The organism is Kitasatospora sp. NPDC004614, from assembly GCF_042873675.1.
GTDB lineage: Bacteria > Actinomycetota > Actinomycetes > Streptomycetales > Streptomycetaceae > Kitasatospora.
Genome location: NZ_JBIALR010000019.1, coordinates 54,092 through 136,860, shown reverse-complemented (window position 1 = coordinate 136,860; position 82,769 = coordinate 54,092). Strand labels below are relative to the sequence as shown.

Genomic DNA, 82,769 nt, shown 5'->3' with positions numbered 1-82,769 from the left:
CACCGACGAGCATCGATCTCGGATATCTCCCCATCCATGAACTGCCCAACGAGCGAACCCAACGACCGTCACTGTAAGCACCGTTGCAGTACTAGGCTGAGCGACGTTGGGGCAGCCAGTGGCGCCCGGCCGGCCAGCGGTGTCCGGTCGGAGCGATGCACATTGATCGTTCGACCGTCGCAAGACCTAGGAGTGACCCACCGTGGCAGACCGCAAGCCCATCGAGACCTGGCTGACCGACATGGACGGAGTCCTCATCCACGAGGGCGTGCCGATCCCGGGGGCCGACGCCTTCATCAAGCGGCTGCGTGAGTCCGGAAAGCCTTTCCTGGTGCTCACCAACAACTCCATCTACACCCAGCGCGACCTGCATGCCCGGCTGTCCCGGATGGGTCTGGACGTGCCGGCCGAGCACATCTGGACGTCCGCACTGGCCACCGCGAAGTTCCTCTCCGACCAGCGCCCGAACGGCAGCGCGTACGTGATCGGCGAAGCCGGCCTGACCACCGCGCTGCACGATGTCGGTTACGTGCTGACCGACACCGACCCGGACTTCGTGGTGCTCGGCGAGACCCGCACCTACTCGTTCGAGGCGATGACCAAGGCGGTCCGGCTGATCGACGCGGGCGCCCGTTTCATCGCCACCAACCCGGACGAGACCGGCCCGTCCGCCGAGGGCGCGCTGCCCGCGACGGGTGCGGTCGCAGCGCTGATCACCAAGGCCACCGGTGTGGAGCCGTACTTCGTCGGCAAGCCGAACCCGCTGATGATGCGGGCTGGCCTGAACGCGATCGGCGCGCACTCGGAGAACAGCGCGATGATCGGCGACCGGATGGACACCGACATCGTCTCCGGCATGGAGGCCGGCATGTCGACCTTCCTGGTGCTGACCGGCCTCACTCAGGCCGGCGAGGTGGACCGCTTCCCGTACCGCCCGACCCGGGTGGTGGAGTCCATCGCGGACCTGGTCGAGCTGATCTGACCGAGGCCCGGATCCCCCACCGGCGTCCGGCCGTGCGACCGGACGCCGGGACCGCCTCAAGTCAGCCTTAAGCGGCGCCTAATTGATCTGCCGCTCCGTCAACTTCCTTACACAGTACGGCTAGTGTCCCGGGCACACCCTCCGCCCGACGCAAGGAGCCCGCCCGTGGCCCCCGTCCGCCGCACCGCCGTCCTGCTGGCCGCCACCGCCCTGCTCGGCGGCGCCGCCGCACCCGCCTCGGCGGCCGACACCGCTGCCGCCCTCGCCGACGGGGGCACCGCCGACGGGGTGCTGCTGTCGCTCGGCTCGGTGCTGCTGCTCACCGGTGCGGCCGCCGTCACCGTGCGCCGCCGCGGCGCAGGGCCGTCCCGACCTGGGCATACGGACCGGACGACCTCCGTCGCTCCGGGGGACGGGGATGATTGAGTGGGGGTCATGAGCACGCCCCCCGCCCCTTTCCGCGTCGGCCTGATCGGCTACGGCCTGGCCGGCTCGGCGTTCCACGCCCCGCTGATCGCCACCACCCCCGGACTCCAGTTGGAGGCGGTGGTCACCGCCAATCCCGAGCGCCGCGCCCAGTTGCAGCGCGAGCACCCCGGCGCCCGCGCCCTCGACACCCCCGACCAGCTGTTCGAGGACGCCGACCGCTACGACCTGGTGGTGATCGCCTCCCCCAATCGCACCCACGTGCCGCTGGCCCGCACCGCGCTGCTGGCCGGCCTGGCCACCGTCGTCGACAAGCCGCTCGCCGCGACCAGCGCCGAGGCCCGCGACCTGTGCGAGTTCGCCGAGAAGTCCGGTCTGCTGCTGTCGGTGTTCCAGAACCGCCGCTGGGACGGCGACTTCCTCACCGCCCGCCGCCTGATCGAGGACGGCCGGCTCGGCCGGGTGCACCGCTTCGAGTCCCGCTTCGAGCGTTTCCGTCCCAAGCCCAAGCCGGGCTGGCGCGAGCTCGCCGACCCGGCGGAGGTCGGCGGCACCCTGTACGACCTGGGCAGCCACCTGGTCGACCAGGCCCTCGCCCTGTTCGGGCCGGTCGAGACGGTGTACGCGGAGATCGACGTCCGCCGGGACGGCGCGGTGGTCGACGACGACGCGTTCCTCGCCCTCACTCACACCGGCGGCGTCCGCTCCCACCTGTGGACCAGCGCCCTCGCCCCGCTCGCCGGGCCCCGGCTGCGGGTCCTCGGCGACAGCGCCGGCTACGTCAAGTTCGGCATGGACCCGCAGGAGGCCGCGCTCCGGGCCGGCCGCCGCCCCGGGCCGGACAGCCACTGGGGCGACGACGACCCGGCCGCGTACGGTCTGCTGGGCAGCGACGGCGACGTCGAACCGATCACCACCGACGCCGGCGACTACCCCGCCTTCTACGCGGGCATCGCGGCCTCGCTCACCGACCGCACCCCGCCGCCGGTGAACCCCTGGGACGCCGTCGCCACCCTGACCGTCCTGGAGGCCGCCCGCGCCTCCGCCGCGACGGCGAGCGTCGTCCGCCTTCCCTGACCGGCACGGTCGAAGTCACCGGCGGGATCCTCACCGCCCCGCCGGTGACCCGGTGGCCCGTCAGGCGGTGGGCCAGGCCGCCAGGTGGGCGTCGATCTCGCCGGTCAGCCGGCGCTTGCCCGCCGGGTCCAGGAACGACGCCTCCACCGCGTTGCGGGCGAGCGCCGCGATCCCGGCCTCGTCCAGGCCGAGCAGCTTCGCGGCGACCGCGTACTCGGTGTTCAGGTCGGTGCCGAACATCGGCGGGTCGTCGCTGTTGACGGTGACCAGCAGCCCGGCGTCGACCATCCGGCGGATCGGGTGGTCCTCGATCCGCTCGACCACCCGGGTGGCCAGGTTGGAGGTCGGGCAGACCTCCAGCGGGATCCGGTGCTCGCCGAGGTAGTCGACCAGCGCCGGGTCCTTCACCGACTGGGTGCCGTGGCCGATGCGCTCCGCGCCCAGCTCCCGGATCGCGTCCCAGACCGTCTCCGGCCCGGTGGACTCGCCGGCGTGCGGCACGCTGTGCAGGCCGGCCGCCCGGGCCCGGTCGAAGTACGGCTTGAACTGCGGGCGCGGCACGCCGATCTCGGGGCCACCGAGGCCGAACGAGACCAGTCCGGCGGGCGCCAGGTCGAGCGCGAGGCGGGCGGTCTCCTCGGCGGAGGCCAGTCCGGCCTCGCCGGGGATGTCGAAGCACCAGCGCAGGACAACGCCGAGTTCCCTCTCGGCGGCCAGCCGGGCGTCCTCGATCGCCTCCATGAAGGCGACGTCGGGAATGCCGCGACGGACCGACGAGTAGGGCGTGACGGTCAGTTCCGCGTAGCGGATGTTCTGCCGGGCCATGTCCTCGGCGACGCCGTAGGTGAGGGAGCGAACGTCCTCGGCGTCCCGGATCAGATCGACGACGCTCAGGTACACCTCGATGAAGTGCGCGAAGTCGGTGAACGTGAAGTACTCGGCGAGCGCCTCCGCGTCCGCCGGGACCTTGGTGCGCCCGGCGTGCCGCGCCGCGAGTTCGGCGACCACCCGCGGCGAGGCCGAGCCGACGTGGTGCACGTGCAGCTCCGCCTTCGGCATTCCGGCGATGAACGCCTCGATCCCCTGGACACCCTCGGCCACGGCACGCTCCCGTCTACTCACCCGGACCCGGACAGACCTCGCATGCTAACCCGCCGCGGCGAACGCCGGTGTCACCACTTGGCGGTGAGCTTCTTCAGCGCATCGAGGGCCTGCCCCCGGCCTTCGGAGGCCTGCCGCTCGGGGTCGAGGTCGACGAACACCTCCACGGTGATGGAGCCCTTGCGGGCGATCACCGAGGTGAACGGCCGTGCGGCGGACTTGCCACCGCCGTCGGTGTCGTACACGGCGCGGCCCTCCTCGGCGTACACCTCGTCGGCACCGGGCACCTTCGGCGACTCGATCTCGTGGACACCCTGGTTGGCGGCATGAGCGTCGTCATTGGTGTAGTTCGGGCAGCGCCTGGTGTTGTCCCTGCGCTTGGCGATCTCCTTCACCGCCGCGTCGGCGGTGGTGAAGGACATCGCCCCGGTGCTCGCGTAGGTGCTGTCCTTCTCATGGTCCTGGCGCACGTACCGGTAGGTGTCGGCCTGCAGCCCCTTGTCCGAGGTGGTGTCGGGATTGAACTTGCAGGACTTGTCCATCGCGGAGTTGAACAGACCGGTGTAGTCGTCGCCGTCGGAGACGAAGGCGTTGTCCCACTCCTTCTCGGTCAGCGCGAGCTTGTTCGTCTTGGCCTGGGCCGCCGCGTCGCCGCCCGTCGTGCTGCCGCTCGCGTGGGCGCTGGGCTTCACCGGCTCCTTCGCCTTGCCGCTGGCCTTCGCGGACGCCGGCGCCGAAGCCACCGCGCTCGGCGACGTCTGCCCGGTCGCCCCCGTGGCCGCGTCGTCCTCGTTGCAGGCCGTCAGAACCAGGCCGGCCGCCGCGAGGGCGGCGATGCGCAGTCCGAGCGTGCGTGCGTGAACCGTCTTCACGGTGAATCCCCCATGGAAATACAAGGCCCCGACCCCCCTGGCCGCGCCGATCGGTCGATCACCCTACCGAATCGGTCGGACACGCGCGGACCGAACCGGCGCCGGACGGTTCGTCAACCACCCGGCGCCACAAGCTAACCCGCTGCCGCGAGCGGCGGTGTCACCACTTGGCGGTGGCCTTCTGCAGCAGCGCCCGCACCTGGGCGCGGCCCTCGAAGACCTGCTGGTTGGGGGCGAGGTCGACCAGCACCGAGATGGTCACCGCGCCCTTGCGCGCGACGACGCGGGAGAACGGGCGGTCCTGGGTCTTGCCGCCGTCGGTGGTGCCGTACACGGCCAGGCCCTCCTCGGCGTACACCTCGTCGGCTCCCGCCACCTTCGGCGCGTCGACGTCGTGCACGGCCTTGAACTCGTTGCCTTCGCCGTCCTTGTAGTTGGTGCAGCGCAGGACGTTGGCCAGCTGCTCCGCCATGTCCTGGTGCGCGGCGTCGGCGTTGGTGAACTCGGAGGCGACGCTGGTGCCCATGACCTCGTCGCCGTCGGGTCGCGGTGCCTTCACGAACCGGCCGGTGTAGGCGACGAGGGTCTTGACCTGCCCGGAGTCCTTGTAGACGCAGGACTTGTCCATGGTGAAGGCGGTGATCGCGGTGTCGTCGTCGGCGCTGGTCTGGTAGCCGGCGCCCCACTCGGCCGGGGTCAGCGCGAGCTTGTTGGTCTTCGCCTGCGCGGTGGCGGAGTTGCCGCCCGCGGCGGTGCCGCTCGGGCGGGTGCTGGGCTTGGCCGGGTCCTTGGCCTTGCCGCTGGCGCCGGCAGTGGCGGACGAGGAGGCCGGCGCGGTGGGCGAGGTCTGGCCGGTCGCCCCGGTGCCCAGGTCGTCGTCGTTGCAGGCCGTCAGGACCAGGCCGGCCGCCGCCAGGGCGGCGATGCGGAGTCCGAGCGTGCGTGCGTGAACCGTCTTCACAGTGAATTCCCCCATGGATTGGAAAGGCCCCGGCCCCCCTGGCCGTGCCGATCGGTCGATCACCCTACCGAAGGGGTCGGACACCCACCCGCCGGGGGCGGACCGGACCGTTCGTCAACCACCCAGTGCCGTACTGACGGTGTGGATGAGCAGGCCCGCCAGCGCGCCGACCACGGTGCCGTTGATCCGGATGAACTGCAGGTCGCGGCCGACGTTCGCCTCGATCTTGCGGGAGGCGTCGTCGGCGTCCCAGCCGGCCACCGTGTCGGAGATCAGCGAGGTGATCTCCTCCCGGTAGGTGGAGACCACGTACTCGGCGGCGTCCAGCAGCCAGCCGTCGGTCTTCGCCTGGAGTTTGCCGTCGGTGGCGAGGCGGCGGCCGAAGGAGCGGAGGGCCGCGGTGATCCGGCGGCGCAGCTCGCTGTCCTCGTCCTCGGCGGCGTTCATCACCAGGGTGCGGACCGCCGACCAGGAGGAGGCGATCAGGTCCTGCACCTCGGGGCGGGCCAGCAGGTCGGACTTGGCGCGTTCGACCCGGGCGATGGTCTCCGGGTCGTGCTGGAGTTCCTGCGCGAAGTCGGCGAGGAAGTTGTCGAGGGCGCCGCGCGCGGGGTGCTCCGGGTCGTCGCGGACGTCGGTGACGAAGCGCAGCAGTTCCTTGTAGACCCGCTCGCCGACCTGGTGGTCGATGAACTTCGGCGTCCAGCCGGGGGTTTTGGCGGTGACCCGGGAGACCACGTCGACGTGGTGCTCGACCAGCCAGTCGCGGGCCCGGGCCGCGACCAGGTCGACCACGCCCTTGTGGCCGCCGTCCGCGACGATCTTGCCGAGCAGCCGGCCGGCGGGTTCGGCGACCGAGGTGGCGGCGGCCCGCCGGGTGATCGCCTCGGCAACCACGGCCTGCACGTCCTCGTCGCGCAGCACCGCGAGGACGCCGCGCAGCGCGGCGGCGGCCTCGTGGGTGACGCGTTCGGCGCTGCCGGGCGCGGACAGCCACTCGCCGAGCCGCCGGGCCACCCCGATCCGGCCGAGCCGGGCCCGGACCACCGACGGGGACAGGAAGTTGTCGCCGACGAAGTCGCCGAGCGAACGCCCGAACGCGTCCTTCTTGGTGGGGATGATCGCGGTGTGCGGGATCGGCAGGCCGAACGGCCGGCGGAACAGCGCGGTGACGGCGAACCAGTCGGCGAGCGCGCCGACCATGCCGGCCTCGGCGGCGGCCGCCACGTACCCGGCCCAGCTGCCCGCGCCGGCGGACCCCGCCCAGGTGGCGAGCGCGAAGACGACCGTGGCCAGGCCGAGCAGGCCGGTGGCGATGGTCTTCATCCGCCGTACGCCCTGCCGTTTGGCCTCGTCGGCGGCGGTGAAGCTGACTCCTGGGGGTGCCGTCTCGTCCACACTCACCCCGTCAGCCTGGCACACCGGGCGGGCCAGACGACCGCCGCCCCGCGAATCCGCCCGGTCAGCCGCCCCCGCCGAGGACGATCCGCCGGACGCCCTCCCAGCGGGCCGGGTCGGTGACCCGCCGGCCGTCCAGCAGCACCCGCACGCCCGGGAAGTCGACGGCGCCGAGGTCCCGGTACTCGGGGTGGTCGGCCTGCACGACCAGCGCGGCGACGGGCTTGCCGTCGTCGGGCGGCAGGCCGAGCGCGGCGAGTTCCTCCGGCGTGTACAGCGGGTCGCTGACGCCGACCCGGGCGCCGGCCGCCCGCAGCGCCGCGACCAGCGGGAACACCCCGGAGACGGCGGTCTCCTTGACGCCGCCCCGGTAGGACGCGCCGAGCACGGTGACGGCGACACCGTCCAGCGGGCCGAGCGCGCCCGCCAGCAGTCCGACCGCGTACGCCGGGACCTGCTCGTTGGCCTCCCGGGCGGCGCGCACCACGGTCGCGTCCGGGTCGTTCCACAGGTACAGCCGCGGGTAGACCGGGATGCAGTGCCCGCCGACCGCGATGCCGGGGCGGTGCAGGTGGCTGTAGGGCTGTGAGTTGCAGGCGTCGATCACTTCGACCAGGTCGACGCCGACCCGGTCCGCGAGCCGGGCGAACTGGTTGACCAGCGCGATGTTGACGTCCCGGTAGGTGGTCTCGGCGAGCTTCGAGAACTCGGCGGCCTCCGCCCCGCTCAGCGCCCACACGCCGTTGCCGCGCGGCAGGTCGGGGCGCGGGTCGAAGTCCAGCACCGCCCGATAGAACGCGACGCCGCGCCGGGTGGACTCCTCGTCGATGCCGCCGACCAGCTTGGGGTAGCGCCGCAGGTCGGCGAAGACCCGCCCGGTGCGGACCCGTTCGGGGCTGAACACCAGCGCGAAGTCCCGGCCGGCCCTCAGCCCGGAGCCGTCCTCCAGCCGCCGGGCGAACCGGCCCCGCACGGTGCCCACCGGCAGCGTGGTCTCGTAGCTGATCAGCGTGCCGGGCCGCAGCCCGGCGGCGACCGCGTCGGTGGCGGCGTCCAGCAGCGCGAAGTCGGGCCGGCCGTCGGCGTCGGTGAGCAGCGGGACGACGATCACCACGGCGTCGGCCGCGGCGGTGGCGGCCGCGGTGTCGGTGGTGGCGTGCAGGCGGCCGGCGGCGACGGTCTCGGCGAGCAGTTCGTCGAGGTGGGCCTCGCGGGGGAACGGCGGGCGCCCGGCGGTGACGGCGGCGACCACCGCGGGGGCGATGTCGGCGCCGGTGACCCGGTGTCCCTTGGTGGCGAACTGGACGGCCAGCGGCAGGCCGATCTTGCCCAGTCCGACCACGCAGACGTGCAGCGCCGTCACTCGGTCACCTTCCGGTAGGACGTCTGGTGTCATCGGGCGGCCCGCAGCGTGTCGGGGCGGCCGCGCCAGGCCTTCCGGGCGCGGCGCAGCGCGCGGCGTGCGGGGGCGGGGACCATCCGTCGCCAGCCGGTGGGGCCGGGGGCGCGGCCGGTGTCGAACAGCGTGTCGGGCAGGCCGAGCCGCCGGTCGCGGTACATCGGGTAGCGGGCGTACAGCCGGCCGCCGCGGCGTTCGACGGGGGCGGGGCCGTGCTGCCGTTCCCAGTCGATGAGTTCGCACAGGGTGGCGAGTTCGCCGCGGCGGGCGAGCGCGAGGCGCAGCCGGGCGGGTACCGGTACGGCGGCGAACACGGCGGGTGGGCAGTGCCGGTCGAGCAGCCGGCCGATCTCGCCGAGGATGCGCCGCTGCATGGCGGGCGGTTCGGAGAGGAACTGCTCCTGCAGCACCTGCGGGACGTCCCAGCTGAAGTAGCGTTCCCGGACGGCGTCGCGGGCGGGGCCAGGGCGGGTGCCCCGCTCCAGCACCTCCTGGACGGCGCCCATGGCGCGCAGCCGGTCGATCGGCCCGGCGCGGTGGGTGACGTTGGAGCGGTCCTGCCGCAGCACCAGGTGGTAGTAGTCGTAGTCGGCGAGTACGGACACCTTGCGGGCGTTGAGCAGCGCGCCGAGGGTGAACGGCTGGTCGGAGCAGACCGGCAGGTCCTCGCGGCGGCGCAGGCCGTGGCTGAGCACCAGGGCGCGGCGGAACATCTTGGTGTCGGCGAGTGCCCAGGCGAGCGCCGAGTCGGTGAAGCCTACGTGTTCGGCGGTGCGCTCGAAGATGCCCTGCGGGACGATCCGGCCGTTCTCGCCGACGAGTTTGGGGATCAGCACGTCGGACTGCCAGCGGTCGGCGGTGTCGACCATCCGCTCCAGTGCCTCGGGGCCGAGCCAGTCGTCGGCGCCGAGGTACATCAGGTAGCGGCCGCGGGCCAGGTCGGTGCCGCGGTTGGTGGGTTTGGCGGGGCCGCCGGACGCGGGCTGCCGTACGGTGCGCAGCAGTCCGGGGTGGGCGTCGGCGAACCGGGCGAGTTCCTCGGTGCTGCCGTCGCTCGACCCGTCGTCGACGGCGACCACTTCCATCCGGTCCGCGCCGATGGTCTGTTCGGCCAGCGAGTTCAGGCAGTCGGTGAGGTACGGCATGGTGTCGTGGACGGCGATCACCACACTGACGTCCGGTTCGGGCTCGGTCACGAGATACCAACTCCCGGGCCGACCGTTCGGTCACCTCCCCCACCCGAACGAGTGAGTGGGTCAGACGGCGGGTTCGGTGGCGGCGCCGGCGTAGATCCGGGCGATCACGTCCTCGATGGCGGGTTCGCGCAGCGACAGGTCGACCAGCGGGTAGCGCTCGGCGACGGCGGCGACCAGCGGGGCGGCGCTCTGCCGGGCCGGGAACGCCAGCCACTGCCGCGGGCCCTCGACCTTGACGGTGCGCACCCCGGGCAGTTCGATCGGCGGGTGCGCGGTGGCCAGGTCGACCACCAGGGTGCGTTCGCTCTCGCCGGCCGCGTGCAGTTGCTCCAGCGGGCCGTCCAGCACCAGCCGGCCGTGGTCGATCACCATCACCCGGCCGCACAGCTGCTCGATGTCGGTGAGGTCGTGGGTGGTGAGCAGCACGGTGGTGCGCTGTTCGCGGTTGGTCTCGCGGAGGAACTCGCGGACCTTGGTCTTGCTGATCACGTCGAGTCCGATGGTCGGCTCGTCGAGGTACAGCACGTTCGGGTCGTGCAGGAGGGCGGCGGCGAGGTCGCCGCGCATCCGCTGGCCGAGCGAGAGCTGCCGTACGGGGGTGTCCAACAGGCCGCCCAGGTCGAGCAGTTCGACGCACCGGTCGAGGTTGGTCCGGTAGCGGGCGTCGGGGATCCGGTAGATCCGGCGGGCCAGTTCGTAGCTGTCGCGCAGCGGCAGGTCCCACCACAGGGTGGTGCGCTGGCCGAACACCACGCCGATCCGCCGGGCCAGCGCGGCCCGCCTGGCCGCCGGGTCCACTCCCGCCACCCGCAGCCGCCCGCCGGTGGGCACCAGGATCCCGGTGAGCATCTTCACCGTCGTCGACTTGCCGGCCCCGTTCGGCCCGATGTAGCCGACGCACTCCCCCTCCTCGACCTGGAAGGTGAGCCCGTCCACGGCCCGCACCTCGCGCTTCTCGCGCCGCCAACGGCCGTTCCTGGTGCGGACGGTGAATGTCCGCCGGACGTCCTCGACCTCGATCACCGCCACGGTCACTCTCCCTCTCTCAGCTTCCGGTGGAACGGTAGGCACGCAGCCCGGCCCGCCAGGCCAGCGCCGCCGCCAGCACGCACAGCGCCGCCGCGACGGGCGAGGCGAAGTGGAACGCGACGGGCAGCCCGAGCGGGTCGGGCCGGCCCAGAATGTGCAGCGCGGGCAGCCAGTTGACGAACGCCAGCGGCACCCCGAACACGGTGCCCGCGACGACCTCCTTCGCGAACACCGTCGGCGGGTACTGGAGCAGCGTGGAGCCGCCGTACGTCACGGAGTTCTGCAGCTCGGCGGCCTCGCCCCACCAGAACTGCACGCAGGAGCAGCCGACGAAGACCGCGCAGAAGATCACCGTCCCGCACAGCAGCAGACCGGGCACCATCAGCACCCGGTCCCACGTCCACCGCACGTCCAGCGCGGTGAGCGACCAGCCGAGCACCGCGAACGCCTGCGCCAGCCGGCCCAGCCGTCTCAACGAGAAGCGCTCGGCGGCGAGTTGGGCCAGCGCGGGGGCCGGCCGGATCAGCATGGTGTCCAGCGACCCGGACCGCACCCGCTCGCCCAGCCCGCTCACCGAACCGACCAGCAGGTTGGCCGCGCCGAGCGCCACCGACGACGTCCCGTACAGGAACCCGGTCTCGGCGAGCGTCCAGCCGGCCAGCTGCCGGGTGTGCCGGAACATCAGGATCAGCACCGCGAAGTCCAGGAACGTGATCAGCACGTTCGCGCCCAGCCCCAGCAGGAACGACGTCCGGTACGTCAGCATCGACCGGCCCCACATCGCGGCGATCAGCCACCACGAACGCACCGCCCAGCCCGCCCGGGCGGCGAACGACTCGCTCTCAACCACCCTGCACCACCACCTTGCGCACCGCGAGCGCCTGCACCACCCGCCCCACCGCCAACAGGGCTACCGCCCAGGCCAGTTGGAAGGCGTACAAGGTCACCAGGCTGTGCCCGGTGCGCCGTTGCAACAACACATCGGAAGGCAACTGCACCATCGCCGAGAACGGCAGCACCCCCGCCAACTCCCCCAACCAACCCGGAAACAACGGCAGGGGCAGCAGCATCCCGGAGAAGAACATCGACACCACCACCACCGCCGCCCGCACCCCCTCCGAGTCGTCCAGCCAGAACCCGGCCAACGACACCAGGAACCGCACCCCGAAACTCACCACCACCGCCAGCACCACCGCCAGCAGGAACTCCACCCACACCAGCGGCTCCGACGGCAACGCCAGCTCGAACACCAGCGCACCCAGCGCGAGCGGCACCGCACCCCTGATCAGCAGCTGAAACCCCGCCCGCCCCAGGTCCGTCGCCAGCCACCACCCCTGGAAATCCACCGGCCGGTACAGATCGATCGCGATGTCCCCACTCCGGAACCGCGACTGCACATCGTCCTGGAACCCGCCGCCCCACACCGCGACCGTCACCAACAACGCCTGGCTGATCCACACATACGTCACCGCCTGCCGCGCGTCATACCCCCCGAGCCCCGGCCTCGCATGCCACAACGCGAGCATCGTCGACGCCAGGATCCCCCCGAACACGCTATTGGTGACCACCCCCGCCACCGTCGCCGCCCGATACGTCGAATACCGCCGGAACGCGCCGCGGGCGACGGCTAAGTAGACCCCGAACATGTCGGCTGTCTCCTTGGGTGCTGGAAAACAGGGGCGCGTGGGGGTACCTCCCGGCCCGCTGGGGCTGGGGGAGAACTGCGCGAAGGGGAACGTACCAAACCGCAAGGTCGCGACGCCGGGCAATTACTTGCACGTGCTCGCGACCTTGCGGACCGATAATCCCAAGCTGTTACAGGTACAGCCCCGTCGACCCTTCAAGGTCCCCGAAGCGTCCCGCCGCCACCGCGTGCAGGTCGCGTTCCCGGAGCAGGATGTAGGTCGCGCCGCGCACCTCCACCTCCAGCTTGTCCTCCGGGTCGTAGAGCACCCGGTCGCCGGGCTCCACCGAGCGGACGCTCTGGCCGACGGCCACGGCTTCGGCCCAGGTGCAGCGGCGCGAAAGCTCCGCGGTGGCGGGGATCAGGATGCCGCCGGTGGAGCGGCGTTCGCCCTCGCCGGTCTCGGTCCTGACGAGGACCCGGTCGTGCAGCATCCGAATCGGAAGCTTCTCCCCGAGCCGGTCGTGTCTGCTCTGCGTGTCGTTCTCACTCACTCCCCGACCGTACCGGACAGCGAAAACGGCGGGGTCCCGGGCGTCGAAACCCGGGTCCCCGCCGTCCGCAGGAGCTGTCAGCCCTTGCGGCGCCGCTTCGCGGAGGCGATGAGCAGCACCACGCCGACGCCGACCAGCGCGACGGGCACGATCCGCTCGGGTCGCGGCCGCCCATCCTCGTCGACGAACCTGGACTTGACCTGCTCGACGGCGCCGCTCGCGGCGACGTACGCCTTGCCGGCCCGCTGCTCGACCGTGGCGCGCAGCTTGGCCTTGGTCTGGGCGGCGACGGTGGCCGGGTGCACGCGCATGGCGAGCTCGTCGAGGGTCGCGGCGAGCCTGTCCCTGGTCCCGGCGATGTCCGCCTCGATCTGGGCCGTCGTGCGCGGTGCCGACGTGTCCTTGCTGCTCGCTGCCACTGGGGCCACCCCATCTCTGTTACCGCTAGGTACGTCTCTGCACCGACAGTCTGTCAGCTCACTGTCGCGCTCGCGCAGCGCCACCCACCAACGGAGGTAGGTTGGCGGGGAGCACCACCCTGTCCTGGACCGGAGGAGAGAAGCACCATCGTGAGCGAGCGCCTGCAGGCGGGCGACACCGCCCCCGCCTTCACCCTGCCCGACGCCGACGGCAACGAGGTGTCGCTGGCCGACCACCTCGGCCGCAAGGTGATCGTCTACTTCTACCCGGCGGCGCTGACCCCGGGCTGCACCAAGCAGGCCTGCGACTTCACGGACAACCTGGAGGTCTTCGCGGGCGCGGGCTACGACGTGATCGGCATTTCGCCGGACAAGCCGGAGAAGCTCGGCAAGTTCCGCGAGACGGAGCACCTGAAGGTGACGCTGCTGTCGGACCCGGAGCACAAGGTGCTCGAGGCGTACGGCGCGTACGGCGAGAAGATGAACTACGGCCGCACCTACCAGGGTGTGATCCGCTCCACGGTGATCGTGGACGAGCAGGGCAAGGTCGAGCGGGCGCTCTACAACGTCCGGGCCACCGGCCATGTCGCGAAGCTGCTGAAGGACCTGAAGGTCGGGCAGTAACCGAGAACGCGGCAGCGGTGGCGGCCGACCCCCCGACCGGGTCGACCGCCACCGCCGTTCATGGGTCCGGGATCAGCAGGCCCCGAGGTCCGTCCAGACGCCCCAGGCGCCGCTCAGCGACGGGTCCTCGCCCGCGGTCCACCACTTGTTCTGGTAGTAGTGGCCCTTCCACGACACCTTGGTGACGGCGGCGTAGGTGGTCCCGGCGCTCCAGCTCGGCGCGGCCGAGCAGCTGCCGGCGGACGCCGACGGCGACGCGGACTGCGAAGCCGAGGCGGACGCGGACGCCGACGGCGAGGCCGACTGCGAGGGCGAGGCGGAGGCCGACGCAGAGGCGCTGGCCGAGGTGCTCGGCGACGGCGAGCCGGTGCCCGCGGTGGCGCCGCGGGTGTAGTCGCCGGTGATGCCGTACAGGGTGCCGCCGACGTTGACAGTCCAGTTGGCGGGGGTGGAGACCGGCAGGTAGTAGACGAACGCGACGTCCACCGAGGCGCCGGGCGCCAGCGACTGCCAGGTCGGCAGCTTCAGCGAGACCCGGTTGTAGGTGCCCTTCAGACCGCCGGTGTTGTTGCCGGTGTGGTCGGCCCGGATGACCTTGGAGCCGAAGCCGGACTGGTCGGCGGCGTTGCTGGGCGCGGAGTTCGAGTAGTCGAACTGGAACTCGGTGCCGCCGGGCAGGGTGACGGTCGAGTTGTTGACGATGTGGATCTTCGGGTTGATCGGGTAGTTGTTGTCACCCAGCGCGAAGTTGGTGAACGACACGTCGATCGGCAGGGTCTGCTGCGGCAGCGCGACGGTGGAGCGGGTCGCGCCGTACGCCGAGGCCGCCTTGAACTTGTCGTACAGCAGCGAGGTCATGGTGTTGCCCTGGACGTACTCGCCCTTGCCGCCGTTGGCGGTGGCGTCCCACTTGTAGTCGCCGGCGAGCTCCCAGATCATCGCGCCACCGACGCCCTGGTTGACCAGGTAGTCGGCCTTGGCACCGATGGACTGGTCGTCCTCGGTGGACAGGAAGACCTTCTTGTCGGCGTTCCACAGCCACGGGGCGACCAGCGAGGCGCTGTAGTTGCGGGTGTAGCTGCCGTTCAGCGCGGTGTCCTTGACGCCGTACTTGGAGAGGTAGTCCGGCAGGATGCCGTTCTCCAGGTTCTTGGCGTGCCACATCGGGTTGGAGCCGGCCGGCGACTCCTTGCCGTTGTCGTCCAGGTCGTGCCAGATGTTGTCGATGCCGACTGCGCCGTCGCCACAGGTGGTCAGGCCGGATCCGGCCGGACAGTTGGTGGTGGAGGCGGTGCCCCACAGGCCGTTGGTGCCGCCCTGCACGTTCTGGAAGCCGCGGGTGTAGTACGGCACGCCGAGGTTGATCCGGCCGGCCGGCATCGCGCCGCGGAAGTAGTGGTAGGCCCAGTCACCGTTCAGGTAGCCGATCCCGCCGTACTGCGAGGTGCCGTACACGTTGGCGGCCGCGAGCTCGCCGTCCTTGCCGTCGTCGTACAGCGCGGCGTTCGGGCCGACGTACTTGTTCCAGGCGCCGTGCAGGTCGTACGACATGATGTTGACGTAGTCCAGGTACTGGGTGACCTGGAAGGTCTCCATGCCGCGCAGCAGGTAGCCCGAGGACGGGGCGGCGACCGACAGCAGGTAGTACTTGCCGTCGGCGGCGGAGGCCCGGTCGAGCTTCTCGCGCATGGTCTTCATCAGCGCCGCGTAGCCCTTCATCAGGGACGCGCGCTTGGCGTTGGAGATGGAGTAGTCGAGCGGGTTGCCCGCGTCCTTCATCGAGGTCGGGTACTCGTAGTCGAGGTCGACGCCGTTGAAGCCGTACTTCTTGATGAAGTTGACGGCGGAGTCCGCGAAGGTGTTGATGCCGGCCTGGTTGACCGACCCGTCCGCGTTGACGGTCATCGAGTAGAAGCCGCCGGAGTTGACCCGCTTGCCCGAGTCGTCGAAGTAGCCGCCGGTCTCGGCCCAACCGCCCACCGAGACCATGGTCTTGACGTTCGGGAACTGCTTCTTGTACTTGCTGAGCAGGTTGAAGTGGCCCTTGTAGGGCAGCGACGGGTCCATCTCCGCGCCGGCCACGCCCGGGAAGGTCATCCCGGTGGAGGCGTTGTCCGCGTTGTCGGTGCCCACCGAGATGGTGTTGTCACCGGCGACGTGCGCGAACGCGTAGTTGAGGTGGGTGACCTTGTCCCAGGGGATGTTGTTCACCAGGTAGGCGGGCGTGCCGTCCTTGCCGGTGCGCCAGCCGGTGAAGTAGCCGATGACGCGGCGCTGGTGGTCGGCGCCCATCTGCTCGCGGCCGCTGGTGTCGTAGACGTTGCAGTAGGGGACGTCGACGCCGGGCGTGGTGTACATGCCGTCGGGGCGGCACGCCTGGTTGTCGACGGCGGCGGCGGACGGCGCGACGCCGAGCGTGCCCATCAGCAGGCCCGCGAGTCCCGCCGCCGCGGTGGCGGCGAACGCCACCTTGCGGCCGCTCTTCTGACGGCCGGCAGCGGTGGGACGCTGCGCCGTGGTGTGTCGGATCAACACTCGGTCCTCCGGGAGAGAGTGTCGCGTGCATGCCTGTGGGAGGGCATGCACATGTGGGGGAAGTTCCGCCGAACTTAAAAGGTCTGGACCATCCACGTCAACAGGTCTGTACCAACTTGGCAAGAAAGGCCGAACCGTCCGCACTCGGACGATCCGGCCTTCTCCAGAGCGAGTTGACGCCACTTCATGCTCGCGGCCATCGCGTTGACCAGCATCCCGGACGGGTCGTCGCCCTCCAGCGAGCAGGCGAATATGCCACCCAGGCCCTTGCTGGTGGCGTACGCGCCGCGCGCCGAGATGGCCCGCGAGGCATCGCCGACCCACAGGCTGGTGCCGTCGTAGATCCACGCGCTCCGGGTGGTCGGCACGGGTCGCTCCGATATTCACGCCCGGCGGGGGGACCGGACGCCGCCTGAAAGGGTGGTGCACGTCGAGGTGACGGACAAGTAGCATGACGGGGAAGTCGCTGCCTGCGGTCTTGGCGGAATTGGCAGACGCCCGGGTTTTAGGTGCCCGTGAGAGAAATCTCGTGAGGGTTCGAGTCCCTCAGGCCGCACCCATGGCGAAGGGCCCGCCCGGAACGTTCCGGGTGGGCCCTTCGCGCGTCAACGCGGAGTCTCAGCCGAGCAGTTCGGCCACCACCGGGGCGAGCGAGCGGAACGCCTGACCGCGGTGGCTGATCGCGTTCTTCTCCTCGGCGCTCAGCTCGGCGCAGGTCCGGCTCTCGCCGAGCGGCTGCAGGATCGGGTCGTAGCCGAAGCCGCCGCTGCCGGCCGGCTCGGTGCGCAGCGTGCCGTGCAGCCGGCCCTCGACGACCCGCTCGGTGCCGTCGGGCAGCGCGAGCGCGGCGGCGCAGGCGAAGGACGCGGCGCGGTGCTCGGCCGCGATGTCGCCGAGCTGGGCGAGCAGCAGGTCCAGGTTGGCCTTGTCGGCGCCGTGCCGGCCGGCCCAGCGGGCGGAGAAGATGCCGGGCGCCCCGCCGAGCACGTCCACGCACAGCCCGGAGTCGTCGGCGACCGCGGGGAGTCCGGTGGCGCGGGCCAGCGCGTGCGCCTTCAGCAGGGCGTTCTCGGCGAAGGTCACGCCGGTCTCCGGCACGTCCGGCACCTCGGGGAAGGCGTCCGCGCCGACCAGTTCGACATCCAGCCCGGCCGCGCCGAGGATGTCGCGCAGCTCGGCGACCTTGTGCTGGTTACGGGTGGCGAGAACGAGGCGCGTGGTCATGCCCGCAAGCCTAACCACCCGCTGATCTCAGCCCGTGCACACCTTGCTGATCCGCCCCGCGGCGTCCCCGAGCGGGCCGAGGTCGGGCGTCTCGTTGGCGTCGATGGCCTTCTGCACCTTGTCGACCTGGGTCTGCAGGTCGCCGACGGCCTTGGCCAGGTCGGCGTCGCTGGAGTTGCGGCCGATCTTGTCCAGGTCGCCCTTGATCTTCTGGACGGCCTTCCCCGCGGCGGCCGGGTCCTTGTCCGCGTTGTTGTACGCGGAGCCGAGCTGCGCCACGTCGGTGGAGAGCTGCACGGCCGTGTTGGCGCAGCTCACCGCCTTCTCCGCGGCGGAGCAGCTGACCGCACTCAGCGGCAGGATCAGCACCAACGCGGCGACGGCCAGCGCGGTGGTGCGGTTGATGCTGAGTGGCTGCTGCATCGGCGAGTCCTCCAGGAGGGTGTGCGGGCTCACAGCGGAACGTTAAGGGTCTGCCCGCGTGCCTGTACAGCACACGCGGGCCTGCCCTTCGGTTCTGACGGCCGTTCGGCCCACCGCGGTTCCCGGGGGAAGCCGTTACAGCTCGAGCGCCTTGCGCTGGATCTCGTCCAGCTCGGCGCAGCCCAGGCTGCCCAGGTCGAGCAGCTGGTTGAGCAGGTCGCGGTCGAACGGGGCGCCCTCGGCGGTGCCCTGGACCTCGACGAAGCGCCCGTCGGAGGTGCAGACGATGTTCATGTCGGTCTCGGCCCGGACGTCCTCCTCGTAGCGGAGGTCGAGCATCGGGACGCCGTCGATGATGCCGACGCTGACCGCGCTGACGCCGCCGGTGATCGGCTGGCCCTTGGCGCGCAGCAGCTTCTTCTCGCGGGCCCAGGAGACCGCGTCGACCAGCGCCACGTACGCGCCGGTGATCGCGGCGGTGCGGGTGCCGCCGTCGGCCTGGAGGACGTCGCAGTCCAGTACGAAGGTGTTCTCGGCGAGCGCCCGGTGGTCGACCACGGCGCGCAGCGAGCGGCCGATCAGCCGGCTGATCTCGTGGGTGCGGCCGCCGATCTTGCCGCGCACCGACTCGCGGTCGCCGCGGGTGTTGGTGGCGCGCGGCAGCATGGCGTACTCGGCGGTGACCCAGCCTTCGCCGCTGCCCTTGCGCCAGCGCGGGACGCCCTCGGTGACGCTGGCGGTGCACAGCACCTTGGTGTCGCCGTAGGAGACCAGGACGGATCCTTCGGCGTGCTTGCTCCAGCCCCGTTCGATGGTGATGGGGCGGAGCTGGTCGGGGGTGCGGCCGTCGATGCGTGACATGCGAACGAGCGTATCCCGTCCGGCTCCCCGCCCGTCCCCGTCCCGTCCTGCCCTGCCCCGTCCTGCCCCGTCCCCACCCTCGTCCCCGTTCCGTCCCCGTCCCGTCCCTGGAACGTGCGACGGCCCGCCACCCGGGAGTCCGGGGGCGGGCCGGCGGGGCCTCGGCTCACATCATGTCTTCGATCTCGGCCGCGATCGGGTCGGCGTCGGTGCCGATGACGACCTGGATGGCGGTGCCCATCTTCACCACACCGTGGGCGCCGGCCGCCTTGAGGGCCGCCTCGTCGACCTTGGAGGCGTCGTGGACCTCGGTGCGCAGCCGGGTGATGCAGCCTTCGACCTCGTCGATGTTCTCGATTCCGCCGAGACCGGCGACGATCTTCTCAGCCTTGCTGGCCATGGTCTTTCTCCCTCTGTCTCGGCGCATCGGCGGTCGGTCGCCGGGTGCCGTACTGCGTGTGCGGTGGTACCGGCCGGAAGTGACTCGGGATCAGTCTGCCGCGCCTTCCGACGGCGCGACCAGCATCACCCGATTCCGGACGATATGCCATGTTGGTCCACGTTCGGACCAGCTCCGCGCGCGGTCCGCTCGGGGGTCGCCCGAAGATGACGATCACCGGGCCCATGGGCCCGGCGGACCGCCTCCGGCCCCATAAATGGTCTACACCAATTATAGGTGTACTCGGACAACGCCGGACGATCCGCCGGTGTTCCTGGCCCTCCCACGGACGGACCGGGCACGCGAAGCACGGAGGGCCGACGATTGAGTTCAACAGGCGCCGCCGCTCATCAGAGCACCTGGTGGCACACCTTCTACGGCGGCCTGCAGAAGATGGGCCGCAGCCTCCAGCTGCCGGTCGCCGTGCTGCCCGCCGCCGGCATCCTCACCCGCCTCGGCCAGGACGACATCTTCGGCAAGGACGGCCTCGGCTGGGACCGGGTCGCCAAGGCCATCGCCGCCGCCGGCGGCGCGCTCCTCGACCCGGCCCTCGGCCTGCCGCTGCTGTTCTGCATCGGTGTGGCGATCGGCATGGCCAAGAAGGCGGACGGCTCGACCGCGCTCGCCGCGGTGGCGGGCTTCCTGGTCTACTACGCCGTCCTGCGGGCCTTCCCGAAGGCCTGCCCGGTCCCCTCGGTGCTGGAGCAGACGGTCTGCGTCGACTTCGAGGCCAAGACAGTGGTGAAGGTGGACTTCCAGAACCCCGGCGTGCTCGGCGGCATCCTGATGGGTCTCTTCTCGGCCAAGCTGTGGGTGCGCTACCACCGGGTCAAGCTGGTCGACTGGCTGGGCTTCTTCAACGGCCGCCGCCTGGTCCCGATGATCACCGCCCTGGTCGGCCTGCTGTTCGGCTCGCTGATGGTGTGGATCTGGCAGCCGATCGGCACCGGGCTGGAGGACTTCTCCAAGTGGCTGTCCGACCTGGGCGCCGGCGGCTCCGGCATCTTCGGCGTCGCCAACCGCGCCCTGCTGCTGGTCGGCATGCACCAGCTGCTGAACACCTTCGTCTGGTTCCAGTTCGGCACCTTCACCAACCCGCACACCGGCAAGACCGCCACCGGCGACATCGGCCGCTTCCTGGCGGGCGACCCGACGGCCGGCCAGTTCCTCTCCGGCTTCTTCCCGATCATGATGTTCGCGCTGCCCGCCGCCGCGATGGCCATCGCCGCCTCGGCTAAGCCGCACCGCCGCAAGGAGATCTACGGCCTGATGACCTCGGTCGCGCTGACCTCCTTCGTCACCGGCGTCACCGAACCCATCGAGTACTCCTTCGCCTACGTCGCCCCGCTGCTGTTCGGCATCCACGCCCTGCTCACCGGCGCCTCGATGGCCATTACCTGGGCGCTCGGCGTCCATGACGGCTTCAGTTTCTCGGCCGGACTCATCGACTACGTGATCAACTGGAACCTGGCCACCAAACCCTGGCTGATCATCCCGATCGGCCTGTGCTTCGCCGCGGTCTACTACGTCGTCTTCCGGTTCGTCATCGTCAAATTCGACCTGAAAACACCAGGACGCGAGGAGGAGGGCGAGATCGAGGACCCGACCAAGGCCTGACGAATTCGCCCTGCGCGCCCCCGGTGGGAGACAATTTCCGTCCGGGGGCGCCGTGTTGTCCGGCGGCCGAGGCGGCGGGCCGGGCAGGTTTCGATTCCGCAGCGCTTGACGGGGGCCGACCTTCGGAGGGTTCCGGAGCGTGTTCGGTGCGTGCTAGAAACTGGACCGGGCCACCAGTGGTCTAGACCAGGATCGCGCTGCCGTGAGGAACCGCCCGCTATGAGTACGACCGCACCGAACTCGCAGGCGGCACCGGGCGGACGGGCCCTGCGCTTCCGGGTCTTCCCCGCCCTCCAGAAGATCGGCCGCAGCCTCCAGCTCCCGATCGCCGTCCTGCCCGCCGCCGGCATCCTGCTCCGACTCGGTCAGGACGACGTGTTCGGCCCCAAGGGCCTCGGCTGGACCAAGGTCGCCGAAGTCTTCGCCGCGTCCGGCCACGCCGTCTTCGACTGGATGCCGCTGCTGTTCTGCGTCGGCATCGCGATCGGCTACGCCAAGAAGTCCGACGGCTCCACCGCACTCGCCGCACTGGTCGGCTTCCTGACGTACCACCAGGTGCTCACCGCCTTCCCCAAAACCGCCTACCAGGTGCTCCCCGGCAAGGACATCGAGGCCACCTACCAGGACCCCGGGGTACTCGGCGGAGTCGTCGTCGGCCTGCTCTCCGCCCTGCTCTGGCAACGCCTGCACCGCACCCGGCTGGTCGACTGGCTCGGCTTCTTCAACGGCCGCCGACTGGTACCCATCGTGATGGCCTTCGTCGGCACCGGCCTCGGCGTCTTCTTCGGCCTCTGCTGGGGCCCGATCGGCTCCGCCGTCGACGAGTTCAGCAACTGGGTGATCGGCCTCGGCGCACTCGGCGCCGGCGTCTTCGGCCTGATCAACCGGGCGCTCCTGCCGTTCGGCCTGCACCAGATCGCCAACACCTTCTTCTGGCAGCAGGCCGGCAACTACACCGTCGGCGACCGCACCTTCCACGGCGACCAGACCCGCTTCTTCCAACTCGACCCCAACGCGGGCCAGTTCATGTCCGGCTTCTTCCCCGTCATGATGTTCGGCCTGCCCGCCGCCGCCCTCGCCATCGCCCACTGCGCCCGCCCCGAACGCCGCCGAGCCGTCCTCGGCATGATGATCTCGCTCGCCCTCACCTCCTTCGCCACCGGCATCACCGAACCCATCGAATTCGCCTTCGTCTTCATCGCCCCCGCCCTCTACGTCGCCCACGCCCTCCTCACCGGCATCTCCATGGCCGCCACCTGGGCCCTCGGCGTCCACCACGGCTTCACCTTCTCCGCCGGCGTCATCGACTACGTCCTCAACTGGGGCTACGCCACCAGACCTTGGCTGATCATCCCGATAGGCCTGGTCATCGCGGTGATCTACTACACGGCCTTCCGATTCGTCATCCTCCGCTTCGACCTGAAAACCCCTGGGCGCGAGGAAGAAGGCTTCGAGGAAACATAGGACCGCGCGCCCCGCAGGACGCGCCCCGCAGGGGCGCGGGGAACTGCGCGAAGCGGAAGGAGCACGCCCGCAAGATCGCGCCCCCGACAGCCAGTTGCACGCGGAAGCGCCCCTCAGATCCACCCCAGCCTCGTAGCGTGCACCCCCGCCTGGAACCTCGACTGCGCCCCCAACGAAGCCGTCAGATCCGCCACCAGCCTCCGCACCGTCCGGTCCGAGATCTCCAGCTTCCGCCCGATCGCCTGATCCGTCAGCCCGGCCGCGAGCAGCCGCAGCACCTCCCGGTGCCGATCGTCCGGTGCCGCACGGCCCAGAAGCTCCGGCGGAACCCAACTCGCCGCCCAGAAGTGCTCGAAGAGCTCCCGCACCACCGAGACCACCGCCGGGTCCCGGACCACCACCGCCGCACTGCCGGGCGTCTCGCCGGGGGCGGGCAGGACGGCGAGGTGGGAGTCCACCACGATCAGCCAGAGCGGCAGGCTGTGCGCGACCCGGATGCTCGCGCCGGCGGCGGTGAGCGCCTGGACGTGGGCGAGCACGGCCGCCTGGTGGAGCGCGGCAGCAGGGTAGATGGTGCGCAGCGCGACCCGGTGGGCGAGGGCGATCCGTTCGCGGGCGAGTTTCTCGGCGAGGCCGGTCTCGGACTGGTCCTGCCCGGGCCGCAGCGACAGCGCCTCGGTGCGGGCGGCCCGGGCGGCGTCCTCCAGCAGGGCGGCGATCCGGTCGGGGCCGCGAACGAGTTCGTGGGCGGCGGCGGTGCGCAGCGGCAGGTAGTGGCGGTGCAGGTGCTCGACCCGTTCACGGGTGCGGCGGGCCTCGCCGAGCAGCGCGGCGAGCCGGTGGTCGGAGTCGGTGAGCAGGTCCCGCACGGCGGTGTCGATGGAGACGGCAGCCACGCCGTTCGCGGTGGCGGTGGTCGACCGGAGCAGCCCGAGCGCGTGCAGGTCCTCCAGCGCCTTGGCGAACTCCGCTTCCTCACAGTCGAGTTCGGCGCGCAGGGAGTCCAGCGGGCAGCCGGGGTCGGCGAGCAGTCGGGCGTACAAGGCGGTGCTGGTCTCCACCCTTCCGGAGCCTAGGGCCGCGACCGGAGAGCGGACGCCGCCATTTCAGTATCCGAGACGGGTGCTCCGGTGGCGGCCATGGCCTGATCCGGCAGGCCCGTTGCTCTTCGCGGATGCGGGCCGGGCTGCCCAGGATGGCGGCATGGCGATCGACGAGTCTTCCGTGATCTGGTTCGACGGCGCGCTGGTGCCCTGGCAGCAGGCGCGCGTCCATGTGCTCACCCATGCGCTGCACTACGGCACCGGGGTGCTGGAGGGCACCCGGGTGTTCGACACCGTCACCGGCCCCGCGGTGTTCCGGCTGCCCGAACACCTGGCCCGCCTCGGCCGCAGCGCCCGCATGCTGCGCATGGAACTCCCCTACTCCACCCGCGAATTGGAGGCCGCCACCATCTCACTCGTGGCGGCGAACGGCCACCGCGAGTGCTACCTGCGGCATTTGGCGTTCCTCGGCTACGGCTCGATGGGGCTGGACATGCGCCACTCCCCCACCAGCGTGTCGATCGCGTCCTGGGAGTGGCCGGCCTACCTGCCGGCCGGGCGCGGGCTGCGGCTGATGACCAGCAGTTGGCGGCGCACCGACCCCAACTCCGTCCCGCCGGCGGCGAAGGCGACCGGACCGTACCTGAACTCGGCGCTGGCCCGCCGGGAGGCGACCGACGCCGGGTTCGACGAGGCGCTGCTGCTGGCCCCGGACGGGACGGTCAGCGAGTGCAGTTCGGAGAACGTGTTCGTGGTGCGCGGCGGTGTGCTGCGGACCACCCCGGTCAGTGCGGGGGCGCTGGAGGGGATCACCCAGGACACCGTGCTGACGCTGGCCCGCGATCTGGGGGCGGAGGTCCGGATCGAGCCGCTGCTGCGCTCGGACCTGTACGCGGCGGACGAGGTGTTCCTGTCCGGAACGGCCGCCGGAGTGGTCCCGGTCGGCTCCCTGGACAACCGTGAACTACCCTCGCACGAGGGCGAGTTGACGAGGAAGCTGGCCCAGGCGTACCGGGCCGCGGTGCACGGGGAGGACGCCCGCTACCGGCACTGGCTGACGCCGGTTCACAGTTCGTAGACGGCTCCGGCGCGGGCCAGGTCGACCGGTCCGGGGTAGACGGCGGCGGCGTCGCGGCGGTTGCGTTCGGCGTCGGTCCACGGCGGGATGTGGGTGAGCACCAGGCGCCGGGCGCCGGCCCGGGCGGCGTGCTCGCCGGCCTGGCGGCCGTTGAGGTGGATGGAGTCGAAGGTCTCCTTGCCGTGCGTGTACGCCGCCTCGCACAGGAACAGGTCGGCGCCGCGGGCGAGTTCGACCAGTTCGGGGCAGACGCCGGTGTCGCCGGAGTAGACCACGCTGCGGCCGCCGTGCTCGATCCGGAAGCCGTAGGCCTCGGAGTCCAGGTGGTTGACGAGGGCCACGGTGACGGTGAGCGGGCCGAGTTCCAGGCGGGCGCCGTCGGTGAGGTCGCGGAAGTCGAAGACCTCGGTCATGCCGGGCTTCTCCGGCATGTCGTAGGCGCGGGCCAGGCGTGCCGCGGTGCCGGTCGGTCCGTAGACGGGCAGCAGGGCGGGGCAGCCCTCGACCCGGTAGTTGCGGGCCACCCAGTACGCGCACAGGTCGATGCAGTGGTCGGCGTGCAGGTGGCTGAGCAGCACCGCGTCGACGTCGTACAGGCCGGTGTACTTCTGCAGGTTGCCGAGGGCGCCGTTGCCGAGGTCGACAACCAGGCGGTAGCCGTCGGCCTCCACCAGGTAGCTGGAGCACGGGGAGTCCACGGACGGGAAGCTCCCCGAGCACCCCACTACGGTCAGTTTCATGCCGAGCCCTTCCCGCCCCGTCGCGCCATCGTCCGCGGCCGTCCGCACCGCCGGGGGCGGAGCGGGTTTCTTGAGTGTCGAGGGTAAGGGCCGGGCAGCACTTTGCCCCCTCTCCCGTGCCGCGCTGTGGGCGGAATCACCAGGACGGGGCGGGCCGTTTCAGCGCCGCCCGGGGCGGGTCCTGGCCCAGTTCCGGATGGTCTGCGGGTACCAGCGGGGGCGGCCGCCGGCGTCCAGCCGGTCGGGGTGCGGGAGCAGTCCGTGGCGCTTGTAGTGGCGGACGGTCTCGGCCTGCACGCCGATGTGGCGGGCGATCTCGACGTAGGACCAGAGCTTCCGGCCGGGCATGGATGCCCACCTCCACGGTGACGGTGAACCAAGCGGTGAGCCGTCAGCCTGTTGGGCAAGTGCGCCCGGCAGGTGCGCGACGGGCTGCGGTCGCGGTTCCGTGACAGAGCGGTCACCGGGAACGGACAAATACCGGGATGTCACAGCAGGCCGATGATCCGACCGTCCGACCATGAGAACCATCCGAACGCCGACGGCGCGGCCCCCAGCCGGGGTGCCGCGCCGTCGAGTTGGCGTTCCGTCAGGCCCAGAGCTGGCCCTGCAGCGCTTCGACCGCCGCCTCGGTGGTCTCGGCGGTGTAGATGCCGGTGGACAGGTACTTCCAGCCGCCGTCGGCGACCACGAAGACCACGTCCGCCCGCTCGCCGGCCCGGGCCGCCTTGCGGGCCACCCCGATCGCGGCGTGCAGGATCGCGCCGGTGGACACGCCCGCGAAGATGCCTTCCTGCTGGAGCAGTTCACGGGTCCGGGCGACCGCGTCGGCGGAGCCGACCGAGAAGCGGGTGGTGAGCACCTCGGCCTCATACAGCTCGGGGACGAAGCCCTCGTCGAGGTTGCGCAGGCCGTACACCAGGTCGTCGTAGCGCGGCTCGGCGGCGACGATCTGCACGCCGGGGACCTTCTCGCGCAGGTACCGGCCGACGCCCATCAGGGTGCCGGTGGTGCCAAGACCGGCCACGAAGTGGGTGACGGTGGGCAGGTCGGCGAGGATCTCCGGGCCGGTGCCGTAGTAGTGCGCGCCGGCATTGTCCGGGTTGCCGTACTGGTAGAGCATCACCCAGTCGGGGTGCTCGGCGGCGATCTCCTTGGCGATCCGCACCGCGGTGTTGGAGCCGCCGGCGGCCGGCGAGGGAATGATCTCCGCGCCCCACATCCGCAGCAGCTCGCGGCGCTCCTCGCTGGTGTTCTCCGGCATCACGCAGACCATCCGGTAGCCCTTGAGCTTGGCCGCCATGGCGAGCGAGATACCGGTGTTGCCGCTGGTCGGCTCCAGGATGGTGCAGCCCGGCGTGAGCCGCCCGTCGGCCTCGGCACGCTCGATCATGTGCAGCGCCGGACGGTCCTTGATGGAGCCGGTGGGGTTGCGGTCCTCCAGCTTGGCCCACAGCGTGACCAGGCCGTCGTCATTGCCGGGCACGGCCGCGGACAGCCGCGGCAGCCGCACCAGGGGGGTGTTGCCGACGGCCTCGATCGGGCTGTCGTAACGCATTACTTCATACCGCCGGCCACCGCGGGGAGGATGGTGACGCTGTCGCCGTCGGCCAGCTTGGTGGCGACGCCGTCCAGGAAGCGGACGTCCTCGTCGTTCAGGTAGACGTTGACGAAGCGGCGCAGCTCGCCGCCGTCCAGCAGCCGGGCGGCGATGCCGGGGTGGCGGGCGTCGAGGTCGGTGAACAGCTCTCCGAGGTTGTCGCCGTTGCCGTCGACGGCCTTGGCGCCGTCGGTGTAGGTGCGGAGGATGGTCGGGATGCGGACCTCGATGGCCATGGCTGCGCTCCTGTGGAGTGGTTTCGGGTTGCCGGGCCGTCGCGGGCGCGGCAGGGGGAAGGACCCCGACGGCGGGCCGGGGCGGAAAGGTCGAGAAAGCAGTCGGGAGGAGGCTTGCTGTCGGCTCTGCCGGTCAGCGCGCGGCGGTGCCGGGACAGATCGCGCTGGCCAGCCGGCACAGGTCGACGTGCAGGCGCGCCACGAGGCGGATGCCTGGGCCCTGATTGCTCACATCGACGGAACGCATGGACTCATCGTATAGATTCCCGCCCCCGCTTTGACATGCTTGTCTCACCATCCGGCCGCAAGCGTCCCGCCCCATGAGAAAACGGGCCCGCCGGCCGCGCGCCGCACGGCTTGGGCGGGCCCGTCGGCGGGCCCGGGGGCTCAGACCTGGTAGGCCTCGACCACCTCGACGTCTTCCTCCGTGATCACACCGTCCACGATGCGGAACGAGCGGAACTGGTAGGGGTCGTCCTCGCCGGTGCCCTCGGCGGTGGAGACCAGCACGTAGTGCGCGAACGGCTCGGAGGCGTAGCTCACGTCGGTGCGGGACGGGTAGGCCTCGGTGGCGGTGTGCGAGTGGTAGATCACCACCGGCTCCTCGTCCAGGTCGTCCATCTCGCGGTAGAGCTTCAGCAGGTCGCCGGAGTCGAACTCGTAGAAGGTGGGCGAGCGGGCCGCGTTGAGCATCGGGATGAACCGCTCGGGCCGGCCGGTGCCGGCCGGTCCGGCGATCACGCCGCACGCCTCGTCCGGGTGGTCGGCGCGGGCGTGGGCGACCATCCGGTCGCGCAGTTCTCGGGTGATGGTCAGCATGCGGCCAGGATAGCCAGGGCCTGTCCGGCCGATCCTGCCGGACGGACCCTGGGCCTCACTCGCCGCTTTCGGCGTGCAGGTGCCCGTGCGGATCGCCGTGCACGGCGGCCGGGTCGCGGCGGCCGATCACCCGGTAACCGACGATCAGCATCAGCGCCCAGAACGGGAAGACGTACAGCGAGATTCGGGCGGTCGAGTCGAGCGCGATCAGCACCAGCACCATCACCAGGAAGGCCAGCGCCAGCCAGCGGGTCCAACTGCCGCCGGGGGCGCGGAAGGTCGGCGCGGGCAGCCGGCCGGCCTTCCAGGCGGCGTGGTAGCGGAGCTGGCTGGCCAGGATGACCCCCCAGGTCCACAGCCCGCAGACGGTGGCGACCGAGGTGATGTACTCGAACGCCCGCTCCGGCACGAGGTAGTTGAGCACCACTCCGGCACCCATCAGCATGCAGGAGACGGTGATCGCGGCGGCGGGGGTGCGCCGGGCGGTGAGCCGGGTTAGCCGGCCGGGGGCCTGCCGGCGCAGCGCCAGGTCGCGCAGCATCCGGCCGGTGGAGTACATCCCGGAGTTGCAGGAGGACAGCGCCGCGGTGAGCACCACGAAGTTGATGATGCCGGCCGCGGCGGGGATGCCGACCTTGCCGAAGGCGGCGACGAACGGGCTGACGCCGGGCTCGAATTCGGACCACGGCACCAGCGACAGGATGATCAGCAGGGCGCCGACGTAGAACAGCGCGATCCGCACCGGCAGGGTGTTGATCGCCCGCGGCAGCGTCTTCTCGGGGTTCTCGCTCTCCCCGGCGGTGACGCCGACCAGCTCGACCCCCAGGTAGGCGAACATGACGATCTGCAGGGACATCACGGTGGCCCCGAAGCCCTTGGGGAAGAAGCCTCCGTCGTTCCACAGGTGGGCGATGGTGGCGGTCTCCCCGGCGGCGGAGAAGCCGAAGATCAGCACGCCGATCCCGATCAGGATCATCCCCACGATCGCGGTGACCTTGACCATCGAGAACCAGAACTCGATCTCGCCGAACAGCTTCACCGAGATCAGGTTGGCGCCGTACAGCAGCAGCAGGAAGACCAGCGCGGTGCCCCACTGCGGCACGCCCGGTTCCCAGAACCGCACGTAGACGGCGGCGGCGGTGGTCTCGGCCATGCCGGTGACCACCCAGAACAGCCAGTACGTCCAGCCGGTGACGAAGCCGGCGAACGGGCCGAGGAACTCGCGGGCGTACTCGGCGAAACTGCCCGACACCGGGCGGTAGGTGAGCAGTTCGCCGAGCGCCCGCATGATCACGAAGATCACCACGCCGGCCACCGCGTAGGCGAGCAGCAGGCTCGGCCCTGCCTTGGAGATGGCGGTGCCGGCCCCGAGGAACAGGCCGGTGCCGATCGCGCCGCCGATCGCGATCATCTGGATCTGCCGGCCGCCGAGCCCCCGCTCGTAGCCCTCGTCATCGGGGACCGGGTCGGTCGTCTCGTCGGTCGCCTCGGTCATCTGCCACCTCGCCTCCCCGGTTCGCGCCGACCGGTCGGCCGACACGCCCCGTCTTCCGGGTGAAACAGCAGTGAACCACGCGAAATGCGCCGCTACAGCGTGAATCCGATCATCCTCGAAATAATCGGACAATTCGAGCGAATGGGTGGGCCCCGATGGCTCAGCCTGCCATCGCCTCCAGCAGGCTCTCCTGCATCGCGCCCAGCCACAGGTAGGCGATCACCAGCGGCTTGCGCGAGTCGTTCTCCGGCAGGTCGTAGAGGCCGTCGTCGTCCTCCTCGGTGACCTCCAGCCGGGAACCCAGGGTCAGCCGCAGGTCGTTGAGCGCGCCCAGCCAGCGCGGGCAGTCCCCGGCGCCGACCGCGACCACGCCGCCCTCGCCGCCGAGCCCGTCCAGCGCCCGGACCACCGTGAGGGCGTCCTCCCGCTTGCGGGCCCGCAGGTCCAGCTCGGTGTAGCGGCGGAACTCGGAGGCCATCTCGGCGTTCTGCGGGTCCTCGGGCGCGCCCGGGCCGCCGTACGCGTCGGGGAACAGCCGCAGCAGCGCCGGGTCCTCGGGCGCCTCGCTGGGGCCCTCGGCGAACAGCGCCGCCAGCGGGTCCTCGTGCTCGCCGCCGGGCGGCGGGCCGATCAGCTCCAGCATCTGCACTTCCAACGAGCGCAGGATGGAAGCCTCGAACTCGTCCAGCGGGATCGCCGCGCCGCCGCTCGCGGCGCTCTCGAACAAACCGGCCATGTGTTTCGGATCAGTCCCTCGTGGATCGGTGGGTGGCGGGCCGTCAGTCGTGCTGCAGGGTGGCCCACAGGCCGTAGCCGTGCATCGCCTGCACGTCGCGCTCCATCTCCTCGCGGGTGCCGCTGGAGACCACCGCCCGCCCCTTGGTGTGCACGTCCATCATCAGCTGACGCGCCTTGTCCTTCGGGTAGCCGAAGTAGCTCTGGAAGACGTACTGCACGTAGGTCATCAGGTTGACCGGGTCGTTGTGGACGATGGTCACCCAGGGAGTGTCCGGCTCCGTGACCGGAACCCCCTCCACTTCCGGGCGCTCGATCTCCACCGGCGCGACACTCACAGTCCGTCTCTCCTCGTCGACCTCGATCTTCCCCCTCGGCCCATGCTTCCATCCGAGGGACTCCGGAGCGAATCAGGGTCGTCCGACACGTGACCCCGGGGGGAAATCGTCACTCTGACGCTAAGTGGTAGTAGCATCATTCCCATGGACGCCATCACCGCGCAGCGCAGCTCCGCGCTGCTCACCGACCGCTACGAGCTGACCATGCTGCAGGCCGCCCTGCGCAGCGGCGCCGCCCACCGCCGCTCGGTCTTCGAGGTGTTCACCCGCCGCCTGCCGAACGGCCGCCGCTACGGCGTGCTGGCGGGCACCGGCCGGGTGCTGGACGCCGTGGAGAACTTCCGGTTCACCACGCCCCAGCTCGACTGGCTCGCCGACCAGCGGGTGGTGGACGAGGACACGCTGCGTTACCTCGCCGACTACCGCTTCACCGGCGACATCCACGGCTACCCCGAGGGCGAGGTGTACTTCCCCGGCTCGCCGCTGCTGACCGTCGAGGGCAGCTTCGCCGAGGCGGTGATCCTGGAGACGGTGATCCTGTCGATCCTCAACTTCGACTCGGCGATCGCCGCCGCGGCCTCCCGGATGACCGCCGCCGCCGGGGACCGCCCGGTGATCGAGATGGGCGCCCGACGCGCCCACGAGCAGGCCGCCGTCGCCGCCTCCCGGGCCGCCTACCTGGCCGGTTTCTCCGCCACCTCCGACCTGGAGGCCGGCTTCACGTACGGCATCCCCACCACCGGCACCGCCGCGCACGCCTTCACCCTGCTGCACGACAGCGAGAAGGACGCCTTCACCGCGCAGATCGAGTCGATGGGCCGCGCCACCACCCTGTTGGTCGACACCTACGACCTCGCCGAGGCGGTCCGCACCGCCGTCGAGGTGGCCGGCCCCGGCCTCGGCGCCGTCCGGATCGACTCCGGTGACCTGACGCTGCTCGCCCACCGGGTCCGCCGCCAGCTCGACGACCTCGGCGCCACCGGCACGAAGATCATCGTCACCTCCGACCTCGACGAGTACGCCATCGCCGCGCTGGCCGCCGCCCCCGTGGACGGCTACGGCGTCGGCACCAGCCTGGTCACCGGCAGCGGCCACCCGACCTGCGCGATGGTCTACAAGCTGGTCGCCCGCGAATCCGCCCCCGGCGGCGAACTCGTCCCGGTCGCCAAGCGCTCGGCCGGCGGCAAGATCAGCATCGGCGGACGCAAGTGGGCCGCCCGCCGCCCCGACGCCGACGGCGTCGCCGAGACCGAGGTGGTCGGCACCGGCCCGGTGCCCGCCGACCTGGAGCCGCACCTGCTGCACGTCCCGCTGATCACCGGCGGCGAGGTGGTCGGCCGCGAACCGCTGGACGCCGCCCGCGAACGCCACCGCCGCGCCCGCGCCACGCTGCCGCTGTCCGCCACCCAGCTGTCCCGCGGCGAGCCGGTGATCGGCACCGAGCGGCACACCGGCTGAACCCTTCCGCCGCCGCCCGGCACTGCCTAGAGTGCCAACCGCCCCCGACACCACTGCGGCCGACACCCCCGGGCTTCGGACCGCACCACCCAACGAGAGAAGACCAGCCATGCACCGGGCCCTGATCGTCGTCGACGTGCAGAACGACTTCTGCGAAGGCGGCAGCCTTCCCGTCGCCGGCGGGGCCGAGGTCGCGGCCGCGATCACCGACCTGATCGCCGACTCCGCACCCGGCTACGCCCACATCGTCGCCACCCGCGACCACCACATCGAACCCGGTGCGCACTTCGCCGCCGAACCCGACTACGTCCGCTCCTGGCCCGCGCACTGCGTGGCCGGCACCGAAGGCGTGGGATTCCACCCCAACTTCGCGCCCTCGGTGACCTCCGGGGCGATCGAGGCGGTGTTCTCCAAGGGCGAGTACGCCGCCGCCTACAGCGGGTTCGAAGGCCTCGACGAGCACGGCGGCACGCTCGCCGACTGGCTGAACGAACGCGGCATCACCGACGTCGACGTGGTCGGCATCGCCACCGACCACTGCGTCCGCGCCACCGCCCTGGACGCCGCCCGGGAGGGCTTCGCCACCCGCGTCCTGCTCGACCTGACGGCCGGCGTCGCACCCGCCACCACCACCGCCGCGCTCGACGAACTGCGCGCCGCGGGCGTCGAACTCACCGGCACCCCCGTGGTCCACGGCTGACTGAACGTCACCTCCCTATCGAGCGGCGCCTGTTGAGTTTCACGGACGCCAACTCCGCGCGGCTCAGCGCTCGGTGACCACCAGCGCCACCACGTCCTCGCCGCCGATCCGGTACGCCTCGGCCAACTCGCCGCCGACCGCGTCCCGTTCGGCGGCGAGCCGGGACGAGCCGACGTACACCACCCGCACCCCGAGGTACTCCATCCGGTGCTGCCCGGCCCGCACCCAGGCCGCGTCGCCCTCGCTGACGCAGCGCACCTCGGAGTCCACCTCGACCGCCACCGCCGCCTCCGGCCAGAACAGGTCCGGCACCGCGATGTACGTGCCGCCGCGCATCCGCAGCTCCGGGCCGGACAGCGGCAGCGGCAGGCCCTGCTCGGCGGCCAGCTCCCTCAGCGACGCCAGCGCCGACTCCCGCTGCGCGGCCAGTAGTTCGTCCACCGCCGCACGCACCCGCGGCTCCGCCAGCAGGCCGGCCTCGGTCAGCTCCGTCAGCAGCTCGGCCGCGCTTTGGCCGCCCTCGCGCGCCAGCGCCTCGCGCAGCACCGCCCGCAGCACCCCAGGGGCGACCAGACCGGACTCGAACGCGCCCTGCTCGGACCACTCGCGGATCGCGTCCGCCACCGCCCGGGCGACCGGCGCGCAGACCAGACCGTGCACCTCGCGGGCCACCAACTCCCGTTCGGTGCGCCGGATCCGGACCTGCCCGGCGTCCCGCAGCCGGCGCTGCCGGGGCACCAGCACGTCCACCCCGAACACCGCGGGCAGCCGCGGCATCGACACGAACCCGTACAGCGCCAGCGCCGCCGCCCCGGTGATCACCGCGCGCTCCCGGCCGCCCTCGGCCCGGCCGTTCTGAGCGGCGTACAGCAGCGCCGCCCAGATCCGTTGCTCCGGGGTCGGCGGACCCTCCTGAAGCAGGTACACCCGGGGCAGCAGGCGCTGCCACGGACCGCCCTGCCGGCAGTGTTCGCTCACCAGGCGGGCCGGCACGCCGCGGGCGCGCAACTGGCTGGCCGTCACCACATTCTGCTGGCGCCGGGCGAGCTCTTCGAGAGAGGTGGGCTGCTGCGGAATCCGGTAGCTCATGCCGACAACACTCCCCCTCGCCTCCGACAGTCAACTCCATACCTGATGGTCTGTTACCCAACCGTCGTCAAACCGGGACTGCTCTGCACTAAAGTCCCCATACCCTCACCCATTCGGCGGATCGGACGTTCGAACCGTTGTCGGATCAGATCGGACTTGACGCCTACAATCCGATTTTCGGGGGATCCACACATCATTGCGATCCGGCCGGACCCGGCCGCCCACCTGCGCAATCTGACCGACCGTGACCGATCCCACACGCAGCGGCACGCCCCGCGGCGTCGGCGGGCGTTCCGAATTGCCTACCATCAGGCACATGTCCCGCGACGAGTCATCCGCCCAGCGCGCCGCCAGACTGCGCCTCGGCCGCCTGCCCGGCTACGTCCGCCAACCCGATCCCGCCCGGCGCGGCGGAGAGGACGGACGTGCGTACAAGAAGGGCTGGGAAGTACGTTTCACGGCGCGCAGCGAAGAGGAGATAACCGAGATCCGCGAGCTGGTCACGGCCGCCGGGTTCGCCCCCGCACGGCCGTTCTTCAAAGGCCACCAGCTGATTCAGCCGGTGTACGGAATCGCCGCCGTACAGGCCTACCTGGCCGCCCGCGAGGCCGCCGAGGAAACCGGCCGGATCCGCCGCACCGCCGGCATCCCCGAGCAGTCGCGCCGCGAGCCCGACAGCGTGGCCGCCGCCGCGCGGGCCGCCGAAGCGGCTGCCGCCGAGGCCGCGAACGCGGCTGCGGCGCAGGCCGACGCACAGGCCGCCCCGCAGGCCGGTGGGCCGGTCGAGGGCGTCAGGGCCGCTGTGCCGCCCGTTCGGGAGGCGGGTGGCCCCGAGGGCCACTGACCGCCCCGCACGGTCGCCAGGGAGCCCTTCTGGGCTCCCTGGGGCGGTTTTTGACGGACCGTCAGGCCGCCGGGTTGGCGATCACCGCCGATTCGGCGGTCCGGCGTGCCGGTCCGCACCCGCGGTGGTTCAGACCTCCGCCGGAGCGTGGTCGATGTGCACGGTGGCCGCCAGCAGTCGGGGGACGGCGCGGATCAGCGCCCGCTCGGCGGCCACCGCCACCCGGTGACCGGCCACCACCGTCAGCGTGCGGTCCACCACCACGTCCGCCTCGGCGCGCAGCGCGTGCCCGATCCAGCGCATCCGCACCGCGCCCACCGCGCGCACCCCGTCCACGGCGGCGAGTTCCCGTTCCGCCACGTCCACCAGGGCCGGGTCGACGGCGTCCATCAACCGTCGGCCCACCTCGCGCACCGTGCCGCGCAGCACCAGCAGGATCGCCACCGTGATCAGCAGCCCCACCACCGGATCGGCGAGCCGCCAGCCCAGCGCGCTGCCGGCCGCACCCAGCAGCACCGCCAGCGAGGTCAGCCCGTCGGTGCGGGCGTGCAGGCCGTCCGCGACCAGCGCCGCCGAACCGATCCGCCGGCCGGTGGCGATCCGGTAGCGCGCCACCCACTCGTTGCCGACACACCCCGCGACGGCCGCCACCGCCACCGCCCACAGGTGCCCCACCGGCTGCGGGTGCAGCAGCCGGTCCACTGCCGTCCAGCCCGCCACCAGCGAGGACGCCGCCACCGCCAGCACCACCGCGACGCCCGCCAGATCCTCCGCCCGCCCGTACCCGTACGTGTAACTGCGGTTCGCCGCCCGCCGGCCGAGCAGGAACGCCACGCCCAGCGGGACGGCGGTCAGCGCGTCGGCGGCGTTGTGCACGGTGTCGCCGAGCAGCGCCACCGAACCCGACAGCACCGCGACCACCGCCTGCGCGGCGGCGGTCAGGCCGAGCACCGCCAGCGAGACCCACAGCGTGCGCAGGCCCTCGGCCGAGGACTCCAGCGCCGCGTCCACCCGGTCGGCGGCGTCGTGCGAGTGCGGGCGCAGCAGGTGGGCCAGGCGGTGCCCGAGACCGGTCGGGTGTCCGTGCTGGTGCCCGTATCCGTGCCCGTCTTCGCGCCCGTCTTCGCGCTCGTGTCCGCGCCCGTCTTCGTGCCCGTTTTCGCGCTCGTGACGGTCCAGGTGCGCGTGCGTGGGCCGGTGTGCGTGTTCGTGGTGGTGCTGCCGGTTCGATGTGTGATGGTGGTCATGCCCGTGGTCCGGGTTTCGCCCGTGAAGGTGAGCCCCGTTGCCGTGTCCGCGTTCACCCATGAGGCCTACAGTGGCACACCAACTGCCTTGCAGCCACTGCCGATCTACCACCTCTGACCAGGTGCGACGCGCTCGCAGCTGCGTCCACCGAGCAGCCGCTGCCGACGGCTCGTCACGCAACACTCCGCAGCGGATCCACGCCCGGGCATCTCAGCAGACTTGTCACCCACAGCACCCGCCCGAGGGCCTAGAGTGAGCGTTGACGCTCCCCGTCCGGACCCAGATCGAGAGGCAGCTGATGTGACCAATCGTCATGTCCCGGCCGCAGGCTCGGCATTCGCTGATCGGTCCACCGAACTTCCGCAGGTGTCCGTCGAGTTCGCGGCCTTCTGCGAGCTGCACGAACCGCGGTACCGGAGCTACGCCCGGGTCTGGTTCCAGGAACCCGCCGCCGCCCACCGGGTGGTCCGGCTCGCGCTGCGCGAGCTGGCCGAGGTCTGGCCCGCGGTGCTCGGAAGCTCCAACCCGGCCGCCGCGGCCTGGCAGATCCTGCGCGACACCGTCACCGAGCAGCACGCGCTGGCCGGTGCCGAACGGCCGCGCCCGGACGTCGACGCCGAGGAGGACCTGGCGATCCTGCACTACGTGGTCGGGCTGGCCACGCCCGAGATCGCCGACGTGGTGGGCGTCGACACCGCCAGCATCACCAGCCAGCTCCGGCAGACGCACCGGCGGCGCACCACCGACTGGTGACCGGCCTCCGACACGGGCCGACGGCAGGCGCGCAACGAGTACCGCACGCCCCCGGATTGTCCCGGCCGCCGGGACACGCTTCCGCGCGCGGTCTCCCGCGACGCCCACTCCGGTCGCACGCGCACCTTCCGTGAGCGAGATCACCGCCGGCGCCGCTACCGGTCCGCCGTCCACCGGCGAAGGATGACGTCCTGTCACCCTTCGCCAGAGGAGTTCCCGAATGCCCATCGCCCACGCCGTGGCCATGTTCCGGCACCAGGCCGACGCCTGCGCGGAACTCGGCTCCCCACTGTCCGCCGCCCTGCTCCGCCGGGCCGCCGAGGACCTCGCCGAGGCCGGCCCGTGCGCCGAGGCGATCGCCGGCCACGAGGACGCACCCGGCCCGTCGGCCGTCGCGCTGCGCCTGCTCGGCGCCGTCCACGCCCTGGTGATCTCCGGCCGGGCGCCCGCTCTCGCCGCCCACTACCCGAGCGCCGGCGGCACCTTCGACCCCGCCGACCCCGACGCCCCCTGGCCCGCGTTCCGCACCACCGTCGCCGAGAACCTGCCGTGGATCCGCGAATGGCTCACCCGCCCGCCGCAGACCAACGAGGTCGGCCGCGCCAACCTGCTGCTCACCGGCCTCGCTTGGGCACAGCGCCAACTCGCCGCACCCACGCCGCTGCCGGTGCGGCTGCACGAACTCGGCTCCAGCGCGGGCCTCAACCTCCTTGCCGAGCAGTTCCGTTGCGTCTCCCCCGGCTTCGCGTACGGCCCGGCGGACTCCCCCGTGGTACTCGCCGACGCCTGGCAGGGCGAGCCGCCCACCTGGCTGCGGGACGCCCCGCTCCAGCAGGTGGTGGAACGGCACGGCTGCGACCCGACCCCGATCGACCCGCGCTCCGCAGACGGCGCACTCGCCCTGCGCGCCTACCTGTGGGCCGACCAACTCCCGCGCCTGGAACGGCTGAACGGCGCACTCGCCCTCGCCGAGAAGCTCCCCGCCCCCGTCGAACCGATCGGCGCGGCCGAGTTCCTCCGCGACGTCCAGGTCGCCGACGGGACCCTCACCGTGGTCTGGCACTCGATCATGCGCCAGTACGTCCCCGCCGAGGAATGGCGTTCTGTAGAAACCGAGTTGGACCGCCTGGCAACCTCCTCCAGCCCGTCCGCGCCGTTCGTCCACATCGCCCTGGAACCCCGCCGGGTCGGCGACGGACACCGCTTCCTGCTCACCACCCGCCTCGGCACCGGCCCCACCACGGTCCTCGCCGAAGCGATGCCGCACGGCCTGCCCGCATGGACCCTGACGAACGGCGACCCCGCGCTCTCCGCCCTCTGATCAACTCCCCGCGTGCCTCACTCCGGTGACGTCGTAGCGGTGGTGCACCGGATCGTGGATCAGATAGCGGGCGAAGGACTCCACGGTGAACCGGGCACCATCGCTGCGCAGCCCCGTGCGCGCGCGGGCGGCGTCCGGCACCGCCTCGAACGAGCGGGCCAACTGCTCGGCGCCGTCCGCGAGTTCCTCGGAAACCACGGCCGCCTCCTGCTCGCCGTAACGCTCCTCGACGGCAGTCGCGTCCTGGTCCCAGTTGGCGAACAGCGGGTCGTCCTCGGCCAGCATCAGCTTCAACCGCACATCGAACAGCCGGAACACGTCCCGCACATGGCACGCGTACTCCAGCACCGACCACACCTCCGCCCGCGGCCGCTCCCGCAACACCGCCGGATCACCCGCCAGCAACTCCGTCCAAGCCGCCGCATTCGCCCGAATCATGCCCGGGACCTGCTCGAACCCCACGGCCGACGTGTCCAGCCCGCACTCCGCGCAGGGGCGCTCGAGCACCCAGGTCCAGTCCTTGGTGTCAGGAATCATCATGCCCCCAGCATCACCCGCCCCCACCCCACCCCACCAGGCCCACCACCGCCACCGACCATCGAGATCCCGCCACCCCCACCGCACCCTGCCAAGCGCAGCAGCGCCCCTCCCACCGGTCTCGCTCACCTCCACCACCAGAGCCCGCCCACGCGGCACCACATGAAAGTCCACATGCACACACCCCGCCACCGAACGCAGAACGGCTCCCCCACGAACGCCCTCACCGTTCGCCGGAGAGCCGCCACTGACGAGCCCACTCAGCGCTGGTACGGATTCCCCCCTGCCGACGGCTGCTGCGGCGGGTACGGCGCGTGTTGCTGCTGCGCGTACGGCGGCGGCGGGTAGCCCGGACCAGGCTGCTGCCCATAGCCCCCCGGCTGCGGCGGCGGGTAGCCATAACCGGGACCCCCGCCAGGTCCGCCGCCGCTGCCGGCCTTGGAACGCCGGACCAGCACCACGATCACCACAACGACGATCAGACCGAGAACACCGCCGCCGAACACACTCAGCATCCAACTGCCGCCCTTGGAGTCACTGCTCGCCTGCGGCAAGGTCGCACCGCTCCCAGCCGGAAGGGCCTGCGTCGGATCCGACGCGCCAGCCCCAGGAGACGCCGAGGTGGTGCTCTTCGGCTGGTCGCTACACGTGGCGCGCTTGAGCAGCGGATTCTCCTTCGGCCCGTTATCCACCTGAGGGTTGGCCGCCAGCGAACCGCTGGGAGAGGCAACACCGTAGCCGTACTGATCGTTAGGGAACGATCCCTTGCCTTCCGGCTTCGCCGCACTCTTGATCATCCGGTTGATGACCTGCCCCGCCGAAAGGTTCGGGTACTTCGATCGCGCCAGGGCCGCAATGCCGGAAACGTAGGCCGCCGACTCGGAGGTGCCATCAGCCGCGGTATAACCCTTTTTCTGATTCGCGTGGTAAACGTTCACCGCAGGTGCCGCCACTGTCACCTGCGGGCCAGTGGTCGATTTCTCCCACAGGTCACCGCTCTCCGCGACTCCAGAGACTGCCACTACTCCCGGGAAGCAAGCGGGGTTCGCAATCGGGACACCAGCAGTGTTTCCAGTGGCGGCGACGAGAACTACGTCCTTCTGGATGGCGTAGTTGATCGCTTCTTTGTACCCGTCCTCAGTGGACCTACCGCCACCGAAAGACATGTTGATGACCTTGGCGTTGTTGTCAACGGCATAATGAATGGCCTTGGAAAAGTCCGTTCCGGTGATATTTACACCGGTCTTGATCGGGAGGATCTTCGCCTTGGGGGCAATGCCCATCACGCCTTGGTTGCCACCGTGCCCGTGTCCGGCAATGTTGCTGGCCATGCCGGTGCCGTGGCCCTCGCTGTCGTTCCGGGCATCCGTACCGGCACTGGTGAGATCAAGACCAGGAAGAACTTGCCCGGTCAGGTCCGGGTGATCCGCGTCAACCCCACTGTCAATGACCGCAACGATCACCCCCTCGCCTTGGCTGATCGGCCAAACCTTTTCGGCCGCACGGTAGTTCTTCAACGCCCACTGACCGTCGCGAATGGTGTCCGCGACGGCAGGCTCAACACTGGCCCCCAACAGCACGGCCACCACTACTGCCGCGACCGACCACGGCCGAGCCCCAAGTCCCCCTGCCACTTTCATCCCCCTCGGCAACGACCCCAAATGCGTCGCCCTCAATCAACGGAACGGTCCCCCGACATCGGCTCACCGACATCGAGGGACCGTCATACAACTGCCACATCAGCGCTGGTACGGATTCCCCCCGGCCGGCGGCTGCTGCGGCGGATACGGCGCCTGCTGCTGCGGGTACGACGGCTGCGGCGGGTAGCCCTGCCCAGGCCGCTGCCCATAGCTCGGCCCAGGCTGCTGCGGCGGGTAACCATAGCCCGGCCCCCCACCAGGACCGCCGCCCTGCCCGGCCGGACCACCGGGCCCGCCACCGTTGCCGTTCTTGGAGCGACGGACCAGCAACACGATCACCACAATGACGATCAGACCGACAACACCGCCGCCGACTGCGATCAGCATCCCGTTGCTGCTCTTGGAGTCACTGCTCGCCTGCGGAGTGGTGGAACCGCTGCCGGCCTGAGGCGTCTTCACAGGATCCGTGGCACCCGCCCCCGGGGACTTTGAGGACGAACCATCACCCGAACCCGCGCGATGGAGCAGCGGATTCTCCTTCGGCCCGTTGTCCACCGCCGAGTTAGGGGCCAACGCGCCAGCCGGAGACGCGATGCCATACCCGTACTGATCATTCGGGAACGGACCCTTGCCCGGCACCTGCACCGCACTCTCGATCATCCGGTTGATGACCTGACCTGCCGACAGGTTCGGGTACTTCGACCGTACCAACGCAGCGATCGCGGACACATACGCCGTTGAGTCGGACGTACCGTTCGCTGTGCCGTAGCCCTGCTTCTCGTTCGCCCGGTAGATGTTGACACCTGGAGCTGCGAGCGTCACCTGGGGCCCAGTGGTCGACTTCGGCCAGAGGTCACCCCTCTCATCGATCGCCGTAGCCACGACCACTCCCGGGGAAGCCGCCGGGTAGCCGATCTTCAGGCTGGAATCGTTCCCGGGTGCTGCAACGAGGACAACATCCCTCTGCACGGCGTAGTTGATGGCATCCTGGTACCCAGCATCGGACTCGCTTCCTCCACCGAAGGACATGTTGATGACCTTCGCGCCGTGGTCGACCGCGTAGCGAATGGCATCGCCGAGTTCCGTTTCACTGCCGGCCTGGGAATTTTCGCCGATCCCAAGGTTAATCTTCACGGGCAGGATCTTGGCTTTGGGCGCAAGTCCCATGATTCCCGCATTGTCACCATGGCCGCGCCCAGCAATAATGCTGGCCATACCGGTTCCGTGACCCTGAGTATCAGTTCGCCCGTCCTTGCCAGGGCTTGTGAAGTCAGTCCCGGAGAGAACCTGGCCGGCCAGATCGGGGTGGTTCCCAACACCGCTATCGAGGACTGCGACGATGACGTTCTCGCCCTGGCTGATCGGCCAAATCTTCTCGGCCGCACGGTAGTTCTTCAACGCCCACTGACCGTCGCGAATGGTGTCCGCAGCAGCCGGCCCAGCGCTGGCGCCGAACAGCACGGCCCCCAGCACTGCCATGACCGACCATGGCCGCGCCCCGCGTCCGACTCCCACCTTCAACTCCCCCCAGCAACGCCACAAGCGCAGCGCTCACTCAACGAAACGGTCCCTCGACATCGGCTCACCGATATCGAGAGACCGCCAAACCACCGCTCTCTCAGCGCTGGTACGGATTCCCGCCGGCAGGCGGTTGCTGCGGCGGATACGGCGCCTGCTGCTGCGGGTACGGCGGCTGCGGCGGGTAGCCCTGCCCCGGCTGCGGCTGACCATAACCACCAGGCTGCTGCGGTGGGTAGCCATAGCCCGGCCCCCCACCAGGACCACCCGGCCCGGCCGGCCCGCCGGGCCCGCCACCGTTGCCACCCTTGGAACGACGGACCAGCAGCACAATCACCACAATGACGATCAGACCGAGAACACCGCCGCCGACCGCGATCAGCATCCCGTTGCTGCTCTTGGAGTCACTGCTCGCCTGCGGCGAGGTCGCACTGCCCCCAGTTGGAGGGGCCTGCGCCGGAGCCGACGCACCAGGCTCGGGAGATGTCGAGGTGGTGCTCGCCGGTTGGTCGCTGCACACCGCACGCTTGAGCAGCGGGTTCTCCTTCGGCCCGTTGTCCACCTGCGGGTTGGCCGCCAACGCACCACCAGGAGACGCAATACCGTAGCCGTACTGATCGTTGGGGAACGATCCCTTACCTTCCGGCTTCACCGCACTCTTGACTATCCGGTTGATGACCTGCCCCGCCGAAAGGTTCGGGTACTTCGATCGCACCAGGGCCGCAATGCCGGACACATAGGATGCCGCATCGGAGGTGCCATCGCCCTTGCTGTAACCCTTTTTCTGATTCGCGTGGTAGATGTTCACTGCTGGTCCCGCTACTGTCACCTGCGGGCCAGTCGTCGAATTCACCCACATGTCACCGTTCTCCGCGACCCCCGAAACTGTCACCACTCCCGGGAAGCAACCGGGGGTCTCTACCGGGATACCTGCGGTGTTTCCACTGCTGGCGACGAGGACTACGTCCTTCCGAATGGCATAATCGATCGCCTCTTTGTACCCGTCCTCAGTGGATCTGCCGCCACCGAAAGACATATTGATGACCTTGGCGTTATTGTCAACGGCATAATGAATGGCCTTGGAAACGTCCGTTCCCACAAGGTTCATATCGGTTTTGATCGGGAGGATCTTTGCCTTGGGGGCGATCCCCATCGCGCCCTCGTTGTTACCGTGGCCGTGTCCGGCAATGTTACTTGCCATGGCAGTACCATGGCCTTCGCTGTCGGTCCGCCCGTCCGCGCCGGGACTGGTGAGATCAAGACCGGGAAGAACTTGATCAGTCAGGTCTGGATGATCTGCGTCAACACCGCTGTCAATGACCGCAACAATCACCCCCTCGCCCTGGCTGATCGGCCAAACCTTTTCAGCCGCACGGTAGTTCTTCAACGCCCACTGACCGTCGCGGACCCAGTCCGCGGCAGCCGGCCCGGCACTGACACCCCACAACAAGGTTCCCGCAGCAAGCGCGGCCAGGCCGCGTACGGATCGGCTGGTCGTCAAGCCCCGTCACCCCACTTGTTGAAGCGGCCGCCCCGCAGACCATCGGATCTGCGGGACGGCCGGTCGTGTTCGACTGTTCTACTGACCGAACGTCATTCCACCACGTTCGGGTTGACCTGATCTCCGGATGCCCAGGTTTCCTCGTCCTCGACGAGGTAGTCCGGGCGGTCCTTGCCGCGCTTCTTGTCCTTCTTACCGGCCTGGCCGTGACCGCCCATGCCGCCGCCGTGCCCGGCACCGGCCTGACCCGGACCGCCGGCCTGGCCGCCCGCGCCACCCTGACCGAAGCGGTTACGGCCGATACCGGAGCCACCTTCGGTAAAGGCACGTCCACCATTGGTGGCGTGGGTCGACTCACCGATCACGCCGCCGGCCTTGCCGGTCAGGCTCCCACCGGAACGCGCTCCGATGCCACTACCACCGGCACCGCCGCCACCGCCCAGGCCGCCACCGGAGCGTCCGCCAAGTCCGCTGCCGCCAGCACCGCCAGCACTGGCGCCACCCGGGCCACCGCTGCCGCCCAAGCCACCGGAACCAAAGGTCCCAGCCTTGGAGACACTGTTTCCGCTGAACCCGGCACGACTACCGCCGATGCCGGAACCGCCACCGAGCAGCCCGCCATCTGTACGGCCGATCGGACCGCCGCCGACACCGACGGTCGGCCCGGGCCCACTGCCTCCAGACGGGCCATGTCCGATGCCCGCACCGCCAGTGCCGCCGATCGTCCCGGTGCCCCCACGGACGCCGCCGGTTCCACTCTGCATCCCGTCGATGCCCGTTCCCGGGCCCTTCGGCTGCGCGACCGGGTTGGCGGTTCCGCCGGAGATGCCCGCATCGGTCGGGCGGACCACAGCAGGCTGCAGTTTCGGAGCCTGGGGCGTCGACCTCTGCCCGGAGACGCGGGATCCGGACGAGGATCCCGATCCCGAACTGCTCTGATTCAAGCCAGCACTGACACCGGCAATCATCGCTCCAAGAGCGCTGATACCACCGTTGTCCGGAGGAGCCAGGTCCTGGCCGTCCTCGCGCCTCTTCCCCGGCGGTGGCGGCGGTGGCGGCGGCGGCTTCAGGTAGCTGGTAGTGCTCCGATAGCTGGCCGCCAACACCTGCATCACGGTGACCGCTTGCTGCTTGCGGCTGTCCGCGACAGCCGTGCGAGTGTCCTCGTTGTCGATGCCGACGGTCTGCTGCGCGCTGTCGCTGATCGCGTCGCCGACCTTGTCCCAGAAGCCGGGCTCCTCGGGCATGTCGCTCTTGGCCTTGTCGATGGCCTCCGACATCATCTGCAGCGCGTTGGCGGCGTCGTTCGAGTAGGCCGCAACGTTGTTGACGGTGTTGGCGAGCGACGTCATCCGCGAGTAGAACGCGTTGCTGGTGTCGCCTTCCCAGGTGTCGCTGGCGTCGGCGGCCGCAGTGTTCAGCGCGGTGCGGATCTGCTTCAGGGTGTCGGTGGCGCGACGCCACGGGTCGGCGGCTGCCATGACCGCGCCGGAGTCCATCGACTGGACCATCTCGCGCATCTGGCCATGGCTGTAGGAGTAGAAGTTGGTCATGTCGGTCACGATTGGCTCCCCTCACGCCGAACAGTGCCTCGGCCGCGACCCGGCTCCGCTGTCTTCCGAATGATCACCACTGCGGCCTCGGCTCCCCGCTGCCCGCCGGAGAGACGTTTCCGGCCGGCGGCGCGGCCTGAGGTGCCGCCGAGGTGGTGCGCTGAGTCGAGGTCACGGGGCTGGGGGCCACCGTGGACCAGCCGTCACTCGCCAGCTTCAGGTGCTTGCTGGTGTCGTGCTCGTTTTCCTCGTAGTTGGTCGCGGTCCGGTCCGCGTTCCGCTGGGCCTCGTCGATCGCCTGCTGGATACCGTCGAGGACCTCCTTCAGCGCGTCCCGCATCTGGCCGTACTTGGCATGCAACGCCTCGGCCTCCGCGAAAGTGCCGAAGGCCGCCGGGGCCAGACCGGTCTGGCCGTGGACCTTCGCGCCGCCTGCGCCGTCTTCGAACTCCTTGAGCAGTCCTCGGACTTGCGCCGCGAACGCGCGCAGGCTGTCGACCTCTACCTGGAAGCCCTTGCCGCCTGTGCTCATCTACTCGTACCTCCCCCGTACCTGCTGCCCGTCGGACTGCCCGCTTGCTGCCTGGGGCCTGATGGATAGTTGGCTCCAATCCATATGTCTAACACATGGAACGGCCCGTCAAAACGCCCCCTGCTGAGGGTAGGTGGAGTCAGGGGGTGGAGGCGGTGGCTGCGAGGGCCTGACGGCAGAGGGAGTCGGCGCGGCGGGTGGTTTCGGGGAGGCGGTAGGACGGGGTGAGTGCGAGGGTGACGGCGGTGGCTTCGGGTAGACCGATGCGGTGGCCGACGGAGAGGAAGACGGGTTTGACGCCCTGCCGGGTGCGGACGGCGCGGCCGACCGTCTCGGGGCCGTCGAGGAGCGGGGACCAGTCGCCGCGGTGCTCGCCGGGTGGTTCGTGGGTGAAGGTGAAGGGGGTCTTGGCGATTCCGAGGGTGGGCAGGCCGGTGTGGACGCCGAGGTGGCTGGCGAGGCCGAGGCGGCGGGGGTGGGCGAGGCCGTAGCCGTCGCAGACGACCAGGTCGGGGGTGCGGGTGAGCCGGGAGAGGGCGTCGAGGACGGCGGGGAGTTCGCGGAAGGCGAGCAGTCCGGGCAGGTAGGGGAAGGCCACCCGGCCGACTGCGGTGGCCTGTTCGACGACGTCGAGGGTCGCGTAGTCGAGCAGGACGGCCGCGGCGGCGACTACGTCGCGTTCGTCGTCGTAGGCGACGTCGACGCCGGCGATCAGGGTGCCGGGGCGGCGCGGGGGTTCGGGGCCCTCGGGGACGACCTGGGGGCGCAGGCGTTCCTGTTCGGCGCGGGCGGCTTCCGCGGTGGTGGGCCAGTCGGTCGGGACGGTCACGGCGACTCCGGGCGGGTCGGAAACGGGTGGCGCGGGGCGGCCACCCACCCCGGCGTTGTCCGTGCGCACGCTATCGCCCGCCGCCGAGGGGCGGGCAACGACGGTCCGGGCCGGCAGACGTGAGCCTGTGCGCCCCCTGTGCCCCCGGTCTGCTCAACTCCCAAGGGTTAGCCTGGACTTACCGATCCCGGCCGAGCAGTTCGGACCACCAAGGGTCTCGACCTCGGCTTCCCCGTCCGCGCGAAGGGTCGACCACCATGACGCGCCTCCCCGCCCCGCAACCCGGCACCGTTCGCGCCCCCGCGCGAACCGCCCTCCGCCCCGCCCCGGCCCAGGTGAGCCGAGGCGCCCTGATCGCGACGGCCACCACCGTGGCTCTGCTGGCCGTGTCCGGTGAGACGGGGGTGTGGCGGGTCGCGGTGCTGGTGGCGTTCGCGATCGCGCTCGGCACGCTGTCCGCCGTCCTGCTCACCCCTCGTCCACACCTGCCCGCCGCCCTGAAGCCCGCCGCCCCGAAGCCGGTCGCCCGCCCGGAACCCGCACGCCAACCCGAATACGCCAACCAGTCCCGGTAGCCGCACCACCAACAGACGGCCCGAACGCAACGACTCCCGGGCCCGCGGCAGGTCGATGGCTGCCACGGGCCCGGGGCCCAACCGAATCGAACGGCCGCTAGGACGGCCGCCAGAACGGCCGTCAGGCGGTGGAGACCACCACGGTCTTGGCGGCCTTGTCGTGAATGCACTGCCGGTAGGGCTTGTCGAAGACGCCGAACAGGCCGTCGACGGGCCACCAGAGGCCGCCGCAGCAGATCAGCGCGGGGGCGACGAAGGTGGCGGCGCGGGTCCAGGCGGCGCTGGAGGTCGGGGACGAGCCGTCGGCGAGCATCGCGACGCGGACCTTCATCAGCTTCTTGCCGAGGGTCTGGCCGTCCCGGCTGAGCATCAGGCCCTGGTAGACCAGGAAGAGCCCGTAGCCGAGCCAGGCCGAGCCGACCCAGCCGTCCTGCCGGGCGAAGTTGACGAACGGCAGCAGCACCAGGACGGCGATGCCCTCCACCAGGATCCAGTCGACCACCGTGGCGAGGATCCGCGCACCCCAGCTGCCGAGCGGGGGCATCCCGGGGACGGGGCCGGGGCCGGGCGTGCCGTAGGGCGAGCCGTACGGGCCGCCGGGGGGCGGGGTCTGGCCGGGCGGGGGGCCGTCGCCGGGCGGCTGGTTGTTGTAGGGGGAGCCCGATCCGGGCGGCGCACCGTACTGGCCCCCGTAGCCGGGCGGCGTGTCGTAGGGGCTGTCCGCCGACGGCGGCTGCTTGTCGAAGGAAGGCTTGCCGCCCTCCTCCTCCGGCTCGGTCCCAGAGGGGTCGTTGGCGCTCATGCCCCGAGTAGAACACCGCAATTACTGCACTGTTGGGACATTTTCGACGTTTCTGTCCGTTTTGGCGGCATGCGACGGCACCCGCCTCCCACCGTGGTGGCGCGTCGGCTCTCAGCGCCGTCCCACCCGCACCACCCGGGTCCGGGCCGCCCGGTCGTGCCAGCCGCGTCGGGCGGGACGGTCCAGCAGCGGCGTGAACAGGCCCAGCAGCAGGACGGTGCCGAGCCCGCCCACCAACCAGCGCAGCAGCGAACGCCCGAAGCCGGGCGGGCGGGTGCTTCCCGCGGCGACCACCCGGATCCGGGCCAGCCGCTTGCCGAAGGTCTGGCCGGTCCGGGCGACCGGCAGCACCTGGTACAGCAGCGCGAACAGCACCAGCACCCCGAGCACCACGGCCAGCCGGCCCAGTACCACCTGGTCCAGCAGCCACACCTGGTGCTGACGCCCGGTCAGCCGGGCTGCCAGCTGCGCCTGCTCGATCTTCTTCCGGACGTGCTCCGAGACCGTGGCCGCCATCGGCACCGCGACGGCCGCCCCGACCACCAGCGTCACCGCCCCGTCCACCAGCCACCCGAACGCCCGCGCCGCCAGCCCGGCCGGGACGGGCGCCGGAACGGCCGGCCGCCGCCCCTCGCCACGAGCGCCGGCGGCACCGACACCGCCACGCACCCGCGCGGCAGGACCTTCCTCCACCTGGGCAGCCCTCGGCGGGCGCACCCGCTCACTGGTGACGTGCGCCACCCGCGGCTCCCGCGCGGCCCGCTCCACCGGCGCCGACTGTGACGACGACGACGGCGACGACGGCGACGGCGACGACGGCCCGCCGGCCGGCACCTCGCCGGGTGCCCCGTCGACGCCCCAGGACACCCGCCGCGGCGCCTCCCCGGTGTCCATCAGGCCCCGCTGCGCCCGCGGATCCGCCCGCCAACCCGAACCGGCAGCCGACTCGGCGGCCCGCACCTCCTCCACCGAAGCCGGAGCCGGAGCCGGAGCCGACACCGAAGCCGAAGGCGCACTCGCCCCGCGCAACGGCTCGGGCATCACCCCCTCGTACGCCGGTCGCGGTTCGTACAGCGACGCCGGCCCGGCCGACATCCCCACCGAGCCGTCACCGCCCGGCCCTCCCCCGGCAACGGCACCGCCGCCGCCCCCGCCGCCATGCCAGGGCGTCCCACCGAGCGGCTGGGCGGGGCGCGGCGCGACCTCCTCCACAACCACCGGCTCCGGCCCCCGAACCTCGGGCTCGACCGAGGCCCCCGCCCCCGCAGCGAACCCCTCCCGGACCTGACGCACCGGAGCACCCACCGGCGCCCGCCCGCGCTCCTGCGCCTCCCGACCCGTCCCGCCGCGCCGCGGTGCCACGACCGCCGCCTCCGGGACGGGCACCGGGCCCAGCCGCAGTGCGGCGGCGGTGGCCCAGGATTCGGCGGCGGCGGGCTGGAGCCCGTTGCCGGTGACGGCCCAGGGCGCGGGTCCGACCCGGTCGAGGCCCCGCACCTCGGCGGCGGCGGGCGGGGCCTCGACCGGGTCGGGGTGGGCGGGCATGTTGAAGGCGGTGTGGGCGCCCGTCTCGTCGAGGTAGATGGGGCCGGTCTCGATCAGCGGGCCGGCGGGTACGGCGGGGACGAGGCCGGGCGGGACGCTGTAGGGCGGCGGGCCGATGTAGCGGGCGACGAAGCGCGGGGGCTGGAGCTGTTCGCCGGGGGCGGGGGCGGCCCGGCTGGTGCCGGGGACCCAGGCGTGGCCGGCCCAGTAGCGGACGAAGCCGGGTACCGAGGGGTCGGGGTAGTAGCCGGGTGTTCCGGCGTCGGCGGGCACGGTCGTGCCGAGCATGGGTGCTGCGGTGGGGGGCCGGTCCGTCATTGCCTCTTCCTTCGTACCGGCACCGCGGCGTGCAGGTGTGCGGATGTGCGCAACAGGGCCGCGGGCGGAGAGTCGCCGGGCAGTCACAAAGGGTAGCGCCTGGAGGGGCCGGGCCCGCCGGGTTCACCGGATCTCGTGGAACCGGTGGTACGGGACGGACTCGAGTGGTAGGGCGCGAGTCCGGTGCGCCGGACGCCCGTCGCCCCGTCCGGAACAACCGGGGCGGCGGGGAAAAGGTTCTGCGGAAAGTCCGCCGGAAAGTTTCTCGGAAACCCGTGTAAGAGTGCGCGGCACCGCCGCTCTTTCCCTGCCGTGGGGCCGATCGGCGGCCTCACGCGTGGAGGCGAGAGGGTGAGCGGCCGTGGCCGGACAGTCGACCGGAGTGGTGGAGCAGGAGCTGGAGCTGGAACTGGTGCTGTCGCCGGAGCGCAGCGTCGCGGTGCCGGCGCGGTTGTCGTACGGGAGCCACGACCCGTTCGCGGTGTACGTGACGTTCCACCTGGACAGCGGGACGCCGGTCACCTGGGTGTTCGCCCGTGAGCTGCTGGTGGAGGGAACGTTCCGCCCGTGCGGCCAGGGCGACGTGCGGATCTGGCCGACCCGGGCGGGGCGGCGCAGCGTGCTGTGCATGGCGCTGAGCTCGCCGGCGGGCGACGCGCTGCTGGAGGCGCCGCTGCCGACGGTGGCGGCGTGGCTGGAGCGGGCGCACCGGCTGGTGCCGCCGGGTGCCGAGCTGGAGGCGATGGACCTGGACGGCTCGCTCGCCGAGCTGCTGGCGTGACGGCCCGCGCCGGGTCCGCTTCCGGGCCGGCCGGGGTGTTCAGCGGGCGGCGGGGGCCTTCTGAGTGTCGGCGCTGCCGAGCCCGTCGGGGCCGGTGCGCGGGGCGGGGAGGCGGACCGGCGGGGCGCCGGCGGCGCGGCGGCGGGAGTGCACGCTGACGGCGGCGACGGCCAGGAAGCACAGGCCGAGCAGGGGGTAGACGGAGGCGGGTGCCTGGCTCAGGGCGGGCAGTTTCTGGTCCAGGTCGCCCTTGTGCGGGATGATCCACATCGCGAAGGAGAGGAAGCCCAGCAGGGTGAGGCCGAACACGATCCGCCAGCGGTGGCGCCGGCCGGCGCCGGGGCGGGAGCGTTCGTGGGCGGCCTCGGCGGCGAGCAGCACCAGCATCGGCACGCACCACACCCAGTGGTGGGTCCAGCTGATCGGGGAGATCAGCACGGCGGTGACCGCTGCGGCGCACACGCTCCAGGCTTCGGCTCGGGGCGACCAGTGGGCGCTGCGGTGGGCCCAGGCGGCGATGGCCAGGCCGCCGACGGCGACCAGGGCGGCGAGCGCGGTGGCGGGCAGCCCGGGGTGCTCGGTGTGCAGTAGGCGGGCGGCCAGGCCGCTCAGTGACTGGTTGTCGACGATGACGGTCTTGCCGACCCGGGTGGAGTCGAACAGGTACTTGGTCCAGAAGCCCCAGGTGGCGTCGGGCAGGACCAGCGCGCCGATCAGGAAGGTGCCGAGGAACGCGCCGGCGGCGACCAGTGCGGCCCGGATCCGGCCGGTGATCAACAGGTAGACGGCGAACAGGCCGGGGGTGAGCTTGATGCCGGCGGCCAGGCCGATGGCGATGCCCTTGGTGCGGGCGTGGTCGGGGCGGGTGAGGTCCCAGAGGATCAGGCAGGCCAGGGCGAGGTTGATCTGCCCGTAGCGCAGGGTGGTGAAGACGGGTTCCAGCCAGACGCCCAGTCCGGTGATCAGGATCACGCCGATCGGCCGCAGTTCGCGGCGCGGCCAGCCGACCAGTTTGAAGGACAGGTGGGCGAGGGTGGCCAGCAGTAGCAGGTTCCCGACGGTGACGGCCACCCGCAGGAACGGGATGCCGAACCAGGTGGTCGGCACGAACAGCATGGCGGCGAACGGCGGGTAGGTGGCGGGCAGGTCCCACTTGGTGACCCGCAGCGCGTACAGGTCCTGGCCGTGGGCGACGGCGGCGCCCTCGGCCCGGTAGACGAGCATGTCGACCATCGAGGTGCCGACGAAGTGCCGGACGATCGCGTAGCCGAGCAGCGAGACCAGGGCGATCGCCGTGGCGGTGCGCAGCTGCCGCCGGGGGGCGGCGCGCAGGGCGGCGGTGATGTCGGCGAGCAGGCGGGCGGGTGCGGTGAGGGCGCGCTTCCAGGCCTGAACGGGTGATTGTTCGGGTCCGCCGGAGGATGTGGCGCGCTCTGCTTGCACCGTGGTCACTGTGTTGCTCCGTCCGCCGTCGACCTGTGCTGGGCCAGCAGCCGACACTACCCGACCGTCCGGTTCATGCCACCGGTCGCGGTCACGGCGGTCCTGATCGTCCTGGCCGGGCGGTTCGCGGTCGCCCCGGGCTCCCCTCCGGGGGCCTGCCTCGCGGTCACGGGGAAGTGTGACGGTGCGAGCGCGGCCCCGGCCCGGGGCGACCCCTTGTTCAGGTGCCGCACCTGGTGATCGGTCGGCCGACGCGGACGGCGGGCGACCTGCCGCCACATGCCGTGTGGGCGGCCCGCCGATGTGTGGTGATCGGCGTGCGCCCGACCCTAGCCGGGCGGGCGGGCCGGATCGGCGCGGCCGGGGCGGCATCAGGCGCCGCTGAGGACGTACTAGGGAGTACTTAAGGAAGAGGAGCGACACCGAGCTGTCGCCCCCGCGGTAACAGCTGCTGTGTCGGGTCATCGGTCCGTCAGTCCTTGCGGATCAGCCGGCCGGGGCGGCGCCGTTGCTGGCGCGGCAGTTCGACTTGGGTGCGGGTGTTGAGCCGCACCGCGATCTGGGCGCCGCCGAGTGCGGCGGAGCGGCCGAGGGTGACGTCGCCGCCGGTGCTCTCGGCGAGTTTGCGGACGATGTCCAGGCCGAGGCCGGTGGAGCCTTCGCCGCCGTGGCCGGCGCCGCGGCGGATCTCCGGGGCCGGGTCGGCGAAGCCCGGTCCGGCGTCGCCGACCAGGACGGTGACGCCGTCCTCGTCGGCGGTCAGGTCGACGGCGAAGGCGGTGCCGACGGCGGTGTGCCGGAACACGTTGCCGAGCAGCGCGTCGACGGTGGCGGCCAGGTCGCCGCGCTGCACGGGCACGGGTGCCGGTTCCTGGTCGCCGGCCAGCTGCCAGGGGCGGCCCTCGTCCTCGGCGAGGGCGGACCAGAAGGCGACGCGTTCGCGGATCACTTCGACGGCGTCGCAGCCGAGCACGACCGGTGGGGCGTCCACCGGGTCCCGGCGGGCGCTGCGGATGATCTGGTCGACCTCGCGTTCGAGCTGGGCGACGGCGTGCCGGGTGGCGTCGGCGGCGTCGCCGGCGCCGAGTGCGGCGGCGTTGAGCCGGAGCACGGTGAGCGGGGTGCGCAGCCGGTGCGAGAGGTCGGCGGCGAGTTCCCGTTCGGCGGCGAGCAGGTGGACGACGCGGTCGGCCATGGCGTTGAACGCGTAGGCGGCCTCCCGGAGCTCTTCGGGTGCGCCGGCCGCCTCGGGGCCGTCGACCGGGACCCGGACGGTGAGGTTGCCGGAGCCGAGCGTGCGGGCGGCGGTGGCGAGGCGGCGGGCGGAGCGGACGATCCGGGCGCCCATCCGGTCGGCGACCGCGACGGAGACCGCGACCAGGGCGAGCGCGACGCCGGAGAGCACCAGCCAGGCGGTGCCGACGCCGCGCGACAGATCGGAGTCCGGGACGAACACCTCGACCATGGCGACCCGGCCGTTGTCGACGGCGACGGGCTGGAGCAGGGCGTAGCCGCCGGGGGTGCGCAGGGTGCCGGTCCGCGCCCCGCGGCTCGGGTCCTCGGTGGGGCCGAGCTGCCCGGCGTCGACCCGGCCGCGGCCGACCACCTGGCCGCCGGGCAGGTGGACGGCGAGGCGGTCCTGGGCGCCGGCCTCGGTGGAGGCCAGGGCGCGGGCGACGGCGTCCCGGTCGGTGGTGATGGCGAGCGCGGGGCCGAGCGCGGCGGCCTGCCGCTGGGCGGTGGTGAAGGCCCGGTCGCGGGCGGTGTGCTGGACGACCAGGCCGAGCGGGATGAGGAACGCCAGTGCGACCATGACGGTGCCGGCGATGGCGGCCTTGACCATCGCCCAGCGCAGCGAGCGGAGCAGGCGCTTCATGTCGTGCACCCGACCGGTTCCGAGGGCGCTTCCAGCCGGACGCCGACGCCGCGCACGGTGTGCAGGTAGCGCGGGCTGGAGGCGGTCTCGCCGAGTTTGCGGCGCAGCCAGGACAGGTGAACGTCGATGGTCTGGTCGCCGCCGTAGGTCTGCCGCCACACCTCGGCGAGGATCTCCTTGCGCGGGACGACCACGCCGGGTCTGGCGGCGAGGAAGGCCAGCAGGTCGAATTCGCGCCGGGTGAGGTCGAGGCGTTCTCCGTCGAGCAGGGCCTCGCGGCGCTGCGGGTCGATGGCGAGGCCGCCGACCCGCAGGATTTGAGGGGCCATCAGGGAGCCGCCGCCGAGCCTGCGCAGGACGGCGGCCATCCGGGCCGTCAGGTGCTCGCCGGAGAAAGGTTTCACCAGATAGTCGTCGGCGCCGTCGTTCAGCAGCCGGACGATCTCCGCCTCCTCGTCACGGGCCGTGGAGATGATGACCGGTACGTTGGTCAGTCCGCGGATCATCTTGAGCGCCTCGCTGCCGTCCAGATCGGGCAGGCCCAGATCGAGGATCACCAGGTCGCAGCCGACCTGGGCGACTTCGCGCAACGCCTCCAGGGCGGTGCCGACGGAGCGCACGGCGTGGCCGGAGTCGGCCAGATGGCGGATCAGGGCGGAACGCACAAAGGGGTCGTCCTCGACCACAAGCACTGTTGCCATGGGGCTGCACGGTACGGCATCCCGACCAACTGGTCTGTACCTTGGGTGGCCCGAACGGGTCCGGCCGGCGCCTGACGGGTCCTCTGGAGCCGTGATCTGCAAGGTTGCTGAGGAATGGCCGGGGCACTGACCTGCCCGTGACCCGAGTACGGCAGGATGGGCCCGCGATGCGGAGCGGATGGGTTCAACTGGGCGCCTGGACGGCGGCCACCGGGGCGGCGGTGGCGCTGTCCTGGCTCGGTGTGCACGCGGTGCTCGCCGACACGGTGTACGAAGGGCCGGTGGCGCTGCCCCTGCCGTCGGCGGTGTCCTCGCAGCCGGGGCCCGCGGTGACGGTGCCGCCCGCACCCTCGGCGACGGGCGCCCTGCCGCCCGGCCCGGACGGCCCGGGCGGCCCGACCGCCCCGCACCCCGATCCGGACCCGGACCCGAGCGCGACCCAGGGCCCGAACCAGAACCCGAACGCGGGCCCGAACCCGAGCCCGGGCCAGAGCCGCGGCCAGCCCTCCCCGTCCCACAACAGCACCATGACGGCCCGCACCTCGCCGAGCCCGACCGGGACGGTGCACAGCTACCTGATGCCGGGCGGCCGGGTGGCGGTCGATCTGCGGGAGCACGACGCCGAGTTGGTGTCGGCGACCCCCGAGGCGGGGTGGGCGATGCAGGTCTGGCACGGCGACCAGTGGATCCGGGTCCTGTTCAGCAAGGACGACCGGGTCTCCCAGGTGTACGTGACCTGGAACGGCTACCAGCCCGACGTGCAGGTCGTCCCGGGCTGACGACACCGGACGCGTCGCCCGGCGGGGGCTGACGGGCGGGCCGTGCCGACCCCACAATGTCGGTCGACGCCCGCACCACCGAGGAGCCCGCCGTGCCCCCGCAGCCCGATGCCATCGACGTGCTGGACGGAAAACTGATCCGGCTGCTCGCGGAGGAGCCACGGATCGGGGTGCTGGAGTGTTCGCGCCGCCTGCAGGTGGCACGCGGCACCGTGCAGGCCAGGCTGGACCGGCTGCAGGCGCGCGGGGTGATCGGCGGGTTCGGCCCGCAGGTGGACCCGGCGGCGCTGGGCTACCCGGTGACGGCGTTCGCGACCCTGGAGATCTCGCAGGGCCAGGGCACGGACGTGCGGGCGCACCTGGCGGCGGTGCCGGAGGTGCTGGAGCTGCACACCATCACCGGGCAGGGCGACATGCTGGTGCGGATCGTGGCCCGGTCGAACGCGGATCTGCAACGGGTGATCGACCGGGTGGTGTGCTTCGACGGGATCGTCCGGGCGTCCACCGCGATCGCCCTGGAGAACCCGGTGCCGTTCCGGGTCCTGCCGCTGGTGGAGCAGGCCGCGGGGGTCCCGGACGGGGCCTGACGGCGGGCCGGCGTGACCGTTCTGGCGTGTCCACGGGTGACGGCGGGCGATTTTTGGCATATGCCTATGGCTCATGTACGCAGTCAACGCCGTCATCATGACCCCCGGGGCCATCCCCTCCCAGGGCCGGCCGGCCGCCCGCACCACCCGGGCACCGCGATGAGGCGGGCCACCCCGGCGCCCACCCTGATCACCTCCGCCCAGCGCGCCCTGCGGCTGCTGGAGGCGGCCGCCCAGCACCCGACCGGCGCCACCGCCAAGCAGCTCGCCCGGGACACCGGACTGGCCCTCGGCACCACCTACCACCTGCTGCGCACCCTGGTGCACGACCAGTACCTGGAACGCCGGGAGGGCCGGTACCGCACCGGCCCCGCAGTGTCGGGGCTGAGCGTGGAGGACCGGCTGGACGGGCCGGAGGCCGGGCGGATGCGGCTGGACCGGGTGCTCGGCCGGATCGCCCACGAGCTGAACGCGGCCGTGCACTACGCCCGGTACAAGGACGGCGAGGTCGAGCTGGTCGCCGCCCGGGCCGCGCCCGGCGCCGCCACCGTCGATCCGGCGAACTTCAGGATCGCCGCGCACGCCCACGCGAGCGGCAAGACCCTGCTGGCGCTGCTGTCCGCCGAGGAGCGCCGGGCGCACCTGGCGCGCCACCCGATGGTGCCGTTCACCCCGTACACCCTTCGCGAGCCGTCCCAGCTGCCGCTGCTGCCCGGGCCGGGGCCGCAACGGGCCGCGCCGATCACCCAGTACCAGGAGTACCAGCTGGGCGTGGTGGGGGCGGCGGTGCCGATCGTGATGGGCAGCGACCTCGCGGCGGTCGCGGTGGCACTGCCCGCCTCGCAGGCGCACCGGCTGACGGCGGTGGCCGAGAAGCTGCGGGCCCGGGTCGGCGAGGACCTGGCGACCGCGGCGTTCGGCGTCTAGGCCGGGCGTGCGGGCCGGATCAGCAATGCGGGACGGCTCAGCAGTGCGGGACGGCTCAGCAGTGCGGGACGGCGCCGCCCTCGCGCACCGCCTTGAGGGCGGCGATCGACTCGGACAGCGTGTCCACGGGGACGAGCTGCAGCCCGTCGGGGGTGTTGACCTCGCCCTGCGTGCACTCGCTGCGCGGCAGCAGGAACACCGTGGCGCCGGCGTTGCGCGCCGCCTGGGTCTTGAGCGGAATGCCGCCGACCTGGCCGATCCGCCCGTCCGCGTCGATGGTGCCGGTGCCGGCCACGTCCCGCCCGCCGGTCAGGTCGCCGCCGTTGCCGTCGCCGGCGATCTTGTCGACGATGCCCAGGGCCAGCATCTGCCCGCCGCTGGGCCCGCCGATCTCCCCGAGCCGGATCTGGACGTTCACCTGTTCGGGCGACAGGTGCAGGTAGTTCAGCGCGGCCATGGTGGCGCTGTCCTGGGACTGCGTCATCTGCTGCTGCGTCGCCTGGTTGGCCTTGTTCGGGTCGGTCTGCGGGTAGACCTCCTCGGTCGGCACCACCGCCCGCTTCGGGTCGATCCAGGACGCCAGCGAGTCCCACAGGGTGTTGCGCTGGCCCGGGCCGGTCGCCTCGACGGTCACCACCCGCAGCTGCCCGGAGGTCTGCCGCTGCGCCGCCCCGCTGATCGTGATCACCTGGGTGCCGTCGTACGTGCCCAGGGTGTCGGCGGTCCGGCCCGGCGATTCCACGGTGAAGGGCAGCGGCGTGAACGCGGCCACCGCGAACAGTGCCAGCACCGGCAGCGCGCACAGGGCGAGGGCGCGGCTGCGGAAGGCGGTCAGGGCCGTGGGCAGGTTCTGGAGAGGCACACCCCGCATCCAAACACACCGGGGCGGCCCCCAGGGACGGCCGCGCGGATCGGCCGGTTCAGCGCAGTGCGTCGGCGACCTCGGTGGCGGCCTCCACCACGCGCGGGCCGACCCGCTCAGGCACCAGGCCGTTGAGCATCACCACGCCGACGCTGCCCTCGATGCCGCTCAGGCCGATCAGCGCGGCGGCGGCCCCGCAGGCGCCGGACTGCTCCTCGGCGCGGGTGATCACGAAGCCCTGCTCGGGGCGGCGCTGGCCGGGGAAGCCCCGGGCGTCCAGGATCGCCCGGCCGGCCGCGCTCTCGGTGAGCGGGTGGCGCAGGCCGGTGCGGTAGGCGACGTGGAAGTCCGTCCAGGTCGGTTCGACCACGGCGACGGCGAGTGCCTCGTTGCCGTCGACCAGGGTGAGGTGGGCGGTGGCGCCGAGGTCCTCGGCGAGCGAGCGCAGGGCGGGCAGCGCGGCCTCGCGCAGCAGCGGGTGCACCCGGTGGGCGAGGCGCAGCACGCCGAGGCCGACCCGGGCGCGGCCGCCGATGTCGCGGCGGACCAGGCCGTGCTGTTCCAGGGTGGCCAGCAGGCGGTACACCACCGTGCGGTTGACGGCCAGTCGGGCGGCCAGTTCGGTCACGGTCAGCCCGCGCTCGGAGTCGGCGAGCAGTTTCAGTACCCGGACACCCCGGTCCAGGGTCTGGGAGGTCTCAGCAGTCACGAACGCCAGGTCCTTTCCGCGGCGAGTCCGACCCTACGACACAACTGCCGTGGGCCGCACCGGAATTGATCACACGCCAGCGGGGTTTCCGGCGTGGGAGTCCGGCCACGGCGAGGTCGGCCGGTCGCAGGGCTCCGCGGTTGCCCGGCCGAGCTGGGGGTGGGGCCCGAACGGATTGGGGAGACGCTAGTGAACGGGAGGCGCGCTACGGAAGTAGTTGTTCAAAATCCGATCCACATCGTTGGAAAGTCGCGATGAAAAAACGGACAAGACGCGCAAAACTCCAAGCCGAATAGCTCTGGTGTTCGATATCTGACCGGTAGCCGGACAGCGGCCCTCCGCGGGCGAGGGATCCAGAGGGGTCAGAGGACGTTGCGGCCGACGGCCCACAGCCCGGCGGCGACCAGGATGGCGGCGACGGTGCGCGGCGAGAGCCGCAGCTTCCAGCGCCGGCCGGCCAGTCCGTGGCGCAGCCGCACCAGGTACCAGGCGGCGACGAAGGGGAGCGCGAGCAGCAGCGCGGCGTTGTCGTGCCAGGCGGCGACCAGGTCGCCGTGCAGCAGGTCCCAGGTCATCCGGGTGCCGCCGCAGCCGGGGCACTGAAGGCCCGTCAGCCGGCGCCAGGGACAGAACGGCAGGGACTGCCCGGGCAGGTGCGGGTTCCGGGTGTACAGGTAGGCCGCGCCGGCCAGCCCCGCGGCGAGCAGCCCGAGCGGGCCGGCGGCGGGGTGGCGCAGCAGGGCGAACGGCGAACGGCCGGCACCCCCGCCGCGGGTGTCCGCGGGGCGGGGGTGCCGGCCGTTCGCCTCGGCGCTCAAGATCAGCTGCGCAGCAGACGGCCCTGGGCGTCGGTGCGGGTGTCGCTGACCAGGAAGATGATGCCGTCGATCAGCGCCCAGACGCCCATGCCACCACAGGTGAGCAGCTGCGCGATGCCCATGCCGATGTGGCCGGTGTAGAAGCGGCCGACACCGAAGCCGCCGAGCAGGATCTGCAGGATGCCGGCGACGACCTTGGACTTGTCGGACAGCTCGGGCTGGGCGTTGTACGCCACGAAAGGCTCCTCGTTCGGTGCAGACGGCCGGGCGCGCGTGGACGGCACGCCTCGACATGGGCAGCCGGCGTCGGACGGGCACCTCGGGGTGAGGCGTCCAGGCGCTGGCACGCGGAAGATTAACGGAAGATAAGACTGGATGTCTGCACACTTTCTCTAATCGAAAGCCAAATTTCCTCCGCGAACCCTCCGACCCAAGGTTCTTGACGCTCAGTCAGACCATCGGTCCGTCAGCCCTGCGTCGCCCACTCCCGGATCCGCCCGATCCGCGCCTTCAGCTGGTTCGCGGTGGCCTGCGCGGTGAGCGGACCGCCGCACTGGCGGCGCAGCTCGTTGTGGATGGTGCCGTGCGGCTGGGTGGTGCGGTGGTGCCAGGCCGCGACCAGCGCGTTCAGCTCCTTGCGCAGCTCGCGCAGCTCCTGGTGGGTAACCACCGGGCGCTGGTCGGCGGGCAGTTCGATCAGGTCGGCCTCCTCGGCGGGGCGGGCCTTGGAGCGCTGGATCTGCCGGTGCTGACGTTTCTGCAGCAGCATCTGCACCTGGTCGGGTTCGAGCAGACCCGGGATGCCGAGGTAGTCCTCCTCCTCCTCGCTGCCCGGGTGCGCCTGCATGCCGAATTCCATGGCGTTGTACAGCACCCGGTCGAAGACCGCCTCGCTGCCCAGCGCCTCGTAGGAGAACTCCTCGCTGCCGGTGTCCGGCCCGTCGTTGGCCTTCTCGGCCTCGGCGAGCAGCCGGTCCTCCTCGTCGAACAGCCCCTCGCCGTCCTTCTTCGGGCGGTCCAGGATGTGGTCGCGCTGCAGTTCCATCTCGTTGGCGAAGCCGAGCAGCATCGGGATGGTGGGCAGGAACACCGAGGCGGTCTCGCCGCGCTTGCGGGCACGCACGAAGCGGCCGACGGCCTGCGCGAAGAACAGCGGGGTGGAGATCGAGGTGGCGTACACGCCGACGCACAGCCGGGGCACGTCGACGCCCTCGGACACCATGCGGACCGCGACCATCCAGCGCGAGGTGCCCTCGGCGTAGTCGGAGATCCGCTTGGACGCCTCGGTCTCGTCGGAGAGCACCAGGGCGACCTTCTCGCCGGTGATCTCGCGCAGCATCTTGGCGTAGGCGCGGGCCACCGTCTGGTCGGTGGCGATCACCAGGCCGCCGGCGTCCGGGATGCCCTTGCGGACCTCGGTCAGCCGCCGGTCGGCGGCCTGCAGCACCGCCGGGATCCACTCGCCCTGCGGGGACAGCGCGGTGCGCCAGGCCTGGGCGATCAGGTCCTTGGTCATCGGCTCGCCGAGCCGTGCCTCCAGCTCGTCGCCGGCCTTGGTGCGCCAGCGCATGTTGCCGGAGTAGCTGAGGAAGATCACCGGTCGGACGACGTGGTCGGCGAGCGCGTGCCCGTAGCCGTAGGTGTAGTCGGCGATCGACTTGCGGATGCCGTCGCTGCCCGCGTCGTAGTGCACGAACGGGATCGGGTTGGTGTCCGAGCGGAACGGCGTACCGGTCAGCGCGAGCCGGCGGGTGGCGGGCTCGAACGCCTCGAAGCAGGCCTCGCCCCAGGACTTGGAGTCGCCGGCGTGATGGATCTCGTCCATGATCACCAGCGTCTTGCGGGCCTCGGTGCGGTTGCGGTGCAGCATCGGATTGACGCCGACGCCCGCGTAGGTCACCACGATGCCGTGGAAGTCCTTGGACAGCGGGCCCGAGGAGTACGCCGGGTCCAGCCGGATTCCTATCCGGGCGGCGGCCTCGGCCCACTGCTTCTTCAGGTGCTCGGTGGGCGCGACCACGGTGACCTGCTGCACCAGGTGGTTGTGCAGCAGGTAGGACGCCAGGGTCAGGGCGAAGGTGGTCTTTCCGGCGCCCGGGGTGGCGACCGCCAGGAAGTCCCGGGGCTGCTTCTCGATGTACTTGTCCAGCGCGCCCTGCTGCCAGGCGCGGAGCTTGCCCGCGGTACCCCAGGGGGCGCGGCCGGGGAAGGCCGGGGAGAGGTGTGCGGCGGCGGAGGTGCCGGTGGGACGGGGGTGGAGGCTGTCGGCGTGCGAGAACAGCGGGGCCATCGGTGAGGAGGCGGCGGTAGTCACGGTCTCCGAACGGGGTCGTCGCAGGTCAGAGCCTATGCAAGGCCCTTTTCCCGCGGTCTGCGGGCGGTCGTGGAACCCGCCCAGCCTAGCCCCTTCCGGGGGGCGGACAGCGGCGATGGAGGGCCCTTGTGGCGCGCGTCCCACTCCCGCCGCGCGGCCCTCACCACACCTTCACGCGGCACGGCCGGCCGTTCACCGTGATCGCGCCCGGGACGCTGTGCGGGCCCGCCGCGACGCCGGTGAACCCGGCCTCCGCGCTGGCGCCGGGCAGCAGCGCGGGGCCCTCGTCGAGCAGCACCGCCCCGGCCACCTCGTGGGCCTGCCCGGTGCCCGGCCGGGGTGCCACCAGGTGCTCGCCGTCGGCCAGCGGCCAGCGCAGCGTCCAGTCGTCGACCGGGCGGTCGGTGGTGTTGCGGACGGTCAGCAGCGCCTGGAACCCGCCGCCGGCCTGCGCGGTGATCCGGTAGCCCACCTCGCACGCGGGCTCGCCGCCGCGCTGCCCGGCGGCACCCGCCGGGGGCGCGACCAGCGCGGCCAGCAGCGCCATCGCGCTGCCCACCAGTCCGGCCAGGCCCAGGTTGATCCGGCGCAGCAGGGTCAGCCGGCGCCGGCAGTCCGCGCAGTGCGGCAGGTGGTGCTCCACCCGCTGCCCGGCCCGCCGTCCGGCGCGGCCGCGGGCGTGCCCGGCGAGCGTCTCCCAGTGCCCGGCGCAGGCCGGGTCGCACGGGCTGCCCGGATAGTCCCGCAGGTAGGCCAGCCGCAGGCCCTCGCGGGCGCGGTGCACCAGTACCGCCGCCGCGCCGCGCCGCACCCCGAGCCGGGCCCCGATCTCGCGGGGCGACAGCCCCTCCACCTCGGCCAGCCACAGCGCGTGCGCCCACCGCTCGGGCAGCCGGGCGAGCAGTCGGCGCATCCGGTCGGTCTCGGCCACGCCCGCGGCCGGGTCCGCGCTCTCGCCGCCGGGCACGTCCGGGGCGGCCCGTTCGCGGACCGGGGCGGCGGCCAGGTGGCGGACGGTGGTGGTCAGGTAGGCGCGCGGGTCCTCGATCCGCTGCCCGGCGGCCAGCCGCCGCCACACCCGCAGGTGGGCCTCCGCGACGAGGTCCTCGGCCCGCCAGTGGTCGCCGCCGGTGAGGATGCCGGCGTAGCGCAGCAGGCCGGGGTGGTGGCTCCGGTACAGCTCGGTGTACGCGGCGAGCGGCGGGCGCCCGGCCGTCCGCGCTGATGACTCGGCGATCTTGTCCTCCCCTGGCCCGGCCGGACCGGCGGCGGCCCGGTCGGCTCCCGCGATCCTGCCCGGGAGGCCGTACGGATGCACACAACACCCCCACACTCGGCGGCCGAAATGCCCGGCTGATCCCCGTCAATGTGGCGCAGATCACTCAAAATGGCCCCAAAACCGGTGTAATTCCTCCTACCCCTTCCGACTCTTCAGTCACGGGAGGCGACACCGGTCGCACCCCGCGCAACGCACCCCACACTCCGGAGGAACCGCCGTGTCCCCAGCACCCGCGCCGATCGAGCAACACACCCAGGCCCGACTGATCCTCGGCACCCACCGCTCCGCCCTGCTGCGGGTCACCCTGCGCTACTGCTGCGAGGACCCGCTGGCGGTCCGGATGGTCTTCCCCGCCGAGTACGCCGTGGACGCCTCCGACGCCGATCCGTACGACCCGCACGGCCCGCACGACCCGAACGACCCGTTCGACACCGCCCCCGCCGACCCGTCGGCGCCCGACATCGAGTGGGTGTTCGCCCGCCAGCTGCTCTCCGTCGGCCTGGACCGGGCGAACGGCGAGGGCGACGTCCGGATCCGGCCCGCGTACGGCATGCGCACCATGGTCGAACTGCGCTCCCCGGAGGGCGTCGCGCTGCTCCAGTTCGCCCGCGCCGACCTGCGCCGCTTCCTGTGGCGCAGTCACCTGGCCGTCCCGGAGGGCCAGGAGCTGCGGCACCTGGACTGCGACCGCGCGCTGGCCCAGCTGCTGGCCTGAGTTCCCGCCCGCAGCACGTATCCACCGGGTACCCGTCAGGCCCGTTGGGTGCGTACCAGATGTGCGTACACCACCACGTTCCCGTCCCAGCCGCCCTCGCGGGTGTAGGCACCCCCGCAGGTGATCAGCCGCAGCTGGGCGTCCGGGGTGGCCGCGTACACCTTGGTGTCCGGGAACTCCCGTTTCGAATAGACCTCCACGCCGTCCACCTGGAACCAGGCGGTGGCCCGGTCGGCCCGGGCGACCTCCACCAGGTCGCCCCTGCGCAGCGCGCCCAGCCGGTAGAACACCGCCGGGCCGTGCGCGGTGTCGACGTGCCCGGCCAGCACCGCCGCGCCGCTCGAGCCGGGCGCCGCACTGCCCCGGTACCAGCCCGTCAGGGTGCCGTCCTCCTCGGGCGGCGGCTGCAGGCGCCCCTCGCCGTCCAGGCCCAGCGGGCCGACGGGGGCGTCCACGCCCAGCACCGGGATCCGGATCCGCACCGGCGGCGAGGACGGCAGCGGCGGCACCGCGGGCCCCACCGGCGTCCCGTCGTACGCCTGCGCGGCGAGCGGGGCCGGCGGCAGCGTGCCCAGCAGGCCTCCGTGCAGCAGCCAGGCCCCGGCCACGATCGCCCCCGCGGCCAGCCCCGCCCGGCCCCACGTCCGTTCGCCCACCGCACCCTCCGTTCCCTCTGGGACGAGCACCAGTCAATCCAGCGCCGCCCGCCCCGGCACCTCCGCCGTTCCGCCCGGGTGACCGGCCCTCAGGCCCTGCGGCCGCGGCGCAGCCGGGGGCGGGTCAGGAAGCCCTCGGCGAGCGCGGCGGCCAGGCCGATCGCGGGCAGCTCGGAGGGCTTCTCGTACAGCACGAACCGGGGCTGCCAGTGCGGCCGGTAGCGGGCGTTGGCCCGGTACAGCGACTCCAGCTGCCACCAGCGGGACAGGAACCGCAGCACCCCGCGCCACAGCCGCAGCACCGGCCCGGCGCCGAGCCGTTCCTCGAACACCTCGCGGAACATCGCGAAGTTCAACGACACCCGCCGCACCGCCAGTCCGCCGTCCCGGGCCTGTTCGAGCAGCCGCGCCACGGTGTACTCGACCAGCCCGTTGTCGGACTCCCGGTCGCGCCGCATCAGGTCCAGCGACAGCCCGTCGTCGCCCCAGGGGACGAAGGACAGCAGGGCGGCGGTCCGGCCGGCCTCGTCGCGGCACTCGGCGATCAGGCAGTCGCCGTCGGCGGGGTCGCCGAGCCGGCCGAGCGCCATCGAGAAGCCGCGTTCGGTGCGGCCGTGCCGCCAGGCGTCGGCGAGCCGCACCAGGTCGGCGAACTCCTCGGCGGGGATGTCGCGGTGGCGGCGGATCACCACCCGGTACCCGGCCCGCTCGACCCGGCGGCAGGTCTGCCGCAGTCCGCGCATCTCCCGGCCGTCCAGGGTGAACCGGGCCGGCTCGACCACCGCCTCGTCGCCGAGGTGCAGCGCCCGCAGCCCCGCCACCCGGGCGTACACGGTGCCGCCCTGCTCGCCGACGCCGGTGACGGCGGGGATCCAGGCGTGCGCGCGGACCCGCCGCTGCCACTCCTCGATGGCCTGCGGCCATGCCTCCGGGTCGCCGATCGGGTCGCCGGAGGCCAACGCCACACCGTTCTCCACCCGGTAGGCGACGGCGGCCTTGCCGCTGGCCGAGAAGCACAGCGACTTGTCGCGGCGCAGCGCGAAGTAGCCGAGCGAGTCCCGCCCGCCGTGCCGCGCCAGCAGTTCACGCAGCCTCAGCTCCTCCTCGGGGCTCTGCCACTCGGTGCCGCGTGGGGAGCGCAGCAGGATCCGCAGGGTGAGCAGCAGCAGGGCGGTGCCGAGCAGGTTGAGCGCGAGGTCGATCCAGCGCGGCACGTCCACGTCGGTGACCCGGACGACGCCGGACAGCGTGACCAGCCGCAGCAGGCCGTAGCGGGCGGCCTCGCCCCAGCTCGGGACGCCGTCGGCGTGCCCGAGCCGGACGGCGACCGCGCCGAGAGCGGTGAGCAGCGCGCTGCCGGCCACCAGCACGGCGGCGGCCAGCGGCAGGTTGCCGCGCCCGCCGCGCACCCGGAACACCGGGCGGCTCAGCACCAGCGCCACCAGCACGGCGAGGGTGAGCGCGAAGGAGAACCAGTTGAACGGGTGGGCGCGGAACTCGGGGAACGCCAGCGCCAGCCCGTACAGCGCGGCGTGCACCAGGACGACGGCCAGCGCGGCGATCCAGGCGGCCCGCTTGCGGCGGCGCAGCATCACGGCGAGCAGCCCGGCCAGCAGCGCGGTGGTGAACCCGGAGGTGACCAGCACGGGCGCGAAGTACTCGCCCCGGTCGATCCGTTGGACCTCCGCGCGGAACGGGGCGACGACGGCGCCGAGCAGGTCAATCAGGGTGGCGATCCGCAGGTACCACTGGACGAACGCGGCGCAGCGCAGCCGCCACGGCGCGGGCGGCGGCAGCTCGACCGCGGCCGGCGACGGCTCGACGGCGGCGGGCCGCTGCTCGGCGGCGAGCCCGGGCACCGGCGGAGCGGCGGGTTCGTGGTCGTCGGGGGTGCCGGCCACCAGGTCGTAGACGGTGGTCTTGGCGGCGACCAGGCGGCGGTGGATGCGCTCCTCGCGCCGCTCGGCGCGGGCCAGCCGGCGCGGCCGGGAGCGGTAGCGCCAGCGGGCCCACGGGCTCTGCGGCCGGGCCAGCCGCAGGGCGCCGACCAGGGCGAGCGGCCAGAGCATGATGCCGAGCAGCCCGGTCCAGGTCTTGCCCTTGAGCAGGCTGACCACCACCAGGGCGAGCAGCCCGCAGGCCCCGGCCAGGGTCGGCCCGTCGGGGTGGCGGGCGAAGCCGCCGAGCGGGAGTTCGCCGAGCAGCAGCAGTCCGATGGTGGCGATGGCGAGCATCACGGCGTCCACCGAGGTGCGGCCCTGTTCACTCCAGTACACGTCCTTCAGGTGCAGCACCAGCGCGAACTCGTCCAGCACGAGCCCGCAGCCGACGCCGAACCCGAAGCCGAGCAGGTTCCACCAGGAGCCGCCGTCGCCGCGCACCGCGAACGCGGAGACGCCGCAGATCAGCAGCAGGGCCTGGCCGAACACCACGTGGTGGATGTGCAGCCCGCCCGGGGCGACGTTGCCGGGCCACCAGCGGACCTGGGCGCGGATCAGCCGGGTACTGATCCGGATGAACAGGAACGACAGCACCAGGCCGAGCAGCAGCAGGAACAGCGGCTCCCGTCCGGTGTCGACGATCCGGTCCCGGTAGGCGTCCAGCAGCGACTGCCACATCGGCGGGTGCGACCTCCGTGTCCAGGGTCCGATCCGGTCCGTGCCATCTGATGCCAGCTCAGCTCGTGGGGGCCGGTGCCGCTCCGGCCCGGTGCGCCGAACAGGTGAGCCTTTCGGCGTGGTGTCCCCCGGTCATCCGTACCCCGGGCCTTGCCTATCAGCACGGCGCGGCGGCCCGTGCGATGCTGGGGCCGACTCCCCCGGACGACGCATCGGTCATTCCTGATGGACCGTCCCTCCGGCCGGTGCCATCCCCTTACTCCCTGGTGAACGGATGTGAGACATGGACGCCCTCTCCCGCAGGACACTGCTGGCAGCCGGAGCGGCGACCGCCGCCACTCTCGCGGCCGGGTGCGCGAGCACCTCCGGGAACGGGAGCAACGCCGACGCGCCCGCCCGGGCCGACGGCGTCGCCGCGAACGGCGGCTCCAGCACCGTCCCCCGGCCCCCGGCCACCATGATCGGCGACGGCTCCACCTCCGACACCGGCCCGCAGCCCGGCCAGCCCACCCCCGAACCGCTGGAACCCGGCCAGAAGCCGCCGCAGTTCGTGGTGTTCTCCTGGGACGGCGCGGGCGAGCTCGACGACCGCCTGTTCAGCCGGTTCCGGCAGCTCGCCAACGACCACAACGCCAGCATGACGTTCTTCCTCTCCGGCATCTACACCCTGCCCGAGTCGAAGAAGTCCATGTACCACCCGCCGCACCACTCCGTCGGCGCCTCCGACATCGGCTACCTGAGCGACTCGCACATCCGCTCCACCATCGAGCAGATCAGCGCGGCCTGGCTGGACGGCCACGAGATCGGCACCCACTTCAACGGGCACTTCTGCGGCGCCAACGGCGGCGGCCGCTGGTCCCCCGAGGACTGGGACAGCGAGATCCAGCAGGCGATGGACTTCGTCATGAACTGGAAGACCAACACCGGCAACACCGACCTGCCCGCGCTGCCCTTCGACTACCGCAAGGAACTGATCGGCGGCCGCACCCCCTGCCTGGAGGGCCAGCGCGGCCTGCTGCCCACCGCCGTCAAGCGCGGCTGGAAGTACGACAGTTCCGGCCCCGGCGGCCTGCAGATGTGGCCGCAGAAGTTCGCCAGCGGCGCGCTGTGGGACATGCCACTGCAGTCCATCCCGTTCCCCGGGCACACCTTCCAGGTGCTCTCGATGGACTACAACATCATGTACAACCAGTCCGGCGACAACACCAAGGGCGACCCCGGCCGCCGCGCCTTCTGGCAGGCCCAGGCCCGCGACGCCTACCTGGCCGGCTTCGACCGCGCCTACAACGGCAACCGGGCGCCGTTCATCATCGGCAACCACTTCGAGGGCTGGAACGGCGGCATCTACATGAACGCCGTCGAGGAGACCCTGAAGGCCATCGCCGACAAGCCCGAGGTCCGGATGGTGTCCTTCCGGCAGCTGGTCGAGTGGCTGGAGGCGCAGGACCCGGCGGTACTCAAGAAGCTCCAGGCCCTCAGCCCCGGCCAGAGCCCCGAGGCCGGCTGGAACAGCTACCTCGGCGGAGCGGGCACCGCCGGCTCCGGCCCCGCCACCACCCGCCCGTCGGTGCCGCCGGTGGCCGGCGGCAAGTAATCCCCTGTCCGGTCCTCGGCTCTTCCGTCGGGCCCTCAGCCCTTCTGCCGGGCCCTCAGCTCTTCTGCCGGGCCCTCAGCTCTTCTGCCGGGCCGCCATCGCCCGGCCGGCGAGCGCCGCACCGAGCAGCGCCACCACCGGCATGGTCAGGAACACCGCCGCGAACGCCCCGGCTGGCAGCGCCGTGTCCCGCGCCACCGCGCTCACCGCGCCGCCGCCCAGCGCCGCGAACAGCACGCCCGCCAGGCCGGTCAGCAGCACGTTGCCCAGCGCGTCGCTCAGCTGCAGCGCCGCCGAGTTCTCACCCGTCTCCTCCGGCGCCGACAGCTTCATCATCAGCACGCTGATGCTGGCGATCGCCAGACCCATGCCGACGCCGCCGACCGCCCAGGCCGCCGCCGTCACCCAGACCGGCACCGAGGAGAACAGCACCAGCGCCGCCCCACCGATCGCCACCGCGGTCAGCACGAACCCGTACCGGATCATCGCCCCCCGGTAGCGCTCCGCGCCCGGCCGGCCCTGCAGCCACGACCCCAGCGCCCAGGACAGTCCGCCCGGCGCCAGCGTCAGGCCCGCCATCGTCACCGACAGGCCGCGCTGGGTCTGCATCATCAGCGGGATGAACAGCTCGGACGCGAAGAACGCGCCCGCCGCCAGCCCGCGCAGCAGGATCACCGTCGGCAGGCCGCGGGCCGCCCGCAGCGTCCCCTTCGGCAGCAGCCGCAGCACCGCCGGACCGATCAGCGCCACCCCCGCGGCCGCCGGCAGCAGCGCCCAGACGTCCAGCCGCTGACCCGCGTACTGCAGCAGCGCCGCACCGACCGCGACCATCGCCGCGTCCCGGGTCCGCCGCCAGTCGTACGGCTGCGCCTTGAGCGGCGGCTGACGGCGCTCGGAACGGCGCAGCGCCGGGCCCATCACCGCGAGCGGCAGCAGCACCAGCGCCGGCACCGCGAGGAACACCCAGCGCCAGCCCAGGTGCTGGGTGACCGCACCGGAGATCACCGGGCCGAGGATCGACGGCAGCACCCAGGCCGCCGAGAACGCCGCGAACACCGCCGGCCGCAGCCGCTCCGGGAATGCCCGGCCGACCACCACGTACAGCGCGACGATCACCAGCCCGCCGCCCAGGCCCTGCACCGCCCGGCCCGCGATGAACATCCACATGTTCACGGCCGTGCCGGCCGTCACCAGTCCGGCCGCGAACACCGCGATCCCGGTGAACAGCGGCGCCAGCGGCCCGCGCCGGTCGCACCACTGCCCCGACACCACCATCGCCAGCAGCGTGGTGGTGAAGTACGCGGAGAACGCGAACGCGTACAGGCCGATGCCGTCGAGCTGCTGGGCCGCGGTCGGCATCGCGGTGTTCACGGCGGTCGCCTCGAACGCCAGCAGCAGCACCACCGAGACGATGCCCAGCGTCAACGCCCGCCAGGGCCCGCTGAGCACCCCTCCCGTGCCGTCGTCGTCGGATATCTGCTGCGGTAGTGCCGTTTCGGCCGAGGAGGTGGTGGTCACCTCGATATGGTAAGTGCCGTCCTGGCCGTTTGATCCTGACCCGTGGACGGCCTCTTGGACGGCCCTTCGACGGAACGGGACCTCCGCCGCCGGCCCTAGGACCACGCCCGCCTCAGTGCAGCACCTTCAGCCCCACCACCCCCGCCAGGATCAGCACCAGGCAGGTGATCCGGGCTGCACTCACCGCGTCCCCCAGCGCCACCATCCCGTACAGCGCCGTCCCCACCGCGCCGATGCCCACCCACACCGCGTAGCCCGTCCCCAACGGGATCGACCGCATCGCGTACGCCAGCCCGCCCATCGACAGCACCAGCCCCACCAGGAACACCACACTCGGCACCAGCCGCGAGAACCCCTTGCTGGCCTCCAGGGCCACCGCCCAGACGGTCTCCAGCACACCGGCAACGATCAGAACCACCCACGCCATGACGACGGACTCCTCGCAGTAGTCGAACCACCTACCGCGCCGTCTTGTCATACCGGGTACGACGCACCTCGTCCGGGACGGGCCACCAGCACCCGCCTCGATCCCGACCGTAGCACAGCGCCGACACACGGAATTCATCGACGAATTCCCGCTTTCCATTGACGCCGCCCGACTCCGGCCCGCTATAGTGAATTCACCGGAACGAACCGGAGCAGCCCCCGACGGCAGGAGAAGGCGATGAACAGGAAGACGGCGGCCCTCGCAGCGCCCCGCACCTGTGCCTCCTGTCCCGGCTGCCGGTGTTCCCTCTCCTGTTGCGCCTGACCGCAACTCCCCCGCGCCGACAGGCTGGTTGACGCCTGCGCGCACCCCTTCACGACCGTGTACCCGAGTGGTCCAGGGAGCCGTCTGCAAAACGGTTAACACGGGTTCGAATCCCGTCACGGTCTCTCCCCGGAATTCACCGGGCGCGAATTGTGCACCGCCGCGCCCGGTGAATTCCGCTGCCCATTTCCATTTCCATTCCCCTTTTCGCCGCCATCGACGCCTCATGACAACGGGCGCCGGCGACGATCGCTCAGGACCATCACCGGCGCCCGCCGCTGCCTACTGCCTCTTGCTACTCGATGACCCCCGGGTTCGCCGTGCCACCGCGCCAGGTCTCCTCGTCCTCGACCAGGTAGTCGGGACGGTGACCCTCGTTCTTCTTCTTCCGGTTGGCGCTCCCGGAACCCGGCGCGCCGTGCATACCGGCCGCACCGCCCTGTCCGGCACCCCGGCCCTTGCCGATGCCCGAACCGCCCTCGGTGAACGCACGGCCACCGGCACCGCCGGCCTTGGCGCCACCGATCGTGCCACCGGCCTTGCGCACCAGGCCGCTGCCGCCCTTCGCGCCGGCACCGCCCTTCGCGCCACCGGCACCACCCATGCCGCCACCGTGCATGCCGCCGCCCATACCACCGGCACCGGCCGCACCACGGCCACCCGCAGCACCCGCGCCGCCGGCACCGGCACCGCCGACACCACCGGCCTTGCCGCCGGCACCGGCACCAGCACCGGCGGAACCGCCGACCTTGCCACCGCCGGCACCACCGGTCCCGAGCCCACCGGTCGGGAGACCGCCACCACGGCCACCGCCACCGGGCAGGCCACCGCCGCCACGGCCGCCGCCACCGGACCCGCCACCAGGCAGGCCTCCGCCGCCGGGCAGGTAGACACCGCCACCGCCGATACCACCACCACCGGACCCGCCACCACCAGTACCGGGCCCCGGCAGGGTTCCCACCCCACCAGGCAGCCCACCACCGGGGTGACCGCCCCCACCGACCCCGGTGTCAGGCGGAGTCCACCCGTCCAGCCCCGTCCCCGCGGGCGGAGTCCAGGGCTGTCCCGGCGGAGGCACCATCCCGCCGTGCCCGGGCGGCAGCGGATTCGGCTGGTTCGGGATCCCGGGCATCGGAGCCCTCGGGTCACCCGGCGGCACATACCCGGGCGGGGGCAGGTCCTTCGGGTGCCCCTCCGGGTACTTCGGCATCGGGGAGCTGGGCGGGGTGTGCCCGGGCGGGGGGCTGACCTGCGGCGGGGGCGGGTAGGCCTCGCGGGTCCCGCCGTCACCAACGCTCGCTGGCGGGTTGTCCAGATAGCTCGCCGCCTCGAGGTACTGGGGGCCGAGGTGCTCCATAACGCCGATCGCGTACTGGTGGGCGACCTCGGTCGCCGACAGCTCATGGGCGTTCTTGTTCACCGCATCGATGCGGTTCATCCCCGAGGCGAGGTCGCGCTTGAGGCCTTCGTCGGAGGAGGCGAAGCCGTCGTTCACGGTCTTGACAGCCCGGTCCCAGAGGCTGGGAACCTTGATCTGGCCCATCGTCGACTTGGTCTGCTGCAACGCGGTTGCCGCATAGTCCATGGCGACCGAAGTGTTCGACGCATGTGCAGCGGTGTTGGTCAGGCTCTGCTGGATCTGACCGCCCTTCTGCGCGAAGCCCTGGGCCGCAGCACCCTCCCAGTTCGCGGAGGCGTGCTGCACGGCCTCCTGCAGCTTCGCGGCGACGTCGTTCAGTTCCTGGTGAACGTTCTTCCAGTGATCGCCGACCTCGCGGATCCGGTCCGGGCTGGAGTGCCCGACCATGTCCTTGAGCGGGATGAGGGCGTAGCTGTCGAACGGAGTCTTGTGTGACGCCATGTCAGACCGTCCTCGGGTTCAGCTGGTTCATCGTCGTCTGCTTGTCGAGCTCAACACCGGTGTACCTGGCGTGAGCGATCTGGGTCTTGTCGCCGTACTCGTTGATCAGCGCGTCAAGATCCGCGATCGTCTTGGTCAGGAACGCCTGCATCTTGCCGTGCGCCTCATACAGCGCCTGCGCCTCGACGAAGTTGCCGCCGAAGGCATCCCGAGAGATGTCGGTCTTGTACTTCGTATTGGTGCCGCAGGTGCTGATGTTCTGCTGGAGGGCCCGCAGTCGCTTGACAACTGCCTCCAGCTCATCCGGGTTTACGCTGAATCCGTCGGACACGAGGCCCTCTCCCCCTGGAGTGTCGAAACTTCCCCGTGGTAGCGCTCTGGCGGGTGGGCTGACCGTTTGCTCAGAGCGTTCGATCGTATCGCGTTTCGAGGGTGCATTGACACGCCCTCGACGCGCCTGATTACTGTCCCTGGTAAGGGTTCTGATAGGACGTCGGCGGCTGCGGCGGGTAGCCCGGCGGCGGCTGCTGACCGTACTGCGGAGCTCCCTGCTGCTGACCGTACGGCGGCTGCTGGGCCTGAGCCGGCGGCCAACCCTGCGGAGCACCGTACGGAGCCGGACCACCCGGCTGCGCGGGAATGCCCTGCGACCGGTTGCGCCTCCGGCTGTTCGCCACCACGATCGCGATGATCACGATGAGCAACACCACCGCGCCGCCGGCCGCACCGAGGATCAGCGGAGTGGTCGAGGTCTTCGACTGCTTCAGCTCCGGCGCCGCCCCAGGATTCCCAAGGCCGGAACCTGGATCAGCGGAGCTTCCACTGCCGGCGGTCGCCCCGGCGCTGGCCGCAGGACTCGAGCTGCCATCGTTCACGCCGGACGGAAGTGCCAACGGCCCCTGGGCGGACCCCGCCGGAATATCCATCGTCAGCGCCTCGTACGGGCGGACAACGCCATAGCCGTAGTGCTCGTCGGGAAGCTTGCTCACCCCTGTTGGCCGCGATGCGGACTTGACCAACCGCTCCGCGACTTGGCCGGCCGTCAACTTCGGGAACTTCGCCCGCACCAGAGCCGCAGCAGCAGAGACATACGGAGCCGCGAACGAGGTACCGGCCTCCCTGCAGTACTGACTCCCACCGCAGGCGCCTGCAGCGACAATCTGCACGCCGGGTGCCGAAAGGAGCACTTCCGGACCATAGTTGGACTTTGGCCAGACTTTCAGGTCCTGAGCGACCGCGCCAACGGCGAGGACCCCCGGGAACGCGGCGGGATACCCCACCGAAGCTCCGTCGTTGCCAGTGGCGGCCACGACCAAGACATCGTGCTGGTAGGCATAGGCAATCGCGTCCTGATCACGCTCACTGGGATCCGCACTGCCCAGCGAAATGTTGATCACCTTTGCGCCGTGATCCACCGCCCACTTGATACCCTCTGGAACCCCGTTGCTGCCACGAGAGTTCACCTTGTAAATCGGCAGGATCTTGGCCCCGGGAGCCAGGCCCACCACACCGTCGCCATTGCCACTGCCGTGGCCCTGGCCGGCAATCAGGCTCGCCACCTGGGTACCGTGCGGGTCGGTGGGCTTCACTTCGTTACCGCCACCGCTCGGGTCGTACCCGGGCAACAAACGGCCCGCAAGGTCCGGGTGGTTGGCGTCCACTCCCTCGTCGATGACCGCGACGGTGACGCCCTCGCCCCTGGTGATCGACCACACCTTGTCGAGGTTGAAGAGCTGGTTCGCCCATTGCCCGTCACGCACCTGGTCCGCGGACGCCGTCGGCAGTCCTGCAAGCAGGAAGCCTGCGGTCAGCGTGGTCGCGCCGAGCACGCGCGTGAGTCTCGTCAGCCTCATCAGTACCCCGTTAGTCGAGTGACAGCCCGTTCGTTCTCGCAACGCCCCCGGAACGCAGGACAGTCCGATCGTATCGCCCGGCCCGGTCGCTGCGCAGACCCCAGATGACGGGCCCACAACATTTCACCCAGCCACGACCCGACCACTCGCCACGGCCCGGAACGGCGGGCGGGGGCCGGGCCTTGATCCGCTCCGGCGACTACCAACTGCGCCCCTGACAGGCTCCTGACCAACCGTCCGCTGAATCCCCCCAGCCACCCCCCGCCCGGCGCACCTGCGGCCAGGCAGTGGGTGGCGGGCCGTCAGGCGAGGATCGCGTCCTCCGGCAGGATGGGAAGCCGGCCGACGGGGAGGCCGGTGGCGGCGCGGACGGCGGCGGCTACGGCGGCGGGGGCGACGACGGCGGGGGCGGCGCTGACGGCTTTCGCGCCGAAGGGGGCGACGACGTCGCGCTCTTCGAGGAGCGCGGCGATCCGGATGTCGGGGGTGTCGAGGGCGGTGGGCAGGCGGTAGCCGGTGAGGGAGGCGTTGAGGGGGATGCCGTGTTCGGTGCGGAGGTTCTCCAGCAGGGCGAGTCCGACGCCCTGGGCGACGGCGCCTTCGATGCGGTTCTCGATCTGGCGGGGGTTGAGGGCGCGGCCGACCTCCTGGGCGACGGTCACGTCGACGACCCGGACGGCGCCGAGTTCGATGTCGACGTCGACGACGGCGCGCATCGCGCAGAACGCGATGGAGACGAAGGCGTCGCCCTGTCCGGTCTCGGGGTCGAGGGGTTCGGTGGGGTGCGGGCGGCACTGGGCGGTGGCCCAGAGTTCGCGGCCTTCGAGGGCCTGGCTGACGGGCATGCCGAGCACACCGTCGTACGAGGTGATTTTCCCGTCGCTGATGGTGAGCAGTTCGACGGACATGCCGAAGTCGGCGGCGATCGGCTGCAGCATCTGGTGGCGGACCATCAGCGCGGCCCGTTCGACCGCGCCGCCGGAGACCCAGGTGTGCCGGCTGCGGGCGGCGGGGCCGGCCGAGGTCTGGTCGGAGTCGACGGGCGCGATGTAGACCTCGCTGACGCCGAGCACCGACTGGACGATCTGGCGGGCCAGGGTGGCGAAGCCCTGCCCGGAGTCGACGGCCGCGCAGATCACGGTGGCGTGGTCGCCGGAGACCCGGACGGTCGCGGTGGAGACCTCGTCCTCGCCCTCCGCGCCGAGCATGTGCACCATGCCGACGGCGTAGCCGATGCCGCGGCGCACGGCGGCGGGGTCGCCGGCCCCGCCGGGGCCGCCGGGCAGCAGCCAGTCGGCCTCCGGGTCGTCCAGCGGGAGGGCGGGCAGCGGGGAGTCGGCGAGCGCGTCGAGCAGCGCGGTGACGGGGGCGGGGCAGGTGACGGCCTGTCCGGTGGGCAGCGGGTCGCCGGTGGACATCGCGTTGCGGCGGCGGATCTCCACCGGGTCGACGCCGAGTTGCTTGGCGAGCTGGTCGAGCTGCGACTCGTACGCGAAGCAGGTCTGCAGCGCGCCCTCGCCGCGCATCCGTCCGGCGGGCGGGTTGTTGGTGCGCACCGCCCAGGCGTCGACGAAGACGTTGGGGCAGGTGTAGGGGCCGACCGAGAACGCGACGGCGGCGGCGAGCGCCTCGGCGGAGACGTCGGCGTAGGCGCCGCCGTCGAGCAGGATCTGCGCCTCGACCTTCACCAACTTGCCTTCGGCGTCGGCGTGGTGGCGGTAGCGCAGGAGTGCGGGGTGCCGGGTGGGGTGCGCCTGGAAGGACTCGGCGCGGGTGAGTGTCATCTTGACGGGGCGGCCGGTGCGCAGCGCGAGCAGCGCCAGGGTGACCTGGAAGGACAGGTCCTCGCGGTCGGTGCTGGCGCCGGGCACGCCGGTGACGACGAGCCGGACCCGGTCGGGTTCGAGGCCGAGGCAGGCGGCGGTGCGGTCGCGGTCGCCGTGCGGGTCGGTGGAGGACAGGTGCAGTTCGACGCCGCCGTCGGGGCGGGGCACGGCGAGGCCGGCCTCGGCGCCGATCGGGGCGGGGTCCTGCCGGCCGACCTGGTAGAGGCCCTCGACGACGATCTCGCCGACGGCGTCGGGGTCGCCGGTGCGCAGCGGCAGGTGGCGCAGCAGGTTGCCGTCGGGGTGCAGCGGCGGGGCGTGGAAGGCGGCTTCGGGGTCGGTGACGGGTTCCAGGACCTCGTACTCGACCAGGATCGCGGCGGCGGCGAGCCGGGCGGTGTCGGGGTGGTCGGCGGCGACGGCGGCGACGGGTTCGCCGTGGTGGCGCACCACGCCGGAGGCGAGCACCGGCCGGTCGGCGACGACGGCCCCGCCAGGTGCGCCGTCGGGCCCGGCGGGCAGGTCGGCGGCGGTGACCACGGCGCGCACGCCGGGGACGGCGAGCGCGGCGGAGGTGTCGACGGAGACGATCCGGGCGTGCGGGTGCGGGGAGCGCAGCACGGCGCCCCAGAGCAGCCCTTCGGCCCACAGGTCGGCGGCATACGGGTAGATGCCGAGTGCCTTGGGGAGGGCGTCGGTGCGCAGCGGGGAGCTGCCGAGTCCGGTGGAGCCGGTCTCGTCGTCCGCGGGGGCGGCCGCCGGGAGCTCGGTGGCGGAGGTCATGCGTTCTCGTCCTCGGGGAGCCTGATGCCGTGGGCGGGGGTGGCGTCGTAGCCGGTGTACTGGTGTCCGTAGCCGTCGGTGGCGTAGACGGTGCCGTCGTAGGCGCCCGCGTCATGCGGCGGTGTGCCGGGGGGCGGGGCCGTGTCGTAGATGCCGGCGTCCTGGTGCGGGATGCCGTGCGGCGGGGTGGGCAGGTACGGGGTGCCGTGGGCGGGGGTGCCGTAGACGGCGGCGTCGGCGGTGGTGCCGTGGGCGGGGGTGGGTTCCCAGCCGACGGGGACGGCGGTGCCGTGCGCGGGGGTGCCGGACCAGGCCTGCGGAGCGGGCTCGGCCTGGGCCTGCGGGGGGATCAACTGGTCGGCCTCGTGCCAGAGTTCGGAGTCGGCGTAGAGCGGGAGCTCGCCGGCCAGCGCAAGGTCGGAGAAGGACTGCTCGGTGGCCCGGGCGGGTTCGGGCGCGGGCGGCCGGGGTGTGTCGGTGGTGGTGGCGGCGGCCTGTTCGGCGGCGTCGAGTTCCGCTTCGAGGGCGGCTTCGCGGGCGTCGGCGACGGCCTGGACGGCGGCGAGTGCGCCCCGGTAGCCGGTGCAGCGGCACAGGTTGCCGCACAGTGCCTGGCGGGCCTCGATCTCGCTGGGGCGATGGTTGCGCTGCAGCAGGTCGTGGACGGCCATCGCGAGGCCGGGGGTGCAGTAGCCGCACTGGACGGCGCCGGAGTCGGCGAGCGCCTGCTGGACGTCGCTGGCGCCGCCGGTGCCGGACAGGCCCTCGACGGTGTTGATCTCGCTGTCGGCGGCGAGCGCGGCGGGCACCAGGCAGCCGTTCACCAGCTGTCCGTCGACCTGCACCGAGCAGGCTCCGCACTCGCCCTGTTCGCAGCCGTCCTTGGCGCCGGCCAGACCGAGGCGTTCGCGCAGCACGTACAGCAGGCTCTCGCCGATCCAGGCGTCGCTGACGGGTCGTTCGACGCCGTTGACGCGCAGCGTGTACGAGGCGGTGGGGCGCACGTCACCGGTGAGCGCCCCGGGGTGGTTCAGCAGTTCGTCGGTCACTTCTTCAGCGCCCTTCCCAGCGCCCGGCGGGCCAGCACGGCCACGGTACGCCGCAGGCGGGCGGCCGCCGGGCCCGCCCCCTCGTCGGGCGCCCCGCCCTCGGGGACGCAGGCGCCGGCCACGTATTCGCCGAACGCGGCGAGCGCGGCCGGATCGATCAGGACCGCGCCGTCCTGGCCGCGGGCGTCCCAGTCGATGCAGCCGGCCACCCAGTTCTCGGCCTCCAGCGGCCGCAGCGGGACGGGGGCGACGGCGCCGACGGCGCAGCGCACGCCGCGCCGGGCGGGGTCGAGGACGAGCGCGACGGAGGCGGCGGCGCGGGACGGGCCGCTGCGGCCGGTGGATTTGAGGAACACCTGGGGGGCGTGCAGCAGCGGCACCCGCACCCAGGTGAGGAGTTCGCCGGGGCGCAGCGGGTCGAGTCCGGTGAGCAGGTGGCTGATCGGGACGTCGCGGACGGTGCCGGGCCGGGCGAGGGTGGCGGTGGCTTCGAGGGCGGCGAGCACCGGGAGGGTGTCGCCGGCGGGGGCACCGGTGGCGATGTTGCCGCCGAGGGTGCCGACGTTGCGCACCTGCGGGGGTCCGGCGGTGCGGGCGGCGTCGGCGAGGGCGGGGATCAGTGCGGCGAAGTCGGGGCGGTCCATCCGGGCGTGGGTGAGCCCGGCGCCGAGGACGGCGGTGCCGCCGTCCTCGTAGCGCCAGCCGCGCAGTTCGGTGATCCGGCCGAGTCCGATCAGGGCGGCGGGCCGCAGCCGTCCGCCGTTGACGGCCTCCATCAGGTCGGTGGCGCCCGCCACCGGCACCGCCCCGGGGGTGGCGGCCAGCGCTTCGACCGCCTCGTCGACCGAGGACGGCATCATGATCGTCCGGTTCACCAGGTTCCCACCGTGCTCCATTTGCAGTGCGGCCTGCCGCCCGTAGGGTACGGGCGATCGGTGCGGGTTGGGCAACTCTGGCACACAAAGACCGCTGATCATTTCCGAGGTCGCGGACAGGTCCGAACAACTCGGGACAACTCCGGGCGCGAACGCGACCGGGCCCGTCCAGGTGATCGGTTGTTCACTTGATCATGACGAGGCGGCCGCGCCCGGAGTTCCGGTACGTCCTAGCCGACGGCCGGACCGGCGCCGGGACGCCCGTCGATCGGCCGGCCGACGATGCCGGGCTTGCGCTGCCAGGGGAGCGGGCCCTCGGGGCGGCGGTACTCGATGCCGAGGGCGTCCAGGCGCGGGTAGTGGCCGGCCATCCGGGCCTCGAAACCGGCCAAATCGCGCGCGTCGGGGTCGCGCGGCAGGTCGGACCAGGCGACCTCGGCGAACGCGACCAGCCGCGGGAACACCTTGTAGTCGACGTCCCGGCCGTCGAGCATGAACTCGGTCCAGATGTTGGCCTGGGTGCCGATGACGTGCCGGGCGGCCTGCTCGTCGAGCTGCGGCGGGACGGGCTCGAAGCGGTAGACGTCCTCCAGCGTGCGCACCCAGCCGACCGGCACGGGCTCGTCCTCGCCGCCGGCCTGCCGGTGGTCGAGGTAGACGTGCTGCTCGGGGCACATCACCACGTCGTGGCCGGCCTGAGCGGCGGCGATGCCGCCCTCGTAGCCGCGCCAGGAGGAGACGGCGGCGCCGGGAGCGAGGCCGCCCTCCAGGATCTCGTCCCAGCCGATCAGGCGGCGGCCGCGCTCGGCCAGCCAGTTGTCGAAGTGCCGGATGACGTGGCTCTGCAGCTCGAACTCGTCCTTCAGTCCGAGTTCGGCGATCCGGGCCTGCGCGGCGGGGCTGGACTTCCACTGGTCCTTGGGGCACTCGTCGCCGCCGAGGTGGACGAAGGTGGAGGGGAAGATCTCCAGCACCTCCTCCAGCACGTGCTCGTAGAACCGCAGGGTGGCCTCGGAGGCGTTCAGGATGTTCTCGCTGACGCCCCAGTCGGTCCAGGTGCCGAGCGCGGCGGTGTCCACCACGTCGGTGTTGCCGAGCTCGGGGTAGGCGGCGATGGCGGCCTGGTTGTGGCCGGGCAGGTCGACCTCGGGGACGACGGTGATGTGCCGGGCGGCGGCGTAGGCGACGATCTCGCGCAGGTCGTCCTGGGTGTAGTAGCCGCCGTGCGGCTGGTCGTCGTGCCGCTTGCCGGCCCGGAAGCCGACCATCGACCGCTCCCGCCAGGACGCGGTCTCGGTGAGCTTCGGGTAGCGCTTGACCTCGATCCGCCAGCCCTGGTCGTCGGTCAGGTGGAAGTGCAGGACGTTGAGCTTGTGGGCGGCCAGCTGGTCGATGAACCGCAGCACCCCGGCCTTGGGCATGAAGTGCCGGGAGACGTCCAGCAGCGCGCCGCGCCAGCCGAACCGGGGCGCGTCGTGGATCTCCACCGCGGGCACCGTCCAGCGCGCGCCAGGCAGCGGCGCGGTGCGGTACGCGGCGGGGCCGAGCAGCTGGCGCAGGGTCTGCGCGGCGTGCGACAGGCCGGCGGCGCCGCCGCCGGTGAGCCGTACCGCGTCCGGGCCGGCGCTCAGCCGGTACTCCTCGGCGGCGAGGGTGTCGTCCAGCGCGAGCACGAGGTCACCGTCCTGCCCGGCGGGGGCCGGGTCCAGGTCGAGGCCGGTGGCGGCGGACAGTTCGGCGCGCAGTCGACGGGCCACGCCCTCGGTGCCGGGGGCGGCGGCGATCCGGGTGCCGGTGTGCAGCTCGAACGGGGCGGTGTCGGCGGGGGTCCGGACGTGCAACGGGGCAGGGATGAGGTCCATGCGCCTCATCCTGCCCCGGTGAACCCCGATTGGCATAGACCACTCGGGGGCATCGCACAGGTCGGACGGTCAGTCCTTCTTGTCGTCCCCGCCCGGGTTGTTCAACCCGTCGAAGATCTCCTTGCACATCGGGCAGACCGGGTACTTCTTCGGGTCGCGGCCGGGCACCCAGACCTTGCCGCACAGCGCCACCACGGGGGACCCGGAGAGCGCGCTCTCCATGATCTTGTCCTTCTGGACGTAGTGGGCGAAGCGCTCGTGGTCGCCGTCCCCGTGCGAAGTCTGCGGGACGGGCTCGACCAGGGTGCCGGTGCCGAGGCCGCGCTCGGGCTCAAGAGTGCTCATGGGTGCCAAGTCTATGGGGGCCGCCCGGAACCCGGCCACCATGTGGGAGCAGGCCGCCGGTCAGTTCAGCATCGGGTCGTCCGGGTAGGTGGCGAGCATCGCCAGCGGCCCGCGCTGGCGGCGCAGCACGGCCCGCCACATCCGGTCCGGCTCCACGCAGGAGACGTCGCCGGCCTCGCACTCCACCGGGTACCAGGCGCCCTCGGCGATCTCCTGCTCCAGTTGGCCGGGCGACCAGCCGGCGTAGCCGGCGAACACCCGCATGCCACCGAGCACCCCGGCCAGCACCTCCGGCGGGGCCTCCAGGTCGACCAGGCCGATCGCCCCGTGCACCCGCCGCCAGCCGAGCGGCCCGGGGTGGGTCTCCTCGCCGGGCACCACGGCGATCGCCAGCGCCGAGTCCAGCCCCACCGGGCCGCCCTGGAACACCACCGCGGGGTCGCCGGTCAGCGACGCCCAGCCGTCCAGCACGGCGGCCACGTCGACGGGGGTGGGCCGGTTGAGGACCACGCCGAGCGCCCCCTGGGCGTCGTGGTCGAGCAGCAGCACGACCGACCTGGCGAAGTTCGGGTCGGTCAGTACGGGCGTCGCCACGAGCAGTCGCCCGGTGAACGAGGGGGCCGCTTCCATGCCTGCCATGATGCCTCCCGAGGGGCCGCGCCGGACACCCGGCGGGCCGTGGGCAGGCCACCCGTCCGGCCCAATGGCGGTGCCGCCGGGCACCCCTTACAGCATGATCACCAATAGGGCACACGGGAACCAATCGCCCACCCTCTACCATCTATGTGGTGGCGAAGGGCCGTTCCCTCAGCTCCGCAGCCGAAAACATCCCTGCGCACCCCGGATTGCGAGAACGATGACCGACGACGTCCTGCTGGTCCACGGCGGAAACCCGCTCGAAGGCGAGATCCAGATCCGCGGCGCCAAGAACCTGGTCCCCAAGGCCATGGTCGCCGCGCTGCTCGGCCAGGGCCCCAGCAGACTGCGCAGCGTGCCGGACATCCGGGACGTCAAGGTCGTCCGCGGCCTGCTGCAGCTGCACGGTGTCACTGTCCGCACCGGCGACGAGGAGGGCGAGCTGATCCTCGACCCGTCGCACGTCGAGAGCGCCAACGTGGCGGACATCGACGCGCACGCGGGCTCCTCGCGCATCCCGATCCTGTTCTGCGGCCCGCTGCTGCACCGTCTCGGCCACGCGTTCATCCCGGGCCTGGGCGGCTGCGACATCGGCGGCCGGCCGGTGGACTTCCACTTCGAGGTGCTGCGCCAGTTCGGCGCCACCATCGAGAAGCACCCGCAGGGCACCTACCTGGTGGCCACCCAGCGGCTGCGCGGCACCAAGATCGAGCTGCCGTACCCGTCGGTCGGCGCCACCGAGCAGGTGCTGCTGACGGCGGTGCTCGCGGAGGGCGTCACCGAGCTGCGCAACGCCGCGATCGAGCCGGAGATCGTCGACCTGATCTGCGTGCTGCAGAAGATGGGCGCGATCATCTCGCTGGGCACCGACCGCACCATCCTGATCACCGGTGTGGACGAGCTGGACGGCTACACCCACCGGGCGCTGCCGGACCGCCTGGAGGCCGCCTCGTGGGCCTGCGCGGCGCTGGCCACCAAGGGCGACATCTACGTCCGCGGTGCCGAGCAGATCCCGATGATGACCTTCCTGAACACCTTCCGGAAGGTCGGCGGCGCCTACGAGATCGACGACGCGGGCATCCGCTTCTGGCACCCGGGCGGCGAGCTGAAGGCGATCGCCCTGGAGACCGACGTCCACCCGGGCTTCCAGACCGACTGGCAGCAGCCGCTGGTGGTGGCGCTGACCCAGGCCACCGGCCTGTCGATCGTGCACGAGACGGTGTACGAGTCCCGACTGGGCTTCACCGGCGCGCTGAACCAGATGGGCGCGCACATCCAGCTGTACCGCGAGTGCCTGGGCGGCACCCCGTGCCGGTTCGGCGCGCGCAACTTCAACCACTCCGCGGTGGTCTCCGGCCCGTCCAAGCTGATGGGCGGCGAGCTGGTCATCCCCGACCTGCGCGGCGGCTTCTCGTACCTGATCGCGGCGCTGGCGGCCGAGGGCACCTCCACGGTGCACGGCATCGACCTGATCAACCGCGGCTACGAGAACTTCATGGACAAGCTGCGCGACCTGGGCGCGCACATCGAGCTGCCCTCGGAGGCCGAGCTGGCCGCGGTCCAGCTGACCGCCTGATCCAAGGCCCGTAACAAGCCGGTGGCCGGGCGCCCCCCGGGGGGGGCCGCCCCCCCGGGGGGGGGGGGGGGGGGCCGCCCCCCCCCCGGCGGCCCCCACCGTG

81 protein-coding genes, 2 tRNA genes and 1 riboswitch are annotated in these 82,769 nt (G+C 71.9%); of the genes, 23 read left to right on the top strand and 60 right to left on the bottom strand.

The features are described from left to right. Positions 1-202: 202 nt before the first annotated feature. The 3 genes from ACFYST_RS30070 (at position 203) to ACFYST_RS30060 (ending at position 2,485) form a co-directional block, all read left to right on the top strand. Positions 203-982 (top strand): HAD-IIA family hydrolase, encoded by a 780-nt coding sequence (locus ACFYST_RS30070; RefSeq protein ID WP_387866856.1) that lies wholly within the window; start codon positions 203-205, stop codon positions 980-982. A gap of 165 nt (positions 983-1,147) precedes the next feature. Continuing rightward, the gene (locus ACFYST_RS30065) at positions 1,148-1,408 is read left to right on the top strand and encodes a hypothetical protein (protein ID WP_387866853.1); all 261 of its coding nucleotides are present in this window, start codon (positions 1,148-1,150) and stop codon (positions 1,406-1,408) included. Positions 1,409-1,417: 9 nt separating this feature from the next. After that, a complete protein-coding gene (locus ACFYST_RS30060) occupies positions 1,418-2,485 on the top strand; it encodes a Gfo/Idh/MocA family oxidoreductase (RefSeq protein ID WP_387866852.1) in 1,068 nt (355 codons plus the stop codon). A 60-nt stretch (positions 2,486-2,545) separates the two neighbouring features. Here the strand turns inward: ACFYST_RS30060 and ACFYST_RS30055 are convergent, their stop codons facing one another. From ACFYST_RS30055 to ACFYST_RS30005, 11 genes are all read right to left on the bottom strand, one after another. Continuing rightward, positions 2,546-3,586 (bottom strand): adenosine deaminase, encoded by a 1,041-nt coding sequence (locus ACFYST_RS30055; RefSeq protein WP_387647404.1) that lies wholly within the window; start codon positions 3,584-3,586, stop codon positions 2,546-2,548. Between the two features lie 71 nt (positions 3,587-3,657). Beyond that, positions 3,658-4,458, bottom strand: a complete 801-nt coding sequence (locus ACFYST_RS30050) for a hypothetical protein (RefSeq protein WP_387866850.1) — start codon at positions 4,456-4,458, stop codon at positions 3,658-3,660. 160 nt (positions 4,459-4,618) lie between these two features. Then, positions 4,619-5,419, bottom strand: a complete 801-nt coding sequence (locus ACFYST_RS30045) for a hypothetical protein (RefSeq protein WP_387866849.1) — start codon at positions 5,417-5,419, stop codon at positions 4,619-4,621. A gap of 114 nt (positions 5,420-5,533) precedes the next feature. Then, complete coding sequence (locus ACFYST_RS30040; protein WP_387866874.1) at positions 5,534-6,817, bottom strand: DUF445 domain-containing protein; 1,284 nt, start codon at positions 6,815-6,817, stop codon at positions 5,534-5,536. A 64-nt stretch (positions 6,818-6,881) separates the two neighbouring features. Continuing rightward, the gene (locus ACFYST_RS30035; protein ID WP_387866872.1) at positions 6,882-8,171 is read right to left on the bottom strand and encodes a nucleotide sugar dehydrogenase; all 1,290 of its coding nucleotides are present in this window, start codon (positions 8,169-8,171) and stop codon (positions 6,882-6,884) included. 38 nt (positions 8,172-8,209) lie between these two features. After that, positions 8,210-9,412, bottom strand: a complete 1,203-nt coding sequence (locus tag ACFYST_RS30030) for a glycosyltransferase family 2 protein (protein WP_387866846.1) — start codon at positions 9,410-9,412, stop codon at positions 8,210-8,212. A 60-nt stretch (positions 9,413-9,472) separates the two neighbouring features. Beyond that, complete coding sequence (locus ACFYST_RS30025; RefSeq protein ID WP_387647414.1) at positions 9,473-10,441, bottom strand: ATP-binding cassette domain-containing protein; 969 nt, start codon at positions 10,439-10,441, stop codon at positions 9,473-9,475. A 16-nt stretch (positions 10,442-10,457) separates the two neighbouring features. Continuing rightward, positions 10,458-11,222: an ABC transporter permease gene (locus tag ACFYST_RS30020; RefSeq protein ID WP_387866870.1), complete on the bottom strand. Its 765-nt coding sequence runs from the start codon at positions 11,220-11,222 to the stop codon at positions 10,458-10,460. A 61-nt stretch (positions 11,223-11,283) separates the two neighbouring features. Next, positions 11,284-12,087, bottom strand: a complete 804-nt coding sequence (locus ACFYST_RS30015) for an ABC transporter permease (protein ID WP_387647416.1) — start codon at positions 12,085-12,087, stop codon at positions 11,284-11,286. Positions 12,088-12,256: 169 nt separating this feature from the next. After that, positions 12,257-12,559 carry a co-chaperone GroES gene (locus ACFYST_RS30010; protein ID WP_100588626.1) on the bottom strand — a complete coding sequence of 101 codons (303 nt, stop codon included), beginning with the start codon at positions 12,557-12,559 and terminating at the stop codon, positions 12,257-12,259. A 137-nt stretch (positions 12,560-12,696) separates the two neighbouring features. Beyond that, complete coding sequence (locus ACFYST_RS30005) at positions 12,697-13,038, bottom strand: DUF3618 domain-containing protein (protein WP_387647419.1); 342 nt, start codon at positions 13,036-13,038, stop codon at positions 12,697-12,699. Positions 13,039-13,188: 150 nt separating this feature from the next. On the opposite strand from ACFYST_RS30005, the gene bcp reads away from it, so the two are divergent. Then, a complete protein-coding gene (gene bcp / locus ACFYST_RS30000) occupies positions 13,189-13,662 on the top strand; it encodes a thioredoxin-dependent thiol peroxidase (RefSeq protein WP_387647421.1) in 474 nt (157 codons plus the stop codon). Positions 13,663-13,734: 72 nt separating this feature from the next. Here bcp and ACFYST_RS29995 read toward each other — a convergent pair whose 3' ends face one another. Both ACFYST_RS29995 and ACFYST_RS29990 read right to left on the bottom strand, forming a co-directional pair. Further along, entirely contained in the window at positions 13,735-16,086 is a 2,352-nt protein-coding gene (locus ACFYST_RS29995) for a chitinase C-terminal domain-containing protein (protein ID WP_387866866.1), read from the bottom strand. A gap of 185 nt (positions 16,087-16,271) precedes the next feature. Further along, entirely contained in the window at positions 16,272-16,565 is a 294-nt protein-coding gene (locus tag ACFYST_RS29990; RefSeq protein WP_387866843.1) for a hypothetical protein, read from the bottom strand. Between the two features lie 104 nt (positions 16,566-16,669). Between ACFYST_RS29990 and ACFYST_RS29985 the strand changes: the two genes are divergently transcribed. Beyond that, positions 16,670-16,753, top strand: a tRNA-Leu gene (locus ACFYST_RS29985). A gap of 62 nt (positions 16,754-16,815) precedes the next feature. On the opposite strand, the gene rdgB is transcribed toward ACFYST_RS29985, so the two are convergent. From rdgB to ACFYST_RS29965, 4 genes are all read right to left on the bottom strand, one after another. Then, positions 16,816-17,421, bottom strand: a complete 606-nt coding sequence (rdgB, locus tag ACFYST_RS29980) for an RdgB/HAM1 family non-canonical purine NTP pyrophosphatase (protein ID WP_387866841.1) — start codon at positions 17,419-17,421, stop codon at positions 16,816-16,818. Positions 17,422-17,448: 27 nt separating this feature from the next. Further along, complete coding sequence (locus ACFYST_RS29975; RefSeq protein ID WP_387647430.1) at positions 17,449-17,877, bottom strand: hypothetical protein; 429 nt, start codon at positions 17,875-17,877, stop codon at positions 17,449-17,451. A gap of 102 nt (positions 17,878-17,979) precedes the next feature. Beyond that, positions 17,980-18,705 carry a ribonuclease PH gene (rph, locus tag ACFYST_RS29970; protein WP_387647432.1) on the bottom strand — a complete coding sequence of 242 codons (726 nt, stop codon included), beginning with the start codon at positions 18,703-18,705 and terminating at the stop codon, positions 17,980-17,982. A 166-nt stretch (positions 18,706-18,871) separates the two neighbouring features. Further along, positions 18,872-19,105, bottom strand: coding sequence for a glucose PTS transporter subunit EIIB (locus ACFYST_RS29965; protein WP_014135942.1), 234 nt, complete (start codon positions 19,103-19,105; stop codon positions 18,872-18,874). A gap of 363 nt (positions 19,106-19,468) precedes the next feature. Between ACFYST_RS29965 and ACFYST_RS29960 the strand changes: the two genes are divergently transcribed. Continuing rightward, the gene (locus ACFYST_RS29960) at positions 19,469-20,761 is read left to right on the top strand and encodes a PTS transporter subunit EIIC (protein WP_387866839.1); all 1,293 of its coding nucleotides are present in this window, start codon (positions 19,469-19,471) and stop codon (positions 20,759-20,761) included. 219 nt (positions 20,762-20,980) lie between these two features. Continuing rightward, positions 20,981-22,225: a PTS transporter subunit EIIC gene (locus ACFYST_RS29955; protein ID WP_387866837.1), complete on the top strand. Its 1,245-nt coding sequence runs from the start codon at positions 20,981-20,983 to the stop codon at positions 22,223-22,225. Positions 22,226-22,338: 113 nt separating this feature from the next. Here ACFYST_RS29955 and ACFYST_RS29950 read toward each other — a convergent pair whose 3' ends face one another. Beyond that, complete coding sequence (locus ACFYST_RS29950) at positions 22,339-23,286, bottom strand: LuxR C-terminal-related transcriptional regulator (RefSeq protein ID WP_387866834.1); 948 nt, start codon at positions 23,284-23,286, stop codon at positions 22,339-22,341. A gap of 142 nt (positions 23,287-23,428) precedes the next feature. Between ACFYST_RS29950 and ACFYST_RS29945 the strand changes: the two genes are divergently transcribed. Continuing rightward, positions 23,429-24,346: a branched-chain amino acid transaminase gene (locus ACFYST_RS29945; RefSeq protein WP_387866832.1), complete on the top strand. Its 918-nt coding sequence runs from the start codon at positions 23,429-23,431 to the stop codon at positions 24,344-24,346. On the opposite strand, the gene ACFYST_RS29940 is transcribed toward ACFYST_RS29945, so the two are convergent. From ACFYST_RS29940 to clpS, 9 genes are all read right to left on the bottom strand, one after another. Then, a complete protein-coding gene (locus ACFYST_RS29940; protein ID WP_387647444.1) occupies positions 24,334-25,086 on the bottom strand; it encodes an MBL fold metallo-hydrolase in 753 nt (250 codons plus the stop codon). The two genes, ACFYST_RS29945 and ACFYST_RS29940, sit on opposite strands and share 13 nt — an antisense overlap. 159 nt (positions 25,087-25,245) lie before the next feature. Further along, complete coding sequence (locus ACFYST_RS29935; RefSeq protein ID WP_387647446.1) at positions 25,246-25,434, bottom strand: MerR family DNA-binding transcriptional regulator; 189 nt, start codon at positions 25,432-25,434, stop codon at positions 25,246-25,248. Positions 25,435-25,675: 241 nt separating this feature from the next. Further along, the gene (locus ACFYST_RS29930) at positions 25,676-26,644 is read right to left on the bottom strand and encodes a PLP-dependent cysteine synthase family protein (protein WP_387647448.1); all 969 of its coding nucleotides are present in this window, start codon (positions 26,642-26,644) and stop codon (positions 25,676-25,678) included. Beyond that, entirely contained in the window at positions 26,644-26,922 is a 279-nt protein-coding gene (locus tag ACFYST_RS29925; protein ID WP_387647451.1) for a MoaD/ThiS family protein, read from the bottom strand. The genes ACFYST_RS29930 and ACFYST_RS29925 overlap by 1 nt, the downstream gene beginning before the upstream one ends. A 133-nt stretch (positions 26,923-27,055) precedes the next feature. Continuing rightward, positions 27,056-27,169 carry a putative leader peptide gene (locus tag ACFYST_RS29920; protein WP_387647453.1) on the bottom strand — a complete coding sequence of 38 codons (114 nt, stop codon included), beginning with the start codon at positions 27,167-27,169 and terminating at the stop codon, positions 27,056-27,058. Positions 27,170-27,309: 140 nt separating this feature from the next. Next, positions 27,310-27,741, bottom strand: a complete 432-nt coding sequence (locus ACFYST_RS29915; RefSeq protein WP_387647455.1) for a Mov34/MPN/PAD-1 family protein — start codon at positions 27,739-27,741, stop codon at positions 27,310-27,312. 55 nt (positions 27,742-27,796) lie between these two features. Then, positions 27,797-29,236: an amino acid permease gene (locus ACFYST_RS29910; RefSeq protein WP_387647456.1), complete on the bottom strand. Its 1,440-nt coding sequence runs from the start codon at positions 29,234-29,236 to the stop codon at positions 27,797-27,799. 160 nt (positions 29,237-29,396) lie between these two features. Next, positions 29,397-29,972, bottom strand: a complete 576-nt coding sequence (locus tag ACFYST_RS29905; RefSeq protein WP_387647459.1) for a DUF2017 domain-containing protein — start codon at positions 29,970-29,972, stop codon at positions 29,397-29,399. 43 nt (positions 29,973-30,015) lie between these two features. Next, a complete protein-coding gene (gene clpS, locus ACFYST_RS29900; RefSeq protein ID WP_043914156.1) occupies positions 30,016-30,309 on the bottom strand; it encodes an ATP-dependent Clp protease adapter ClpS in 294 nt (97 codons plus the stop codon). Positions 30,310-30,453: 144 nt separating this feature from the next. Between clpS and ACFYST_RS29895 the strand changes: the two genes are divergently transcribed. After that, positions 30,454-31,767 carry a nicotinate phosphoribosyltransferase gene (locus tag ACFYST_RS29895; RefSeq protein ID WP_387866829.1) on the top strand — a complete coding sequence of 438 codons (1,314 nt, stop codon included), beginning with the start codon at positions 30,454-30,456 and terminating at the stop codon, positions 31,765-31,767. 109 nt (positions 31,768-31,876) lie between these two features. Then, on the top strand, positions 31,877-32,467 hold the full coding sequence (locus ACFYST_RS29890) for an isochorismatase family protein (protein ID WP_387647465.1): 591 nt from the start codon (positions 31,877-31,879) through the stop codon (positions 32,465-32,467). Positions 32,468-32,530: 63 nt separating this feature from the next. Here ACFYST_RS29890 and ACFYST_RS29885 read toward each other — a convergent pair whose 3' ends face one another. Next, positions 32,531-33,556, bottom strand: a complete 1,026-nt coding sequence (locus ACFYST_RS29885; RefSeq protein ID WP_387866827.1) for a hypothetical protein — start codon at positions 33,554-33,556, stop codon at positions 32,531-32,533. A 316-nt stretch (positions 33,557-33,872) separates the two neighbouring features. Here ACFYST_RS29885 and ACFYST_RS29880 point away from each other — a divergent pair, with 316 nt between their 5' ends. Next, positions 33,873-34,400 (top strand): hypothetical protein, encoded by a 528-nt coding sequence (locus ACFYST_RS29880; protein ID WP_387647470.1) that lies wholly within the window; start codon positions 33,873-33,875, stop codon positions 34,398-34,400. 129 nt (positions 34,401-34,529) lie between these two features. Here the strand turns inward: ACFYST_RS29880 and ACFYST_RS29875 are convergent, their stop codons facing one another. After that, the gene (locus tag ACFYST_RS29875) at positions 34,530-35,411 is read right to left on the bottom strand and encodes a cation diffusion facilitator family transporter (protein WP_387866825.1); all 882 of its coding nucleotides are present in this window, start codon (positions 35,409-35,411) and stop codon (positions 34,530-34,532) included. A gap of 21 nt (positions 35,412-35,432) precedes the next feature. Here ACFYST_RS29875 and ACFYST_RS29870 point away from each other — a divergent pair, with 21 nt between their 5' ends. From ACFYST_RS29870 to ACFYST_RS29860, 3 genes are all read left to right on the top strand, one after another. Further along, positions 35,433-35,765, top strand: coding sequence for a hypothetical protein (locus tag ACFYST_RS29870; protein WP_387866824.1), 333 nt, complete (start codon positions 35,433-35,435; stop codon positions 35,763-35,765). Between the two features lie 249 nt (positions 35,766-36,014). Next, positions 36,015-36,401, top strand: a complete 387-nt coding sequence (locus ACFYST_RS29865) for a hypothetical protein (RefSeq protein ID WP_387866822.1) — start codon at positions 36,015-36,017, stop codon at positions 36,399-36,401. Between the two features lie 220 nt (positions 36,402-36,621). Further along, positions 36,622-37,722 (top strand): DUF2332 domain-containing protein, encoded by a 1,101-nt coding sequence (locus tag ACFYST_RS29860; protein WP_387866820.1) that lies wholly within the window; start codon positions 36,622-36,624, stop codon positions 37,720-37,722. Here the strand turns inward: ACFYST_RS29860 and ACFYST_RS29855 are convergent, their stop codons facing one another. The 7 genes from ACFYST_RS29855 to nfi all read right to left on the bottom strand — a co-directional run bounded on the left by ACFYST_RS29855 (position 37,723) and on the right by nfi (position 45,832). After that, a complete protein-coding gene (locus tag ACFYST_RS29855) occupies positions 37,723-38,262 on the bottom strand; it encodes a DinB family protein (protein ID WP_387866817.1) in 540 nt (179 codons plus the stop codon). A gap of 257 nt (positions 38,263-38,519) precedes the next feature. Beyond that, positions 38,520-39,845: a S8 family serine peptidase gene (locus tag ACFYST_RS29850; protein ID WP_387866815.1), complete on the bottom strand. Its 1,326-nt coding sequence runs from the start codon at positions 39,843-39,845 to the stop codon at positions 38,520-38,522. A gap of 153 nt (positions 39,846-39,998) precedes the next feature. After that, complete coding sequence (locus tag ACFYST_RS29845; RefSeq protein ID WP_387866813.1) at positions 39,999-41,378, bottom strand: S8 family serine peptidase; 1,380 nt, start codon at positions 41,376-41,378, stop codon at positions 39,999-40,001. A gap of 139 nt (positions 41,379-41,517) precedes the next feature. Continuing rightward, positions 41,518-42,918, bottom strand: a complete 1,401-nt coding sequence (locus ACFYST_RS29840; RefSeq protein ID WP_387866810.1) for a S8 family serine peptidase — start codon at positions 42,916-42,918, stop codon at positions 41,518-41,520. Positions 42,919-43,010: 92 nt separating this feature from the next. Then, the gene (locus ACFYST_RS29835) at positions 43,011-44,480 is read right to left on the bottom strand and encodes a WXG100 family type VII secretion target (protein WP_387866807.1); all 1,470 of its coding nucleotides are present in this window, start codon (positions 44,478-44,480) and stop codon (positions 43,011-43,013) included. A gap of 64 nt (positions 44,481-44,544) precedes the next feature. Next, on the bottom strand, positions 44,545-45,003 hold the full coding sequence (locus ACFYST_RS29830; RefSeq protein ID WP_387647484.1) for a hypothetical protein: 459 nt from the start codon (positions 45,001-45,003) through the stop codon (positions 44,545-44,547). A 139-nt stretch (positions 45,004-45,142) separates the two neighbouring features. Further along, the gene (gene nfi, locus ACFYST_RS29825; protein ID WP_387647487.1) at positions 45,143-45,832 is read right to left on the bottom strand and encodes a deoxyribonuclease V; all 690 of its coding nucleotides are present in this window, start codon (positions 45,830-45,832) and stop codon (positions 45,143-45,145) included. A 257-nt stretch (positions 45,833-46,089) separates the two neighbouring features. Here nfi and ACFYST_RS29820 point away from each other — a divergent pair, with 257 nt between their 5' ends. Continuing rightward, positions 46,090-46,407 (top strand): hypothetical protein, encoded by a 318-nt coding sequence (locus ACFYST_RS29820; protein ID WP_387866805.1) that lies wholly within the window; start codon positions 46,090-46,092, stop codon positions 46,405-46,407. A gap of 121 nt (positions 46,408-46,528) precedes the next feature. Here ACFYST_RS29820 and ACFYST_RS29815 read toward each other — a convergent pair whose 3' ends face one another. Continuing rightward, positions 46,529-47,209, bottom strand: a complete 681-nt coding sequence (locus ACFYST_RS29815) for an RDD family protein (protein ID WP_387866803.1) — start codon at positions 47,207-47,209, stop codon at positions 46,529-46,531. Positions 47,210-47,320: 111 nt separating this feature from the next. Beyond that, positions 47,321-49,072, bottom strand: coding sequence for an RDD family protein (locus ACFYST_RS29810; protein ID WP_387866801.1), 1,752 nt, complete (start codon positions 49,070-49,072; stop codon positions 47,321-47,323). 361 nt (positions 49,073-49,433) lie between these two features. Between ACFYST_RS29810 and ACFYST_RS29805 the strand changes: the two genes are divergently transcribed. Beyond that, the gene (locus ACFYST_RS29805; protein WP_387866798.1) at positions 49,434-49,853 is read left to right on the top strand and encodes an SsgA family sporulation/cell division regulator; all 420 of its coding nucleotides are present in this window, start codon (positions 49,434-49,436) and stop codon (positions 49,851-49,853) included. A 39-nt stretch (positions 49,854-49,892) separates the two neighbouring features. On the opposite strand, the gene ACFYST_RS29800 is transcribed toward ACFYST_RS29805, so the two are convergent. The 3 genes from ACFYST_RS29800 to ACFYST_RS29790 all read right to left on the bottom strand — a co-directional run bounded on the left by ACFYST_RS29800 (position 49,893) and on the right by ACFYST_RS29790 (position 53,873). Next, positions 49,893-51,305, bottom strand: a complete 1,413-nt coding sequence (locus tag ACFYST_RS29800; protein ID WP_387866796.1) for a glycosyltransferase 87 family protein — start codon at positions 51,303-51,305, stop codon at positions 49,893-49,895. 463 nt (positions 51,306-51,768) lie between these two features. Continuing rightward, a complete protein-coding gene (locus tag ACFYST_RS29795; protein WP_387866865.1) occupies positions 51,769-53,151 on the bottom strand; it encodes an ATP-binding protein in 1,383 nt (460 codons plus the stop codon). 17 nt (positions 53,152-53,168) lie between these two features. Then, positions 53,169-53,873, bottom strand: coding sequence for a response regulator transcription factor (locus ACFYST_RS29790; protein WP_387647500.1), 705 nt, complete (start codon positions 53,871-53,873; stop codon positions 53,169-53,171). 167 nt (positions 53,874-54,040) lie between these two features. On the opposite strand from ACFYST_RS29790, the gene ACFYST_RS29785 reads away from it, so the two are divergent. From ACFYST_RS29785 to ACFYST_RS29775, 3 genes are all read left to right on the top strand, one after another. After that, a complete protein-coding gene (locus ACFYST_RS29785; RefSeq protein ID WP_387647502.1) occupies positions 54,041-54,652 on the top strand; it encodes a hypothetical protein in 612 nt (203 codons plus the stop codon). A 56-nt stretch (positions 54,653-54,708) separates the two neighbouring features. Continuing rightward, positions 54,709-55,239 carry an Lrp/AsnC family transcriptional regulator gene (locus ACFYST_RS29780; protein ID WP_387647505.1) on the top strand — a complete coding sequence of 177 codons (531 nt, stop codon included), beginning with the start codon at positions 54,709-54,711 and terminating at the stop codon, positions 55,237-55,239. Between the two features lie 159 nt (positions 55,240-55,398). Beyond that, positions 55,399-56,166: an IclR family transcriptional regulator gene (locus ACFYST_RS29775; RefSeq protein WP_387866794.1), complete on the top strand. Its 768-nt coding sequence runs from the start codon at positions 55,399-55,401 to the stop codon at positions 56,164-56,166. 55 nt (positions 56,167-56,221) lie between these two features. On the opposite strand, the gene ACFYST_RS29770 is transcribed toward ACFYST_RS29775, so the two are convergent. The 6 genes from ACFYST_RS29770 to ACFYST_RS29745 form a co-directional block, all read right to left on the bottom strand. Continuing rightward, complete coding sequence (locus ACFYST_RS29770; RefSeq protein WP_387866792.1) at positions 56,222-57,037, bottom strand: S16 family serine protease; 816 nt, start codon at positions 57,035-57,037, stop codon at positions 56,222-56,224. Positions 57,038-57,086: 49 nt separating this feature from the next. Continuing rightward, positions 57,087-57,737, bottom strand: a complete 651-nt coding sequence (locus ACFYST_RS29765; protein ID WP_043914174.1) for an IclR family transcriptional regulator — start codon at positions 57,735-57,737, stop codon at positions 57,087-57,089. 362 nt (positions 57,738-58,099) lie between these two features. After that, positions 58,100-58,555 (bottom strand): DUF2752 domain-containing protein, encoded by a 456-nt coding sequence (locus ACFYST_RS29760; RefSeq protein WP_387647512.1) that lies wholly within the window; start codon positions 58,553-58,555, stop codon positions 58,100-58,102. Positions 58,556-58,557: 2 nt separating this feature from the next. Next, positions 58,558-58,791 carry a TM2 domain-containing protein gene (locus ACFYST_RS29755; RefSeq protein ID WP_387647514.1) on the bottom strand — a complete coding sequence of 78 codons (234 nt, stop codon included), beginning with the start codon at positions 58,789-58,791 and terminating at the stop codon, positions 58,558-58,560. Positions 58,792-59,021: 230 nt separating this feature from the next. After that, the gene (locus ACFYST_RS29750; protein WP_387647655.1) at positions 59,022-60,845 is read right to left on the bottom strand and encodes a DEAD/DEAH box helicase; all 1,824 of its coding nucleotides are present in this window, start codon (positions 60,843-60,845) and stop codon (positions 59,022-59,024) included. Positions 60,846-61,029: 184 nt separating this feature from the next. Further along, positions 61,030-62,187 (bottom strand): sigma-70 family RNA polymerase sigma factor, encoded by a 1,158-nt coding sequence (locus ACFYST_RS29745; RefSeq protein WP_387866789.1) that lies wholly within the window; start codon positions 62,185-62,187, stop codon positions 61,030-61,032. Between the two features lie 178 nt (positions 62,188-62,365). Here ACFYST_RS29745 and ACFYST_RS29740 point away from each other — a divergent pair, with 178 nt between their 5' ends. After that, positions 62,366-62,863 (top strand): SsgA family sporulation/cell division regulator, encoded by a 498-nt coding sequence (locus tag ACFYST_RS29740; protein WP_387866787.1) that lies wholly within the window; start codon positions 62,366-62,368, stop codon positions 62,861-62,863. A gap of 35 nt (positions 62,864-62,898) precedes the next feature. Here the strand turns inward: ACFYST_RS29740 and ACFYST_RS29735 are convergent, their stop codons facing one another. Together ACFYST_RS29735 and ACFYST_RS29730 are read right to left on the bottom strand one after the other, a co-directional pair. Then, positions 62,899-63,519, bottom strand: coding sequence for a class F sortase (locus tag ACFYST_RS29735; protein ID WP_387647521.1), 621 nt, complete (start codon positions 63,517-63,519; stop codon positions 62,899-62,901). An 89-nt stretch (positions 63,520-63,608) separates the two neighbouring features. Next, the gene (locus tag ACFYST_RS29730) at positions 63,609-66,137 is read right to left on the bottom strand and encodes a phosphatidylglycerol lysyltransferase domain-containing protein (RefSeq protein ID WP_387866786.1); all 2,529 of its coding nucleotides are present in this window, start codon (positions 66,135-66,137) and stop codon (positions 63,609-63,611) included. A 283-nt stretch (positions 66,138-66,420) separates the two neighbouring features. On the opposite strand from ACFYST_RS29730, the gene ACFYST_RS29725 reads away from it, so the two are divergent. Further along, positions 66,421-67,731 (top strand): hypothetical protein, encoded by a 1,311-nt coding sequence (locus ACFYST_RS29725; RefSeq protein ID WP_387866785.1) that lies wholly within the window; start codon positions 66,421-66,423, stop codon positions 67,729-67,731. A gap of 75 nt (positions 67,732-67,806) precedes the next feature. Here the strand turns inward: ACFYST_RS29725 and ACFYST_RS29720 are convergent, their stop codons facing one another. Both ACFYST_RS29720 and ACFYST_RS29715 read right to left on the bottom strand, forming a co-directional pair. Continuing rightward, the gene (locus ACFYST_RS29720; protein ID WP_387866784.1) at positions 67,807-69,249 is read right to left on the bottom strand and encodes an MFS transporter; all 1,443 of its coding nucleotides are present in this window, start codon (positions 69,247-69,249) and stop codon (positions 67,807-67,809) included. Between the two features lie 112 nt (positions 69,250-69,361). Further along, positions 69,362-69,676, bottom strand: coding sequence for a DMT family transporter (locus ACFYST_RS29715; RefSeq protein ID WP_387647532.1), 315 nt, complete (start codon positions 69,674-69,676; stop codon positions 69,362-69,364). Between the two features lie 33 nt (positions 69,677-69,709). Continuing rightward, positions 69,710-69,776, bottom strand: a riboswitch (guanidine-III (ykkC-III) riboswitch). Positions 69,777-70,053: 277 nt separating this feature from the next. Between ACFYST_RS29715 and ACFYST_RS29710 the strand changes: the two genes are divergently transcribed. Beyond that, positions 70,054-70,125: transfer RNA gene (locus ACFYST_RS29710), tRNA-Cys, on the top strand. A 170-nt stretch (positions 70,126-70,295) separates the two neighbouring features. Here the strand turns inward: ACFYST_RS29710 and ACFYST_RS29705 are convergent. The 9 genes from ACFYST_RS29705 to ACFYST_RS29665 all read right to left on the bottom strand — a co-directional run bounded on the left by ACFYST_RS29705 (position 70,296) and on the right by ACFYST_RS29665 (position 81,093). Then, entirely contained in the window at positions 70,296-71,861 is a 1,566-nt protein-coding gene (locus ACFYST_RS29705; protein ID WP_387866782.1) for a WXG100 family type VII secretion target, read from the bottom strand. 1 nt (position 71,862) lies between these two features. Next, positions 71,863-72,192, bottom strand: a complete 330-nt coding sequence (locus ACFYST_RS29700; RefSeq protein ID WP_387866780.1) for a hypothetical protein — start codon at positions 72,190-72,192, stop codon at positions 71,863-71,865. Positions 72,193-72,322: 130 nt separating this feature from the next. Then, positions 72,323-73,690 (bottom strand): S8 family serine peptidase, encoded by a 1,368-nt coding sequence (locus ACFYST_RS29695; RefSeq protein WP_387866778.1) that lies wholly within the window; start codon positions 73,688-73,690, stop codon positions 72,323-72,325. A gap of 326 nt (positions 73,691-74,016) precedes the next feature. Next, on the bottom strand, positions 74,017-76,323 hold the full coding sequence (locus tag ACFYST_RS29690) for a xanthine dehydrogenase family protein molybdopterin-binding subunit (RefSeq protein WP_387647542.1): 2,307 nt from the start codon (positions 76,321-76,323) through the stop codon (positions 74,017-74,019). Then, positions 76,320-77,372 (bottom strand): (2Fe-2S)-binding protein, encoded by a 1,053-nt coding sequence (locus tag ACFYST_RS29685; protein WP_387866775.1) that lies wholly within the window; start codon positions 77,370-77,372, stop codon positions 76,320-76,322. Before ACFYST_RS29685 ends, ACFYST_RS29690 begins: the two co-directional genes overlap by 4 nt. Next, a complete protein-coding gene (locus ACFYST_RS29680) occupies positions 77,369-78,268 on the bottom strand; it encodes an FAD binding domain-containing protein (RefSeq protein ID WP_387647548.1) in 900 nt (299 codons plus the stop codon). Before ACFYST_RS29680 ends, ACFYST_RS29685 begins: the two co-directional genes overlap by 4 nt. 209 nt (positions 78,269-78,477) lie before the next feature. Beyond that, positions 78,478-80,109 carry a beta-N-acetylhexosaminidase gene (locus tag ACFYST_RS29675; RefSeq protein ID WP_387647550.1) on the bottom strand — a complete coding sequence of 544 codons (1,632 nt, stop codon included), beginning with the start codon at positions 80,107-80,109 and terminating at the stop codon, positions 78,478-78,480. Between the two features lie 69 nt (positions 80,110-80,178). Next, entirely contained in the window at positions 80,179-80,454 is a 276-nt protein-coding gene (locus ACFYST_RS29670; RefSeq protein ID WP_030459614.1) for a DUF3039 domain-containing protein, read from the bottom strand. A 60-nt stretch (positions 80,455-80,514) separates the two neighbouring features. Further along, a complete protein-coding gene (locus tag ACFYST_RS29665; RefSeq protein WP_387647553.1) occupies positions 80,515-81,093 on the bottom strand; it encodes a YqgE/AlgH family protein in 579 nt (192 codons plus the stop codon). Between the two features lie 217 nt (positions 81,094-81,310). Here ACFYST_RS29665 and murA point away from each other — a divergent pair, with 217 nt between their 5' ends. Beyond that, on the top strand, positions 81,311-82,666 hold the full coding sequence (gene murA, locus ACFYST_RS29660) for a UDP-N-acetylglucosamine 1-carboxyvinyltransferase (RefSeq protein WP_387647556.1): 1,356 nt from the start codon (positions 81,311-81,313) through the stop codon (positions 82,664-82,666). Positions 82,667-82,769 lie beyond the last annotated feature (103 nt).

Coding starts and splice junctions, on each gene's coding strand:
- ACFYST_RS29930 (WP_387647448.1), bottom strand. CDS start 26,644: ATGCGTTACGACAGCCCGATCGAGGCCGTCGGCAACACCCCCCTGGTG.
- ACFYST_RS29820 (WP_387866805.1), top strand. CDS start 46,090: ATGACGCGCCTCCCCGCCCCGCAACCCGGCACCGTTCGCGCCCCCGCG.
- ACFYST_RS29935 (WP_387647446.1), bottom strand. CDS start 25,434: ATGCCCGGCCGGAAGCTCTGGTCCTACGTCGAGATCGCCCGCCACATC.
- ACFYST_RS29775 (WP_387866794.1), top strand. CDS start 55,399: ATGAGGCGGGCCACCCCGGCGCCCACCCTGATCACCTCCGCCCAGCGC.
- ACFYST_RS29680 (WP_387647548.1), bottom strand. CDS start 78,268: ATGGAGCACGGTGGGAACCTGGTGAACCGGACGATCATGATGCCGTCC.
- ACFYST_RS29905 (WP_387647459.1), bottom strand. CDS start 29,972: ATGGCCGGTTTGTTCGAGAGCGCCGCGAGCGGCGGCGCGGCGATCCCG.
- ACFYST_RS29945 (WP_387866832.1), top strand. CDS start 23,429: ATGGCGATCGACGAGTCTTCCGTGATCTGGTTCGACGGCGCGCTGGTG.
- ACFYST_RS29730 (WP_387866786.1), bottom strand. CDS start 66,137: ATGTGGCAGTCGCTGCTGGACGCCTACCGGGACCGGATCGTCGACACC.
- ACFYST_RS29725 (WP_387866785.1), top strand. CDS start 66,421: ATGGACGCCCTCTCCCGCAGGACACTGCTGGCAGCCGGAGCGGCGACC.
- ACFYST_RS29955 (WP_387866837.1), top strand. CDS start 20,981: ATGAGTACGACCGCACCGAACTCGCAGGCGGCACCGGGCGGACGGGCC.
- ACFYST_RS29690 (WP_387647542.1), bottom strand. CDS start 76,323: ATGACCTCCGCCACCGAGCTCCCGGCGGCCGCCCCCGCGGACGACGAG.
- ACFYST_RS29770 (WP_387866792.1), bottom strand. CDS start 57,037: ATGCGGGGTGTGCCTCTCCAGAACCTGCCCACGGCCCTGACCGCCTTC.
- ACFYST_RS30010 (WP_100588626.1), bottom strand. CDS start 12,559: ATGCTGCACGACCGGGTCCTCGTCAGGACCGAGACCGGCGAGGGCGAA.
- ACFYST_RS29855 (WP_387866817.1), bottom strand. CDS start 38,262: ATGATGATTCCTGACACCAAGGACTGGACCTGGGTGCTCGAGCGCCCC.
- ACFYST_RS29910 (WP_387647456.1), bottom strand. CDS start 29,236: ATGACCGAGGCGACCGACGAGACGACCGACCCGGTCCCCGATGACGAG.
- ACFYST_RS29895 (WP_387866829.1), top strand. CDS start 30,454: ATGGACGCCATCACCGCGCAGCGCAGCTCCGCGCTGCTCACCGACCGC.
- ACFYST_RS29920 (WP_387647453.1), bottom strand. CDS start 27,169: ATGCGTTCCGTCGATGTGAGCAATCAGGGCCCAGGCATCCGCCTCGTG.
- murA (WP_387647556.1), top strand. CDS start 81,311: ATGACCGACGACGTCCTGCTGGTCCACGGCGGAAACCCGCTCGAAGGC.
- ACFYST_RS29845 (WP_387866813.1), bottom strand. CDS start 41,378: ATGGCAGTGCTGGGGGCCGTGCTGTTCGGCGCCAGCGCTGGGCCGGCT.
- ACFYST_RS30060 (WP_387866852.1), top strand. CDS start 1,418: ATGAGCACGCCCCCCGCCCCTTTCCGCGTCGGCCTGATCGGCTACGGC.
- ACFYST_RS29915 (WP_387647455.1), bottom strand. CDS start 27,741: ATGCTGACCATCACCCGAGAACTGCGCGACCGGATGGTCGCCCACGCC.
- ACFYST_RS29780 (WP_387647505.1), top strand. CDS start 54,709: ATGTCGGTCGACGCCCGCACCACCGAGGAGCCCGCCGTGCCCCCGCAG.
- ACFYST_RS29675 (WP_387647550.1), bottom strand. CDS start 80,109: ATGGACCTCATCCCTGCCCCGTTGCACGTCCGGACCCCCGCCGACACC.
- ACFYST_RS30020 (WP_387866870.1), bottom strand. CDS start 11,222: ATGTGGGGCCGGTCGATGCTGACGTACCGGACGTCGTTCCTGCTGGGG.
- ACFYST_RS30015 (WP_387647416.1), bottom strand. CDS start 12,087: ATGTTCGGGGTCTACTTAGCCGTCGCCCGCGGCGCGTTCCGGCGGTAT.
- ACFYST_RS29715 (WP_387647532.1), bottom strand. CDS start 69,676: ATGGCGTGGGTGGTTCTGATCGTTGCCGGTGTGCTGGAGACCGTCTGG.
- ACFYST_RS29925 (WP_387647451.1), bottom strand. CDS start 26,922: ATGGCCATCGAGGTCCGCATCCCGACCATCCTCCGCACCTACACCGAC.
- rph (WP_387647432.1), bottom strand. CDS start 18,705: ATGTCACGCATCGACGGCCGCACCCCCGACCAGCTCCGCCCCATCACC.
- ACFYST_RS29785 (WP_387647502.1), top strand. CDS start 54,041: ATGCGGAGCGGATGGGTTCAACTGGGCGCCTGGACGGCGGCCACCGGG.
- ACFYST_RS29830 (WP_387647484.1), bottom strand. CDS start 45,003: ATGAGCACAGGCGGCAAGGGCTTCCAGGTAGAGGTCGACAGCCTGCGC.
- ACFYST_RS29750 (WP_387647655.1), bottom strand. CDS start 60,845: ATGGCCCCGCTGTTCTCGCACGCCGACAGCCTCCACCCCCGTCCCACC.
- ACFYST_RS29670 (WP_030459614.1), bottom strand. CDS start 80,454: ATGAGCACTCTTGAGCCCGAGCGCGGCCTCGGCACCGGCACCCTGGTC.
- ACFYST_RS29705 (WP_387866782.1), bottom strand. CDS start 71,861: ATGGCGTCACACAAGACTCCGTTCGACAGCTACGCCCTCATCCCGCTC.
- ACFYST_RS29940 (WP_387647444.1), bottom strand. CDS start 25,086: ATGAAACTGACCGTAGTGGGGTGCTCGGGGAGCTTCCCGTCCGTGGAC.
- ACFYST_RS29790 (WP_387647500.1), bottom strand. CDS start 53,873: ATGGCAACAGTGCTTGTGGTCGAGGACGACCCCTTTGTGCGTTCCGCC.
- rdgB (WP_387866841.1), bottom strand. CDS start 17,421: ATGACCACGCGCCTCGTTCTCGCCACCCGTAACCAGCACAAGGTCGCC.
- ACFYST_RS29665 (WP_387647553.1), bottom strand. CDS start 81,093: ATGGCAGGCATGGAAGCGGCCCCCTCGTTCACCGGGCGACTGCTCGTG.
- ACFYST_RS29860 (WP_387866820.1), top strand. CDS start 36,622: ATGCCCATCGCCCACGCCGTGGCCATGTTCCGGCACCAGGCCGACGCC.
- ACFYST_RS29810 (WP_387866801.1), bottom strand. CDS start 49,072: ATGACGGACCGGCCCCCCACCGCAGCACCCATGCTCGGCACGACCGTG.
- ACFYST_RS29965 (WP_014135942.1), bottom strand. CDS start 19,105: ATGGCCAGCAAGGCTGAGAAGATCGTCGCCGGTCTCGGCGGAATCGAG.
- ACFYST_RS29815 (WP_387866803.1), bottom strand. CDS start 47,209: ATGAGCGCCAACGACCCCTCTGGGACCGAGCCGGAGGAGGAGGGCGGC.
- ACFYST_RS29890 (WP_387647465.1), top strand. CDS start 31,877: ATGCACCGGGCCCTGATCGTCGTCGACGTGCAGAACGACTTCTGCGAA.
- ACFYST_RS29880 (WP_387647470.1), top strand. CDS start 33,873: ATGTCCCGCGACGAGTCATCCGCCCAGCGCGCCGCCAGACTGCGCCTC.
- ACFYST_RS29885 (WP_387866827.1), bottom strand. CDS start 33,556: ATGAGCTACCGGATTCCGCAGCAGCCCACCTCTCTCGAAGAGCTCGCC.
- ACFYST_RS29995 (WP_387866866.1), bottom strand. CDS start 16,086: ATGGGCACGCTCGGCGTCGCGCCGTCCGCCGCCGCCGTCGACAACCAG.